The sequence below is a fragment of the Leptospira ilyithenensis genome, from assembly GCF_004771005.1.
GTDB lineage: Bacteria > Spirochaetota > Leptospiria > Leptospirales > Leptospiraceae > Leptospira_A > Leptospira_A ilyithenensis.
Genome location: NZ_RQHV01000061.1, coordinates 57,672 through 173,014, shown reverse-complemented (window position 1 = coordinate 173,014; position 115,343 = coordinate 57,672). Strand labels below are relative to the sequence as shown.

Below are 115,343 nucleotides of genomic sequence, written 5' to 3'. Positions count from 1 at the left end.
CAATGGTAAGTGCGGGGGGGCCTCCCACATAGATATGCGCCGGCAAAGAATTTCCCTTTTTTTCCGCTTCATAATAATGAAAACCCCCTCCTCTATGAATCTGTATATGCATCCCTGCGGTGGTTTCATTGAATAATTGAATCCTGTACATTCCCAGGTTTCCGTTTCCCGATTCGGGGTGCTCTGTATAAACTAACGGAAGTGTAACGAACGGGCCTCCGTCTTCGGGCCAGGATACGAAATTAGGAAGTTCGAGTAATCCTTTGGGTCCTAGCCTATTTGCCAAAACGGGAGCCTTGCTCACTCTTTTCATTCCCACCATAAAGGGAAGGAGTGCGAGTGATTTTTCTTTCCAAAGTTTACCCATCTTAGGCGGTAAAATTTCCTTAGCAAACCTAGCGAGTCTCTCGATGGTTCTCACCGGTTTTTCTCCAAAGGCGAGATGAATTCTTTTTTCCGATCCGTACAGATTGGTCGCAACAGGAAATTTGGTTCCCTTCACTTGCGGAAATAGAAGTGCGGGGCCTTTTCTTTCCACAACCCTTCTTTGGATTTCTGCGAGCTCAAGATAAGGATCTACTTCTTTCGGGAAAACGAAAACTTCCCCTTCTCTTTTCAGAACTTGGATAAAATCATGTGTGGATCGAATGTTTGGCATAAAAAAAGGGTTGGAAAACTAAATTTCCTCCATTAGACTGAGCGGACAAGTTTTTCATCATATGCCTGAATCAAATCCATCTTCGCAAAGTCCGTCCATCACAGATATCAAACGAATCGCTGTTTGTGGCGGTTCCCTTGGCCGGGAGCGCAGGTCCTTTATCCGAGGGCAGGTGGTGGACATAGGAATCACTGATTTGATGCGTGCGGAAGGACTCTGGGATTTGGTGACCGGTCTTTTTTCAGGAGATGAAAAACGAATCACTCCTTTTTTGGATTTTTCCCTGGCACCGGTTCGTAAACCGGTCCTTCGGATCGAAGTGTACAATGAGTCCGGGACTAAGATATTCGGCTCGGGAAAAGTAAAAGCGGACGAGGACGGATTTTTTTCCTGTGAAATCAGAGACCGCCTTCCTGTCGGCAAACATACGTTCCACGTTATCCTGGAAGGTTTGGACAGCTTCCGTCAGTATTCCAAAGACCTGGCACATCTCAATTCCACGGAAGACTCGATCCTGGGCAAAACCACGATCGTAGGAAAAGGAAAATTAAGAATCCTCGCGGAAGAATATTCCGGCTATATTGTTACTTCCGACATAGATCAAACTTATCTTGCTACAGACATTCATTCCGGAAAAGGAAAGTTCTCCACACTGTTTGAAACTCCCGAGCAAAAGCGGGCTCTCCCGGGAATGCCCGAGCTTTACCATCAACTGCGAAAAGGACTGAACAATGCTCCGCTTGCCTTTATCTCTGCAAGTCCTCATTTTTTTCGCAGGACTATGCTTGCGACCATTGCCACTCATAAAATCGAAATCGAATCCTTGCACTTAAAGTATTTGGAAGGAACGATCAAAGGAGTATTTGACAAAGTAGTCGATACCATCTTCAACCCGATTGATTTTTTGCAGAACGGGTTCAAACCCGCTTGGTCCAGGACTAAAAAATTCCTAGGTGCGTCCTACCAAAGTCTCTTTGATCAGATGGCTTATAAACTTTCCATTCTGCTTTATGATAGGGTTTTCCAACCGACTAACTCCAAAGAGATTCTGATGGGAGACAATACGGAATCGGATTATATGATCTTCACTCTCTACCAATTGATTTGTCTCGGCAAAATCGAAGGTGATGCTTTGGAAGATTATCTTTATGATTTGAATTTTCTGGGAAGAGATGCGATCACGAGAGATGCTGCAAGAAGGATTCGCAAATTAGGCGAAGAAAATGTACGCATCCATGGCCGTCTAAATCCAGTTACACTATCACTTATCAATCAAACGGAAAAAGGTCCGAAACACAAAGAGATGGTAAAACTTGTGAAGGAAGCCCTTCCGGAAAATATTTGGGAACAAGTGTTCGTAAAGGAAGACGCATTTTTCGGAACGGAAAGTGCTCTGGGCATGAGTGTCATTTTGCATGCAAAGGGACATTTGGAGTTCGCACAAGTTTTTCCTGTTGTGAGTGAAATGATAGGAAAATGGGTGGATGGAAAGGTGATTGATGAGGCCCAGATACTGGGTCAGTTGGAAAAACTAACAGTACCTGAGTTTGCCGACGGGGACAGAAAGATAGTGATAGATTTGCTCGAAAAGGCATTCAAAGGTTAATGAAACTCGCAAAAATCGAACGGACACCGAAACAAAAAACATTTTAAGGCAGCATATAAGTATAGGCTTCGATAAAAGGAATCGGTGTTGGTATCTTGCAATAACGGTAGCCTAAGATACAACCCTTTTCATCTATAGGCAAGTCGGTTGAAGTAAGACGAACAATTAAAACTTGGCTTGGATCTATTTTTAAATTTTCATTTGGTAAAAACTCAGTAATCAATTGGTTCTTGGGAACTATCAAGATTGTTTTTTCATACATCAAAGATTGCAGATTTTTGGGAAAATGACTGTCGGTAAAAACCAAATATTGTTTCTTTGTAGATCGAAAAAAATCAACCATAAACCCAACATTTTTGTCTGCTTTGCGTATGAACTGTACGGAATGAATCCATTGTCGAAAAGAAAATAATACAGAAACACTGATAACAAAAACGAAAGCCCAGTATGTTGCTGTTCTTTTCGAATTCAAAAGTGATTCGAAAAGAACCAATCCTAATACAAAAAGAAATGGATAAACACCAAATAGATACCTTGCCGAAAGATGCCCTCCATCATTGGGAGCTGTCATCAAAATAAAACTCATGGATAGAATTGATACAGATAAGTATAAAAAAGTATAAGACTTCCATTCTTTCCATAGACCCTTATAAGATATAACTATGATCGAAAATAAAATCGTAAGTGCCAAATAAGAGGATTGATAAAGGAATCCCATTTTTTTACTGAACAACAAATCAAAAATCAATTCGTGGCGAACTACTTCGCCCATAGCAGGATCATCCATATTTAATACATATCTCATACCAAGGGGATGACCATGAATGTATATATTAAATGCAAGTAAAGAACTGAGTATAATTAAAAATCCCGGCACCCAATAGCATAAAATTTGTTTTCGAATTTCCTTTTGAAGTAAAAAACTCAAACCAGTAAGGACAAAAATAATGATAATAAATTCCAGACGTAAATATAGTGAAAGTCCGAAAAAAAGAGATGAATATATAAGATTCAGATGTTGGTTTTCTTTTAGAAACTTTTGATAAAAATAAATCCCTCCGTATAAAAAAAATAAACCCAATGAATATTCATGAATAACTAAGTTATAAACAAAAACCGATGTCCCAAAAAGATAAAGATATACAAAAGATATAACAAGGCCGTTTCGTTTTGAAAATTCAGAAAATAAAAGATACAAAAAATATAAGGAGCCGGAAAAAAACAAAATCTGAATCAGATAAATTACTAAATTAGAACCAAATAAACTTTTGCCAAAGGATGCCACCAAAGGAAAATAAGGCGGAAAAACTATATAATAACTGGAATTATGAATTCCTAAAAATGGAAATGGAATAGATATAAATTCTCCTTTGGGATCAATCTCTTTTCCAGGATAAGAAAAAGAAAAACAGGAATATCCGGAATGGATTAAATCCATAATCTGAACCCACATAAATCCGGAATCTCCGTATACTATTTCAAAATCTGTTTTGATTCCAAAAAATAAACACAAACTACTGAATAAAAAAATTAAATATATTTTCATGAATAGAGTAGTTTATGACTTCCATGTAAAATTTCTGTTTAAAAAATAATTGGTTGCAGTTGCCAGAACGATTCCTACTGCATTTCCCATATAAGTGATCCAGCTTGTTAAAAACTCAGGGTAATTCAATTGAAAGTATTGAACCAAAAAAAACCAGGTTGAAAATTGGATCACAAAACCGAGAAGACTGATCAGGTTGAATTTGAAAAATCCGATCGCATTGCCTATAAATCCGATATTTTTACGATCCGAAAAAGTCCAAAAATTGTTTAATAAATAATTGGTAAGTACGCTTAATTCGAATCCGAATCCTATTGCGCCTGAAGGCAAGGAAATGGCGGATCTGATCTGGTTTGCAACATCAATCGCCAAAATGTTGTTATATACAAACTGACCGCCTAAGTTTACAATAACTCCCGACAATCCCGTCAGTCCATATTTAATGAACTCCAAAGAAATATAAGAACCGAATCGCATTTCGAAAAGTGCAATCAGATACTGTTGCATCACGGAACCGGAAAGTTTTGTCTCGCCGTGATTTCTTTTTCGAAAGGAGTAACCTACTTCACTCACTTTCAGGTTTTTGGTCCTTCCCAAAAACTCTAGCAGGATCTTAAATCCACGGGGATTGATTTCGGATTTTGCAGTTTCAAAAACTTCCCTGCGAAGGGCAAAAAATCCGCTCATCGGATCAGTCGTAGGCAATGGCAAAAAAATCTTTGCAAGCATCGCCGCCGAATAGCTGATAAACTTTCGTATGGAAGACATCTCCCCATAACTTCCATTATCCACCCTGCGCGATCCGATCACTATATCCGAAGCGGATAATTTTGAAATCATCTCGGGCAGAATGTTTTCATCATGTTGAAGATCGGCGTCCATAACACCGAGATAATCCCCCGCCGCCGATGCCATTCCGGTAAGGACAGCAGAACTCAATCCTTTTTCATGGATTCTGCGGATCAGCCGAACGGAAGGAAAATCCTTTTCCTTTGTCTGGAACCATTTCCAAGTTAAATCGGGTGAATCATCATCCACGACGATGATCTCATAATCAATCTTTTTCGATTTAAATAAAGCAACCAATTTGGGAAGAAGGAGGATTAGATTTTCCTTTTCATTGTAAGTAGGTAAAATAAGGGAAAACTGAGGCATAGCGATACCAGTAAAAAAATATCTCGGGGCGGAATGGTCAACTTGTAATTTTGAGCGCAAACATCCGTTTTTATCGTGACAAACAAAACGGGTTGATAGATATTTCCTACTAAGATTTATGAATAATAAAACCGGTGTTCGTTTTGCACTTAGTTATGAAAAAGTTTCCTTATATGTCATCATTCCTGTTTTTCTCCTGATCGGCATCTATTTCAGAACCCACAACATAGATATTCAATCCTTATGGGCTGATGAGCTTTTTTCCGTATTGAACTCGTCCCTCCCGAATCTTTCGGATACTTTAAAAACGTTCGAACAGGAAACGAATCCGCCATTGCACGGAATCATATTGCATTATTGGATTTATTACTTTTCCAACTCACCTACGTCCGTTAGGTCACTCAGCGCATTTTTCGGAATTTTATCCCTACTTGTGCTGATCATCAAATTTTATTTTTCAAAAAAAGATTCGGATCTTTATTCATTTTTATTTTTATCAGCGAGTTTCGGTGCGGTATACTATTCCCAAGAAGCCAGATCCTATTCCATGTTGGTATTTTTTTCGATCCTTACTACAATCTGGTTTTTAAAAATCGCAAAGAACTCTTCCGAGAAACGAAACGACTATAAAACTTACGGTCTTTTTATATTGTTCGGGACTTTGGCGTCTTACACGCATTACTTCGGGCTATTGTATTCTGCGCATCTCTACTTTGTTTTGTCGGTTTATCTGGTTTTAAAAAATGAATTCAGACAAATTCCCATACTAATTACGGCAGGTGTCCTACAGTTATTATTGTATTTTCCCGAGATATACAAACTGGTTTTTCTCTTGCCCCAAACGGATCGGATTTCGTGGATTCCTTCTACGGGTATTTTTGTGTTTTTCGAAATATTCAATTACACTTTTTTTCTGCTTCCTTACAAAGGAATCCAGGTCATATTGATTTGTTTTCTGTTATATTCCGTTTCCATAGGAATCAATTTCAAGGCCGCTATTTCTTATTTAAAAGACAAATCAAATTCCCCGACCAAAGAAAATCTATATCTCTTGGGAGGAGTCATCCTTTTGTTTCTATCCACAACAAATATCATTTCCATCTACAAACCGGTTCTTACCGGTAGAAACTTGCTTGTATTGTCTTATCCTTTGATTTTGTTCATTTCGATCACGATAGAAATATTCGTTAAACCGAAAAGAAACATAAAACTCGCTTTAGTTTGTTTCTTTTCTTTGTTTTTCATTTTTTCTTTTACCCGAAGCTATTATAAACCTTTCAAAGAGCATTACAAACAAACAGTATCTTTTCTGTTACATGAAGCAAAAGGATCAAGTATCTACTCTTACGGAGAAGACAGATTTTTTAATTATTATTTTCAACAAATGCCGGAACACAATCATATGCGTGTTTTGGAATTTCCTAAAAAGGAAAATCAATTGGATTTGGAAATATTAAAAGCTATTCCCAAAGGCAGGAAAATATTTCTGGTGGAGTCGAATATGCAATCCGTTTTTCCGGAAGCGGAAAGAGTTCGAATTGAAAAACAAGTAAGTAGCTCGCAAATGATTCCCATTTGGGGAATCAAAGTCTATGTACTTACCAAATAAACCTAAAGCCAGTTAGCTCCTCGCGGGATGTATTTCCCGGGAATGTTTTTTGTAAAAAAATCTTTTTTCGGCGCAAACCAGTTATAATAAATGATATGACGAAGCGCCGCCACTCCGTCTTTCCAGGTGATTTTTTTGCCCTCCAGATAATTTCTAGGATAGTAAGAAATCGGAAATTCCTGAACTCTGACTTTCAATCTTCCTACTTTTGCAGTTACCTCCGGTTCGAATCCGAACCGATTCGATTCCAAATGAATGTTTTTTATGATCTCTGCCTTAAAAACTTTATAACAAGTTTCCATATCGGTAAGATAAAGCCCGCTTAGAAAGTTTGATAAGATGGTTAGAAAACGATTGATCAGATAGTGAAACGTACGATGGACTTGTCTACCGTCCTTCTTGAAACGGGAACCGAACACAACATCCGCTTTGCCTGATGCTACAGGTTCAATGAGCATCGGAATCTCTTCCATATCATATTCAAAATCGGCATCTTGAACAATAATGATATCTCCCTTTGCCGCCTGTATCCCTCTCCGTAAGGCAGCACCCTTACCTTGATTTTTCTCTTGGAAAATCAATTGATGCTCGGAACGAAAAGAAAATTGTTTCAAGATAGTTCTGGATTCATCTTTAGAGCAATCATCAATGAACACCAATTCTTTCGCTGTCGGGATTTTCAAAGCATCTACCTTCTCTAAAAATTCCAACAAATGACCGGCTTCATTATAGATCGGAATGATCAGTGAAGTAGTTGGTAAATTCGATTTCGGTGATTTTGTAGTTTTTTTTATTTTAGATGAAGCCATGGTTATTACTAATTTAGTGTTTGCTATATATCGTCAATGGTTTAACAAAGAATCTCTGGACAAAGACGGAAAGTTTCAAATACTAATCTTTGTAAACGATGAAATCCAACCTTACCCAAATCAGCATCATTGCCCCTTTTTATAACGAAGAAAGCGGAGCGAAAGAATTTTTTTCAAGGGTGGAATCCGTTCTTTCCAAACTCCCTTACTCATACGAAATCATTACGATCAATGACGGAAGTCGCGACAATACCTTATCCATTTTACTTTCGGAACAAAAAAGAAATCCGAAAATCAAGGTACTTAATTTTTCCAGAAACTTCGGAAAAGAAGCGGGACTTTCGGCCGGACTTGCTTTTAGCAGCGGAGATATGGTCATTCCCATTGACTCCGATCTGCAAGATCCTCCCGAAATCATTCCCAATATGATTCAAAAATGGAAAGAAGGTTATGAAGTCGTTTACGCGAAACGAAAGGAAAGGGCCGGGGAAAGTTGGTTCAAAAAACTGACTGCGAATTTTTTTTACAAAAGCATCAGCTACATGAGTGATGTGGAAATACCGAGAGACGTGGGAGATTTTCGCCTAATCGATCGCAAGGTGGTAGACGCGATCAACAGCATGGGAGAACGAAATAGATTTATGAAGGGGATCTTCGCCTGGGTGGGATTCAAACATACGTTCATCGAGTATGATAGAGATGCCAGATTCGAAGGAAATACGAAGTGGAATTACTGGAAGTTGTGGAATTTTGCTTTGGACGGAATTCTGATGTTTAGCACGATACCATTGAAGATATGGAGTTATATCGGATTTGCGGTTTCCGGATTTGCTTTTTTTTATCTGATCTTTCGAATCATTCGGGTTCTGATCCGAGGGATAGATGTTCCGGGATACGATTCGACGATCGTCATCGTACTTTTCTTAGGTGGGATTCAGTTGATAGGCATCGGTGTTTTGGGCGAGTATATTGCCAGAGTGTTTCATGAAGTGAAACAAAGACCGGTTTATTTGGTAAGTGAGGCAATCGGTTTCAAAACAAATTCAAAAAAGAAAAAATAAATCTATCTTCTTTTCATTACATAAAGAATGGGAATCCCCATTCTTTCCACTGTATGAATGATGTCTCCCGGGTATTCTTTATAGAAATCGAGCACTCTGGTGGCTAATAAATAATCGGAAGGCGCCCCTCTTTTTGCAAAAAGGAATTTTTGTTTTCCCGAATGTTTCATCAGATCAAAATGACCAATCCTCTCCATACTTTCGTCCGTGAATAAATTTGCCTTTGTACGAGAACTTGCAAATTGTCTGTATTCCAACTCGGATTTATAAAATTCCTGCTTGTTGAAATAATAATCCGACTGACTTGCTGTTGCCGAGTTGGAAACCCTTACCTGTCTCGGATCATTCTTTAAATGATTCTTCAACCAAAGGCTTCCCTCTTTGATACTGGTTGCCCAATAATCGGAGTCGAATTTTTTCCAACCTTCTTCCATTCCCGAACTAAACGTACGGTTGAAGTAAATATATTCGTAAGGATGCATCCGGTACATGATATAAAAACTATCCGCCATCGCAATAGCGATGAGAATTAGAGATAAAACCCGAATCTTTTTATCAAGCTGACCGATAAGATCTGAAAAAACTTTTGCCAAAATACAAATGATAGGCGGTAATACGAAAAAAACCTGCCTGTATCCGTTGTATAAAACAGGCTTTTTCAATATAATGATAAAAAGAGCACCTAATCCTGCAAATACTAATATCCAAAAGCCCTGATCAATTTTTAAATTTTTAAAAAATTCTTTTTTAAATACAATCAAATAAGCCAATATGCCCAAACCGATGATACAAACCAGAAATAGATAATCCGGCAAAGTATAAGCAAAGAAAGTAGGTAGATATTTTCTTCCTATTTCGGGAGCTTTGATTTTTTCTCCGGCAAACATCACCGGACCCGCCCATGGAAATTGAGACATGGTCTTAAAAGTCCGAATTGCATTCAAGACTGGAGACTTTAATAAGTAAGGCCAGAAAAGAAGAGCAGTTGTATATGAGATAACAAAGAACTGTAATCCTTTTGATAGCAAGATCTTTAAATTATCTTTTAAATTCGAATCCTTACGATAATGAAACGAAAGAAGGAACAAACCGAAAATAGGCCAAAGTAAAATTCCCAAAATCCGAACCCCAATGGCAAAGCCGGTAAAAACGGAAAACAAAAGAAAATCGGTCAACTTAGGAGATTTTAATTTGGTGTAACGAATGAAAAAATAAACAGCACCGATATAAAAACTGGAAAACGGAATATCTTTAGGATTAAAAAAAATATGACCTGTGTATTCTGGAATTCCCAAAAGAAAAATATATGCCAAAAGCCCCACTCGTTTGGAAAAAGAAATTTCACAGATTTTATATACAAAATAAAATCCGAGAAGCCCGATCCATCCGTTGAAAAAATGCCTCACTTCATAAATGGAATCCGAATTGAATAAGTATAAAATTGAATTTGTAAATATTTGTGAAATCACATCATAGAATCCGCCGTAATAAAACAGATCTATATAAGATACTGCAACGGGATTTTTACCGAAAGACATATAATACTCAATGATAAAGTTTCCGTAATTTTTATGAAATGTTTCGTCATAGGAAATCCCGTAATCGGGTGCTAACAAAAACGTCAAAGGCAACGAAACAATCAAAAATATAATAAAAGGATATCTTGAAATAAAATTCATAAAAAATAGTATTTGCCTCATTGGTATTCGTATTCCGACATAGGCACTTCGCGTAACAAAGGGAGACCTTTTTTAAAACGAATCATATCTTCCGCCGCCTGTTTTTCCATATTCAATCTGCAATCATAAGAACAGGAACCCATGTGTTGAGTCAAAATCACATTGTCCAGAGAAACAAAATCTCCGTTATACGGCTCTTTTTCAAAAACGTCCAATGCAGCACCTGCGATTTTTCCCTGTTTCAAACATTCATACAGATCATTTTCATTCACAAGTTCTCCTCGCGCAGTATTGATAAGAAACGAATCCGGTTTAAAAAACTTCAAACTCTCTTTATTGACAAGCTCCCTAGTCAGTTGATAAGCGGGAACATGCAAGCTGATCACATCCGATCCGGAATAAATTTCTTCCTTCGATGCGAAATGAATATCAAGTCCCAAATCCGCGAGAGATTGCATTTCCGAAACAATATCCTTTTTATCATTCACAAGAATCTTAGCACCGAAGGGCAAAAGAAGTCGGGCGACATTTGTTCCGACTCTACCGAATCCGATAAGTCCAATTATAGATTCGCCTAGTCTTTTTCCAAAATGTCGTATCCATTTTCCACCACGAATCTCACGATCAGCAAGTCCCACTCTACGGGTTAAAGCGAGAATAAGTCCGATCGTCAACTCTGCAACTGCCATAGTAACCGCATCTGGCGTATAACAGACCTTAATGTTTTTTTCCTTGCACTTCCATAAATCCACACTGTCAAGCCCAATCCCCACTCTCGAAATCAACTGCAACCTGGAAGTCCCGGAAATCAATTCACTCAGATCTTCCGTTCCCGCAATCAATCCGTCGCAATCAGATGCAAATTCGGCAATCTCGGACTTGGAAAGTTTACGGGAAAGAGGATTATAAATAATTTCCACACCCTCTTCCTCCTTTAATAAATTACGAGGACTAGGGTCTACTTTACCAAATGGGAAGGTAGATACGAAAATCTTAAAAGGTTTCATAGTCGTTTTCTTTTCTTAAACATTTATAAATAAAAACATTGTTAAAACAATCCATTTTCATTTTTCTTACCAATAGAACTTGAATGAAGATCTCCATCATAACAGCTGTTTATAATAGAAAAGATACAATCCGTCAATGTATTGAGTCAGTCCTCGCTCAAAAAAATATAACGATCGAATATATCATTGTGGACGGCGGATCGAAAGACGGAACGAAGGAAATAATACAATCCTACGGAAACAAGATACAAAGATTTATCTCGGAACCTGACAAAGGGATTTACGATGCTTTGAACAAAGGTCTCCGTGCTGCAACGGGCGATGTGATTGGCCTACTTCATTCCGATGACAGATTTGCTGATGATTTCGTATTGGCCAGGATTGCGGAAACATTCTCCAAAGAAGATATAGATGCGGTCTTTGCCGATATTATTTTTATAAATTCATCTGGAAAATTAATTCGTAAATACAAATCCGGCAACTTCAAACCGAAAGATTTTGCCTTCGGCAAAATGCCCGCTCATCCAAGTTTTTATGCAAAAAAAGAAGTTTATGACCGATTGGGAGTATTCGATATAAAATTCAAAATCGCCGCCGACTTCGAACTGCTTGCCCGTTTTTTCCAAGCTAACATCCATTATAAATACATACCCGAAACTTGGGTCATTATGCAAACAGGCGGGGAAAGTACAAAAGGATTCAAAAGCAATCTGATCATCAACAAGGAAATCAAACAAGCCTGTGACGGGTTGGGAATCAAAACAAACTATTTTAAAATCTATTCCAAATACTTTACCAAACTCTTCGAGTTTATTGTTTGAAACATCTCAAACAATTCCAATTATCCTTATTCCACTTTCTGATGTTCCCTTAGAAGATAATATCCGGAAGATCATTCCCGATAAGACAAAATCGGCATCATCTTATCAAATAACGGATCGGTCAGTAACATATGCAATCGGGTCGCATCAGGATAAGGCAATTCCAATACGGGTGTTTTCGCAAGAAGGAACGGTAAGGAGGAACCTTTTTCCTTTGCCTCCATCCGTTTGGCAGTCACCAAAACGGATAACATCTTTTCCCTTTGCAAAAACAAACTCGCCCTTTCGATAAAACCTTCTCTTATTACCCGATTGGTAAAAACAATAGATAACAATAAGAAGGAAAGATTTGCAAATAGGATTATCCGTTTCCGATTTAACAAACAGATAAGGATAAAAAAAGTAAATAACGGACCAAGGGATAGTATGTCCAAATAACGATTTGCAATATTTGCTTCAGAGCCGCCTCCTCTTGCATATACAAGCAATAGAATTTGTGCATAAATCCAAATCTGCAAACTTATCAGATATTGAACATACGGGTTTTTTAGTTTTTCCCTTTTAAAAATCAGGATAATAAAAAATAAAGAAAAGGTAAATCCGTGAATATAATAACCGAATCCGATTTTATTTATACCCGGCCAACCCATGTATAACGATAAGGAATTCAAATAAGTATGATAATCCGAAGCGTGAAGTTCTTCGTGCCCGGAAGGCAATTTTGTAAAAAATATTTCAAAAACAAATAATAATAGAAATGAGATAGAGATAAGAATCGTTTTCTTTTTATCTTCTGAAAGACCAAAGATTAGTTTCAAACAGGAAACAACAGATATGACAAATGCTACCAATGCTCCGCTTGCTATATTAAAAAAAGCAAATACGGAAAACACAAAGGCCGATAGAACGAATTTCCTATTTGATTCTCCGAAAGAAGAATAATAGATGGAGATAACGGAAAACAAAACCATAAAGTAAAACTGACTTTGAAATCCCCATAACATATTCTCCGTTCCCAAAGGAGCGGCAAAATAAACGGCAATCCCCAAACAAGCAGAATAAGAGCGGTTGATCTTCCAAAAAGTTTGTGCAAGAAAACCTGCGATTGCACCGGGAATCATTGCCTGTATCTGCATCACAAGAACAGTATTCCAATGTCCATTTAACAAAAAGATGACGATGCTCAGGATCCTGGTAAAGAAAATCCGATGTTCATTGTGTTGGGAAATCAAATGCTTGAGATCATAATCGCCCCGAAGAATGGGCAAATAAATGGAATCCGCCTCACCATCCCACTGATCCCAAAAGGGAACGTCCACTCCGTACAAACCGATCCATAGCAAACGAATGGACCAGACCAGAAAGAATACGGTTAAGAATATCTGATATTTATGAAATTTTTTCTTCAAATGAAAGAAGATCATTTTATATCCGATTTCTCCGCAAGAAGATCATCAAGAATGAGTAATCTTTCAAACCAAATCTTAAGTAATGTAGCGAGATACCTTCTGCCCATAGCACGAAGTTTTAAATTGGACTGTCCCCACTTTCTACCATACCAATTGATAGGAATGGATGCGATTTTATAATCGCGGATCAGCGCGGAAAGTGAAAGTTCGATCGTGATATTAAAATGGCAGGCATGAAGAGGATGTATATTTTTTATAACGGAAGCTCTGTATGCTTTAAACGCATTCGTTAAATCGTTATGCCGGGTTAAAAATAATAACTGCAAAAAAGAATTTACGATTCGGTTTACATAGTATTTTATTACCGGATATTCTTTTACAACGGATCCGTTTCGGAAACGGCTTCCGAATACGCAATCGTACCCTTCCTGTATTTTGTTATAATACCTGACTATATCTTCCGGATCATCGGACAAATCAGCCATTACAATTACCACTACGTCACCGGTAAAATTTTCCAATCCGGTTCGAATGGCTCTTCCGAAACCACCCGGTGCGGTTCTCGAAACCAATTTCACTTCAGGATACGTACGTTGTAATTCTTTTACTTTCTCCGGAGTTTTATCCTTACTGTTATCATTTACGATTACGATCTCAAAAGGAATCTTGTCCTGTTTTAAAAAAGGAACGATCTGCGAGACGGTAGGAATGATGTTTTCCTCCTCGTTATAAGCTGGAATGATAATACTGAGTTTATCTTTCTTGATCATGATTAAACCCGCAGGGAAGTAGCATCATAAATCTGAACAAGAATATCGTTTAAGTCGTAATTATATTTCCAATCGGGATAATGTTTTTGAAATTTACGAACATCGCTGATATACCAAATATGATCTCCGATCCGGTTGTCTTCCATATAAGTATAATTCATTTTTTTGCCGGTAATTTTTTCACATTGTTCGATCGCTTCCATCATGGAACAATTGGAATGGCGGCTTCCTCCCGCATTATAAACCTCTCCGGCTTTCGGATTTTTTAAAAAATGGTAAAACATATTTACCAAATCATAACTATGAATATTGTCCCGAACCTGCTTGCCTTTATATCCGAATACGTTATAATGTTGGCCAGTAATTGCACACTTCATCAGATAAGCAAGAAACCCATGTAATGCGGTACCGGAATGCCCCGGACCGGTCAAACACCCGCCCCTGAATACTCCTGTTTTTATCCCGAAGTATTTTCCGTATTCCTGAACCATTACGTCGGCCGCTACCTTCGAGCTGCCGAACAGGGAGTGTTTGGTTTGATCAATGCTCATGGATTCGTCGATTCCGTACCGAAAGTAAGGATGTTTTTCATCAATCTCCCAGCGTTTTTCCATTTCAACTAACGGTAAATAGTTGGGAGTATCGCCGTAAACCTTGTTAGTAGAAGTAAAGATAAAAACGGATTTTGGAGAATATAGTCTCACAGCCTCAAGCAAAACGAGAGTTCCGTTTGCATTTACAGTAAAATCCTTAAATGGATCTTTGGCTGCCCAATCGTGCGACGGTTGCGCTGCCGCATGAATTACAAGTTCTATATCATCATTATATTCTTTGAAAATAGGAAAAATGGATTCTTGGTTCCGAATATCGACCGAATAATGTTTGTAATTCGGAATGGACTCTTCGAGTTGTTTTCTTTGCCAATGAGTAGAAGCCTCCTCACCGAAAAAATCCTTACGCATATCATTGTCGATTCCGACGATCTGGTATCCCTTGTTTGCAAAAAACCGAACGGATTCAGCACCGATCAAGCCGGCCGATCCTGTTATAATTACTACGCCCATTTTACTTACCTTTATAATATATTAGCCAAAATCAAAGAGTTTTCTTGAATCCAAATATGGATTTCCTTCAAAATCGTTTCCGGATCATATTTCGGTCGCCAACCGAATGTATTTTTTACTTTTGTGCAATCGGAAAGATAGATTCGAATGTCAGCCTGTCTATCTTCGAGAACGGATTCGATTTCAATTTTGTTTCCTGTGATTTTCTGACAAATGTCGGTCAGTTCCAACAAACTCACACTTACTTCCCGTCCTCCACCGACATTAAAAGTTTGTCCGTTGCTTAATTCCCAACTTCCAATCTGCAATTTAAGCAGAGCGTAAAGATCTTCCACATGAAGCAAATCTCTTACTTGTTTCCCTTTTCCGCCATATCCGAAGTATTTCAAATTTCTTTTATAAACATGAGAAGCTAACCAAAATACAACGACGCCTTGGTCGATTTTCCCCATCTGCCAAGGTCCGGTCAAAACTCCGCATCGGTTGATCAGAGTTCTTAAACCGTAGGTATCTCCGTATTCCTGTATGATCAATTCGGAAGCAAGCTTCGTACTTCCGTAGAGCGATCTAGGTTTTTCCAAAGGAAACGATTCGGTAATTCCAAGCGAACTCACTCCGCTTAACTTTTGTTTATCGTTCCATTCGAATCGGGTTTCGGATTCCTTCCAATCGGCTTGATTCAAAGATTCGATCGGATACACTCTACTGGTTGAAAAAAATACAAAATCGGATTTGTCTCTTCTTGCCAATTCCAAACAATTCAAAGTTCCTATTAAATTGGTTTGAATCAGGTAATCAGGGGAGCTGTTGATCCCTGCCATGACGGACGGTTCCGCAGAACATTCCAAAATCAAATCAATCTTCGGAAGAGCAAACAGGTCTTCTTTAATCCTGATATCTCCGTGAAAGAATTCAATACCCTTGGAACGTAATCTTGAAATATTTAATTCAGAACCTCTTCTCTTGAGATTATCGAAGGCGATTATTTTATCGTTCGGATTTTCTTCTTTCCAGCGCAATGCCAAGTGCGATCCGAGAAACCCCGCGCCACCGGTAACTAAAACTGTTTTCATTTATTTTCTACCAAAATCATATCTATTCTTTTTAATATTTCCGCTTCTTCGATGGATGTCAAACAAGGAATTTCGTCACTTTGGAATCCGTCGATTTAAGTCAAAATCCGGAAAAGAACAAATCCCCAAAGAGTTTTTTCTTGAGTAAAAAGAATCATTTCAATTCCATTGAATATTATACCCGAGTGATCAATGTATAAACATTCATCTCTTCGAGATAGATGTTTCATTTATATTCAATTTCAAACTCTTTACTAACAAAAAAACCAATTAACATAAAAAATGCGAACAATCATTTTCTTCAGCCATGTAAAAGACCTCACTCTCTTTAAAACCGTTGCTTACTACGAACAAGACATCCGTGCACTCGAAGATCTGGGATATAAAGTCATTGTTACAAATCGAATTTTGGATTTGTTCCTTACCAAATGCGATTTCATCTACGTATGGTGGTGGACCTACTCGATCTTCGGTTTGATTGCAGGTTACTTAAGAAACAAAAAAGTGATTATTTCCGGAGCATTTCATTACAGCACTCCTTTGATGCAAGGAACGGATTTCATCAGAAGAAGTTTTTTATATAAAATTCTCGTTCGATTGGGATTGATTTTTGCCGATGCGAATATTTTCATATCCGACATCGAATTTAACGATGTAAAAAAAAACCTAGCCGTCAAAAACCCATATATCATCGGTTGCTGTATTGATGGGAAAAAATACTCCCCTCGAAAAAACACAAAAAAAAAATCCAAACAAGCAGGTAAAGCGCCATACCAGCTAACAGTGATTTCCTGGCTAGAGCAACATAATATGGAAAGAAAAAGAATCTTTCAACTTATGAATGTAGTTAAGGTTCTTGATGAAAAAGACATTTCCATTCATTTCAATGTTTGTGGCCGGCCAGGTCCGGGATTTGCAAACTTGGAACAACATGTAAATCATCTGGAGATCAAACACCTGGTTACATTTCATGGAAACGTAACCGAAGAATTCAAAGTAGAACTTCTCCATAGAACGGACCTTTATATGGCACCTACACTTTACGAAGGTTTCGGATTGGCGGTTGCGGAAGCTATGGCCTGCGAATGTCCGATTCTAACAAGCGCAAATGGTGCGATCACCGAAGTCGTTGGAGATACCGGCATATATACGGATCCTTTGTCTATTGATTCCATGGTTGAAGCTACGATAAAAATTCTTAAGAACGAACCGTTAAGAAATAAGATGGGTTCCCGTGCCAGAGCAAGAATTCTGAGTCAATTTACATTTGAAAACAAACGAATTGCTATGATGAATATGCTCAAAGATTTGAATGTATATTCCGAATGCATTGAATCTCAGGAAGGATGACCTTCCCATCGTCCCGTTTTTCCCAAGATTCCATCAACGATTCCTCTAAAAATTGCGAAACGGACCTTCACGTTTCGTTTGCTCATCAAAACAAGATTGATAACCAAACGAGTGATAATCGAAAATAGTATGTAAAACAGAAACACAGGAAAGGAGAGATAATCTTTCGCAAGCAAGATCCGATTTCTTGTAATATAATAAAATGCTAAGAAATTCCCCGAACCTCCCCCACTTTGGGAATGTTTGTGATAAATAATCAGATTTGTATCCAGTTCGGAATAATATCCCAATTCTTTCGCCTTTAAACCCAATTCAAGATCTTCACAGTATAGGAAAAGCTTTTGGTCGAAAAGAGTCTTCCGCTCCGAAGTTAAATCTTTGTATATGAAATTATTGATAACAAGACTAGAACCTTCGCAATAAGAAGTATCCCATTTTTCATTTGGCAAAACTTTCTTTGATTTGGAATATTGAACTCCGAAAATCGTCAAAGGGAAGGATGCTCCGGAAAACAATAAGCGGTCTCCGGTCTCGTCAAACACCAAAGATCCCACCAAACGATCATTCAACTCCAGTCTCGTGTGTATGTATTTCATAGTCTCTTCGGGAATTGTAATATCCGTATTTAATACCCAAAAATGATGTTCTGGAAATTTTTGAAATGCATGATCTGCGATCAAATTGATTCCGCCGGCAAATCCCAAATTCTCGTCGCTTTCTACAAGATGAAAGGAATCGTTTTTATGGAGTCCTTTTTTCTCGATACCTTCCTTAAGGATCTTTTTTTCAGCATCATTGGAGTTGTTTTCCAACAGAAAAAGCTGCCAATCATTTGCAATGACATAAGGCATTACCAATTCAATAAACTTTAACGTGAGTTCGGCTGTATTCCAATGGACGGTAAGCAATGAAAAACGATTCAATATTTTACCAGCTTACGCAATAAATTCAGAAAAGGAATCTTTCGAAAAATCCTTTGATGCCTGAAAAGAGCATCTTCCTTTTCTTTGATCACTTTCAAATACCTATTTAGCAAAAATTCATCCTTATAGCCGTAACTTACCGTTTTGATTTCAGGATTCAAAAATAAATAAGTAGGCAACAACCTTTCCAAAAAGAACGGTAAAAAGGAAGCTTCGTATATATAGGAAGTCTTTCTTTTAATCAGTTTCTGGATCTTGGATTCCGTTTCAATGACAGAAACCATATCCTTTAAAAAGATCAGATAGGATTTCCAGAATACGCCCGAACCCGCAAAATAATTGCAATAAAGTTGTCTATCTTTCTCCAATCGGATTTTGCTTAAATCAATCCTATACTTTGAGAGATCGAAGACAGTTTGAGATATTTTTAAAAGTCCCGGATGAACATTCTCTCCTTGTATCCACGGATTATCATACAAATGAATCAGCTCAGGATAAGGGTTTGCCAAATACACTTCCTTGTTAGGATTCGATTGCACAAACTGAAAAAACTCATTTCCGGTAATACCCGTTTTCTCTCCGAACTTCCATGATACGGCACCGTAAAAATTTTCATCGACTAATTCGGATTCGTCAAACAGATGAAAGAATACTTCCGTTTCATAGAGTTGTCTGAAGTTTTTGCTTTGATTGAAATACGGGATAAACCCGTCCAAAAGAGAAGCCTTTTGGTTTTCATGAAAATAAATCTGGTGTATTTTAATTTGCAAACAGAAACCAGCCTATGGCTTAAACATTCAAACTGAAATCAAACTTGGATCTTGAAAGGTTCGGATTATAATAAGGATCTTTATCTATCACTTCCTTCCATTTCTCTTCCATCATTTTCGATTCCCGCTCCAAGCGGATTTTCTTTTCAGGACTGACATCCGAGCCTCTTGATTTTGATTCATAATGGAAAATCCGAACATAAGGAAGATATAAATTCCTATAACCTAATTTTCCCAGTTTTAAACAAAAATCTATATCATTATAGGAAACGGCAAAATTTTCATCCAAACCGCCGACTTTTTTAAACTTCTTTTTGCTGATCATAAAACAAGCACCGGTAACTGCAGAAACATTATTCGTTAATTTCAAATAACAATAATGTTTCGTCGATTCGCAATATTCACCTAACATTGAATGATTGGCAATCCCACCTACTCCCAAAATCACTCCCGCGTGTTGAATTGTTTCATCGGAGTAAAGAAGCATACATCCCACGGCACCGGTCTTTTCTCTTTGTGCCTGGCTGAGTAACGATTCAACCCAATCGGGAGAAATGATTTCAGTATCGTTATTTAAAATAATCAAGTATTCGCCGCTTGCATTTTCACATCCATAGTTGATCAATTTCGAAAAATTAAACGGGATATCATACTCTAGCCAAAGAAAACGATCCGGCTCCTTTTCTTTCCAATGATGAATAAGACTGATCGCCTTCTTTTCATCGGTTCCGTTATCCACTAAAACTACTTCGATATTTTGATAACTTGATTTGGCAAATATCGAGTTCAGACATTTTTCCAAAAAAGCGCTTTGATTTCTACTTGGGATGACAATTGATACCTTGGGATTATTCTTTAGTGAATACCTAATATTGAAGTTTCCCGCATAACCGGGAACAGGTTCAACAATTCCTTTTTCCTTACGTCTTTCCAAAGCCTCGACAAGTGCCCTCTCTCCTGCAACGGCTGCATAAGATTTTGCACCTGCATTGAGAGAAGTCGAATTGATATGAGTTCTCCAATGGTATAATATCTTCGGAATATGATAGATCCGATCGGTCTTTTCCGAAAAACGAAGCATCAGATCATAATCCTGGCTTCCTTCCAGACCTTTTCGAAATCCTTTGATCCGATCTATAATTTTTTTACGATACAACGAAAAATGACAGGTATAGTTACGGGATAAATATGATTCCTGCGACCAATCCGGTTTGAAGAAAGGACTGAATAATTTTCCATCTTCCGTAATTTTATCTTCATCTGAATAAATCATGTCGATGGAACGGTTTTTATTTAATGCAAGAATATTTTGAAACAAAGCATCTTTGGTCAAAAGATCGTCCTGATCCAATAGAGCGACAAACTCGCCTTTTGCGATAGACAATGCGGAATTGGATGCATCCGAAATATGGCCGTTTTTGTTTCTATAAATGACTTTGATTCTGGAATCTTTTTTTCTATAGGTTTCTATTATATTTTTGATCTCGGTATCCGTAGACGCATCGTCAGCCAAACACAATTCCCAATTTTCGTAAACTTGCGCGAGAACGGAATCAATGGCTGCCTTAAAAAACGGAATCGGAGGGTTGTAAACCGGAGTAATAATCGATACCAAAGGTTTGTATGAAAGTATTTTACATACATCTTTCATACCTTCACAATCGGACTCTCTTGGGAAATACTTCCGTAACCAAAGAGCATATTCCGCATTTCCGATCGTTTCGGGAAACAGGTTAATATCAGTCCTCTTTTTCTCAAAGAAGAACTTCAATACTTTGGATCGGACTAGGAACAAAAAGCGTTTCCCTCCCAGTCGGGAATAGAGGTGATAGATTGATTTCGTATATGATAATAATTGCATAGACAATGATTTGGTTTATTTGCGAAGAATTTTACCGATCAGAAATTTTACCGATCGGAAAAGAAAAGGAGGAGTCATATCTTTGATCAGAATTTTTATAAATAAGATCATGTTTTCTTTAAAGGGCAAGGTTGTTTTGTGAATCACATTCATCCATTTATCCAAATGATAAATATTATGATAGCTTATATCTTCACATCGGAATAAAGCGAACGGCGAATGAAAATAAGCAAAAGCAGACTCCATTCCCGTCCCCACTGTAATTCCGCGAAAGTTTCGATCAATCAAGGAGATGGTAAATTTAAATTTTTCCTTTGATAAGATCAACAACCCTGAATGAGGATTCAAAGCAACTCGAAACGATTTACCTTGGATCTGTTTATTTTGTTGGGTCCAACCCGGCAAAGCAGACCAATCCACACAATACTCGTTTCCTTGTGGATCTTTCTCCAATCGATTCGGAAGAATCACCTCATTGACAAGAGAGTCTTTGTCAAAATCCACTATATGCTGAAATGTTTCTTTCGGTAGAAAAATATCATCTTCGATATTGATAAAATAGTCGTAGTTATCCGAAGAATCAGCCATCTTCGACAAACTTTCGTAAACCAAAAATATCGGATTTTTTTGAACGGAAGAAAAATCAAGATCAAGCGGTATCAAAGAATTATTGCCCATCCCGCAGACTTTAATATCAATATCACCGAGTTTTTTCAACTGCCCGATGCAATCTTCCAAATTCTTTTTCCGTAAACCAGCTCTCATGGCAATTTCATCCGCACTTGTGTTTAAAGGGAGAGAAGATTGGCCCGTAAAGTATCGGTTATGACCGAAGTAATGATTGATATAACAAAGAATTTTCATAATTTAAAATAAAATCTTATCATTATTAGCTGCCAATGGATGTCTTCTAGTCGATCAATCCGAAAGAGCGGATCAATCTAAGAAAATAAAGCCCGATCGCTCGAACCCACTTTATATTCCGAAAAATATTCATTAGCTGAGGTAATCTCAGAAGAGAAAAAACGAACAAATCATTTTCCATCTTGATAAATCTCTCAATCAGAGAAATTGTAAGTGGAGACAAATGTTGCTTTCTACTTCTTACCCTCTCTTCTTCCAATAGAGGAGCATTATTTGGATTCGAGCCGAATCCTTCGGTGTTAAACTGACTGATTGCAACCGGAACATAAGTAAAGCTCGCATTTCCTACTCCGATTGCTTTCAGAAAAAAATCAATATCGGCAATTATCTTATAAGATAAATCATAAAGTCCGTACGTATCAAACAAGCTGCGTCGTATCATGGTAGCGCAGTGCCAAAGAACTCCATAAGCTAAAAAAGGCAATGTAAGCTGGGCAGGGCTTCTTCCATAGTCAATCCTGCCATTTCCATGATCGACTAACATATCACCGTAAATAATATCAGAATCCGGACTCGCCTCAAAAACTTTTTCAAATACAGAACTGTTTACCAGAAAATCTCCGGAATTCAAAAAAAGACAATACTCACTTTTTGAATTTAAAATTCCTTTGTTCTGAGCATCGTATATTCCCTTGTCTTTCTCACTTACCCAAAAGGAAAACCCATCCTGAAATTTCAAAATCAGATCCAACGACCCGTCTTTGGAACCACCGTCAATAATGAGATGTTCGAAGTCTCTCCAGGTTTGAGAGCGAACGGATTCGATTGTCTTCAAAAGACCGTCTTTATTATTAAAATTGATTGTTATAACGGAAAGTTTAGGCATAAAAAATCGGCAATTGCAATGAAATCAGCAGACTCCGATTGTTCAAGTCAATATGATCGAATAAAGCGTATTAGATGGTAATCCGAGCCAATATGCAAAATTTCTTTTTACAACCGCCGACTCAGAGACTCCTATCAATCGGAAGGCTGCGTCGATCCGATCCTTGAAATCGGAAGGAAATAAAAGATTTAAATTTTCTTCCGTACAATAAAAACTTTGTCCCAATATCTTATAAATCTTCAAATGCAATGCTTTAGGGAAATAATGAAACAGCGGAAGTCCCGTATGAAACTCCAAAGGATGCAAACGATTGGGTGATGTCAAAAACACTCCTTTTTTAGAAACACGAATCAGCTCGGCAATAAATGCTTCCTGATTTGAAGAATTTCCAACATGTTCGATCACCGCATGTGAGAAGACCCAATCAAAACTCTTGTCGGAAAAAGGTAAAATCCGCCCATCCCCTTTAACATAGGTTAATCCCGGGTAAATCTTTTCCAGTTCCTTGAAATCGCCAAGACCTAAGGCTGTGATGTTGTTTTTATAGGGAAAATATTGTTCAAAAAAATTGGACGAAGGATGATCTTGTGCGGAAACACCAACATCCAATACTTTGATTTTTTCGGTCACATTTGCAATTGCAGCAAATTGATTGTAAATTCTTTGTCGGACCAATTTCAAGGATCTTTCCGCAAGTGAAGAAAGTCCCAAAGAGTTAAACCGGAAGTAAGACGAGTCTTTATTTACGGCCATCGCCTTTATCATCCTTGTAGTTCAACAGATACAACTCAAAATCAAATTTATGAAATCGGGAGCTTGTATCCAGAATCAGTCCGATTGATAACGAAATCAAAGAAGTAATCATAAGACCGGTCGCAAGAATAGCAAGAGGGATATGATATATGTATTTTTCCAAATAATAATCCTTAAACACCGGATAGGCGGAAAATAAACCTGCAAAAAACAACGATAAGGATAAATAACCGAAAAAATGAAAAGGTTTGTAAAACTTAAAAATCCAAATAATCGTTTTCAATACTTTGATTCCGTCTTTAAATGTATTCAATTTGGAAAAACTACCAGTTGGTCTGTCTTTATAAACTATTCTCTCTTCCTTTACTTTAAAACCTTTGTCCAAAGCATGTAAGGTCATTTCGGTTTCCAATTCGAAACCTTTGCACAGGATAGGATATGTCTTAACGAACTTTCTGTTAAATACACGATAACCCGACATGATATCGTTCAATTTCGATTGGAATAAAGTATTGATAAACCATTTCACCAACATATTTCCCAAGTAGTGGAACTTGCGTTTATTTTCGTTTTTGTAAGCGCCGTTATGATGTCTGTCGCCGACGATCATATCCGCGGATTCATTGACAAGAGAATCGATCAAATGATTCAAATCGGATGCCTGATAAGTACAATCCGCATCCGACATCACGTAAATATCCGCTTCGATTTCATGAAAAGCAGTTCGAACGGCAAAAGCCTTTCCTTGTCTTGTTTCATTTATAATCTTTCCGTTCACTTTGAACTCTTTAAACGTAGCAGCCGCAATAGATTCAGTTTTATCTTTTGAATTATTATTAATTACAACAATCAAAGCTTTCGGAAATTTTCTATAAAAATCCAAAATAGTATCACGGATCGTTAATTCTTCATTATAGGCGGGAAGTAAAATTGCCAATCTATCAGTAGTCTTCACTCATTTTTCCTTAAAAATAAATTTCGAGATAACCTTATTATCTTTCTTTAACCATACAAAAAGAACCTGACACTGGCGGATAGTAACCACCGCCGCAAGCAATATCGATAAATTTGAATAACTCATCAAATTTTGAAAAAACTTCATCTTTCAAATCCTGATCCCAATTCAAACAATGCTGAATATATCCTTTTGACATTTCGGAAAAAGATTCTTGTTTTGATTTTGTTTCATTGAGTCCGTCTGCAAACGCCTCTAAACCCATATTCGGATAAACCAATAACCTCATACCTGTTTTAGATGCAAGCTGTTGTAATTCATAGATATTAAAAATATGTTTGTCTTCCAAATGAGATTTATTCATATCCCGTCGGTTTGAATTGGACATGGTAAGTGATAATTCTTCCAACTTTTCGATCAGTCGTTTGCTAAGTTTCTTAGAAAATACAAGATAAGCTTTTGCTAAAACACCCAACATCAAAAAGCCGTCGGAAATCGGTTCTTGGCAAACAAAGGCGCCACCTATTTTCAATTTTGCGGAAACTAATGTTACAAATTCTTCAAAATACTCAATATGGTGCAAAGCATTTGCCATACAAACCAATGAGTAAACATTGTCCGGCAAGTCCTTCAAATCATCACCGTTGAAAATACCATAACTAACGTTAGACTTAGTTTTTGCGTATTTTTCAACATTGTTGCGGCAAATTTCCACAAATACAGAAGAAGCATCTGTGACCATAAAATCGGAAAAACCATGAGCTTCCGCAAGACTGACCGATATCAGACCGTTTCCTGCACCAATCTCTATAGCAGGACCATTTATATCGCAGCCAAGAGATTTCATTAATTGAATCACACCGTATCCGTGAGTGAGAGTGGAAAAATCCATATCAGCTTCATATTCGGATTCGTCATGAGTAAATCTCCTGTCTTCGGAGATCAGGAAAATTCCATTGTTTGTCTTTAAAGAATTTTTCCAATTGATATAGGCATCCGACATACTTGTTTGTCCTTATAAATAAAAATCTAAAATATAAAAAGCCCGAGATTTTAAATCAAAAAAATAATTTCTATAAAACCCACGGTTTGGACGGATTCTTAACAGGGATTCTTAACATATCAATATATCTTTCAGATAATTCAAAAACAAAAATGTCGATTTCCGAAAACGATATCTTATCGGAATTATGCGGCAAACCATGCCAAATAAAATAAGATTTATGAAAACTCTCGGCCAATAAGTCTCTAGGGCCGTAGACTACAAAGGAATCACAGAAAAAATACGCATTCGGGAATGTTTTCTCTTCAGTATCATATTCAAAGTTATGCGGTTCAATATTGTTTCCGGGTTTTGCTTTCTTTTTAAAAGTAGGCATAAGGCTTACCGATTGTTCGAATAAGGTTCCGCCAAGTCCTATCATACCTGCCAAATCCCCGCTTGCAGAAACTTCTTTTATTTCAAAATCGGAAATAGGACGAATTAAAATGCTTGGATAATCTTTTTGCAAAAAGTCAACGATACCCTTATAGCCGAAATAAGCTCCCAAAGGATTCCAATGAGTATCATAATAATAATAGAGGTTAGTGTGATTTGATTTTTCGAGCAATAGATTTTCTTTCAGAGAAAGAAAAGGAATCTCTTTGTTCTTTTTCAGATGTTCAACCAATTGATCGAAGCGATTCCTATTTTTATATTTTCTTACGTAATCAGGAACAAACTCCGGATAAATTGATTCTTTATTCGGAGTAAATACCAAATAAAAATCTATATTCAACTTTTTAAACAAATTCATCCTTTCAAGAATATTTGTTTCTATTGTTTTCAACTCTTCTCGGGTAAAGTAATTGATACCTCTGTAATCACCGATCGTATCCCCGCTACTTTTGGTAAAATAATACATCATATTGTTTTTGCCGATTACGATATCCTGGTGTGCCGATACCCCAAAAACAAAATATTTTATATAGCTCAATGCAAAGATCGCTTTTGCACGAAACGGAAAATTATCGGAAAAAAAAGTATCGAATTTTCTAAGATAATCAGGAAGCTCGGAAACGGTTTTCAAGACCGGTCTCTCGCTTAACAGGCGATTCTCGCTCAAATCATTATCGGAAACGTTGAATAAAAACAAATAAAAGGGTGCAAGAATAATGACAAGAGTCAATACGGAGAAAAATTTTGAAAGACTCGAACGTATCATACAAATAACTTACTTGCCCACTGTATATCACATAAACTTTTATTACGCATTATAATCTACACTATTTCTCTTTCTATATATGGACTTCAGAATCTAAAATAAATGAACGGATTGTATGTGCTTCCCGCAAGATTCAAAATAGACAAAACCAGCAGCAATATGACTGCAAAGGATTTTGTAATATAATATAAATTCGGAAATCGATCGTAAGAAGCAAATAATCTTTCAAAAAGAATTCCGATGATTCTCTTTATCGGATATGAAAAAACGATTCCAAAAAAGATAGAAACAAGATACAACGAATTGATATACAATCCGGGATGATAGACAGTATCTTCCAACCTAAAACTAAACAACAATTTGACTACGTGCAGTGCAGGCCTCAGACCTTCCACACGGAAGAACACCCAAGCAACCATTACAGTAAGAATTGTATAAATATTTCCCAAGAAGTAAGGAATTTTTTTCAAAATATCAGATAGAAAATATCTTTCAGCCAAAAGAAAAAATCCGTGTAACAAACCCCAGATGATAAAATTCCAACTGGCACCGTGCCATAAACCTGTTAGAAAAAAAACAACCAGAAGATTCATAACAAGTCTATGTTGGGAAACCCGATTCCCACCCAAAGGTACGTAAACATAGTCCCGAAACCAAGTGGAGAGTGAAATATGCCATCTTCTCCAAAAATCCTGAATGGAATTGGCCGAATAAGGAAGATTAAAATTTTCTATAAAATGAAAGCCAAACAATCTCCCGAGCCCGATCGCCATGTCCGAATAGCCGGAAAAATCATAATAAATCTGAATGGTATAAGACAGGACGGCTAACCAAGCAAGCGGAGTATTCAAATCCGTCGAAGGCAATGCAAATATTTTATCCGCAACAAACGCAGCAGGATTCGCAATTAACACTTTTTTAGCAAGACCAAGGATGAATCTCTTTAGGCCTACATCGACATCGGTCCATTTGATTTTTCTGGAAATCAAATCTCTCTGAATATCAATATAGCGAACAATAGGGCCGGCTATCAGCTGCGGGAAAAAGCTAATATACAATAAAAATCTGGAAAATTTAAATTGAGCATGTACCTGACCTCTATAAATATCAATCAGGTAGGAAATCATTTGAAATGTAAAAAAAGAAATGCCTATCGGCAAATGAATCTCAAGAAGATCGATTTTCTCACCTGAAAACTGAAATAGATTTTGTAGGAAAAAATTATAATATTTGAAATAAGCAATCGCAGATAGATTGATAAATATTCCGAAAAACAAAATCGGCTTTGATTTTCTTTCTTCTAAAAAAATACCGATAAGATAATTGAAGACAACGGATGCGACGAGTATAATCAAATAGTATGACTCCCCCCAAAAATAAAATAGCAAACTGAAAGATATCAGAACGGAATTCTGATATTCTCTTCTTACTAAAAAATAGAAGGATATGACTAGAGGCAGAAATAAAAGTAGAAATACGATTGAACTGAAAACCATGCTTATAATTTAAATTGATAAGGTTTATTAACCGGAAATTTATATTGATACAATAACTCATCCGAATTCTTTTTACGAACTTTAATATTCATAAGTACGGTTTCATCGGTGACAGGAAAAACGATCTCAGTACCCGATTCATACAAAGACCGCCAAGTTCCTTTTACAACAGGACTCCCGTTTTCTTTCTCAAAAGCAAAATGATACAAAAGCCCGTCTTCCGGATTTTCTCCTACTGATGGAAAAGTAACGTTGAAATGATACTTCTCAGATGCGGTTGTGAATGAGTAAAACAACAAAACATATTTCCCTCCGCATTTGTCCTCAGGTATATTGCTTTTACAAAAGATATATTCGATCTCACCTCCTCCAAGATTTCCTTTTTTTTCAATTCCCGGAGTCGTTTTAGATTTTAATTTCAAACCGAGATTCATATAATAATTATTTGCATTGCTGAATATGAGATTGGTAACACCATCTTTCAGATTCAAATAATTGGAAGTTGAATATCTGGGACTGGTATTCAATCCGATTAGCTTGAGGTAAGGCATTTCCCAATGCGTATAAACAAGATTTACATTTTTCAAATCTTTCATGAACATCTTCAAGTCAGGGCTCGGATCGGAATCAGCGTTCCTATCGAAATTGGTAACGATAGCACGAACCAAACTTCTCCGGATATTATCTTTAAAAATCACCATACATTGGTAAATATTGGTGATGATCACGAAGATTAAAAATGTTCGGAAAATATTTCTCTTTAGTCTCGGTAAGGAATGATGCAAGTCGATCGCCTTTGCAACCGCAGGCATAGCAAACAAGAAAGAATAAGTAAAATAGGTTTGTACAGTGTATTGAAATTTAATTAGGAATGCGAAAGTAAAAATCCAGGAAAAAAAAGTAAGAATCAACCAAGGATAAATTCTCGTTCTCCATGCTTTGAGCTCGGTGAACTGAAACAATATATATATGAGAAAAACCGGAACAAAACCCAACCAAACAGTCGTTTCCATACGAAAAATGGCTTCAGGAATCAAAAACAATCCCTTAAACGGATCATAAGGTGAGAAATAAGTCGGATTTAAATCAATCCAAGAAACCAGAAACGATAACTTCTCCTTAATTAAAGTATAAGTTTCCAACCTAACATCCATTTTTTTTAAATATAGAAAATCAGGCAGATTAGCAAATGTTAACTGGACCAGAAAAAGATAAAAATTCTGAAAACCCATATGAATGCTCATCTGGCTATTGATGATAGCTTTGCTCAAATCACTCGAAAACTTTCCAATAGAAATATAATTCAGAATGGAATGAATCGTTACTGCGAGTAAAAGAAAAAATGACAGGAAAGAATATTTGATTTTATTCGATTTCAAATGGAAAAGATAATCCCGGATTTTGAGTTTTGTCAGGGAATATAAAAATCCAAGACCTAGAATAGGCATTAGAAAAACATAATGTTCTTTAATAGTGACCGAAATCAAAACAGAAAGCGAAAAGCTGATAAAGAAAAACGGTTGGTTTGTTTTTATCCATTTGAGAAAAAAAGCGACGGCAAGTACCATCGGTACGCCTGCCATAACTTCATCGTTTCCTGCAGTGGCGATGCAGAACATCAAACCGGAACTAACTCCCATAAGTGCCGCAAGATGAGCGGAGAAGATACTTGAATCCAAGTTTCTTGCAAAATAATAAACCACAAGGTAGGAAATTGCCCATGCGCCCATTGTAAAAAAATGCAGCCAATGAACATCCATTTGAAACAATACGAAGGGAACATGGCTCAAAGGCCCGCTCAAAGGATAAAAAATTACTCTGGGATCGATCCCGTTTGCGGTATGCAAAAGATTTCCGCTATTAACATACAAAAACGTGCGAACCAATCGATATGCTTCAGAATCCGGATTATTAGGTAGAAAATAATATGCTAAAAATATATTTGCAATTACCAAACATAAAAAAGAACCGATGCACAAAACAATGACTAGTCTGTATTTTTTTCCAAAACTATCCGATTGAAATTCTGGACTGTATTTGCGAATTACAAATACAATATAGATCGCAGTAAGCAAGGCTGATACGGACAAGTATGCATAAAGATTGCCGAGCAATCCGAACAAGGAAGTGATATAACCGGTCAGTATGATATTAAACCAGAAAAATATCAATACGGATAAAACTTTTTCTACGGATATCTGGCCGACTCTCCTTATAAAAAGATACGGCAAAACTAAATTCAAAAATAAGAAAAATGAAAACAACATAATATGAATATCCTTTAAAAAATCAATATCAACGTTTACTTAGAATTGAGCTATATAGTTCGATATAGTCGGAAACGACCTTCTCTTCCGCAAAATGATTCTTTATCCATTGGTATAACTCTTCTCTTTTATACTTTGCACTTTTTTGTTCCAAAAGGACATTATCTACATTTTTCTTAAAATCATCCTTGTCAAAGCAAAGACTTCTGTATCCCGAAACTCCGTTCATAACTATATCCTTTAATCCGGAAGTATCAAAAGAAACCACAGGAGTACCGCAGGAAATCGATTCGGCGGCAGTAAGACAAAAAGACTCTATCTTGGACGGAACAAGTGTTATATCAACAGAGGAATACATGACAGCAAGGTCTTCCGCGGATTTAAGATAGCCAAGATGAATGATATCTACATATTTTGTTTTTAATTCAATCGGAGCGGAACCGAAAACGACGAAGGAAATATTTTCATTTCTTTCTTCTTCGTATTTTTTGATCAACTCTTCGATAATATAATACCCTTTGTTGCCGTCTCTGTAATCGGAACCGAATAACAGTAAACTTTTTTCGGAAGGAAGACGTAAAATATCACGGGAAGCTGCAGAATCCCTTGGGGAAAAAATTTCCGTCCGAAGGATATTGGGAACTACATTGACTGGAAATTCGGAAAATAAAAGACTTTCCCTCGCAATCCCTGCAATCCACCGACTAACACCAACAGGAAAAATTTTCAAACTCGAATAGACTTTCCTTTTTCTTTCCCAAACGGAAAAGTTGACATTATCTTTTGCATATCCCGTTTTATATGCTTCGTCGAAGCAGACATGTTCGGCACCTAAAAATGGCCACATATCATGCATGGTCCAAACGATAGGAACCTTGATCTCGGAAAGCGCTTCAATACCGATAAAATTATTTCCTATCCAATGCAAATGAACTATATCCGGTTTCAATACATCCAATATCAGCTTTATATCCAGGAAGGAATAATTCTGAAAAGAATGCATTACTTCTTTCTTAAAAACAGCCTTTTTATATTTTCTGTTTCTTATGAAATGAACGATCGAATCGATTAAAAACCCGAATCCGCTGCTCTCCTTCGCCAGAACAACGGTCTCTTCATCCGAATCACGTTTAGAAACCAGCATCAAAGAATTTTGACCTTTCCTGATCAGACCTTTATGAATATTAAAGGCAGCTTTTGCGGCTCCCCCCGAATTGTCCGAAGTGGAAAGATGTAAAATAAAAGGTTTTATATTTTTATCTATAGATAAACTCTCGTATAATTTTTTGTCATTTCGGATCAAAATTCTTTTAAGAATATAAACAAAGACAACAAACGGTTTTGTTATTAAATAAAGCATCCGATTAAAATAAAATCGGACTGAGAAGGAAACCTTGGGATCGTATAAAGATGAATAAAAAAGATAAAGTAAAAACGGATGGTATTTTTTTTGTATCGTCTTATATTCGTTAATTATAATGATCTCATTTTCCTTTTTGGCACTTACTCCTTCCAAATCATAAATGACCACCACCGTATCTACATGTTTCTTCGTAATTCCCGGACGGAACCAAACTCTTTGAAGTAAATCAAAGTCTGCTGCAAATCGATATTTTAAATCGTAAAGACCGTAATTTTCAAAAATCCTTTTGTGAAAAAACACAGCTTGGTGACAAAGATACTTTTCACGATACCAATATTCATAGGATATATGATCTGGATACTTGACATCGATCCTGTTTTTGGCCCTATCGATCATCAGGATGTTACCGTACAAAATGTCCTCGGATTTCGAGGAATCCTTGATTCTTTGGAGCACATGATCATTTTCAAAGCTGTCACCGGCATTTAAAAATAACAGGTAATCTCCCGATGAAAGTCTTATTCCCTTGTTTTGCGCGTCATAAATACCGTCGTCTTTTTCGGAGATGAATTTGATATAAGGAGCCATCACCCCGTTTACAAAATCTCCGGTGCCGTCGGAAGATCCTCCGTCCACAATGATTACTTCAAAGTCTCTGCACCTTTGCCTTTCCAGACTTTTGAGAGTTTTTTTCAAACCCTCCTTGTTATTAAAACTGACGGAGATAATGGAAAATAAAGGCATTACTACCAACTTTTGATTCTTCGAAAAATACGAACTGATGTTAACCAAAGAAAAGGGAAAGGGTTTATACTGAAAAATCCATTTTGTTTGCGATCGGAATCCAATAATTCCTGTATTCCCTGATACGCTTCCCAAGAATTCAAAACCCTCCATTCACCGGAGATCCTTATGTATCCTTTGGTAAGTTGCAATGATTCCCACTGAAGAGTAGGATGAGTATGAAAAAAATACAAACCGCTCTCTTTTGTTATCCCGTTCGTATGATTCGGTTTCAGCGGAATCCGTTCTACTTCCGAATTACTTTCATAAACGATTTCCCGGATGTTCAAAACACAGGAACTCTTCCACATAGGCATCCAAAGAAAACCATTCAGATCTTCACCTATTGCAAATCTTATATCGAAAGCTGCCATATCACGAGAACAGGATACATTTTGAAATATATAATTTTCCCAATCGAAGCCCGATTCTTTTTTAAGATACAAAACGGTTCTTACTGTATTCTGATTCAGTAAATCATTCAATTCGCCAGGTTCGGAAACAAATTCCCGAATCTTTCCATAATCATTATAACTTTGTTCCAGTCTGAAATCATATTGAATTAATTTTAGAATTGCGGAAGAATCCATTTGATCGAACGAATCATCCAAATCATAAAATGAATGATTGTTTTTATAGATGGCGCGGAAGTGATCTCTATCAGTCCTATCCAATTTTGGCAAAAACAATTTTTCCCATTCGTATGCTGAAACTTTTTTCGGAAGTTTGATCAAATCGGAATTTATATTTTTACAAAGGGAATTAAGTTCCAATAACTTCAGAAGATATTTTTTATAAATCAATTGATAAACGTCGAACTTCAGATAATAATCACCGGAATGTCCCCAAGCACCGATTTCAGGAAATTTGAAATCATGAAAATGATAAAAGACTACTGGAAATTGAATCCCGGTAGAAATCTCCTGTCCTTGCAACCGATCATTTTCATAAAACAAATCATACTGTTGTGCATTCCAAGGAGCAAGCCCTCCTCCCAGATGTCGAAGAACATGAACATTTTTAAATCTGGTTGTCCAGTCATCCAGATATTTCTGGTCTCCGAACTTTCCGTCTTCATGTCTCGCATAACACCATTCAGCACATCTGTTTTTCCACCACCGAAGTGCTTCCAATCCGTACTCATCATTCTTAAAAGATAAGAATTGTATACAGTAGAGACCGCTTGTTTTCGATTGATCGTATTTTTCGGTATACCTATGTTCCGTAATTAAAACGGACTGATCCTTCATCTCATGAAGAAGCGTTTCCGGATCGGAAAAGAACAAAAGATCGGCATCCAAATATGTAATCTGCGGAAGATTGAATTTCGTAATCGCGTAGAGTATGGAAAAAGAAGTGCAGGTCCAACAGTATTCCTGAAAAGTACGTTCCTGTTTTATCTTCTTTAATTCATCGTCTTCAAATTCGGATAAGGATACGGGGATTACGTTCGGCAAATTCAAGCTTTTCAATAGAAGAAATGTTTCATCGTCAAAAGCAAAAACATAAATCTTATAATCTTTAGAATTCTCATCCAAAGATTTGAGCATCGCCAAACCTCTGGATGCGTATTTGGAATTAAATAAAGTACAATAGTATTGCATATTATATGGGATTCACATTCCTCTTCGGAATCAAAAGTTTATTCTTTCCTTTTCAATGACAAGAGGTCGTTTTAATACTTGCGTATGAATGGATCCGATGTATTCTCCTAAAATTCCTATAAAAAAAAGCTGAACCGAAGAAAAGAAAAAAAGGCCGATTGCCAAAGTGGGAATTCCCAATGTGTAATTGTTCCAAAGGAAAACCTTTAAAAACAACTGTGCAATTGCCAAAAACAAACTCACTCCCGACAATAAAAATCCCAAAAAAGCTGCCAGTCTCAGAGGAATTTTAGAATGATTGGTAATTCCAAGCATTGCGATATCGTATAAAGTATAAAAATTATTCTTTGTGAATCCTCTCTTTCTCAAAGGTTGATGATAAGGAATTTGAAATATATCAAAGCCGATATCGCAGATCAGACCTCTAAAATAAGGATAAGGATCTTCAATCTTTCGGAGAATCTCTATGATTCTCTTGTCGTAAAGTCCGAAGCCTGTAAAATTTTTGATCAAATTCGTATCGGAAAGTTTGGTTATTAAAGTATAATATAATTTTCTTATTAAGAAAAACAATTTTGACTCTTCACTCTCTATCTTAACTCCTACTACGATCTTAAATCCCTCTTCCCATTTTTGAAGAAACTCGGAAATCAGCTCGGGTGGATCCTGCAAATCGGAAACTATCGAAATCACAGCATCCCCCTTTGCTTGCAAATAAGCATAATAAGGCGAACGGATATGTCCGAAATTCCGCGCGTTCAAGATTACTTTTACATTCTTATCTTTAGAAGCTAAATCTCTCAAGATCTTCGGAGTCGCATCTTTCGAAGCGTTGTCTATAAATATATGCTCGTATTTATAATCCGATTTGAGAAAGAGTGCCTTTACCTGTTTATAAAGTTCCTCTACATTGCCTTCTTCATTATAACAAGGAGTAACAATACTGATTAATTTCTTTTTTTTTGCCATTCGAGGGTTTTCTTAATGCCTTCTTCCAAATTTATAAAAACATTGAGTGACAGTTCCCGTTTGGCCTTCTCAACCAAAGGAACATAGATTTCGGGATCGGACGAAGGATCCTTTTTCTTAGCAATTTCAACCGATAACGGTTGTTCTGCGTGCATGGATATTTTTTCCGCCAGATCACCGATGGAAATCGGAACATCCGAGCCTACATTATATACCGAACCCGATTTCGCCTCCGTTAAAATAGTAAATAACCAAATAGCCAAATCCGCCGCATACATATAAGAACGATAAGGAGATCCATCTCCTTTTATAAGAATATTTTCTCCGGAAAGAATATTTTTAATAAAATTTCCAAATGCAAAGTGACTATCCAAGGGCAAATGAGGACCGAAAAAAGCAAAACATCTCGCAATGGAAAGATCAATATGAGTATTTCTACAATGAATGAAACATAGAAGTTCCGCAATTCTTTTGCCTTCTCCGTAAGCTGCGGCAGGATCGGAAGTTGCCGGAGCTGATACATTTTCCTCCGCGACCGGACCTTCCGAAAAATATCTTTTACCGTACACCGCTCCGGAAGAAAGAAATAACAATCGTGAAATTCCGGATATTTTAGAAAATTCTAATATTCTTTTTGTGCCATCAACTATAGTGTCCAACATCAACGACGGATTGTCCACGTTCATTGTCACGTTCGCTTCAGTGGCGCCATGAATGATAAAATCAAACTTTTCCTTCGGAAATTCGAAATCCAGAATGTCACCTTTTCGAAATCCGAGGTTATCGTATTGTTTGAAATGAACATTGGCGTCCAAAAATTTTTTCGGATTACGGGACAAAGCCAACACTTGACAATTCAGGGCGAGTTTGTCATTCGCATAACATAAGGATTCGAGCAACCATTTGCCAAAGAAGCCGGTTCCGCCCGTAATGAAGATCTTTTTATTTCTATACTTTTGAAAATCAGTATACTTCAAAATATGATCCAGATCTTCCTTGCTGATGGATAGGTTCATAACAAAGGATACTTAATCACTAAGCCGGATGGGAATGCCATCCGATAGTTCTCTTTAAAGAATCTTCCAGGGTAAAATAGGGAGAAAATCCAAGTTTTCTTTTTACGAAAGAAAGATCGGGAACAAGTACGGAATAATTCGTTTTGTATCCGAAGTAATTCAATTCGACCTTGGACTGGTTTCCGAAATTGCCTGCTATCCGACCGGCGAGATCTTTAATTTTGATTCCTTCCTCACTTCCGATATTGAATATGGAACCGGGCTCGCCTTCAGTTAAAACCTTCAGAACTAAAAACGCTGCATCGGCGCCATAAAGATAACTTCGAATCGTTTCACCATCACCTAACACACGTATCAAATTCCCGGACATACCGTCTCGCAAAAAATTATTCAGCGCAAACGGGCTGTCCAACGATTGATAAGGTCCGATAAATGCAAACGGGCGGGCGATTACAATCGGCAATCGAAATTCACTTCGGTAGGATGCGCAAAGGGTTTCTGAAAACCTTTTGGCTTCCACATAACAGTTTGATGATAAAGTAAAATCGACAATTCCCAGATCCGATTCCTTTAATGCCTGTGATCCTTCCGTGTTTCCATTCACTAGTCCCGAACTGAGATGAAGTATCTTCTTGATATTATCCAATCGAATCGAATGATCGAATAGGTTTTTGGCACCGTTTACAATTGAGTCAATCGTACCAACCGGATCAGTCGCATGGTTTCTAGTATTTGTGTCGCCTACCGTATTGATGATCCATTCGATATCCTGATTCAAATCGCTTATTTGTCTGATATCCTTTTCAAAAAAAATAATATCCTTTCTAGTCAAAAACTGCGGAGCTTCCGACTTTAACGATTTTAAGTTTCTCGATATTACAATAATTCGAATATTCGCATTAAACTTATCATTCAATAAAGTTAAAATTTCAAGCAACCAAAGGGCGAAAAAACCGCTCCCTGTAATCAATACCGTCGAGTTATGAATTTTGGAAAATCTCTCCGTCTGGTAATGATTTAATAATATTTCACTATCCTCTCTTGTTAGTTTTTCTTTACTCATGATAGTTTTCCTATTTTTTACGAGACAACGCGACAGCCACTTCAACGATCATATCTTCTTGCCCGGCAACCGCTTTTCGCTTTCCCAACTCAAAAAAAACATCTCTCGGATCAACTCCGAATTCAAGAGCTACCCGATTTACATGTTTGATAAATCCGGAAAAAACTCCTGAAAGCCCGCTCACTACGCTAGTAGAGGAAACGAAAGGTACGACCGGGATAAATTCTTTTTCCGCAAGATCAGCAGCATCCAAGATTCGATACAAATCGATTCCCGTATCATATCCCAGCTTTTCCAAAACAGCAACTAACACCTCTAATTGAGTATTACCTGCGCCGGCACCAAAACCTCTTACAGTACCGTCTACGATGGAAGCGCCGCTTTCTACTGCAGCGACCGTATTTGCCACTGCCATACCCAGGTTATTATGGCCATGAAATCCCACGGGTATGCGCAAGTTGCTAACGAGTTTGGCAACTCTTTCCGAAACATCCTGTGGAAGATAAGCTCCGGCACTATCCATAAAAACAACTGCCTCAGCACCGTATAACTCCATCTTGGCGGCTTCTTCTGCAAGAACTTCGGGGGAAGCCATATGACTCATCATCAGAACGCCATGAACGGTTTTTCCTTTTTCCCGCAAGTAGCCTATATGTTTTTCCGTTATATCAGCTTCAGTGCAGTGGCAGGCAATACGGAAAACATCGACACCGACATCAATTGCATTTTGAATGTCCCTTTTGATTGTGGAAAATCCGGGAATGGAATGAATTCCCAATTTGGAATCGGACAGATTGTCTCTTGCCGCTTTCAATAAATCGTAATCAGCAGCAACCGCCAAACCAACTTGAAACGAACTTGCTCCAATGCCGTTTCCATGACCTACTTCGACAATGGGAACTTTGGCAGCTTCGGCAGCTTTTGCATATTTCGCCACCTGCTCGGGTGTTAGTTTATGAGCAATTGCATGGTTTCCGTCCCTTAATGTCGGATCGCTGATTAATACTTTTTTACTCATTACTTAAACCCCAAACTTTCTCTTCGAAAACTCTTCAGCTACCGAGATGGCCGCGCAATTGATGATATCCAAGTTGCCTGCATATTTCGGAAGGTAATCTCCGTTTCCCTGCACCTTGACGGTTACAATGACCCTTCCGTTTTCAAATGTAGGAGGGAGAAGTAAACTATATCCGGGAACGTATTTTTGAATTTTTGCAATTGTAGCATCCACTTCCTTTTTAAGAAGTTCCAAATTTACTTTTTCCAATTTTACAGTAACAGATGTTTGCATATCAATACATGGAACTGCAGGATTTAAAATCAATATTGCTTTCGATTTTTTACTACCGGAAAACTGGCAGATCGCTTTTTCAGTTGTCTCGACATATTCGTCAATGTTCGCCCTAGTCGCAGGCCCGGCACTTCTGGATGCAATACTTGAGACGACCTCCACATAATCAAGTTGCTCACTGGCATGAGCTCTTCTTATGGCACATGCAATAGGAATGGATGCCTGGCCGCCGCAGGTGATCATATTTATATTATCCGAGAGAGAAGCTTCTTGCAAATTTTCGGAAGGCACGCAAATAGCACCTAACTTTGCAGGAGTCATATCGATTACCGGTTTTCCAAGCTTCTTAAGTATATCCCAATGGGCCTCATGGTTTTTTGCGGAAGTTGCATCGAATACCAGATCACAAACGTCGGGATTTTCCTCAATTGCTTTGATACTCCGATCGGAAACCTTGATGCCCAGACTAATCGCTTTGGCTAATCCTGCGGATTTAAAATCCCTACCGATAAACAAAGAACATTCGAGGTATTCCGAATGAATTGCCTTAATGAGCAAATCAGTTCCGATATTTCCGCTGCCTATAATAGCTATTTTTAGTTTCTTTCCGGTTGAATTCATTATGAATTATGGTTTTAGCTGTTTTGACTTTTCATGAATCGGTATTATCATTGTTTTTCCGAGCTCCTCTCGGGAAAGAAGCGGACTCAAATCCTCCAGCGGAGGAGAAACAAGTGTTCCGTCTTCTCTGGATGCTAAAGATAATTTCGGAAGAAACAACTGCTCCGGATGCATAAATACTTCACATATCGCCGGTTCTGCGAGATCCTGGAATTTCGGAATAACGGTTTCCATATCTTCCCAAGTACGTATCTGAAAGGAAGGCATCCCGAATGCTTTTGCCAATGAACCGAAATCAGGGCAACTAACACCACTCTTTCGGTCGGTAGCGATCTTTCTTCCAGAAAATAAGGCGTTTTGAGTATGTTTGATCATCAAATAACCGTCATTATTAAAAATAATGATTTTGATAGGGAGTTTATGGTGAACAATTGTTTGCAGTTCTTGCAAATTCATCATCATTCCCCCATCACAATTGAGACAGAGAACTTCTCCCTTATCCCGAGCGAAAGAAGCACCGATGGCACCGGGAAGCCCGAACCCCATTTCTCCCAAACCTTGCGATGTCATCAAACGTTGTCCCGATTTGAACTTCAAAACCTGATGGCCGCTTAATAAAGCGGTTCCCATATCCGTTACAACGATCTGATCTTTTTTGGTAAAACCGATCAACTTATCCATAAAGCGGTATGAGTTGATAAAATCAGTGTCATTATGTTCCGGTCCGATCCAAGGGTATTTCGATTGAAATCCCCGACACTGATCCAACCAATCTTTTTTCAAAGGAAGTTTTTCTTTTCCAACCTGATCTAACAATTCATTGATAAACAAACCTGCATCGCATTGTACTAAAGTTTTAAATCTTTGTTTGTATTTTTTCAACTCGTCATGATCAATATCTACAACTGCGATTTCTGCCTCACGTGCGAGCTCTGTGATATCGTAACCTACTTGAGGGATAGCAAGTCTTGTTCCGATCGTTAGAATATAATCCGCATTTTGTAAAACAAAATTTGCAGATCTTTGGCCGTACACACCCGCTCTTCCGAATACAAGAGGATGGTCCGAGTCAATCATGTCTATGCCTGTCCAGGAAACAAGCGCAGGTACATTCAAAGCTTCTAATAATTTAGGAACCTGATCCACAGCACTCGCCAATCTAATCCCATGACCAAGCCATAACAGAGGTCTTTTTGCATTTCGAAGAGAATTTAAAATACCAGAACACTCTGATGAGAGTGTTTTGTTTGTCTGGAAAAATTTCGTTCCTTCCATTTCTTGCGGATCAAACAAAACCATATCACCTTCTTCAACAACGGTTGATTGAATGTTCATGGGAATATCGATCCAACAAGGTCCCGGTCTCCCCGAAGTAGCGATATAAAATGCCTTCTCCAATTCATATAAAACTTTCAACGGATCCAAACTGCGGGCGGCATACTTGGTAACCTTTCGAACCATTTCAACCGAATCATAACCTTGCACTCCGTAGGCGCGAAGCGGATTGTCATCCGTAGTAAATTTGGAATTTTCATTTCCGGAAATCACCACTCCAGGAATCGAATCCATCCAGGCTCCCACAACCCCGGTAACACCGTTTGTCGAGCCGCCTCCGGTTGTCAATATAGCAGCCGTTACAACACCGGATGTTCTAAAATAAGTTTGCATAGCCATAGTAGCCGTCTGTTCATGATGGACGCAAATGATCTCTGTTTCGCCTTTTGTCCCGATTGAATCGAAAAGATGTGCGTTTCCCGCACCAACGATTCCGAATACATGGCGAATTTTTCTCCTAACTAAATAATCTGCAACAATATCGCTTACTTTGCGTTTCATAAATCCTCATTCATAAAAATGAATCTTTTATTTTTTGATAAACTCTCTTATCTTTTCAATCATATAGTCGACGATCATATCGCTCATACCCGGATAAACTCCCAGCCAGAATGTATGATTCATCACCCGATCAGTATTTTCCAAACTGCCCGCAACCCGATAAGCGCTTGTTCCGCGAAACTCGTCAAAGACCGGATGCCTTAGGTAATTTCCTGCAAATAACATTCTGGTTTGAATGCGTTTTTCCTCTAAGTATTCTACAATTTCCTTTCGGGAAAACTTCGCATTGTCTTTTACTGTAAGCAAAAATCCGAACCAGCTGGGCTCCGAATTCCTTGTAGGCTCAGGCAAAACAAAGAACTCTTCCAAATCGGCAAGTCCGTCTCTCAATCTTTGCCAATTCTTACGCCTTGCTTTTATGAAATCGGGAAGTTTTTTTAACTGTGCAACGCCGATTGCAGCCTGCATATCAGTAACTTTTAAATTATAACCCAGATGCGAATATATATACTTATGATCATAAGCATGAGGCAACTCTCCCAGTTCCCAATTAAAACGTTTCCCGCATGTATTGTCTTTTCCGGAAGGGCACCAACAATCACGCCCCCAATCCCGATAAGATTCGGCAATCTTTTTCAAACGGTTGCCTTGCATATACACAGCACCACCTTCTCCCATTGTCATATGATGAGGAGGATAAAAACTGGATGTGGCAATATCTCCGACCGTTCCTGTATATTTCCACTCACCGTTATAGTAATAGCGGCTTCCCAACGCATCACAGTTGTCTTCAACTAACCAAAGATTGTGTTTTGTGCAAAAATCCTTTACCGTCTGCAAATCAAACGGATTTCCCAAAGAATGAGCAATCATAACGGCTTTGGTTTTCGGGGACAAAGCTTGTTCCAAGAGATTCACATCAATATTATAAGTAGGCAGACTAATATCTACTAACACAGGTACCGCGCCATACTGTAAAATAGGATTGATTGTAGTCGGAAATCCGGCGGCAACCCCGATCACTTCGTCCCCTTTTTTGATTTGGCGGTCTTTCAGAGAAGGTGAAGTAAGCGCTGAAAAGGCAATTAAGTTTGCGGAAGATCCGGAATTCACCAAAAGAGTATGACGAGTTCCTATAAACTTGGAAAAAGTTTTCTCAAATTCTTCCGCATAACGTCCGGTAGTAAGCCAAAAATCCAAGGAAGAATCGACCAAGTTGACAACTTCCTTTTCATCAAAAACCCTGCCGGCATAAGATACCCGGGAAGAACCTTCAACGAACGGCTGATCTATATTTTTTTTATGATAAGAATTAAAATGAGAAATCGTATTGCCCTTGATAATCTCACGAAAGGTCCGATCCATCAATTGAGGTTTTAGTTCTGCGAGCTCCTTACGAACGGAAGACTCGTTTATAACAATCGAATTTTGCGAATGAATGTATGCCGTGAACGGAAGCGAGGAACTCAAACAATCCTCAAGTTTCACTTCAATTAGATTCTTGCCTTCCGTATTCCGGCTTGTTACAAAAACAAATTGAATATCCCCAAATTCGTTTTTTTCGGAAACGGCAAGAGCGGCTCTATGTTTGGAAGAAGAAAGATCGTCAGAAGAAAATTCGATCTTAAAGATCTTTCCTAGATATGAATTATAAGTCATTCCAAACATCCTCTTTCGGATCATTTATTAACTGCAAAACAAATCCGGTATTTGATTGTTTTTCAAGAGATTCAGGATCGCCTTTCCGGCGAACAATCACTTCGACTTCGTTTCCGAATTCAATCGGTATATTCAATGAAATATTCCGATTCGTATCGACGGAAATGTATTTTCGTAATTCGGTCATTTTTAATTTTCTCAGGTTCCTTTTGGATTTAAATCAATACGATATAAGGTAATTGCAGATAGAGATATGATCTTCGTGTTCGTATTTCAGAATGTCGCCTATTTGATATTATATGACGGAGAGAAAGTATAAATATGATAAGACTTCTCCGGCCAATATAAGTCCTTCATGGGGGAATCAATTTCAAAATGGTTTGTTAGATAAGGTTTTTGTCTCAAATCCAATGCATCCGGGCGAATCATTACGATATTTTTCGTATGAAAGGAATGAAATCCCGATTCATTCATAGGCTTTACGAAATCGCCAAATAATAAATCCAAAACTTTCGTATCCTTTCCACAGAGCCCGCTGATCAGAAAATCCGGGGTATAATTCAAAACCAAGTAATCCTTTCTGCAAACCAACTTGTCCATCTTTTCATATTTCAAAGCAAATTCATCATAAAAAAAATCGACTCCGTGAACTCGTGAGAAACGATTCCCTTCCGAAGCTTGAATGATACTCTTATAAACTCCCGTATGACTGGGAATGTCCGAGTGAACGCGTAGTGAATAAAAAATATGATCGAACAAAAAAACGGAAAGGAACAAACGAAAGAAAATTGATAAGGAAAAGGAAATTTCCATGGAACGGAAAGATCTGCAAAACAAAAAACTGAAAAATTGCCGAAGATCCTTATAATAAAACCGGAAAGAAATTACCATAAAGATGCTGAGAATATTCACGGCGCGAAAAGATTCATATAAATTATGGATCAAATAATAAATCATTGACAAAGAAACGAAAAAAACAAAAAGAAAAAACCGATCCAGATAAGTTTGCTTCAAAATGGAAATGGATCTTCGAGTGAAAACAAAGGTCACGGAAGAAATAACGACCGCTAACATTCCGAAATTCTTAATATCTCCAAAGCTGGACACCATCTTAAAAATCATTTCTTCAATGAAAAAGAAAGACTGCACATGTCCGTGCCTTGCTAAAACTTTAAAATAGTTTTCATAGATAGCGGAAAAATCCGACCCGTAATGCAGCTTCATTATCAAAACGAAGCACAAAGATCCGATCAAAAAACTAAGATAAAACCGTAATTTATTTCTTTTATCATGTATTAAAAATGGAAGAAGAACAAGAAAAACAATTACACAGGGGAAATAAGTATATCTGCATAAAAATAAAAGAAGCAAGCTTAGTGCAGAAATTACCATTCTCCGCTTATAAAGAGAATAAAAGGAAAGTGCAAGAAAGAAACCCGAATAATGATCCGACCAAGGATAAGAGATGCTAGATGAGAAAACAATCACCAAAGAAGTGATAAACGCAGACTGGGATTGATTCATAATCAGCCTTGCAAATTTATAAACAACCAAAGTCCGGAGTAAATAAAATATCGAAGTAGACGCACCTAATGAAAAATAACCGTAACCGAAGATTTTACAAAACAATAACTGAATAAAGGTGGTTCCCAATCCGTATTGAATTACGAATTCCTCGTGAGGCTTATAACCATTTGACAGAGAAATCACATTGGAAAGCATAAGACCCCAATGATGGCTGTCATTGGCAAATAACGATTGTTCAATGTTGAGAATGCAACTATTGATAACCAAAATCCCTAAAACAATATGGGAAATTTTTGACATAAGATTATAAGTCGAATTCAGCTTAATTATGGAACTTACAAACAATTGGTTATTTTACCTTTTTATTAAAATCAAAGACCGGAATATTCCGAACTTTCTATTTTGCGCTTTCATAATCACGAATCTGATTCAGACAGATACTTCGAATATCCTGTTTGCTTACATAGATTTCAGACCAATCTATGATTTTGTCCAAGGCTGTTTCCAAAGTCCACTTGGGATGCCAGTTCAATCCGGACTTTGCCTTTGAAATATCCAATTTGAGAAAATGCGCCTCATGAGGGTGTTCGCCTTTTTCTATCTCAAATCCGGGGAAAGCCAAACCGGAATTCTTTCGATCGGAAAGCTTTCTTTCTATGTCCTCCACAATGGAAAGAACCGTCTTCGCATCAGATTCGTTAGGTCCGAAATTCCAACCTTCGGAAAACAAGTCTCCTTGTTTGTAAAGATGTTCGGCTAATGACAGATAACCGCTCAAAGGTTCCAAAACATGCTGCCAAGGTCTGACTGACTTGGGATTACGAATTTGCACCTTTTCCTTTTTCAAAATGGATCGAAATATATCAGGAATTAGACGATCGCCTGCGAAGTCGCCTCCACCGATTACATTTCCCGCACGAGCAGTAGCAATTGCTAAACCGTGTTCCATATACAATTGAGGCGGAAAAAAAGAATTACGATATGTAGAAGTCACAAACTCGGAACAAGCTTTACTATTTGAATAAGGATCATGCCCGCCCAACCTTTCATCTTCCCTATACCCCCAAACCCATTCGTTATTTTCATAAACCTTGTCGGTAGTGATATTCAGAAAGACCTTTACTCCTCTGCCGGATGTACGAACCGCCTCCAAAACATTCACAGTTCCCATTACGTTGATCGCATAGGTTTCCACTGGAATCTTATAAGAGTCGCGCACCAAAGGTTGCGCTGCCATATGAATTACTATTTCCGGATTGGAACTTTTTAAGAACCCGCTCAACTTGGTCAGATCTCTTACATCTGCAATTTCCGAACCGGCAAGAACATCTCTAACGTTTGCTAAATCAAATAAAGACGGATCGGTAGGAGGGGATAAAGAGTAACCGTATACTCGGGCACCAAGAGAGGACAACCACAAACTCAACCAAGATCCTTTGAATCCGGTATGACCGGTAAGAAGAACTCTTTTATCTTTCCAAAATTCCTGATTCAATGCCATACTTTCCAAGGTGCGTTATTCTCTTTCCAAAGATCTTCCAAATGATTTTTGTCACGAAGAGTGTCCATTGCCTGCCAAAACCCCTCATGTTGAAATGAACTGAGTTGACCTTCTTTTGCCAAAGCTTCCAAAGGTTCCTTTTCCAGAACGATATCATCCGATCTGTCGGAAATATAATCAAAGAAACTATTTTCCAAAACAAAAAAACCTCCGTTGATCCAACCACCGTCTCCTTTCGGTTTCTCTTTGAATCCTTTCACAATATGATTTGCATCTATATCCAATGAACCCCATCTTCCTGAGGGTTGAATGGCTGTTACAGTGGCAATCTTACCTTGTTTTTTATGAAACTCATATAATTCGAGAATATTTACATCGGACACACCGTCACCGTAAGTAAGAAAGAACGGTTCGCTTCCAACGTATTTTTGAATTTTTTTGACTCGGCTTCCCGTCATAGTCTCAAGTCCAGTATTAACGAGAGTTACACGCCAAGGTTCCGCGGTGTTCCCATGAATCTCCATCTGGTTTTCCTTGCGGAAATCAAAACTAACATCCGATTCATGAAGATAATAATTGGCAAAGTATTCTTTGATTACGTACGCCTTATAGCCCAAACATATAATAAAATCATTAAACCCAAATTGGGAGTAAATTTTCATAATATGCCACAAAATCGGTTTTCCTCCGATTTCAAGCATTGGCTTGGGTTTTAAATGAGACTCTTCACTGATTCTGGTTCCGTAGCCGCCTGCGAGAATTACTACTTTCATATGATTAATGATTAACTTTATTCCTATTGCTATTTTTTGTTAAAACCCAGAACTTCAATTCCCGAGTTGGTGTAAAAGAAAATTCGATGTCAGCCTTCGATGCCATATAGAAACCTAACTTTTTAATTTTTTCTTCCATACTAATATGAAATGGTTGGCCGATGATCGTTTGAGTAATAATTACAGGACGAATGACAAGTAAATCCGTTAAGTCGCTTTTCGAATTCACATATAACTTGAACGGGAGACCTAACCAAAAAAAGTTAGTCGGATCATAATTAAAAGGGTTGAATGTTAATAACGAAATATAGGGATTATTCGTTGCATTTATAACAGGGGGATTCTCATCGTAACCACCCGCAAGAGTGGCTTTTTTCATGGCTGCTTCCGCATTCAATAAAGATTGATACGTATGAGTTTCAACATACAAACCATTCAATATTCCTCCATTTACATGAACGAACGATTTAACAGGTAAGGCAACAACTTGTTCCAACTTGTAAATAACCGATAAGATTAAAAGCAAAAGGAGCGCCATTTTCAAATGAAAAGATTTTACTGTTAACTGCTTGAGAAATATGATAACGACGCATAACGCCGGAAATACCGACCATGATCTATGATAAGGAGTGGGATTCGGATGAAATTGACTCCATGATGCGGTAATAAAAGCAAGAAAAATCAAATACTTATATGCTCCGAGCGGTTTTACAACCGCATTCATTTTCAATAAAAAAATAAGTAACGAACCGCATATAAAAAGAGGAAACAGATGATCCAGTCCGACAAAAAAATAATTGGATATCAAGAATAAACCAGACAAAAAAAAGAATAATAATACCCTATTTTGAATGAGCAAGAGTGCTGCGAGAAAAACGGAAAAAAACAAAATTGCATGACTGAAACCTGGAAAAAGATTCTGTAATAAAATACCAAACGAACCTTGAACACTGGCTGCTCCGGTTAACGCATATACGATATTTTGTTCCCAATAGGAACTGAGATTGCCTTGTGAATAAAAAAGAAGCAACATTACAGCATTGATTACGATAAAGCCCGCAAAAACGAAGGACTGAAAAACAAAACCATTCCAACGACCCTTCTTAAAACTGAATAGCAACCGTTGAAAAAAATAAAAGCAGTTCGCACAAAATAATGCCAAAAGCAATGTCGCTCCGACCGGTTGTTTGATATGAAACAATATACCTGTGCAAATTCCAATAAAGAATGAATTTCGAAATCCATTCTTCCTGTTCAGGGTAAAGATCAGATAAAGACTGTAGGATTGAAAGGGTAAGCAGTAAATGGAAGACCAGGATAGAAAAAGATTGGATCCGCAGACAAATACAAAAGGAATCGAACAGATCCCTAGTATAACAAGCATATAGGCGATTGTTCGGCCAAAATAAAGTTTAAATAACGAAAAAAGTATAAAAAAAGAAATACTATAGGCAAATACGATTGTAAGCCGGACTGACGACAGATACGGGCCTAACAGAAACATTCCCCAGGCATTAAAGTAAGTACTCAACGCTCCATAATGAGAAAAAGTTTCCAGAAATATTTTTCTACCGTTGTAAACGTCCAAACTCGGCTTAAAAACAGTTCCTTCATGGTACGTATCCAAACCGTAAAAGGAATAATATCCTAAAGTAAGATAAGTGACAAAAAATATAAGTAAGCCTTCGAAAGGAATATTCTTGAAAACAGATCGAACGGAATTAAATGTGATATGATTTGTCATTAAAAGTTGTTAATCGGAAAGGCAACTTAAGTGATTTCGATTTCGGATTACGTGAAAGAGATCAGTCAATCTTTCTCAACCAATGATTGACTTTAACACATTACATACCCGCGTTTGGGATTCCTCCGAAAGATACGGATACATGGGTAATGAAAATATTTCATTCGATAGTTTTTCCGTAACCGGAAAATCTCCCTGTTTGTAACCGAGATGCGAATAACCACGCATTGTATGAATGGGAAAAGGATAACTTACGTTTAAAAGTATATTTTCTTTTTTAAGTTCATCAAGGATACGATCTCTTTCGGGATGGGCGACTACGTACAGATAATAAACATGTTTATTATATTCTTTTTCCACAGGTAGTTTCAAACCGGAGTCCTTCAGAATCCCGTTATATCTTGTCGCGATCTCTCTTCTTTTATTATTATTTTCATCAAGTTTCTTCAGTTTAAAATCGAGTATTGCTGCATGCAGTTCGTCTACACGGGAATTATAACCGTGTTCTTCCGCATAATATACTTTATCCATTCCGTAAAAACGCAGTCTTCTCAGCTTATCATTTGTTTCCGCGTTATTTGTTAAAATCATTCCCGCATCGCCGAAACCGCCTAACGGTTTTGTAGGATAAAAGGAGAATGTGGAACAATCCGAAAAAGATCCGGCTTTTTTGCCTTTGTATTCCGCTCCATGCGATTGAGCGCAGTCTTCCGATATTTTAAGATTAAATTCTTTCGCTATTGCGATAATAGGATCCATATCAACGGATTGACCGTATAAATGCACCGGGACGATAGCTTTCGTTTTATCAGTGATTGCTTTGCGAACTTGGCTCGTGTCCATCAAATAAGTTTCAGGATCAATATCGACAAAGACCGGTTTGGCCCCTGCACTGATGATGGCACTTACTGTCGGTACTGCAGTATTGGGTACAGTAATGACTTCGTCATTTTCTCCTATATTCAATGCTTTCAAAGAAAGCATTGTTGCATTGGTCGCATTATCAACTCCGATTCCGTATTTAAGTCCGATGTATTCTGATAATGATCTTTCAAAGGAGAGCAGGCTTTCTCCGAATATCAATCTACCGGAGAACAAAACCTTTTCGATAAGTTTCATAACTTCATCTTTTTCTATCTGAAGTTCTTCCAAATAATCCCAAACTTTAATGACCTGATTCATAAATACCTTTTTTACCAAGATTAATTATTTTTTCCAAAACGACCGAATCGTTATAAAACTCTTCCGAATACCTTTTATATTCATCACCCGAAACAGAATCTAAAATTTCTTCCAGAAACAACTGAAAAGAATCCCCCATTTCAACATCAACTACGTTGCTTTTATTCCGATTCGAAACCAAGACTTTACCATTATAATTTTCAGGCGGAGTAAAAAGTCTCTCTGCTTCGATCAGAATATTTTCGCCTAACAACTGAAGCTTATTAAAATACTGCGCATTTAAACTGAAATAGGATGAGAGAAGTATACTTCTCTCATCAAAACGAAACAATACTTCGGAAGAAATATCCAAACCGTTGTTATCTCTTTCATTTACAAATACATCGATTTCTTTAGGGTACTTCGATAACAAAAAACGACTCAAACTGATTGCATAGGAGGCTCTGTCGTAAAGAATTCCACCTCCAAAATCAGTTTTATATCTGAAATTGGACTTATCAAGTGGAGGGTTTGTAAAAGTTTGAATGATTCTCAAATTATGATTTCGTTCACAGGAATCAAACAAAGATTTAAAAGTCCCTGCAATGGGATGGCGGTACCAAACATTGGCTTCCGCGAGAAGAATGGAATTTTTTCTTGCAATCTCCGTCAATCTTTCTGCCTCTCCCAAATTCAAAACAGCGGGTTTGTCAATGACTACATGAAAACCTCTTTCCAAATAATAACGTCCATAATGGAAATGCAAAGAATTGGGAGTGGATATGTAAACGAGAGTGTCATGGGAAGAAAGATCCGTTTCGTATCCGTCGATAAGAACGATTTCCTTGGAACTTGTCCATTCCGGTAAAACTTCTTTTAGATTTTTCGAACAGATATATATTTTCTTTATCCTGCTTATTTTTAAAGCTGCAGGAAGTATCCTTCTGGCAACTAACGAAGAATATCCGATAATGAGTAAATTCATAGAGGCAACCTAAATCATGCAAGACAAAAGACTGCGGGATTCGACGTTAAATATATTATTGATTAAAATAAGTCTCTTTACTTGGTTCAAAGTGAGCCATATGTAATTATTCGGAATCTCACTGATGGTATTTTCCGCCAAATGGACGATGGAATACCTATTTTGGTCGTGATAAAACCGGCCACCCTCTTCCGATTGAATCGAATCATAAAGAACTTCCTTCTCTAAAAAACTTTCTTTAAAATAAGCGGAATATTTCAAATTGGGATTATTTGAATCTGTGCAAAATTCCAAAATAGAACCTTGAACAGTCGGAGCAAACTCGACTCCGTCAAAGTTCCCAGGTTCAAAGACCGCCTGAAAGAGCAAATGCGGAATTCCACCTATTTCCTGTATAACGATACCGTTTAACAAAGTATGATTCGATCTCAATATAGGTTGGGACCATGTTTTTACCTCACGATTCGAAGCTTCTATCCTGACTCCGATCACATCGAAAGAAGAATTGTTCTCATTATAGATTCTTTCTTCCGATTTTACCCATCCTTTCATTGCAATCAAAGGCGTGAAATTCGTTTCGATTCCGTATGTTGCTTTTAAGTTGGCAATCCAGGAAAACAAATAAGGTAATGTTCGGAATGAATTTTCATCCTCCGCGGCAAGAGATTCGGAATAAACGGTTTTGCTATAGGATAAGTTTCCAATCGTATAATTGGGCAATCCCGACAAAACAGTCCGCGAATCCATATTGATAATATTGTCCACACTTAATAGATTTTTCAACTGACCCAATGTTAACCAAAAAAAATCATCGGGAATGGAATTCGGAAAATCCGCATCGGTCAGATCCAAAATCATGTTCCTGTTTCTTTTCTTTAAGAAACGGGAACCTTGCTCGGATTGTAATTGATCATATATAACGGAATGATCGTTCTTAAATAGAAAATATTCGACGAATGGAGTGGAGTTTCCTCCATGGACTCTCGTATAATTGCTCTTAGTTGCCTGAACGGAAGGAGAAATCTGAAGAATATTGACATTACCCGGTTCCATTTTCGCTTGAACCAAAAAATGCAATACGCCTTTTATTTCCCTAACGATAAAACCCAATATCCCTATCTCCGGCTGCGAGATAATGGGTTGATACCAATTTCTTTCTCCGTAAAAATCCGTCTTTACTTCAATTCCGCAAACCTTGAAAAATTTTCCTGAAGCGTGAGAAATCTCAGTATCATTATAGTTCCAATTACCAACGTTACTTAGCGGAATCTCAGTAATTTGAAATCTGTTATAGGCAAGTCGCGCGTTATACCAAGACCAAAAATCGTCAAGGGAATGTTCGCCTTCTATGGTTTCTTTGGATAATGATATTTTTTCGGAATAATTCATATATCTTCTGCTCGGTAATCCATTCCCAATGCAGATAGATACTCTTCCCACGTCCTGATTGATTTTTTCATATCATAGATGGTACTTGCATAAACAAGGCAGACAGCATCATCTTTAAAATTGCTCATCCGAATCCAGAACATTGCGGGAATATAAATCCCGATGCTCGGATCATTGACAACGAAAGTTCTGGATTCCGATCCGTTACTTATAAAAAGATCGTATGACCCATGAACAACTGTTAAAACCTGGTCCGTATCCGTGTGTGCATGCCGTCCTCTGGTGCCGCCCGATACAACCTGATGGACAAGGAACGTTCTTTTGATTTCAAAAGGAATATTTTTGCCGTATTCAACGGATGTCAATCGACCGCGATCATCCTTATGATCCTGGAAGTTAATTTCCTTAATAATTGATAAGTCTAAATTATGTTTCGTCATTTTTAAATTTATATCGAATGGGTTTTTATTTTTTCTTAAATACGACCATGATCGTTTGGCCGCGAAAGAGAGACCTGATCCATCCTATCTCAAGCAATGTTTTAAACATTTTTAAGAAAACAGAAATGACTTTGTTCACTTTTCGACTCGGGGTAAAGGAAAGATATCCCTGTTTGATCATCCAAAGATAATAATCAATATGGTATTCCGCCAAAGGTTCATAAAGCGTTTTTAAAATTTCCAAATTATACGACTTGGCAATGTATTTGAAAAAATCAACATCCATGGAAAGCATATGATGAGGAGGCATTTCCAAAGCCACGTCAGCATGTCTTATAAAACTCTTTCTATTAGGAACTGCGATAATCATTAAGCCGTTTTGAGTTAACAACTGCAATGATTCTTCCAAATAAGCTTTCGGGTCGGTAAGATGTTCGAAAACTTCAAAGCTCACAACTACATCATAACTCTTCTTCTGAAAAATCAAAGACTCCATCGTGGAATTGATAATAGGTAGTTTTTTATTTTCTGCAAACGCCAAAGCTTCCTTGTTGAACTCAAGGCCCAGGGAAGAAACACCCAGAGACTGGATCTTTTCGATAAAATGGCCTCTTCCAGCGCCGATCTCCAATAAACTTTTCGGATTGTATTTTTTTATGATATCGAAAGCTATATCAAATTCCCATTTATCATCCCCATAATACCAATCAAACTTTTCAGAGAGACTTTTGTATAACGAATCCGACCCCGCAACTTCCGAAGGCGAATAAAATAGAAGCCCTGACTCTACGCATAAACATAAATAAATTTTTTCATTTCCACGAAATTCCTTTTTAATATCCAGTCCGAAAAGTTCCTTCCAAGTATTAACAATATCATTTGTCAAAACTTCTCTAAGTATTTTTACATTATTCTGACCGGTAATCGGACTACTTACTTGCATACTCTTCCTTTTTAAACAACAGGCATTTATTTTTTATATTTAGATGTAAGGGGAAATCCTCTTCCATCGAATCAAACGAACTATGCAGAACATATTTTTTATTCATAAAAGACAGAAACTTTTCATAATTTAAAAACCAAATGGGAATCTCGGCTTCATAAATTTCGGGAGGAACGATTTGTATCAAAAGTTTATCAGATTGGCCATCAAATAGAAAAGGGGTCCGATCGAATAAAACATAATCGAAGTTAGATGCCAGGATTTCATCCAAGATAAGATATGGATTTTCCAAATACGGCAATACACTGGAAAGAAGTATTAAATTCGGATTATTTTTATTCTTGCATTCGGCAATTGTATCAAAAAATTTCAATTCGTTGTCTTCGAAAAACTCTTTTCCGCAATCTACAAAATGTTTTTGTTCAACAATCGACCATCTGAGTTCCGAAACATAATCCAAATATTTTCGATTTTGAAAATACGTGCTTCCCAAAGAACCCCCGAAATCAACGAGATTCAGTCTGTTTTTGGATACACTATTTACATACAAAAGACAAATCAAAAGCGGGAGCGAATACTCGACTTCTTCAAATAAAACAGAATCCCTTTCATAAACGGCATCTCCTCCTTTTACCTTAAGAAGAGATGTTTTCACTCTTTCCAGTATATTAGGTGCGGTGTATCCGTTACAATCAGCCTGCGCATCCGCCCAAGAGGAATAATCTCCTTTATACCACTCTTTCAACACATTGAACTTTGCATTTCTGGCAGAGAAAAGAATTTCATATAACCGTTGCTTGACGGTTCTGATTTTACTTCTAATAGAAAATGGAAAAAAACTTTTTTTAACGTTTGGCGCCGATTGATTAGGGTTTTTAAAAAATCCGATGATTAGATTTCTGATTGTACCGTTCTCTTCTATTTTATCGGGGAAAAACGATATTTTTTTATCGGAATAGCCGGGACTCAAAAGATCACTCTTTCCCCCGTGAGTTCCGCTATAGTCCAAGCCTATATTCTGAACCAAACTTTCAGTAGGATGTAGAGTGAATTTATTTTCAAGAAACATCGACGCATGCCAACGAATCGCCCAAGAGTCGTTTTTTCCTGCAACCTGATCCTTAAGCATTTGGGTATAAGGATGGCTTCCATCCAAATCAAAGTTATATGCCAAAGCTTTTTTGTCCAATCGATCCAGTAACTTTTGGCCGTCCAATTCCAACAAATCCCAGGAACGTTTCCATGTTCCCCAACCCCAACAATCCGCTCCCTTTAGGAAAAAACTTTCGGGCAAATCTTTCTTGGAAATCGGTAAATTGTAACCGTGAATTCCGGCCACCTCTTCCTTGTCGGAATATTTTTCCAATGCAGTGTTCATGTAATGAAGAAAATATTTACCTACAACAATATCATCTTCCAAAACAATGACTCTTCCGCGTTCATTGATTACTTCCGTAACGCCGGATACAATCGACCGCGCAAGTCCCAGGTTCGTAACATTTAATTTGATTTTTACAGATGCAAAGCCGGAAATCGTCTTTATAAAATTGCGGACGGATTGTACACCTTCTTTGTCGGATTCACCTTTGGAACCATCAGAAAAAATATATAAATCGGTTTGCGAAGACTCTTTATTTTTTAAAAGAAAATCAATGACACGGGACAGATGATCCGGTCTTTTATAAACAAATAAACAAATAGGAGCAAATTTCATTTGGTATCTAGATAAAAGGAAGTTCGGGGAGTTTTGCATTCGAATTTGTAACCAAGATCCTGTAACAACATATGTACCGGATCTTTGGATACTGTTTCAAAATCAAAATTCAAAATCTCAACTAGCAAAACATTGGGTCGGAACCGATTCCAATCATTGGATTTTAAAACATCCAACTCATGCCATTCCACATCAATATTCATAAAGTCGATTTGTTTGTTTGCACAATGTCGGGAAAGAATTTCCGCTAAAGGCAAAACAGGTATATTTAACTTTTTATTAGACCTATAAGGTGAATTTTTTTCGAGAAAAACAACTCTTTCCGAATCAAATGTGTTCAATGCCGCTTCTTCAAAAGAATAATAATCCAAGTTTCCCGATTGCCCGGACACTCCGAAATTCAAATTGATATCTCTGGTTCTCTTTAAATTGAATCTTTCGATCGCGTCAGGAGAAGGTTCGATGTTGATACCGCTCCATCCTAATTGATAAAAATAATTCGTATTGGAAAAACGAACCGGGTCATAAGCACCTATATCTACATAAAACCCTTGTGATTTATTTTCAAAAATTTCACGAAGGATCATATCCTCTCCTTCCTGAGAGAAGGAAAGAAATCCGCCTAAGTCCGAATTTCCCGTAACGGTAGCTTTTCTTATTTTACGAATTAATTTTTCAATCATTTTAGACAACATAAACTTCCGAAACAACAACCATACAATTTGTCCCCTGAGCATCCGGGGAATTCAATTCAAAGTAAAACAGATCTTCAGGATGTTTATGAATGGAAAACTCAAATAAAGAGAAATCGCTTTCCAATAAAAAAGTTTTGTCCTGATATTTCAAATAAACGGTCGACTCCGATATTTTTTTAAGTTTAATAAAAATTTTATTTTTATTAGTCGAACCGAGAGCAACAGCAAACGTTTGTTTAACTGCATACCCTCTCTCATTCTTATATTTATCAATTTCAAAATTGGAAACAAGAAAGCCTTCGTAAAAATAAGGACGATCATTATCGTTTTCCCAAAAAATCTTTTCAGGCGGATTGAAATCCAATCTCTTTTTAATGATAGTCGCAGGTACGCCCGCCACTACAGAATAAGGAGGGACGTCTTTCACTACAACGGAACTTGACCCGATCACAGAACCCTTTCCGACCTTAACTCCCTTCATGATTACCGCATTGACACCGATCCATACATCGTCTTCAATTATGACCGGACGACTATAATGTTGCGCTCTTGCTTCAGGAGTTTTAGAAACATACTCGTCCTGGTCTTTTATGTTCATCCATGGAAAATAATTATAATAATGCATACCCGAACTGATAAATATATTCGGTGCGAAAGTACAGTATCTACCGATAGAAACATCGCCGAGAATCACACAGCGGTCTTGAATCGACGAAAAGTCTCCGATTGAAATCTTTTCTGTAGGACCGATTTCAACATAACGGCCGACATAACAATTTTCTCCGATACAAAGCGAACTGTTTTCACCTATTACAATACTGCAACCAATTCCAAAAGGAAAATTTGCGGGATCAAGTTTGCCTTTCAATTCCAGATTATACGGTAATGTATTTCTTATATTTCGGGAATCTATGATCTTATTTACAATAAACTCAATCCGATTTAAGAACGCGGATTTAAACCGATTGGCAAAAGGTATATATTTAAGAAGTCTAAACAACTCTACGCCTCTAAGTATCTTGCGTAAATATCTTTGTTATCTTTGATTAACGTCTCCACTCTTGGAGAAAATTTATTGGAAAATTTTGCATTTGGAAGACTTGCTCCGAATAAATGATCGCTGAATTGCATTTGAAATATCAATCGCGCTCCTTTAATCACCGGCTTACCTTTATGAAGGCCTCTTGTGTCTTCGGCAATGACTGTTCCTTTTTCTGCAATATATTCCAGTATCCGATCACGAGTATAATATTTTTCAACCTCTTCATCCGTGATTCGGGAATAACCTTTTTTAAGCAGGTCATCGGGTATGCCCTTTATTCTATGAGAACCTTTTATAAAACAGTGAGGCCCGGTTTCCGTAGTAACGTCCGTTAGATAGAAAAAAAACTTCAACCACTTCACACGATCCATGTCAAAGTGCCACATCGTAGCTGCTTCTTCATTCGGCTCATTGGAATAATCCGTATGCCACCACATGTTCGTTCCGTCGGCCCGAGGCATACAGCCCAGGTATTCCTGAGCAACGGAAAGAATCGAATTGTCAGTCATTAATTCCTGAATCGTAGGATCATTGATAAGATCCTCTTCTGAAAAAGTATAACGGATCGTTACTGGATCATTTAAATTTATCTTCTCTTTCCGCAAAGGCCCGTTATTTGTTTCCAATGGCAGAACACTTGCCTCGTTATTGATTCCATAATCATACAAGTATTCGGCTACCTTGCGCGTTATTCCGTTTTTGAAAACGAAATAACCGTCTCTTTTGATTGCATCTGCAATCTTTCTTACATCAGCTATGGATTTTGTACCCAAAGTGCCTTCGTGATTTTCCAATTTAATTTTCGGGTATTTTTTAGAGATAAAAAAGTGTATGAATTCGTTTGAATAACCTTTCGTACTGCAAAATAAGTTGATCATGCTTAGATATGATTCGGACGGGGTTTGATTCGTTTTTGCAAACTCATCAAATCCTTTTTTAATCTTACTTACATTAACGATGTCCTCATTGGATAAGCCAAACGATTTAAGTAAAAGTAATTTTGCCTTCCCTATTAAACTCATATAATTTCCTAACCAGATATTTTTAAAATCAGACAAACTAACTTTCGCATTATGATAATGTTGATTACTCGTGTAATATGTATTTACAATCGGACGGCAGGTCCGATAATCCGTTGAAAGGCAAATACAAACCGGTTTTAGGAAAACCCACGCTGAACGTACCTACCTGCACCGTAACGAGCGGCTCGAATTTATCCTGATAGGAATGCACTGAAAAACTTTCTATATTTCTCAGATCGACTTCTTTCATGGAAATGACTCCAACGCAGAAAATATATTCATCCGGATGAAGATCCAGTTGAAGCTTGAGTTCCACTTCAACGACTTGATTTTCTTTTAATTCATAAGGAATATCGCATTCTTTGAATTGATATGCATAACGACCGAATATGGTTACATTTTGTTTGTTAAAAATGGAGAGGCTAAGAATCGGAGCATCCATATCCTGCATCGCTTGAATTCTAAAACAGAAGTATGCAGTATCTTGAATTGTGAAGGATGTAGCAGGTTCTTTCTCTTCGTTCAAAAGAGCATACCCGGAGAAAAAAATCCGATCATAACTGCCTGAAAGAATATCGCAACCATCCGAAGAATGATAAGATACCTTTGAATTTATTTTTTTCTCAACGAAGCTGCTAATTCTTTTCGGATTATCCAATTCCAAAGCTTCCAGTTTAATCTCTTCCGGAGACATTCGATCCAATTTATAATATAAACTTGTCGCTTTCAGCGAATCACCGTAGTAAATTGCTTCTCCATTATTCAGCAAGATGGCCTTCTCGCAATATTTGACGATAGTGCCCATGTCGTGACTTACAAAAATAAAAGTGGTATTTCCACCTAACAGCTTCTGAATGATTTGATGACACTTTCTTTGAAAGAAAATATCTCCCACGCTAAGTGCTTCATCCACAATCAGGATTTCAGGATCAAGAAGAGCTTGTACGGAAAAAGCCAATTTCACAAACATACCGCTTGAGTATGATTTGACAGGCTGATCTATAAAACTTCCTACTTCGGAAAATTCATAAATCTCATCAAACTTGGAATCGATAAACTCCTTAGAAAAACCAAGTATCGTTCCGTTCATATAAACATTTTCACGGCCGGTAAATTCCGGATTAAACCCACTCCCTAACTCAAGTAAGGCGTTAATCCTTCCGTTTACGAGAACGTCACCTTCCGTCTGAGAAAGCGTACCTGCAATAATCTGCAGCAGCGTGGACTTTCCAGCGCCGTTTTTGCCGATAAATCCGATGGATTGTCCTTTCTTTAATTTAAAATTAATATTTGATAGAGCTTTAAACTTTCGATGAAACGGTCGGTCGAATCTTTTACTAACAAGAGAAAGAAGAGGAGCCAACATATCGTAAAGTCGATGCATCGGTTTATCATAAATATTATAAACTTTGGAAAGATTTTTAACTTCAATGGCGAAATCTGACATTCTATATCCTATTTTATCTCCAACATACGGGAAAGCCGATCACGCAAAGTATTCGCTTTAATGGGGATCTCCTTTTTATAAAAAATTCGATACAAGTCCCTGAGACTGTCTTTTATGTTTTCAGTCTCATCTTGCACGGAAGAAACGTTAGCATCTTTAAGAAATGAAAAATTTTCCAAATTGTTTTCAAAAAGATTTTTGATTTCACCCGAAGCTTTCAGCTTGGATGGAAGAAAAAAGGACTGAAGTTGTCTTTCTTTAGCAGGGTATTTATATTTCACTAAGGCCTTAACCAATTTATTCTTAAGGGTTAATCGTGGTTTGCCGCTATCGTTGAAAGGCACCGCATCGGAAATATCAACTGCCAATCTATTCTGCCATAAATTCAACCATCTGTAAGCCTTTCTGGTATTTTCAAAACTCCAGCCGCCCGCCAAGGCTTCATCTATCTTTCGAAAATATCCATCAAAAGTAATTTCCGGATCATGATAATTCAAATCAGGGGGATAATGAACGATATTGGGATCATACAAGACTACGGGAAATCCCAAGAAAGTCATCTCGACACCCGTAGAGGAATGCCCATTCAAAAATAAATCCACTTCCTCCGCCAAATCATACAACGATATATTTTGATCAGGCCAATTGACCGAACAATTTTCAGGCATTTCCTTAAACAATTCCAACAATTGCAGTGCTTGCTCCGATATCCCCTGCTCGCGTTTATTCGGAAAATCTCTCGGATGAACTCTAAAAATAAAATGAAGATCCTGTCTTGTTTTTGCAAACGCAGTAAGATGTTTTACCCAATCCACTTGGTCATAAAACAATTTACTGAATGTCATCTCTCTCGGTTGAAGTCCCGAACCATAGGAGCCGAATATCTCATCATAGGTGCTCATCGTTATCCCGATGATTTTACGTTCCGGTTTAATCTTAAAAAAATCCCTGATATCGAAGTCGGAAGTTTTCACAGACGAGTAAGCCCAAACCGAATTGGAACCGAAAAGAGTTTTGTAATGATCGGTTACCCTTCGAATATTTTTCTTAACTACGGGGGTCTCTTTGAGTTCACTCCATCTTTTTCTTATGGTTTTCTTCATGTCCCAGTAGCTTCCCTTAAGAATCACCATACTTTGCAATCTATGCGCCAGATTCATACCGGCAAACATGGAATATACGTTAATACCTTTCGATTGTACATAAGAAAAAGGCCCGAAGTTTGTTGCATATTCCGAGCTATACATGACAACGGAATCGGGTTTTTCCAAATCGAAAACTTTGATGAAGGATATCAGCGATAAAAGCGCATTTCTCAAATATATTTTGTAAAAGACAAATTCTTCATTGCTAAAGTTCATACTTCTTTTTTTATATCGAATGAGCGGTTCGTATAGGGAAGATTTGCCTATACTGATTCCCTTATATGAAAAACTTTCAAAATTATCCAAAGTAACTTCGGAAAGTAGACGATCCGCTTCCCGGATATCCGAGTCGGACAAAAAACTTGAATTTTCATACGTATCAAACTTGAAATATTTCCGTACAATGGTTTTGTTCTTAATACATTCCGAACAAACAAATTCTTTCTGAGCTTGTGAAGATTTTTCGTTTTCTCCATAAGCACTCATTGTGGTGCAATGCTGATTGAAAACACGGTCACAATGTAAAAATTTAACTTCGTGACCTTCCTTTCGTAAGGAATCGGCAATCAATGCTTCCGGAAAAGTATGAACCCAAATTCCCATATTATAGGATACAAATAGAAATTTCATAAAATTATTTTAAATCCTATATCTTAGGAACTAAATCCAAATCGCATATATTTCTCAACTCACCATTCTTAAGTTTGGCGGTATAAGTTTCGTATTCAAAAGCGGAATCTACTTCCAAAAAACCGCCTTTCACACGAACTGCATTTACAGGACTTCCGCTATCAATTATTAGCTGAAGAAGATCGGTCATATATAATTCTGAAAAAGTTCTGTTCCTAATGATTTTTTCATCAGAGGGTCTCTTTTTTAACTCGTTATATATATTTTTCAAAACCTCCAAGCCTGCTTTGGTACATTTAATCAATCCTATATATTGGGATTGGATGTCCGAGTATGATTTCGGTTTGTCTCCGATTTCTACGATACGATCTCCGTCTAACTTCAGCGTTTCGGCATCGGACATGGGATCATCCGTTCTGATTTTCCATAGATCCAGCCAATTATCATCCAGAACGACCGATATATCCGCAGGACTTGCAAGCAACATCTCAAAAACACCAGGCTCGTAAATGATGTCTCCGTATGAAATTACCAAATCTTCATTCATCAAATGTTCCGCACAAAACAAAGTATAAACCATGTTAGTTGTCGCAAACTTTTCATTTTTGACGTAATTTATATTCGGAAAATTGATTTTCTCGGATTTATAACCGGTAAGAACGCATATATCTTCGATTTTATTGTTTCTAAAATTGGAAATCGTATAAGATAGGATCGATCTGTCTCCGATCTCAACCATACATTTCGGTTTGTCATCCGTATACGGACTCAACCTTGTCCCTTGACCTGCAGCTAAAATAATTCCTCTTGTTACCATCATTTACTTTCTTTTAAATACATATTGGATCAGTTCTTTATCCAGGCTCGAAGTTCTTTTTGTTCGCTCTGGATGCCATTGAATGCCGTAAACGGTTTTAGATTTGTGACGGAGTGCCTCAATTACACCGTCATCCGAAATTGCCATAGGAACCAAATCTTGGTGAAGATTCGGAACAAGTATTCCTTGATTATGAAACGAATTCACTTTAACTTTTTTCTTTTGATATTTTTTTATAAAAAAGGATTCGGCAAATGTGATATTATGGATCGTATTAACATGTGATATTTGGCTATTTTCTCTTGAGTTTAAGTCCTGAAACAAACTGCCTCCGAAAAATACATTGATCATTTGCATTCCTCTGCAAATTCCCAAAACGGGAATGCCTTTTTTTAAGCCGTAACGAATCATCTTCTCTTCCGTCAAATCTCTTGCTTTCGATATGTTCCTTGAAGAAAGTTTGTTCCCTTTATAACGCTCGGGAGAAATATCATTCCCTCCGGAAAGAAGAATACCGTCCGGCTTCAATCTTTCTAAAATATCATCCCGATCGGAATTGTCATTGGGCAATAAAACAACATCATAACCCAACGAATCCAAAAGTTTAACATAACGGTTGTCCAAGCCGTCTCTGTATTCGTTATAATTATTTACCAAATCAACTCTAAGGCTAACCAAGATCAGAAATTTGTTCTTTGCCATTCTATGATTCCTTTTGCTTTTTCATAGGAGTTGAAAATTTCTTCGACCAAATGCAATTTTTGCGTATTCTTTTTGATTACATCAAACTTCCCGTCACGATCGGCCTCTTTGATTACACGAGGGCAATTTTCCTTCTTCATTGTGTTTTTTGTTTTAGAAGTTGAAGGTGAATTCAAAAAAGTCTCTATATGTTTTATTTCATCGTTTGAGTTCGTTACAAAATCATCAAAGGAAATCCAGAGAATTTGTTTCCTTTGGGACTCGGAAAGTGATTCGTATTTGTCCAAGACTCTTCTTTGTAGAACATTTATCATGATCAATATTCTATCCATCGGTACTAACGAAGAATAATCTTCATCTATGAAAAGAAAATACCAAGGTACGATTTCACCTTTGTTATTTGCAGTTACAGTCATCGATAAAGGATCGTTTGCCCACCTCTCTCCCCAACCACGCCTAAACCAGGAATAGATCAAATCTATCGGATGGCGGATCATCTCCAAAACATAGAGTTTTGAACCGAAAGCTGTAAAGAACGGATCAATCAATCCCAAAGTATCGTGGGTTTGTACTTGAAACGTTATTTTGTTATTTCTGACTTTTTGAACGGCGGCCTCACCTTCTTTCTGAAACAATCTTTTGAAATAATCAAATCTGAACGGGTTATTGAAAACACTGGAATGATCGGAATATCTGAAATTTGTATTTCTTCCGATGATAGATTCATAAAACTTCATATCAGCCTCAAGCTGAATCAATTGAACTGCGGCATCATAATCGATTTTGCCAAGGGATGACATTAAAGCGATGTATTCGAAAATTTCCTCTACTCTCTCTATTTCAATGTCTTTAAGGCTGGCAAGTATAGGACCTAACATGCTTTTGCCGGTTCTGGTTAAACCGTCAACCAAAACGATCTTTTCGACCAGCTGGGCGGTTCGAATCAGTTTAAAATCTTTCAATTTGAATTCTCCACGGTAGAGTTAATTTTCTATAACAGAAAATCTATTTTTCTATCATTACAGTTAATTCTAATTCTTTTATGCTTTTTTATATGTTCGAATTTTATATTTCCGCACCCGATTACCGCAGCGATTCCAAACTCGGCACATCTAATTGCCATATGGGAATTGGATCCGCCGAATTTCGTGACCAAACCGAGCGGAGACAATCCGAATATCCAATCATAACCCGGATCGGCACTTTCGATTAAAATGATTTTGCCGGCAATCTCGTCGTAACTACTGATCTTCTTTTCAATAGCGACAATATCACCTTCAATCTGTTTGTCGGTAATGTAATTGGGCCTTGAATCGTAAAATTCGATGTATTCAAAATCACTCTCTTTGGAAATGACTTCCGGTAATATCAAATTCCTATAGACCTCGGCATCTTTTTTGTGCCTTTCTATCGAAGAGCTGATCCTGTTTTTGACAAAATCAACATCCGATCCTTCCATATTTCTGAAACTTAAGAGTAAACCCAAATCGGCATATTGAATTTCTTCTCTGGAAATTCCGATGATTTCGCCTGCCTTTGCAATCAGTTCCAAAGCATCACTTAAACTTTTTGTAAATTCGAATTTGGATAATTCCCTGTATTCGATCGACTTTCTGATAAATTCCAAAAGGGAATTTGCAGTCAGGGTATCAAAACCGGATGCTTTCAACAAAGAATTGATTTCACCTTCGACTTCATCGTCAAACCTAAACGATAAATCATGATTTGTTATTTTTTCCTTTGTCTTTAAATCCTGAAAATTCATAATCGAATCCAATTGATGATCATATCTGGGTGAATTGATATCGTAAGTTCCCGCACGAAGATGACCGTATAACGAAATAAATTCGGAAATATCCAACAGCCCTTTATTTAAAGTATCAAAATCATCCGAAAACTTTTTAGCTACGGTGGACACGGATAGAAAAAAATCATTAATCCATTTCTCATCAATCTGTTTGATAACAGTCAGACTTCTTAAGATGGAAGTTCCTATAAAAGCCAATCTTGCAAGCCTGGAAAAAGGACGTGTTCCGAATTTTCTGCAATTATCCAGAATATAATGAGCTCCGCTCATCAGTTCCCAAAACGAAACGTTTTCGCGCTCAAGATTTGTCAAAATCAGATCTCTTCTTGAGGAAAGTTCACTACATGATTTCAAATCTTCGTCGAAAATTTTTTCCGATGTGTCGATTATGTTAAGCGTTAGCGATTTTAAAGAATGAATGATATTTGAAATTTCATCTTTTGGAAAATCGAATTTCTCAAGAACTTTAATTCTTTCTTCCAAAGAAAAATCATAACAAGTCCATAAAATTTCAAACTCAACTTTATCCTGTCGTTCCGGGTAAATCGCCAACTGATCTATATAATATTTTACAAGTTTATCCCTTACTTCTTTTGAAATAGATGCGGGAACGAAGGAATTAAAACTCAGTCTAGTATCTATATAAGGTTTTCTTCCGAACGATGTCATAAGTTCGCCGGGGAACACATCAAAGTAACCGAGAAGGCTTCTAGCCTCATGCCAGATATTATTAGTAATTAGAAAGCGGTACAATGTGTACGCAAGCGTAGCAGGCTTATCTCCGATAATCTCCGCAGGATTCCAATCAGGCATATCTCCGTATATCGTATTCTTACCGGAGAGATGAGGAACAGGAGAGTTGTAACGGACAAATTTCTGTTTCATGTTTTCAATCAATTGGGAAAAATAATCATCCTGATGATTCTCCAAATTGAAATTTGCAGCAAGCGACCTTACCTGGAATATGACGACTTCTCCGGATTTTTTCACAGCAAATTCGATGTCCAGAGGCAAAGAAGAAAAATACGATTCGATTTCTTTAATGGAATATAGCAGATTTGCCCATCGGACTTGATAAGGTTCTTTTACAAATCGCGAGATAGCGACGCTCTTCGCTACCTTACCGGAAGTAACCGTATCTGTTTCGCCGCTATCGTCGTAATTGATTACGTAGTAAGGAGCATTATTGCCGATTGCTCTAGTTAAAATAACTCCCGATATATGGACGTTCTCCGTCTGAGCTTGAATTAAAATCTGGTTCAATTCATTAACGGAGTCACCTCTTTTGTACGATTCGAAAACTTCCTCTATCGCAGTTTCGATCGCAGAAGGATCGCTAGTGGGAACATTTATGATGCTTTTGAAATATCCGGCCATCGATTCATGAGTGGAATCTTCGCTTAACGCTGAACTTCTGACGACCAATTTTCCGTTCGGAAAATCAGTTTTGATTTTCTCCAAGATTGCGGTTCTTGACCTACTCCAATCCGCTTGAGTGAAGAAAAATAGATTTTCAATTTTGAATGTAGTCGCGATCTTTTTTAATTCAAAAAGAATGGAAGCTTTTGTTTGATTGGAAAAATTCATTTTTCGAAACTTAATCTGGCAATATGACGGAGCATTGGGTGCATAATATAATAGGTTTCACCGTTGGATTTGGATTGCTCTTTGGTTCCAAAGGAACCTTTTTTTGAATACTCCTCTATCAGATCACCCAAAACTTCAGCTCGGATGCGAGGATCGTATTCGTAATCGATATCTTCATTTATCGGGAAATCAAATTCCTTCTCCTTTAAAATGGGACCGGTATCAATTGCACTTCTCAAAAAAATGGCGGTAGCTACCGGCTTTACACCGGACAAAACGTGATAGTATATCGTCGTGCTTCCTCTGAACTCGGGAAGTTTGCCCGGATGGACATGAACATATTCTTTTCCTATGGACAATAAATCTTCTTTGAGAAGAGCACCACCGGGGCCGGAATAGATGATAATGTTTTCTTTTCTTTTTTTTAAACAATCAACTATCTGCGGATCATTTATATTCATTGTATCGAAGGTTTCAAATTCTATTCTGTTTTCATTTAAAATCGATACGAATACTGCATTCTCTTCGAAACTCTTTTGTCCGGGAGTCATCGAATCCGGCTTCAACAAACATACAAAAGACGGTAAACATTCTCTCTTAATTAACTCATTCAAATAGGATATGGAACGGGCATTCGGAATGGCAAGCATTGCCAGATATTCAAGATTCAATATTTGATCTCCTTCTCGTTCAGAAGTAATGAAATATGATTCATTTCCATAGATATTGCAGGAATTGCCAGATCGTTCTTTTCCGACTCAGTCAGTGAAGAGTCGATGGAAACGACTAAATCGCCTACTTTTAAAGCGACATTCAACATTTTAAAATTACGATACAACTTGAAAAACAGATTTGCTGCGATCGAAAGAAATATATAATTCGTAGCTACATCAAATTGTCCGATAGGAGCCTTGAAGCCCAAATCGTAGTTTTGATAAAGTTTTTTAGTTACTTCAAATTTTCTAATATATGAGGATAACAAAGTTGAATCTTCTTCGGAAAATTTCCCGCTTAAAATCGATCTTGAAATTATATTTCCCAAATTCAATACGGTAGTATTCGTATCGTTATTTTCAAACAAAGAGAAGGTTTTTAAAACATTATCGTATATTGTTTTTTCCAAAATATCATAATCCGAAACTTCCGTTTTTCGAATGAAGTTTTTTCTATCCTCAAAGTAATAACCCAGAAAGTCCCTGCCTTGATAGGGGGTGTACATATATTTATGCGGGCTTTCGATTCTGTTTTCTGAAGTATAAGTATATTGGTTCATTTTATTTAAAATCAGGCAATGAGCTTCGGATTAACTTAACAAATGAAGTGAACTCTTTTACATCATCATCATTCTTGATGATTAGGTTCGGTTTTTCAGGAATCTCAAAAGGAATATCAAATCCTACAACGTTCTTAATCTCGCCTCTTTCCGCTTTTTCATAAAGTCCTTTCTGATTTCTTTTGGAAAGAACATCACGGGAAACATCGATGAATATTTCGAAATACTGACTTAAATTTGTACGATTCCATTCTCTTGATTCTTCAAAAATGGAAAGAATGGAACACACAACATGGATTTTTTGGCTATCAAGCATCTTGCACAACCGGCAAATCCGATCCGCATTTTTCTTTCTATCCTCTATCGTATAACCCAGGTTATCCCCGAATACTTCCCGGATTATATCGCCGTCAAGATAGACCAGATTGGAATATTCGTTTTTCAGCTCATTGAATAAGCTTTGACCAATTGCAGTTTTACCTGCACCGGAAAGTCCGATTAACCAAATGACCATAATAGATTTATTTTTTTCTCGCAATGGCGAATTGTCGGAAAAAACCTTCTGATCCGGAGGGGGTCTCCCATTCTTTTTCCAATTCCAGATTTTCTTTTATCGCATCCAATGCTTCCAGTTTGGCGACGAAATGTGAATTATCTTTATCTTTAGTATAAGATGTAGATTCGTAAAACAGGTATCCTTGGGGATTTAACATGGATTTGATTTTTGAAAAATAATTTTTAGCTTCGCTTCTTTCCCTTTTATCCTGAGTAAAAAAGGCCGCCAAAGATAAAACCACATCGTATTGAATCGGATTGACAAAATCATCGAAAAACACATCGAAGAATCCTACCCGATCTTCTACTTTCAGATATTTTGCAGTGATTTCTCCGATAGTATTCAACCAATGATTCGGCTCAATGCCATGCACTTCTTTGCAATGCAAAGCAAACTCAGTTACAAAAAAACCGAAATTACTTCCTATATCCAATACGTTATGTTCTATATTAAAAAAACGATCAAGGCCATATTCATTAATCCGCTTTTCAACCGACCATCGAAGTCCTTCAAATCCGATGCGCTCATAAGATTGATAAGGCCTGTCTTTATTATAGGTAACAGGGTTGTTTTGAATTTCTTCGTTAATTAAAGAATTGATTTGACTGATAAGTAATTCTCTTTCTGAGTCCATTGAATTTTTCCTTTTGTTAAAGATTGGTTTGGATGAATTTCGGAATATTGAAATTCTTTTCCAACAGATGTTCTCTAGCGGACGGTAGTCCGTTACCGATAAAATTGAATAAGTTTGCCGTAGAAACCGCATCCACAAAGTTAAGCGATAGCCCTTCTTCCAAATGATATCGATTTCCCGCTCCACCTGAAATGATAAGAGGCTTTTCGAATTGTTTTGCAAGTTCGGAATATGTTTTGATATCGTATCCCTGACCGGTTCCGTCTTGCCTCATGGAATGAAGGTATATTTCTCCTATGGGAAGAGTATTTATATATCTTATATGATCTTCGAGTGAGGTTTCTTTTTTTTTGGTTCCGTTTTCAATAAATACTTCAGCGATTCCGTTGTCGTTTATTTTATAATCAACGGATGCGACTATACTTTGCGCGCCGTAAACTTCCGCAATGGATCTGACAACATCGGGATCTTCACTTAATATTTCATTTACTACGATTTTATCCGCACCTGACTCAAAAAAAAGTTTAGCATCTTCGAATTTTCTAATCCCGCCTCCCGCAGCCACCGGAACGAAAATTTCTTTCGCTAACATTTTCAAAATTTCCAAAAACTTGGGAGTGTCTCTTCCATCCCTGGAAACATCAAGAACGACAAGCTCATCGATGGAAAAAGCGATTTTGGGAAAATTATAATTTTTATCCAGCCAATTCAAATCACCGACTTTTTGTAACCGGAAGTTTCGACTTAAACAAAAAAACTCGGAGCTATAATGCAGCGTGAATATAAGTCTTTTTTTAGCCATTTACAGTCGTTAATTGAACGAAATTTCCAAGAAGTTTCAATCCGTTTCCCTGACTTAATTCAGGATGAAATTGTGTTCCGAATATATTCTTTTTTTCAAAAGCGGAAATAAACCTTTCTCCGTCATGAACACTGTAAGCGTATTTTGTATCCGAATCCGTTTCCAGCAAACGGTAACTGTGAACAAAATAAAAATCCACTTCCTCTGCAATTTCCTTAAAAAGAACGGAACCCGAGTCGGGAACCGCGGAATCAAAACCAACATGAGGAACCTTCCTCCTGGAGCTATCAAAGAGTGCAAAATGTCCGCCTATCAAATTCAAACCTTTCGTAAAACCGTCTTCATCACTGGACGTGCAAAGCAACTGCATTCCCAGACAAATTCCTAAAATAGGAATATTAAGTTCCCGAGTACAATGGATGATCGGATCGTAAAAATTCAATTCATGGAGTTTTTCCATGGCTTTCCGAAACGACCCCACTCCCGGAAGTATGATATGGGAACATGACGATAATCTTTCCTGTGAAGAAACGAGTTCATAAGGGATCTTCAAATACTCCAAAGCTCCCATGATAGAGTACAGATTGCCCGCTCCGTAATTCACAATGCCGACTAACATTCGAAATCTTCACCCGGCGTGAAAGTGGGAGTCCAACGTCCGCCCACTTTCGTAAATATTTTCCGATTGACCCACTTGTCCAAGACGGAATCGAATTCTTCCATACTCATTTGATAATACTTCAAATAATCCTGAATGAACTCCTCAGGATACTGATTATCAAACAGCTTTATCAATTCTACGGCCTGGTCTTTTGTCATAGCACCCCGCCTAATCTCGATTCCGGCGTCTTGAGTCGCTCTTCCGAATCCGAATTTGAGATACATAAGATAAGCATGCAGAGCATAAAGTGCCTGGTCATTTTGTGCGAAATTCGTAAACGTACCGGCGTTTGGTGAGTCTTGTTCCGTCAAACCGCAATGTTCTTTTGCGATAAGATAATTTCTATAGGAGTCCCATGCTTCGTAATAAGACCAATGTGTGAAAGAAAGATCGGCATCTTTGATTTCGAGATCGGTTGGAAAAGTAAAAAAATACAATTCTTCGGGTGTTCCGCATTGACTTAAAACTTTATCATGCCCGCCTTCCAAATATATTTTTTTCATATAATGAATATCGTAAATGGGTTTGTACTTGGACTCTGTAGACCCTCCGTATTCAACCTCTCCGTCTTCTCCGTAAAAAATCAAAGGTATTTTGAAATTAATCGCTACACGGATCACTGCCGTCATAATAGCTGTTAACCAACCATAATAAGGGAATCCTTTTTCAATAAATCCCATTTTGTTCATCCGACGCATTACTTCGGAATCAGGAGTGATATGTATATGGTCGTAACCGCTTTGGGTAAAATTCAATAAATTGGAACGTCCAAGATCCAACTCCAAAGGAGGACGGATTGTAACTGTCAACGGTCTCATGTTGTATTTATGTTTTAAGCTATAGGCAACATAAGAACCGTCTTTGCCGCCGCTTACCGGAACGATGCAATCGAAAGTCGCATGTTTATTCTTATTTTTTTCAAGAAGTGCAAGTAGTTCCTTTTCGCGGGGAAGCCAATCCAGTTTTTTCTTCTCTTCCATCCACTGACAAGCATTACACCAACCACGACTATCGAATTGAATTCTCGGTCTGGTCGACATATTCATACAATTTTTACAGTATGTGATTTTTCCCATAACCTCTCTCTTTAACTACAATGTAAATCCGTCATCGATAACGATATTTTGACCGTTAATGAACTTCGATTGATCGGAAAGTAAAAAAACAACACTGCCTGTAACATCATCCGGATCAAGCATGCCTTTCGATAAACAATTCTCTCTATATTTTTTTAGGAACGCTTCAGGCTGATTGTCCAGAATACCTCCGGGGCTGACGCAATTCACACGAATGTTTTTATCGCTTAAATACTTTGCCATATATGCAGTCAAATGAATCACAGCAGATTTAATGGCTGCATACTCCACAGGCATAGTCATCGGAGTATCTTTGTATATTTCAAATTTAGGCGCGATCATTCCGTAAACGGAAGCTATGTTGATTATATTTCCGCCTTGGTTCTCGGAGAAATATTTTGCAAACTGTTGCGAAACGAGGAAGTAACCGCCCAAATGAAGAGAAAGATTTTCGCAAAAATCGGAATACTCGACATCGAAAAAATGGCGTCCGTAATTTTTGTTCCTAGGGTATGCGGAATTGACCAATGCATCAATCCGACCGAAAGGAAGAATGGAATCTTGAATGGAATTAAGGATAGAGTTTTTTTCGTTTATATCAATCAAACTTGTGATATATTTTTGCGAAGGAAATTCTTCATCTAACTCGAGTTTGAACTTATCCAAAGCGGAACGATTGATATCACCAAGAATCAATTTCCCTCCGTTCATCAAAACTGCTTTAGAAATCCGTCTGCCGAGGAGTCCTGTTCCGCCTGCGACAAAAATAACTTTATTTTTTAGCATCAAGACTCTTTTTCATAAGTAATTCTACGATTTCGAAATCCAATTCACTGTCAATGTCAATAGATCGTTCTTCCGGCATGACAAACAATCGCGTATCAAAATTAAAAATAGTAGGAAAATCGAATAATCCCTTTCTACTCCAAACATAAATCGAGGCGTTCATATCAAAACATTTCGGCGCATCCTGTCTGCGCACAATCGGTTTATCGGATTGTTTGGACAATCTGACTATATCGTCGCCACCTAATTCAACTAAGTTGAAGTAAGGAGAGCGTCTTGCGGGAGCTGCTGTAATCACATTGGACACGAACTTCGTCTCAAGGAGTTCAACTGCTCCTTTTATATCGTCTACCGTACGTAAAGGAGAAGTCGCATCAAGATCAACGATCGTATCGAATTCCGTATTCAAGATTGATTCGACCGACCTGACACAATGAGTGATAGCGGGTAATTTTGCAGCGGAATCGGTGGCGAGTTCGGCAGGTCTAACGATCAAATGGCGAATGCCGTAACTGCCAGCCACCTCCAAAATTTCAACCGAGTCGCTGCTCACGGCTATTTCGTCGAATAAATTACTTTGCCATGCCTGTTCGATGGTAAATGCAATCAAAGGTTTTCCAACGAGAGTCCGTATGTTTTTATTTTTAACTCCCTTGGATCCGCCACGCGCACAAATTGTACAAATTCTTTTCAAGTTCTTTGAATCCATATTTTCGATTCCGATGCTTTCTCAATAGCCGCGATCGTTGTTAAAGTGAAACAAGCTTCTTCCGCGGAACAAATGTCTTCGGAATCCCCGTTTAACATGGCAAGGTGCTCTTCCTTGTATGTAAAATCCCTATCGACACTAACTTCGGTTTTGTCGCCGCCTATTTCCATGATATTTGCAATAAGATCCAACTTTATTGTTTCTTCGTTTGTATTGATTAAAATTTCCCTACGGGGCCTTCGGTCCAAATAATTCAAATGAATGCTAACAAGAGGACACCGTGTTGTTTCCATCAGGATCGAGACCGCATCGTCACTGTTAATTTGTAAATTGCTGAAATGTCCGCTTAACGCAGTCAGTTTTTTCCAAGGACCGAAAATCCATAGTATATAATCCAGTTCATGACTCAGATCACGCAAAACCCCTCCGCCCATTTCTTTAGATGCGGAATAACTATTCTTATAATCCATATCTTGTCGCCATCCGGGCAAATAGGACCCGACATACACATTGACGGAGATTGCGGATTTTTTATTACCGTCTAAAATCGTTTTAATTTTTTTCAATAAAGGATGAGATCTCAGATTGTATGCAATTTTTAAATCGGAGAAATTGTTTGGAGGAATATCATTTACTTTGTCAAACAGAGGTTTTTCCACCAAAACCTTTCCTTTAAAATCCTCTTCGGAAATAATCCTAAGCGAATTATAATGTTCGTGAGTTTTGTTCGCAACGATTATGTACCCTGGCTCCCAATTCTTTATGGCGTTTTTCAAATCTGAAAATTTTGTAATCTCAGTTGGAAGCTCTTGCCCACTAACAACCGCAACATTAACGCCTAAATCATTTAATACACGGACATGTCTTTTTCCAATGGAACCATACCCGACTACAATCGCCTTCAACGAAAACCATTCCCCCATTCTCTTTGTGCCCGTTCAAACTCTTCCAACCTTCCCACATCCAACCAATATTCCCGCAATGGATATGCTGAAACAGGATGATCGACAGCGAGTAAGTTTTCGAATAAAGTCGGCATATCGAAAAACGTATCAGGCTTTATAAAATCCAAAACTTCAGGTGCCAAAACGTAAATACCTGCGTTTACGAAAAACTTATGAATCGGCTTTTCTTCAATCCCTTTGATTTTATATTCTTCCACATTCACCACACCGTAAGGCACCTGAAGATCGTATTCTCTTACAGCCATGGTTCCGACTGACTTATGTTCATTATGAAATTTCAACATTGCGTCAAAATTAGTTCGAGTCAGAAGATCGGCATTCATTACGATGAGCGGTTGTTCGGGTTTATGAGGCAATAGGGAAAGCGCTCCCGCAGTTCCCAAACTTTTCTCTTCATGCAAATATTCGATATCGATTCCCAACTTCTCTCCGTTTCCGAAATAGTTCCGAATCATATCGGCTTTATAATTCACGGAGATAAAAAACTTTCGGAATCCCTGTTCCGAAAAACTTTCCAGTATACTTTGCAAAATAGGTTTTCCTCCTACCGATAACAAAGGTTTGGGTATGTCATCAGTTAACGGACGCAAACGTTTTCCGAGTCCGCCTGCCATAAGTACAACCCAGTTGGGTATTCCGACTGCACCTATCAATTCATCGAGAGTTACAAGTTTAACTACTTTTCCACCCGCATTTAACACTGGCAAATGGTGCATCATGTACCGACGCATAATGGAAAGTATTTCTTCCCTAGATGTGTTTTCCAAAACGGTTCTAGGTTTGCGATTCATAACTTCGGCAACCGGAATGTCCAAAGTTTTGCCCTTAAGTATCGCCCGGCGAATGTCACCGTCCGTCAACACTCCCTCCAGATAGCCGCTTTCGTTTACGACCAAAACCAATTGAATGCCGGACGCGTCGATTTTTTGAATCGCTTCTACTAACTTGCCATTCGAAGTAATAACGTTATTTTTCCATTGTTCCATTATAATTAACTTTTAACGATCCTGGCGGGATTTCCCGTAAGACATACATTTGGCGGAACATTTTTTGTTACGACTGCGCCCGCACCGATGACTGCATTTTCACCGATTATAAGACCCGGCAAAAGAATCGCCCCCGCACCGACAAATGCGGAATCTCCTATCGTCACTCCACCGCATACAATTGCTCCCGGAGAAACAAATGCATGTTTGCCGATAGAACAATCATGATCGATACTTGCCCGGGTATTGATGACTGCATTGTCTTTGATAATAACTCTATTTTGCAAAACAGCACCTGCCATGATCTGAGCTGACGAAGAGAGAGAACACTCCGAACTGATAAGTGCAGAAGGGTGAATGCCGCCCAGAAATTCATAACCCAGAAAAGTCCATTCTTCGTAAATTTCCTTTCGTTTGTTTGTATTCTTTTGGACGCCGATCCCGTTGATCAAACGAATCTCGGAAGGATTTAAAGACAGTATAAAAGAATCGTCTCCAATTACAGTGATTCCGAAGACTTGAGTGCCTTCTTTCATATTAGGGTCAATGATTCCATCGACGTTTACTTGATTCAAAAGCAAAGTATCAAGAAGCACCCGTCCATGTCCCCCGCAAGCAATTAGATAATTTTTTCTTTCCATTGCTTGTAAATCTTAAGTAATAGGTCCGTCGATCGGATAATCCGCATTAGCTTTTTGTCCGATGTAATCCCAATATTGAATGGGAGATATTCCGCTACCGGGCCGTTTGCAACTCAGATTCTTTTCCGTAAATATTTCGCCTTTACCGATATTGTCCGTAGCAACCAAACTCTTTCTGGCGACTTCCCTGTTTTTCCATTCCGAAGGAGTAGGTCTTTTGATTCCGTCTCCCATTGCTTTTTCCACATCTCTGATCAATTGAACCATTAACTTCAGTTCGGTTGGCTCCAGTGATGCTTTATGATCCGGGCCGGGAAGACTTCTATCCAATGTAAAATGTTTTTCTATAACAGAGGCACCTTTGGCCACAGCGGCTACTGGAATATGAACGCCTTGCGAATGATCGGAATACCCTACCCGTAGTCCGAAAGCAGCGGACATAGTATCCATCGCATTTAAATTGATTTCATCCGGTGGAGCCGGATACTCCGTCGTTGCGTGTAATAAAATCAATCTGGATCGAAGTTGTTCCTGTCCTTCCTGTGATGAATATGCTTCTGCAAATGCCTTCGAAGAAGGTCTTGTATTTATTTTTCCGATAAAACCGAAAGCAATCACCCCTAATGCGGCTTCCACTTCTGCAAGAGTGCTCATTCCTGTTGAAAGTATAATCTCATCCGCGCATCTTGCAATCTCAACCAAAAAGGGAGCGTTTGTAATTTCACCGGAAGGAATCTTTATTTTTTTAATATTAAATTTTTTATTCAGAAGAAAAAGACTCTGTAAATCAAAAGGAGTGGAAAGAAACTCGATTCCTTTGCGGCCTGCATGATCGATTAATTTTTGATGAGAGTCTTCGCTTAACTCGAGTTTTTTGAGCATTTCGAATTGAGTTTCTTCCGCTTCCGTTGTCAGCTTTTGATAAGCGGCTTTGGGAGAATTTTTACTCACGAGTGCATCCGCACTGAAAGTTTGAAATTTCACCGCATCGGCACCGGATTCGGATGCAACGTCTATCAATTTGATTGCATTTTCTACCGAGCCGTTATGATTTACTCCGGCCTCTGCTATTATAAAAGTTCTTTGCATAATCAATATTTATGCTCCAAATCAAAAAAAGGTTTTCTCACTTCCAAATCGGAATGTTTGATTTGCTCTTTGATTTTGCGACTCGCACCACCCATACCGTACAATGAAACAGTATCAGGCAAATCGGATCTAAACTTGTCGGCCAAAGCCACTTCGATCGCGCTCTTGATTGATTCTTTTTCTTCGGGACAGTCGATCACCGACGTCGCCCTCAATCTTCCTTTTTGTCTGTCCCCGACATTGACGGAAGCTTTCTTCAATGCAGGCGCTTCGGTTATCCCGCTCGAAGAATTTCCCAGTATAACATCCGATATACGCATTAAACTCAAGTATTTCCGCTGTCCGAGCGAAGCAAAAGCTCTTCTTCGATCCTTATCTTTTGAAACGAATGAGTCGATTAGCTCGATCAAGGCCCTTCCGCCAGTATCCGCATTCGGATACGTAAATATAACAGTTGCTTGTGGGAAAAAATCCAATGCGGATAAAAGTTCCTGCATGAATACGGAAGGATCTTTTCCTTCCAAAGTCACCGGATGATATGTAACTAGAAAAACGGGAGATTTTAATTCGATTTTCAGTTCGTATTCCAATTCCTTTTTTTCCATCCAATTCATTCCGTTCAAATGATCAAGACCTGGCGCGCCGAAATAAAAAACCCTGTCAGGATGTTCTCCCATTTGAACGACTCGCTTTCTATAACTTTCCGCAGCTACGAAATGCAATTGGGATAACTTGGTAATTGCATGACGAATGCTTTCATCAAAAGCACCTTCTGTTAATTCTCCGCCATGTATATGAGCGATGGGAATCCTTGCAATCAGTGCTGCTTGTGCTGCAGCTAAAATTTCAAACCGATCCCCGAGCAAAACGATAATGTCCGGTTTCAGATTTTCCAAAACATCAGCGAATCCGAGTAAACCCAAACCAATCGACTTAGTAATGCCGACGGAAGTATCGGAGGATAATAACATCTCCACCTTTGCATCAATCGTAAATCCGTCGAACTCAATCTGTTTATATGTCAGACCGAATTCGGGAGAAAGATGCATTCCGGTCACAACCAATTGCAACCGCAAATCCCGATCTTCCAGGATTTCTTTCATCAAGTAATACAATAACCCGTACTCCGCACGAGTTCCCGTAACAACGCAAACCTTTCTCAAACTTCAATCCTTACACTGCTTGGTAGATTTACAACTCTTGCTTCCAACCATTCCGCTTGGTGCAATGTTCCTTTGATACAATGTGCAAACATCGGCAGATGATTCATTAATTTCCAGATCGGACGGGTCATTACATTCTGTTCATTCGAACTTTTCAGCAAATCGTCCCGATGTTCCTTGTCTTTGCATATAACAACGTTTAACCAATAATTACTGCGGCAATGATTTGGTTCCTTAAAAAATGCAAGCTCGCTTCCTTTTAGTAATTCGGCATATTGCATAGCAAGGTTTCGTTTTTGTCCGATGAATTGTTCCAGTTGTTCCAATTGCGCACAACCTAAGGCAGCATTTAAATTCGGCATACGGTAATTGTATCCGACTTCATCGTGAACAAATTCGTAAGGATGAGCTTTCTTCGCGGTAGTTGTAATATGTTTTGCCCGTTCCCCCAAAACATCACCGGTCAGTATCATTCCCCCTCCCCCGGTCGTCAGAATTTTATTTCCGTTGAAGCTGAGAGTACCTGCGAGTCCGAAAGTTCCCGTATGTTGTCCCTTATACAAACTGCCTAGAGACTCGGCCGCATCTTCGATTAGTATGATGCCCCACCTTTTGCAAACATCAACGAGTTCGGAAAGTTTTACAGGATGGCCGAATGTATGCATGGGAAGGCAGGCGCGAATGATTTTATTAGTTTCCTTATGACGGCAAAGTCCGTCATCTCCGACAAATGCATTTTCATTCAACCATATGTCAGCTGCCGTCGGTGATAAACCCAACGTATCCCCGTCTACATCAACAAACAAAGGTTCGGCTCCGGTATAAGTGATTGCATTGCATGTAGCAACAAAACTCAAAGGTTGCGTGATGACCAGTTCACCGGACTGTACGCCCGCTAGTTTCAATGCAATATGCAATGCTGCCGTTCCATTTACGGTCGCAACTGCTTTCGGACTTCCCGAATATTTTGCGATCTCTCTTTCAAAACGATCCACATAAGAACCTACACTTGAAACAAAAGTAGAATCAATCGTATCGACTACGTATTGTTTTTCATTTCCCCGAAATACGGGCGCATGCAAAGGAATGAATTCATTTGATTTGTAATAGTCTCGGATAAACCGAATGAGCGGAGAAAACATATATTATTTAAACGTTATATAAATCGGATTTGTATTTTGCTAAATTCCCGGCACGGGTAAACCACTCGATCGTATGTTTCAATCCTTCCTTAAGAGTATATTTCGGTTCATATCCGGTAAGATCCCGAATCAACTTATTTTCTCCCCATAAACGAAAGACTTCCGATTTTTCGGGACGCAAACGTTCTTCTTCCGAAATAAATTCCACATCGCTATTCATAAGTTCCCGAATCAAATTCAGAGTATCTCCGACGGATATTTCGTAATTGGACGCAATATTTACGGTCTTGCCTATTGCCGCCTCGCAATCTGCAAGGAAGGTAAATCCCCTGCAAGTATCTTCCACATAATTGAAATCACGCGTAGGACGAACGTCACCTAACTTGATCTTTTTGATTCCGTTCGCAATCTGGGAAATAATGGTAGGTATGACAGCTCGTGCGGACTGTCTCGGTCCGTAGGTGTTAAACGGTCTTGCGATCACAAGAGGTAGCTTGAATGAATTGTAAAAGCTCATCGCAATCGCGTCCGCGCCGATCTTACTTGCGCTATAGGGAGACTGAGGCTGAAGAGGATGTTTTTCGTCGATAGGAACGTATTGCGCCGTTCCATAAACTTCGCTTGTGGAAGTATGAATGATTCTTTTGACACCATTCTCAAGTGCTGCTTGGGAAATATTCAAAGTCCCGGTTACATTTGTCGCAATATAACTGTCAGGGGCCGAATAAGAATACGGAATCGCAATGAGTGCCGCCAAATGATATACTGTATCCGTTCCTTTTGTAATTTGTTTACAAAAATGAGGATCTCTGATATCTCCTGCAATAATTTCCATTTCTTTTGCATACGGGGATTCATCCAACCATCCCCAAGAATTAAAGGAATTATAATAGGTCATGGCTTTTACGGAATGTCCGTTTTTAACCAGCATTTCAGCAAGATGCGATCCGATAAATCCGTCCGCTCCGGTTACTAATACTTTCTGTTTATTCATTATGGTTTTGTTTGAATCTAAATTGAAAAAAGTTTTGAAAATTCATCTTGTGCTTTTGCATAACTTTCCAAATTTCCAATATCTCTATGATAGGTGGAATTCAGAAAAGTATTGATCCTTCCCAAATACTTCGGGATAACCTCGGTGCTAAAGTCGATAAAGTCCTGATTTAAAGAAGAAAGGAAATCAATCACGGAAGGCTCCAAAATGTATACGGCTCCGTTGGCAACATTGCCGGGAGGATTTTTTACCTTCTCATGAAATTGAACCAATCTGTTTTCCGCATCCAACTCCACGATCCCGCATGTCTCGGGTATATCCGTTACAAAAGTCATCATCGTCATTTCGGTTCCGGAAGGTCGGTTATAATGGCTATCTATGAAATTTAGAATATTAAATTTTGAGAGATTGTCCGCATGGATCAACATAACCTGATCATTTTCAAAGAAAGAACGGTTCTTAAGCAAAGTGCCGCCGGTTCCGAGAAGCTCCGGTTCAAAAATAGTTGTTGCTATATCTTTATATTTGCTTCCTTCAATATACCGTACAACTTGTTCGGGAAAGTAGTGCAGATTGACCAGGATATCTTTTACATTCGCATCGGTTAAAAGTTCCAGCCAATAGTCCAAAAGAGGTCTACTATTGATAGGCACCAAACATTTTGGAATATCATTCGTAATGGGACGAAGTCTTGTCCCGAGTCCTGCAGCAAGTAATAACGCTTTCATCGGTTATAAAATCACATTTCGATTTCTTTTAAAATTTCTTCATATCGGAGAGGAATATTTCCCACCCTTCCCACCTGACAGGCAGCCGCAAGCGAACCAATGTAAGCACTCTGCCAAACGTCAGCACCAACCACTGTCGCCATGGAAGATGCAACCAAAAAGGAGTCTCCTGCTCCCGCAGTGTCCTTAGGAGCGCTGTTGAAAGAAGGGAGTCGGTCGGTATGCCATAAATTATCCTTGTCCGTATTGTCACCCGCTTGAATGAAAAGTCCGTCCGCTCCCAAAGTGATAAAAATATTTTTTGCATCCGCTTGTTTTTTTAACTTTTCAGCCAAGACCACCAAACCGGAATTAAAGTCTCTAGTTGCAAGTCTTGCTTCCCGCTCCGTAGGAGTTAAAAAATACATATTTTTAAATCTTGAAACGTCTCCTACCTGCGAGGATGACTGACTGTCCGCAACCATCAGAATGTTTCTTTCCAAACAATAAGCGACGATTTTATCAACAAGCTGTTGCGGTAGGAATCCGTAATTGAAATCGGAAAATATCAAAAGTTCTATATTGCCTACCGAAGATTTGAACATTTCATACATTTCATCAATCAATTCGGGAGACAAGTCGTGTTGGCGCAAATGACTAACACGCATCATGGTTTTATTGCCCGCTCTATATCTTTGTTTCAAAGTTGTCGGGCGGCTTTCATCGGATAAAAAATAGGTTTTAACTCCCAACGCATGCAAGTAATTCTCAACAAATTCGTGAGTTTTGTCTTTTCCAACTACGCTATAAAAACTTACGGAGGCTCCTATACTTTGGGAATGCGCCGCCACAATGGCAGCTCCTCCGACAAACATTTCAGATTGAATCGGGGAAAGGACAATGGTTGGATCTTCTTGCGACATACCAAGGGGAATGCATGAGATATATTCATCAACAATCGTGTCCCCCATAACACATACTCTCAGATTCTTAAACTTTTCAAGGATACCCCGTAAGGTATCCATACTAAAGCCATGCCTTACGGGAAATTCGATGTTCTTTCTGATTGTTGAAAAATTGAGTTCATTGAATTCACGAGTCAAAAGATCGGAAGATGAAAAAATAATATCGCCCGTTCCGAATAACAACTTTCCACCGTAGGATTCAAGAACCGCCAATTCGGGATTATCATAAGCCTGGTGCTCATGCCCTTTGACAACTGCATACGGTTTTAAATCGCCTACAAATTTTTCAGGAGGTTCTTCCAATATAAAAGCAAAATCAACAAATCCGATCGATTCGACACCTTCCAATCGGAGTTTTGAATCCACGATCTCTTGAGTGGGCGTTTTTTTCAAAACCCCCACAACCAAAATATCACCGCATTCTTTAGCAAATCTTAATAATCTCAAATGGCCGGGATGGACAATGTTAAATACTCCTGAAACAAATATAATCTTCTTATCGCCGGTAATTCCCTGGCTGATTTCTTTAATTTTGTTTAGGTGAACTGTCATGAAAATTTGACCTTTAATTTATTTTTAGAATCTTATTTTGATACAAACATCGCAGCTATCTTCGAACCTATTGCAAGGGATGAAGTTGCGGCCGGAGAAGGAGCATTGCATACGTGTATTTTATTTTTTGAATGTAAAATATGAAAGTCGTCCAATAAAATTCCGGAATTTGTGCAAGCCTGTGCCCGAACTCCGGAACCACCTGCGATTAAATCATCTTTTGAAATTTCAGGAATCAATTTTTGCAGAGCCTTTACGAAAAGAGCTTTGGAATAAGAACGATAAAATTCGGAAAGGCCGGTCCGCCAATATTTTCTGGCAATATGATGAAAGCCGCTGAAAGAAATGGTCTCTATAAATTCTTTGATATTGATGTCCGATTTTTTATAACCTTCGCGTGCAAAAGCAAGCACTGCATTCGGTCCGGCTTCTACACTTCCATCTATTCTTTTGGTAAAATGAACTCCTAAAAACGGAAAAGAAGGATCAGGAACGGGGTAGATCAAAGTTTTTACCAAATACGACTTTTCCGGTTTCAACTGGTAATACTCTCCCCGAAAAGGAATGATCTTAAAATCAACGGATTCGGTGGAAGATGCGAGCTTATCCGAATAAAGCCCACCGCATGTGATCACCACTTTCGACGAATAGGTGTTTGTTGTACTTCGTATCTCCGCTTCGTTCGGATTTTTGTCCCGAATGTTTAAAACCTTTTGATTGAATAAAACTTCTCCGCCAAGATTCAAAATTTTTTCATACAAAACGCCGGAAAATTTCAGATAGTCAACGATTCCCGTTTGAGGAACAAAAATCCCGGCAACTCCGGCTGCATGCGGTTCAACTTCCTTGATCTCGTCTTGTTTGAGTTTCCTCAGTTTCTTCAAACCGTTCTCAAGTCCTCTGTTATAAATATTTTCAAGAGCCGGAAGTTCGGACTTGTCGGTCGCTACTATGATTTTTCCGCATAACTCGAAAGGAATTTCATTCTCATTACAAAACTTAATCAGTTTATCATAACCTTCGATACAGTTTTGTGCTTTCAAACTTCCCGGTTTATAATAAATCCCCGAATGTATGACTCCGCTGTTATGACTGGTTTGATGTTTTGCAAACGAAGATTCTTTTTCGATTACAAGCAATTTTAATTTTCTATTTTTATTCAATAGATTCCATGCAGTGGACAATCCTACCACACCTGCTCCAATGATCACAACATCGTATTTCATATGTTATTTGATTGTTCCTTTACGTTGTTCGGCATCCCATATCCTCAATGCGGCCAAACCGGCAAAAGGGGCGGACGTATTTACATGGCCTCGACATGTTTCCACTTCCTTCGCTTCTTCCGGTTTTACGGGGTATTTTCCTTTCCCCCGCCATGTAAAAATAATTATATCAGCATCACTGTATTGTGTATCAAAATATTTCAAAAGATTCTCTTCCGAAAAAAGATCACTTACACCTGATGCCCAATAATGAAGTTCTCCCTTTTCAATCAGGAAGTAGTTAACATTCCATTTGCGGTAAACTTCAATCGCTTGTTCGGGAGTTCCTAGCATAACCGATCTGAAATCAGGTGCAAACGGAGGATGAAGCGTTTCTATAATTTTACCCGGCTTCAACAAAGGAGATCCGGCGCAAAACGGAATGATCGTTGCCCCGCCATTCAAAGGTAGAACCGAACTTTCTCTAGGTACAATTTCCAGAAACCTTTCACACCTGATGTCATTCAAAAACGGAGCAAGATGAGAGTATCCTTTCTGCCCGGAAAAGACCTGAAAGCTCTGGGTATAATTGCCGAGTCTTTTGAACTCCGAATAAGCCCAAGGCAGTTTTTTCAGATTCGTAAAAGAACCGGCATAGATTATACGGTTAGGCGGGTTATGAATATTACTAAATACAGGAACAAACAAACTAAAGAGTATAATCCAAAAAAGGAGAACCGATTTCGGATTCAAATATTTATGCAGATGACCGGGAGGTAACACTCGTTTTGTTAGCAAATCGTAAAGCACAACTCCGAAACAAAGAAGCAAGACCGCCTGAAGCTCGTTAGTTTGAAGATCAAAAAAGGACTGAACGAAAAGTAATCCGAAAACCGCTGCAAACGATCTCCAGACCGGCTTGAACAGGGAAATCACAAGTAAGGTTATCGCAACGAATAAGGGAAAGAACAGATAAAGGCAAAATGTTATGCAAAAGAGAATGATAAAATGACTATGATTCCGAGAGAAGTTGTCTGTAAGCGAATTAAAAAAAACAATCGGAAGGATAAGAAGGATCGGCCCGAACGCTGTCTGAAAACCTAATAGTCGATGAAGGCTTGTATGAGTGGTAAGCGCGCAAAGTAAACTTGTAGATACAATGTATGTGATTAAAACCGACCAGGCAAAAAACGACCGTCTGGAAATTCTTTTTAGAGTCCGCATCATTGATACGACAATCCAGACGATCATCGCAAATATAATGATATTAAAAGTAGGAGGAATTTTTCCTGCAAAAAGCGGAAACACCGCCTCAATTGAAATTTGTAAAACCCTTTCGATAAATCCCCGAGCCACCATCAAGAGTCCGTCCATGTTTAAGGAAGGAGTGAATGCGATGCCTTGGGAATTATTTACATAAACCAGGAACTCAGGGCTACTCCAGCATGTGAATGTTTGTTTATCTGAAAATGGTAAAAACAATTGGTACGGATTCACTTCTCCGATGCCTACATAAGATTGATTGATATAGATGGAGATTGCCGTCGAAAACAGTGAAACGAATCCCAAAGCTAAGATCCGAATGGCTCCGCTAACATCCTTTAATATAAAACTCAAAACAAAACCGATTCCCAACGTGAGGGCAATAATGAAAATCGAAGTAGGCAGCATAATCGGCAACGCAATAGCAGGAAACAACAATACCTTAAATATTGCCGACCGTGAAGCGGAGTCTATATAGCTAATAAGAAAGACAATCCAGATGAAATACATCATAAATCCACCTGTTTCCGAATGAAGCCTTCCCGGATTTACCGTTACATTTCCGTTTGGTGCAAATGTCGAACAGATCCACAACGTAAAGAGCATCATAATATCCGGAACGAGTCCTGTTAGGTGTGATAGAGGAACAGGTGATCCTACCTCATCAATGCCGGAAAGTAGCCTAACGGTAATTTGCCGAACCATCATTGCAATCAGGAATATATAAAGATAAGATACCATTCCCAATCCGTCAACGTTGGTCAGACTGGTAAAAAAAAGCATCACCCCGTGTCCCCTGCCTACCAAAAATCCGAATCCGTCGTTCACTGCAGGATTGATTACACTTGTTCCAGATAACCTGGCCTGTTCGAAATAAAACCGGTACATTTGAAATATATCGGATTCCAATTTCCATAACTGAGAAGACATCAAACCCAAAAAAACGATCAAGGACAGAATTCGAATTACACTTGTCAGTCCCCAACCTTTTTTCCATCTACCCTCTTTCATCTGTACGGTGAACAAACCGTAATTATGGAAAAAGAAACTGAAGCTGGCAGTGCAAATGATAAGAATAAGAAGCGATGGAACGAGCAGTCCTAAAAGACCGAGTAAAGTGCCTATCACTGTAAGCAAGCCTGCCCCAGTGAAAACCGAAACAAGCCAACGTTCAACCGGATATAAGGAAGATACAAAACCTCGGTCTCTTGGATAAAACGGTCTTCCTAGTTCGACAAACAATACCAAAAGATATGGTACGGTACATATCAAAGCAAGGTTACGCCATAATATCTTTATGCTGCCATCATATACGATCTCCTTGGGAGAAATCTCCAGATTTAAGATTAAAAATATCAATCCCAAACAAGGTAGAGTCAGGATAAAAGCGAAAATACTTTTTTTAAAGAAGATCATAGTTTGTATTTATACATGAGATTATCCGGTGAAAGTTAGATTACTTTCCCAAAAGAACGAAAACGTCTCTTTTGATTTCACGAAATGAAAGATTAGTCGAAGGCAATAACAGAAATCCGTAAAGTAAGGTGAGTCCCATACCGATCACATAATAAACATTTGCAAATGCAAACGCGGTAGTTTTATCAATGGCAAATAATTCCAATGCGATGATGCAGGAATACTGAAAGTTTCCGATCATCCCCGGTCCTGCCGGAAGCGCTACTCCGATCATATTGATCGCCATTACGATCAGGGCATGCGTTATGTTCAGTTTGATATTCAAAGCACCAAACAGAAAATAAATGACGAGACCGGACATCAGCCAAATAAAAACGGACAATACGATAAGTAGAACGACTTGTCTTTTTCCCTGCACTACCTTAAGTCCTTTGGTAAATTCAGTCATCATTGTTTCCAGTTTGCCATGAAAAGGTTTTGGCAAAAACGAAAAGATCTTCAAAAACAAGGGGAACACAAAGTCGGACTTGAAGTATACGAGCGAAAAGAAAGCCATCAGTATAAAGAGTATGAATACGGAAGTTAGAGCCGATTGAATCAGCCAAACAGGCAGGAAAAAATTGGATAGAACGACAAACAATATGGATAGAATTACAAAAAGATCGGTAATTCGTTCCACTATGATCGCAGCCATCGACGAACTCATGCTAAGAGTGGTATTTTTCTTAATCAGATAAGGGATGATAAATTCACCAAGGCGCATCGGCAAAAGCATGATGAAGAGATAACCGACGGAATTGATACGAAGAGTCTTCATAAAATCAATTCGATACAACGGTCGATATAAATATTGCAAGCGATAGGCTCGTAGCAGAGGTAAAATCATCTGAATCCCGAAAACGGGAATAAGATAAATAAAATTGATATTTCTTATTGTTTCTCCAAGCTCAGAAAAGGTAATCCCGCGAGCAGATAAATAAAACAATAGTAAACCTATCGATAAGCTAATAAATATTTTAATCATTAAATTGTATTTTCAATCTTCGGAAAGATTCTCTATTCAAAAAAGATAAATTCGTAATCTCCGGAATATCCGAATTCCCGGTAGAGCCAGATCCAATCGGAAACACCCAAAAGGGTTTCGGCAGTCAAAGCCCAACATTCCAGGTTAAAAAGTTCCAGCTCGTTACGGTAACTTTCAAGCATGATATATCCCTGTTTTCCGACTCTTTCCACTTCACCTAAAGATTGTTTCAATTGGGACAATCTTAGATTGTGAAAAGTGCCGAGAGAGATCACCAAATCGAACTCTTTATCACCGAACGGATAGACGTTCTCCGCGCGATGATTGAACAAAAACGGCTTCACTTCTTCTTTAGCGTGCGTTAAACCATAATCGGATGAATCGAATCCGACGATTTTCAAGCCGGGTTCAATCAGTAACATTTCATAAAGCAAAAAACCTTTTCCGCAACCTATGTCCAAAACCTTCGAACCCGGACCCAAAGAATAATCCTTGATTAACGCTTCCGCAACAGGCTTCCATCTACCCGGGATATATTTGTATCCGCCGTAGCCGAATCTTCTGTCTCCATCCCAATAGTCGAAACCATACTCTTTCGCTTTCAGCATGCATTCCACTTTGTTATCTTGCATACGTGCAAGATAATCCCTTGCGGTAGCTTTATGCAAAGGAGTAACGATGTTTTTTAATTTTCCCATAATGTTCTATGTTTTCTCAGAAAAAGTCCGATCTAAAAATTCTTTAATCTTGCCGAGATTCTCGTAAACACCCGGAACTAACGGAAGCTCTTCGTGCAATTCTTCAAACAAGAACCACTTCATCGCAAGACCTTCCTTAAGAACCAAAGTATTTTCGTCTGCTTTCATAAGTACCGGCAAACAATGATTACAACAGAAAGGATTGTCTCCTCTCCATTCCCACTGAAACAACTCTTCGCCTACATTGCCTGGACTATATTCAAGCTCTTCTAACAATTCCCGTTTCAGCGCATCTTTCAGACTCTCGCCTGTTTCCACCTGTCCGCCAAAAAAAGTCCAATAACCTTGGAAGACAATCCCCGGATTGTAATCACGCTGTTGCAGTAAGATGCGGGTATCGTCTCTATAAATTAATGCTTTAACGGCATGATTCATATGTCAGTAATTCAAACAATTAGGCAATATGAGTTTTATTTTCCAAAGATTTTCAATTCTATCCGCATCCGATTGTTTTTCGAGTTTAATCCCTTCGACCGCAAAGTAAAACTTTTTGCCCTTTTTTAAAATCGTATCATAGATCGCAAGTCGTTCGGATTCCCCGGTAGGCAGTTGGTATAAACTATAAGCTATGATTCCGTCCAGATTGTCCAGGTCGTCTAATACCTGTTTTAGGATCAAAAAACAATCTTCCATCGCATATTCGGTAGCGCTCAATAGATAATGCAGTCCGTTTTTTTGACAATAATCTCTGATGACTATATTTTGAACATGTTGCGGAGCTCTTTCCCCTAAGAAGGATCTGCTGAATACATACCCTCTTACACCTTTCATTTGACACTTGGGAACTTATACCCCATTCCCACCCTTGAGGTAGCTCTAAGAGTGATCGGATCGAAAAACTCTCCTATTTTTTTATCTCCATAAGGAGTAAAAACTCCTTTGAATCTGCAGTTCATAGACCAACGGGTTTCGGGTTCCCGGTTCACTCGATTGCCATGGGGAAGTCCTTGGTCGAAAAGTAAAACCTGGCCGTATTTGATTTCCAAAAACTTAACTTCTTTTGAAATGGATTGATATAATTCTTCGCTTGTTAATCCCGATCTTGACTTAAAATCATCTCTCAAGCTGTCAAAATGTTTAGGCGACAAATGATACATCGACTTGGTTTTAAAACAATCCACAAGAGGGATCCAGAGCACGATCTCGTAAGGAGAATCTCCCGACCATGTATCCGCATGGACAGGCAACAACGAACTGCTGTCATCCGGCAATTGAATGCTAAGATTGATTCTTAGCTGCATCGCAAGTTCGTTCCCCACCAAACTTTCCAAATACGGTCTAGCCGATTTAAAGTAGTTCAGTCTCAAATCTTCCAGATTGTTCATCGATTGAATCACTTTCAATCTGAAGTTATTCAAATCGGCTATGCTGACTTTTTTATGAATATTGTTTAATAATTCGTCGGAAGTTTCATTCTTGGAAATGCCAAGGATATCTCTGACTATATCCGCAATTTTATCCTTTATCCAATCCAATGCGACTTTATTCGGAGCATCGCGGATAATATATCCATTGAGTAAATATTCATCCGATAGTTTTATTTCATCATCATCTAAGAACAAGACTAGAACCTCTTACATTACTAGATTTGAAACTCTTAAGGTTTCAATTTGTCCAACATCGTCTGCGCAAGAGTTTCTTTTGAAATCCCCCAATACGCCAAAAGACTATCCTGGCTGCCGTATTTATCCGCAAATTTGTCGGGGATTCCGATTCTTTTTATTTTGGAAGCTTGGTCAGGCATATGATCATTGCAAAATTCCAATACGGCACTTCCGAGTCCCCCGATACGAGTGTGTTCTTCCACAGTGACTACCGATTTCACATTCGGAAGCCATTTCGTAAGAGCTTCATTGTCCAAAGGTTTGATCGTATGCATATGCATTACTCCGCAATGAAATCCTTTTTCGGCCAATATTTCACACGCTTGAAGTGCGAGTTGAGTCATTACTCCGGTGGAAACAAAAACTCCGTCCTTTGGTTCTTTTAATAAAATAGCTTTTCCTATTTTAAAATCTAACTCCGGTTTGCTGACAATCGCATCCCCGCCTTTGCCGAGACGAATGTAGATAGGGTGCGGCCAATCGACGGTATGAGGCATCAATCGTTTCATTTCTTCCGCATCGCACGGAGCAATGATCGTCATATTCGGAAGTGCTCTGAGAATTGCGATATCCTCAACGGCCAAATGAGTAGGCCCAAGCGGAGCATATACCGCCCCTCCTCCGTTTGCGATCAAACGGACAGGTAAATCATGCAAACATAAATCCACAGCAACTTGTTCGAAACATCTTCTCGTAAGAAAAGTTGCAATTGTATTTACATAAGGAATAAATCCTTCCATGGCAAGTCCCGCCGACATACCGACTATATGTTGTTCGCTGACTCCTTCCATAAAGAAACGATCGGGAATATCTCTTTTCATTTCATCCAGAATGCCCGCACCCAAATCGGAACCGATATAAACAATCCTGGGATCTTTTAAAGCCAATTGATAAACAGATTTTAAACTAGTATTACGCATCTTATTTTATCCTTCCAAACTTTGATACATTGCGGAAAATTCTTCGGGAGAAATTTTGTTTTTATGATGCCATAAAGGATTTCCCTCCGCCATAGGAAACCCCTTCCCTTTGATCGTATGTGCTATGATCGCGGTGGGTTTGTTTTTGTCTTTAGGCAGGCTTTTGAATAGAGTTTGCAGATCGGAAACATTATGGCCGTCCACTTCTACCGTTGCAAATCCGAAACTCATCCATTTGTCCATAATCGGTTCAAGATCCAAAACCTCTTTTGTAGGGCCGTACGATTGCAATTTATTATAGTCGACAATCACTGTTAGGTTGGACAAAGCATGCTTGGAAGCACATAATGCAGCCTCCCATACGGAACCCTCATTGATTTCTCCGTCACCAGTAATGACAAAGACCCGAAAATCTTTCTTTTTGATTTTTGATGCGATCGCAATTCCCACACCGATCGGCAGACCATGCCCCAAAGCACCTGTGGAAGCTTCCACACCGGGAACCTTGTCTCTTTCGGGGTGGCCTCCTAGAATCGAATCCGGCTTACCGAATGTTTTTAAAACATCCATAGGAAAAAATCCTTTGTCGGCAAGGATGGAATACAATCCCAAACAACCGTGTCCCTTACTCAGAATCAATCGGTCCCTATCTTCCCAATTCGGTTTCTTCGGATCGAATTTCAATATATCATCATAAAGTACACGAAGTATTTCTATCAAAGAAAGTGCGGGACCTATATGCCCTCTCTTTTCCACTTCCATCATTTCTACGATCAGTCTTCTTAATTGTTTGGAACGAACGTCCATATGAAATTAACCTTTCCCTATTTGTTTATAAAAACTTTGTCTAATGATTTGAAATAAATGAATCGATTTGTTTAACTGTTTTTTCAAAATTTCAGTTTTGCTATTTTGTTTATCGCTATTTGCCAATACTCTTCTCATCCAGATATCTTTCCTGAATTCATTGAGTAAAATCAAACACCAGCATAAAGAATACATCGCCCAGGTAGTCTCATACCTCTTTTCCAAAGACCGGCCGAAAATGGAAAACATACCTTGTTTCCAATAGGATATCGCATCTTCTTCCAAATTCATGGCAGGATGAAAGGAAACATCCACGATCAATTTGACCGGATCATCCCAACCGAAATATTCGAAATCCAAAAAAACGATCTCTCCATTTTGGCTCTTCAACATATTATGAAATCCGAAATCGGAAGGACTTAAAGTTAAAAACTGTTTTGCTATCGGTAGATCATATCGGGTTTCATCACCCCAATGGTCCTTTACCCATCCGATCAAAAAATCCTTAAACGGTACCAAATCCTTATCCAAAAACTCTTTCAGATCTTTGTGTGCTTCAGTAGCGGGATAAAGCAGTTTTAATCTGTGCTGAATTTGATTTTCTATGTCCTGCCCGGAAAAACAGGATGCAGAAGCCCTTGCCATCCCGTCGAATAACTCCGTTTTTGCGAGCCCATTCAGATTCTTCATCATGCCAAGCATCGCATCCAACACTTCGTCGGAGGAAGAATGAATCTTTTCCCCGTTCACCCATTCGTAAACGGCACAATTCAACTGAGGACTGCAATGAATCGGAAGCGGAACGTTTTTAACTGAATTCTGATGTAGAAGTTTAAATCCGAAAAATTCGGAACTCAAACGGTTGTGATTGGAATCGGCAGGATAAAGTTTCAAAGCAAACTTCTTCGAGTCGGATGTTTCCAAATAAGCAATCCTAGAATTGCCCTGCCCTTCCGACCAATATGCGGTTTTCAATTCGGGAAAACCGAATTCCGTACGAAAATATTCCAAATCTTCCTGGGTATATTTTCCAAGAATGGAATCTTCTATTTCTCCCCAACTGGTAACCACATCGGTATTTTTTAAACTAAAATCCTGATATGCCTGATTCGGATCGAAAAATAACTTACGTTCGATGGTTTCCAAATCAGGATGAATCAATATTTCCTTGAGATCGTCTATAAAATAAGAATAGTTTTGATTCTTTATATATCCGACTTTTTCTTCTTTGGTATTATGAAAGGAAACATTCCTTATAAAACTTTTTTCGTCAGCCGTATTTAGTCCGTTAGCGGACAAAAAATCAAGCGCAGCTTTTCGAAGAGATACTTTTTCATCATCATAATGTCCGTATTCCGTTTTATGACTGACTATATCTACCGGAATTCCCTTCTTTTTGCATCTCCATAAAAACCGATAAACTCCCGGGTATAATTCCGCCAGATCAAGATAACGTCCGTATACCTTACCTTGCAACCTCTGCCATTTGTCTTCGCCGTCCGGAGATTTTCGCAAAAACTCACGAACTTCCAATTTGGATCCGAACCAATCTTCCGGGATTAAATTTAACTTTTTTCCCGCAAGTGCAAAGGACTTATCGTACGATATGATCGTATTATCGAGATCGATTCCTATCTTCATTGCTCACTGATAAAATTGATTTATCGTTTCCGCAATTTTGGTCAAATCAGCTTCTTTCAAATATTGATGAACAGGTAAAGTCAAAATTCGATCCGCCTGTTTCTCAGTCACAGGGAAGTCTCCTTTTTTGTAACCCAAACCTTTGCTAGCCGGTTGAAGGTGAATGGGAATCGGGTAATGAATGGAAGTTTCGATTCCCAAAGACAATAAATGATTTCTCAACTCGTCACGTTTGTCCACTTGGATCACAAAGGTATGATAGGTGTTAAACTCAAAAGGTTTATCTTCAGGGATAAAGACGTTCTTTTTGTTCAATAAGGAAGTGTATGATTTTGCGTTTTTGCGCCTTTTTTCAGTTACTTCCGGCATACGGGCCAAGCGGTAATTCAAGATGGCAGCCTGGAGAGCATCCATTCTGGAAACAGAACCGAACTCACCTACGGTATTTCTATCCACCAAACCATGGTTTCGCGTTCTACTTACGGATGTATAAACTTTTTCATCGTTGGTCGTAAGGAAACCGCCATCCCCGCATGCGTTTAAATTTTTCAAAGGATGTGTGGAAAAACATCCTATGCTTCCGATGGAACCGCTCGGTTTGCCATCATACCTGGAACCGATTGCCTGTGCTGCATCTTCAATGACCGGTATGGAATGTTGATTCGCAATACTCATGATCTCGTTCATTGCCGCAATTCTACCTGTCAAGTGGACCGGCATGATCGCTTTTGTTTTGGAAGTGATTGCTTTTTCCAATTTGGAAGGATCCAAATTCTGATCTTCACCCACATCGACAAAAACCGGTTTCGCTTTTAACTGAACTATGGCAGCGGTAGAAGCGATAAAAGAGTTAGGAGGAGTGATTACCTCATCTCCCGGGCGCACACCAAGTTCCCAAAGTCCGAATATGAGCGCATCCGTTCCGCTATTCAAAGCAACTGCGTATTTCACCCCGCAGAACTTTGCCACACTCTCTTCGAACTTACTTACCTCTTGTCCGCCGATATATTGACCGGAACTCAAAACGGAATCAATAATCGGTAATAATTCTTCCCGTTCAAACTTCCATTGTTCGGTTAAATTAATGTAAGGGATACTAATCATTGTTTGGTCCTTATTTAGCGTAGAATTCTTTTACTGTGGAAATAACATAATCCATTTCTTCTTTGGATAAATGCTGATCACAAGGAAATGTAATTATGTTTTTGGTATGACCGTCGGTGACAGGAAAATCGCCTTCCTTATAACCGTAAGAAGCAAGTGCTCTTTGACGGTAAATCGGGATCGGGTAATGAACCTTGGCTTCAATTCCTTTCTTCACACAATGTTCCAATAACTGATCTCTTTTTTCCGCAAAAACAATATAAAGGTGATAAACAATTCTGAAATCGACGGGTCTCGGAGGCAAAGTGATCCCGGGAATCGTGCTTAGATTTTTATCGTAATAATTTGCATTTTCAATTCTCTTGTTTGAAATATCAACTGCATTCGGAATCAACCAATTTCCAACGACCGCTTGGATCGTATCAAGCCTGGAATTGTATCCCAGAATTTCCACATTGTCCCGATCAATCAAACCGTGGTTACGCAGAAGATTCAATTGAAATGCCAACTTATCATCGTTAGTTACGATGACTCCACCGTCAGACCAAACATTGAGGTTTTTTAAAGGATGAAGTGAGAAAGCACCTGCATTCCCCCAAGTTCCCGCCTTCTTATTGTCAATGGCACCTAAGATCGACTGGCAGGCATCTTCCACGATAGGGAGCTTGTGCTTTTCAGCAATAGGAAGCACCTTTCTCATATCGGTCATATAACCTGTGAAATGAACAGGAACGATCGCTTTTGTTTTTTCAGTGATTGCTCTTTCCAAAAGATCCACATCCATACAAAACGTATCGTTGCAATCCACAAACACCGGTTTTGCTCCAAGCTCTGCAATAGCACCGACAGTTGCAACAAACGTATTTGCAGTAGTGATCACTTCATCACCGAAACCCACACCAAGCGCTTTCAAGGACAATTTAATCGCATCCGTTCCGGAATTTACACCTATCGCGTGTTTTGTTCCCATCAGTTTTGCAAACTTACCTTCGAATTCCTGCAAAGGTTTGCCCAAGGTAAAGTCCCCGGTCGGAACAAATTTTTTCAATTCATCCCATAAATCGTCACAGTTTTCGAATTGTTGTTTTAAATAAGAATATCTTACTTCCATGGAATTACCTCAAATGCACCGATTGCATACGTTTAATGTTAAAATATTTTTCATCGGATAATGAGTTAGGAAGTAATCCCGATTCAAATGCCTTTCTTAAATCTTCTGCAGCGAGTTTAATCGAACGATTCGCCCGAAATCCCAGTTTATTGAATATTTTATCGGAAGAAATATGATAGGAGCGGTTGTCATTGGTAGGAGTTGTAACCAATTTCACATCTTCACCCACTACTTCCTTCACCATATTTGCGATTTCAGAGACTGTAAAATTCAAATAACCTGCGTTAAAGATTTCACCGCCGATTTTTTCGCTGTCTGCGTTCAATAAAACCAAATAAGCCTCTACCATATCTTCGATATGAATATTCGGTCTGAGTTGAGCTCCTCCGAATACGCTGATTTCCCTTTTATGAAAAGCGAGGTTTGTCAGAATATTTACAACAACGTCCAGCCTTTGTCTCGGAGAATATCCGCAAACAGTAGCCGGTCGGATGGTCACTGTTGTAAAATCAGTAGACTGATACTCCGCGAGGATTTTTTCGCAATCTGCTTTGAATTTTGAATAATCAGTCAGAGGTTCGAGGGAAAAATCCTCGGTTACATTCGGCTCTTCTTTTACTCCGTAAACGGAAGAAGAGGAAGCATAGATGAATCTCTGAACTTTGTTGTCTTTACTGATTTCAACAAGAGGACGAAACGCATCCAAATTGATCGACTTACCCAAGTTAGGATTCAATTCAAAACTGGGATCATTGGAAATACAAGCCAGATGAATAACTGAGTCATGACCCGGAATCGTCTTCTTTAAAAGTTCCTGATCCCTGATATCACCTTTTATTTTAGTGAGCTTTGGATGGTCTTTCAGAACTTCCTCACCATAGATCATAAGATCCAACACGGTAACACTATACCCGTCAGCTAACAGACGAGGAACTAATACGGCACCGACATAACCTGCCCCACCGGTAATGTATATGCTTTTGATTTTTTGAGTCATATATTCTCCATTAATAATAAATCAATCATTCAAGTTTAGATCTACTTTCCTAAAAATTTAAACCAGTCTTTGGTTGCTTCATTGATACTGTCAGGTGTCCAAACGGGAGCATTTCTCCAATACTCTATGTTTTTCAGAACCTCGTTTACACCTGTCTCGATATCAACCTTAGGCAGCCATGATAATTCCTTTTGGATTTTGGAAATATCCGCAAAAGTAGTATCCGGTTCTCCCGGACGTTTCGGTATGAAAACTTTTCCACCGCCTAACAGTTCAACCAGTTTGTTTACTGAAACGGTTTTACCGCTTCCCACATTATAAACCTGACCGGACTTATCGCTTTTTGCTGCGGTAACGATCGCATCGGCGATATCGGTTACAAAAGTAAAATCGCGGGTCTGCTCTCCGTCACCTACTACCGTATAAGGTTTTCCTGCCAATTTTTGCGCCAAAAATACTCCGAGTACCGCACCATAAGTACCGGAAGTACGGGATCTCGGACCATATACGTTAAAAAAACGAAGTGATATTACGGGAAGTTTGTAAATCAATCCCCAATGAAGCACGAGCTCCTCGCCCATCCTTTTTGTTAAGGCGTACGGGTATTGAGGCTTTATTTCCGCCGTTTCCTCCGTGGGATATACATCCGGAATTCCGTAACAGGAAGAAGAAGCGGAATACACCAATCGTTTAACGCCCGCTCCATGTGCTGCACTTAATACGTGAAATGTGCCTTGCACATTCGCTTCAAAATACTGTTTGGGTTGCTGAATGGAAGGAACAATGTCGGCAAGAGCGGCAATATGAAAAACCCAATCTTTTCCTTTGAACTCATCCTGCCAAGCTCCCTGAGTGCCAATATCGGCTTGAACGAATTTGATTTTATCTTTTAAATGCTGTAGATTCTCTACTCTTCCCGTGCTGCAATTATCAATTACGGTTATTTCATGACCTTCGCGGACCAATTGGTCACATAAGTGACTTCCGATAAAACCTGCTCCGCCTGTTACAATTGTTTTCATTAATGTCTTTTCCTTCTTTATAATCAGTTTTGCCCAGAGTTATCTCTGACTTTTCGGTATTAAAATAATTCTTAAAAACTCGAAAAAATACGCTACCAGAATCAATCTGCTTTTGCCGTGATAATATCTGTCATTCGTTTTCAGGATCTGTCCGTCACCGTTCAATTTTTCCAAACGAATCTTTATGATGTCGTTAGCGTTATAGAACTTCAGCATATCTTCCTTTGAAAGTCCTTCCGACTGTTTCTCTTTCAATTCGTATAACATACGCAAACGAAGTGAAGTATCGGTCAGATTGATCAGGCAAAAATAGCAAAAACACATAACGGAGTAAAAGAAATAATTGCATAACAGATATTCCAGTGCCGCGTACGAGTATAAAAATCCGTTAGAGAATACGAAAGCGGCGATCAAAAGGAATGAAAAAAGTCCGATCGCATAAGCTGCCAAAATACTTTTCAAAACCGAAATGTTCTCTACGGAACGGAAAATGGCAATATGGAAAATGACGAAAATCAAAATGGAAATGCATGGAAAAAACAGAAAATAAAAACTTTGATCCATGCTACCCTCCTATTGTTTCTTTCTTTAATATTTTTCTAATAAATAGAAATATTCTTAAAAATTTAAGGCCAGGTTCCGTAATATAATAACGATTTCCTCTTTCTTCGATTTGATTTTCAAATAATAGTTCGCGAATGCGGGAGGAAATAAACATTTCATTTGTCACGAGACCTTCAAAGTCTTTGGTACTAACGCCTGCTTGTTTTGATTTTTTGACAGTCATTAGGATCGTAAAAGTAGGACTACCTTGTGGGATTACATTGTATGTCGTCATATAGGCAAATGTAATTCCCAAGTAAAACAGAACAAAATGAAACCAATTCCAAATCGTCAAATTTATCAAAGCAAGGCAGAGATTCAAAACGACGAATCCGACGAGAACACCTGTAAATAGGAAAAAAATCGCACGGGTATCCTGAATCGGGCGACGAATTCTCCAAACAACTGCGTTTAGAAAAAAAGAAAAAAGAAATAAAGAAACGGTAAGTAAAAATATCAGCATAACTAAAAAATAAAATCAAAACTCAGGCTTCATCAAAAACCCGTGAAGGCTTTTTGGAATAAAGGCTTTTGAACTTTATTTTTACCTCATATAGCAAATAAAAGAACGCAAAAATAACATCTATCAAGTTCCGCCATTTCATGGCGCTACTCTTATGAACGTTCGGTTTTATATAACCGGTCATCTCATAAAACGAACAACCCTTTAACAGAAGCTTTACGGCAACTTCCGCAGCAAAACTATATCGATTGCCCTTAATTTCCAATTCACGCATCAATTTGGTAGGAAAAACAACCGCACCGTTGATATACTTAACATGAATATTAAAACATATGGTGTAAACGAAAGTATAGAACAAGGAGAGCACACTGCGAGATGCCAATCGGTCTTCTGTGTTCATAATAAAAACAAATACCAGTTCGGCTTTATAAGCATTCAAAATATAATGTTTTAATGTATCTAGAGTTACGTTGCCATCTCCCGCAACCAGGCAGAATTTGTCGTATTTTGCTTCCTTAATAATCGTTTTTACAAAAACACCCAAACCTTTGTTCGTTTCATGATGGATCGAACGAACGGCTTTGTATTTTTTTTCAATTTGTCTTATAACTTCGGCAGTTCGATCGGTACTACCGTCGTTAACAATAATAATCTCGTATTCTTTGCTTTTGGTTAACTTGATCGCCTGAAAGATCCTTTCTATCGTACTATTTAAGTCAGCTTCCTCATTAAAAGCAGGTACACCTATCGTTATCATATCGTTTCCCTGTTTTTCACGAAGCTTACATACTGCTGTCCCTTACCGAAAGAAGACGCGAATGCGGGGAAAGATTTGCTAATAAGCTCGGGAGAATATTTTTTCCCTTCCAAAATCTGAATCAACTCTTTAAGAGAATCATCGATCACGGGACTTAGGTTGAGTAAGTTTTCATGTATGTTTTTCAATTCATTAAGAACATTTGTGTCAGGCTGACCTTCATGAAAATGTTTTCTCATTGCTTCAAGCAGTCCTGCACAATGAATTTCCAATTGTCTGTTTTTTTCAGGATCTCTCTCAGGAAGAATCGCCTGGTAGTGAAAGAAGTTATGATGAATCAGTTCAAATTGTTCACTGAATTTTTCATTGTACTTGATCGGATCCAATTCCTGTTGTTTGAACCAAATATAATCGGTCAAAACGGAAGGAGAAGAATTGTAAAAATAGAATTTATTTCCCAGATAGTTCATACAATCTTTCATGGAAATATCGTAATTATAAACCGCGTTGCCCAAAAGACTATCAGCACACCAATCTTCTTTCAATCTGCCAAAACCCTTCAGAGTATCCAAATGACTTCCGAATGAATTGACCAATATCTCTATTTTTTCCTCAAAAGTGGAAACATGTTCCGTTAGTTTCTGAGCAATAAAATATCTGATGATTTCAAAAAACATCGAGACTTCATCGGAGGTCGTAACAATCAATACTCCGTCCGGTTTCAAAAGGGAACCAAGTTTATCAAGGAACGCCTGTTTGTCTCTCATACCTGGCAAAAGACCTTCGCAGATCACGATATCATACGGCTCAGCCGACGAATATTCTTCCAATACCAGATTTTCAATGACTACTTTTTCGGAATGCATCTTATAAGTTTCGAAAAGGTTGTTGATATGAGTGACTCCGACCGGATTCGGCTCAAGTAAAACCAATTGGGAAGGTTCGAGACTTGCAAAATACAAAGAGTTGTACCCGCTGCCAGGACCGACTTCCAAAATTCTCTTGCCGTTAAAATTTGCTGGCAAAAGACCAAGAGTACGATACAACGCCTTTCTTACCAAGAAATGATTTTCCAGACTTACTATATTCTGTCTTACGGGAGATATTTTATTTTTTGTATAATGTTCCAAAAAATCGTTGTTATATTTAATATCGGACATTGTGAACCCTAACCCAGTCTTGTTTTGTAATCATTACAACGCAGTTTGTAATTTAATATAGGAAATATATTTCGGTGATATGAGGTGAAAATTCGGCATTTGGTAATTAAGTCTATTCCTTTTAAACCCTTTCCAATTTGAATAGCCTTATTTATCGTATTCGGTCCGATAATGGGACTCGATCCAACCTAATGAGGAACCGCCGTCTACAACCAAATTTTGCCCTGTAATCCAGGAAGAATCCTTCGAGACGAGAAACTTGATCGCATTTGCAATTTCTTCCGAAGTTCCCATTCGTCTCAAGGGAGTGCAATTTTCAAAAGCAGTTTTGAGCTTTCGGTTTTCATTGAAATAATCTATATTCGTTTCCTTAAGAATGTTTCCGAAAGATACCGCATTCACCCGAATCCCCATACCCCCCAATTTATAAGCGTGGTATTTCATCAAACTAACCTGCGCTGCACGGGAAGCATGGTATGCTACGTCTTGTTCTTCCGTAACATATAAGGAAGAAATGGAAGAAACGATGACGATGGACTTGTCCTTTTTAGGATCAGTATCCATATATTTGATCGACTCTTTAATGTAATCGTCGATCGCATTGACTGAAACTTCAAAATGACCTTTCCAGGAATCCCCTTCTCCACGGTATCTTTGAAAGAAAACAATCGAATCCAATGGACCGTTTGTTTCGGAAATTTGTTTCAGACAATTTGCAATGTCATCCTTGTCGGTGACATCGCATTGAAACACATCCTTTGCATTCGCTGACGAATTTCTCGCGACCAAAGAAGAAAGCCAATTTTCTTTTTCACAAATTGCATGAAATACGTTTCCCAATCCCTTGGTGCCACCAACCAGATTGACATGACGGATTTGTTCGGCTTTCTTCATTCGAAATCTTATTTCTCGATGATCTTCAGATTAGGCAACGGAACTATGAATTTGCCGCCTTGGTCCAAAAATTTTTGGTGTTTGGCAACAATCGGGTCCGTATAACGCCATGCAAAAATAAAGATGTAATCAGGATTCTTTTCATAGATTGCTTCCGGAGGTAAAACGGGAATATGATGACCCGGACTGAAAGTATTTTGTTTCACCTTATAATCATCTGCAATAAATGTAATCTTTCCTTCCAACTCGAAGTGATACATCAGTGTGGTAGTAGTCGCCGAAGCTCCGAAACCGGCAATAGTCTTTCCAGAAGCGAGTAGTGGATTGATATAATCAAGAACCGCTTGTTTGCGAATGTTGATTTCATTTTCAAACTTTTTGTAAGTTTCCAAATCATGCAGTTTGAAAGCTTTTTCATCTGCGATATATTTTTCGACGGAAGGTTTGATTTTACGTTTTCCGTTTTTCTTTTGAATGAAACATCTGATCGATCCGCCTTTGGTAGGGATAGGCCATACATCGACTAGTTCCATGCCCAGACGATCAAAAAATTCCTGAACCGGCTTAACACTAAAATAAGACAAATGTTCATGATACATGAAATCAAATACCATATTTTTAATCCATTCCAGGGTATAAAAGCTTTCAAAGACAAAAACACCGTCGTCCGCAAGTAACTCACGTATTGCGAGTGTTAGCGGCTCCAGCTCGTCAACATTCGCATATATATTGTTTGCAGTAATAACGTTTGCTTTGCCGTGGGATTGAGTGATTTTTTGCGCGAGTTCCAGGGTAAAAAAATCCGGCAATGTTTCGATTCCAGACTCGGTTGCTTTTTTTGCAATCTCCCGCGCAGGATCCACTCCCAATACCTTTGTTCCGTTGCTTTTGAAAGCACGAAGCAACGAACCGTCGTTACTTCCTATATCCACTACAAGATCATCCTTGCCGAGTGAAAGCTCGGTAACTATTTCTTTCGCATATCTTTTGAAGTGTTCGACCAAACCGAGAGAACTGACCGTTTCATACATATAATCGATATAAATCGCCTTTGGTATGACAATATCAACTAACTGGGAGAATCCGCATTTTTTGCATAAAAATAAATCCAACGGATAGGTAGGTTGCTCTTTATGAAGCATCTCCTTAGGCAAAAACTCATCGGCCAAAGCGGACGCTTTCAAAGGTAAAGCCAAAACAAGATCCGGGCTATTGCACAATCGACAAATTTTTCTCTTATATACTAAATCACTCATCATAACCTCTATTTTACAGTTTCGAACTAGCAGTAATATTTGCTATATCCTTAATTAAGTTTTTCAAAAAAATCCCGGAAGCTTCGGTCTCACTTGGTGCAGGAGACCAAGGAGCGAATAATGTCAGAGCCGGATCAAACGGTCCCGATGTTGTTTCCTGGAAAACAAGATGATCGGAATAGATGAGCATCGTATGAAACAAACTTTGATTCAAACGATAATAAAAATTGTATCCGGAATTATATTCGCCCATCTGAACGACCTCACGAATATTTCCGTCATCCTCATAGACCACAACATCCGTACGTCCTTGTATGATATGAAAGGACTCTGTGCGTCCCAAATGTTTATGAGGACGCACATAAGTATCTTTCTCGTGCACAATCAACATCTCATGCAGACCGTGGGAAGGATCGGTATGAGTGCACAGTCTCATTCTTTTTCTATCAGTGTGCTTTGATTCTTCAATCAATTGTTTGATTTCATTACTACTGACCGATACGACTTCCGGCAAAACGGGATATTGTATTTCTTCCGATACTTTGTTGAAATTTTTTATATTTTCAGATATTTTCATTTTTCAACCCCCTTGCAATCTTAAACCAATCTTTGCCGACATACTTTTGCACACTTATCTCGGTTAACGGCTTACATTTCTCCCGAAACAAAGCTTTATCAAAAAGATGCAGATAAAATAAATATAAGAACTCGCGTTTATTCAAACTCTGTTTTGGGGATATGGTAACCAGATAGGGTTCGGACTGGGTCCAATTCGAAAAATTGTTTTGTTTGTATTTTTGCACTTTTAAAGTGAAATCCAATCTATCCAGAAATTCAACGCTTACCATAAGTCTGGTTTCATCGTTGAATATTTTCTTCAAATGACCGCTCCACTCGTAATAATCAATCGGCCGATCGTAAACCAAATTGGAACCAAGTTGATTCACTGCAAGAAAGGTGGTCTTTTCTCTGATCAGCTTGTTATCTTTCATATTTTCCTGCAAAGATACCTGATAGAAATTATCTTTATGAAAACGGTAGGAAAGATGAATATTATTACCTACGAATAACAATATGATAAACCAAAGGGTCGCAAGCGTGATTTTCTTTCGAACACCTACCAATTGGGAAATGCCTATGACGGACATATATGTCATAAAAGCAGCTCCCAAAGGTAGGAGCGCCTGATGTCTGGAGTTGAAATTTGTAGACATCGGTAACTTTCCGACAACCGTATATGGGAATGCCGCCAGCGCAAAAGCAAAAGCACCGAAAAGAAAATATGCAATTGTCCAATAGGAATAATTTTTAAATTTCCGTTGATGCAAAGACAAGAGTCCCGCAACAACCAAAATGATCGGCCAAAAAATTTTAGAAATTTGCCAGGAAGATTCGAATAGATAAAGATACGAAAAATCAAAAGACGCAACCAAAAGTGGGAAAGAGTTTAAAACTCCTTCAGTCTTTACTTCGTTGTATCCCACATAGTCTCCGTAAGGAACAAAGAAAATGGTTTTAACCAGAAAATAAGCTATCGGCAATATTAAAAAATCAGGATATTTTAAAATAGTAAGATAACTTGATTTGAAAAATTTCTTCCCATTCTGTTTCCAAACCATATAATAAATATATGCACCGGCGAAAAAATAGAACACTAGAAAGGAATTCAACGAAAAGGAACAATAGAATAAAAGCAGAGCGAGGGCTCTTTTCCACAAACGAGGGTTTTCGAAATAAATAGTTAGAATATAAAACCCGAAATAATAGCAAAAAACAGGCAATCCGTAAGGTGTCATTGCATTCTTTCCACCGAACAGAGGAACCACCAAAAACAACATTGTAAGAAAAAACACGGAGTTTCTATCGAATAGGTTCAGACTCTTTAGAATTTGATAAAGAAAAACTCCATTTAGAAATCCGAATACGAATATATAAAACCGGAATGGAAAAACTTGATTTCCGATTCTAGTAAGTAAGGTCGCAAAAGAACCTATCAATACGAACTGAATCTCCTCGTACATGATTTTTAATGTTTCAAAACTCTGATTGTATGTTACCCAATCGTCCCAAAACACACCGTCATAATTCAATAAGAGTAAAAGATTGGAAATCGTATAAAAAAAGAGTAATATGTAACAATCTTTGGTCTTGAAAAATTCTCTCATATACCTAACGCTTATTCACCGGCTTCCAGTTTTTTGGCAAGTTCGTAAATATAATGATGTATCACTTCGTGAACGGCTTCCACGATTCCGTATTTTCCTTTGTCCGTTGCAACCAGGATCACCTTATCTGCGATACTTGCCGCTTTTCCTCCGTCAAAACCGACCATAGCAACGGTAGTCGCACCTTTTTCCTTTGCATACAAAAGTGCGTTCACAACGTTCGGACTATTTCCGGAGCTTGAGATACCGAAAGCAATATCTCCTTTTTGGATAAAATTTTCCATTTGTCCCACGAATATTCCATCATAACCGTGGTTATATGTCCCGGGATAATCACCTTCGGTAAAAGGTTCCTTACCGTCATTCGCTTGAGCAGTAAGCCAAGCCTCGCTATCGAGTGCGAAGACCTTATAAAATTTCTGATTTTTTTTGCCGGTAATCTTTGTGCCTTTACCCAAGTCACAGGTTAAATGAGTAGCTATGCTATGACTTCCGCCGTTCCCGAAGAAAAAAATCTGCTTGCCGTTTTCTTTTGCGTTAAACAACAGTAAAGCGATCTCTGCGACGAGTTTTTTATCAATCCTTTCAACGCTTTTCACTATATCGTTATAAAATTTATCTGCAAATAATACCGACTGTTCTTCCAATTTCTTCGCGTCCATAACCTTCTCCGTTATTTAAGAATGAATGTAAAATCTTCTTTATCAATAAATTTCAAATTACAAAACATCGGAAAAACCTTTTCTTGTTTTTTGAAATACCCAATACCCGAACACCAGGAAAAGAACTCCAAATACGGTATAAACGGACAAGATTAAAAAATCCGGTGTTTTTTCGAAAACCATTACTGACCTTGCGTTTTCAAGTAAGGCGGCAAGAGGATTGACTAACATCAGATGTCGGAATTTTTCCGGTATTCTATCCATGGAAAAAAAGACCGGGCTGGTAAATAACAGAATCGTAATGATATGTGTCATAAAATAACCGATATCGCGAAAAAAGACACCTAACGAAGCCAAGATATAAGAAACACCGAGAGAAAGCAGGGTCAAAGGAATGATAATAAAAGGCAAAAATACGATCGTCCAGGGAATGGAAAGATGGGCGATTCCGTAAAAAACCAAAAATACGACGAGACTCGCACCCATATGTACCGACGCAGATAGTAAATTTGCGATCGGTAGTATTTCCAAAGGAAAGACTACCTTCTTTACAAAGTTAGGTTGGCTTACGATCAAAAGTGGTGATTCTTTCAGGATTTCACCGAAAAAATTGAATATGGTTAAACTTGCGAATAAGATAAGGGCGAAATCCATATGCCCCTCTTCTTCCAATCCCCACTTTGCTTTAAATACAACGCTAAATGCAAATGTATAGATTCCTAACATTATCAAAGGATTGATAAAAGACCAAAATAAGCCGAAAAAGGAACCTTTGTATTTTCCTATTACATTTCTTTTGGTCATTTGCCAAATCAAACTGTAATTTTTAACGACGGAAAGGATTAAACTTTTCAAAGAAGTCGGATGATTCATATTTTAAAACAATCGGATGCTATTACACATAACACGCATCATACTACCTTTCCACTCCGCCAGTTTTGGTAAAATCATCATAAGCAATTCGGATTCCTTCTCTCAATTCCACTTGGTGTTTCCAACCCATTTGGTGCAATTTGGATACATCCAAAAGTTTTCTGGGAGTTCCGTCGGGTTTTGTCAGATCAAAAGTCAATTTACCGGAATAACCGACGACATCTTTAACCGTTTCGGCAAGTTCCTTGATGCTAACCTCGATGCCGGAACCGACATTCACATGTTCTCCGCCTTTCGGATCGCCAGTTACATCATAATTTTTCATCAGATATACGCAAGCCCGCGCCATATCATCGGAATATAAAAACTCCCTTAGAGGTTTGCCCGTACCCCAAACCACTACTTCGGGTGCTTCGGTTACTTTTGCTTCATGAAATCTTCTGATAAGTGCCGGCAAAACATGCGAGTTTTGAGGATGGTAATTGTCTCCCGGACCGTAAAGATTCGTGGGCATTACCGAAATATAATTTGTACCGTATTGTCTGTTGTAACTTTGGCACATGATAATGCCTGCAATCTTAGCGACCGCATAAGGCTCGTTTGTTGGCTCAAGTTTTCCGTCCAGAAGCTGACCTTCGTCCATCGGCTGTTTTGCAAATTTCGGATAGATACAGGAAGAACCGAGGAACACAAGTTTTTTTGCCTGATAACGATAACAAGCATCGATGATATTATTTTGAATTTGAATATTAGAAAAAATGAATTCGGCAGGGAAACTGTTATTCGCGTGGATGCCACCTACTTTTGCGGCCGCCAGAAAAACATAATCAGGTTTTTCCTTTTCAAAAAAAGAACTTACCTTCCCCTGATCCGTCAGATCCAGCTCCGTCCTAGCTTTACCTATAATATTGGTAAAACCTTCCTGCTTCAAAATGCGAACCAGAGCGGAACCGACCAAACCTTTATGACCTGCTACGTATATCTTTGAATTTAAATCCATCTATTCCTCGGTTTTTAGAAGTTCGACTTCTTTCTTTAACTCTTCGTATTCCTTCTTTTTGATTTCATAAAATTCCCGAAGCAGTCTTGCCTTTTCTTCGATTCCATGAGGAGTCAAAAGATACGAGTACGCGAGTTTGTTTTTGTTATTTTTAAAGTTTTGGATCTTTACCCATCCCTTATCAATCAATGCGCGCAGGCAATAATTGACCTTACCAAGACTAATCCCCAAGACATCGGCGGCCTCTCTTTGGGATAAGTTCGGATTGTCATCCAACAACTTTAAAAGTTTATAATTATGTAATTCAGCCAATTCAGACATAAAAACCGGAGATTTCGGGGTGGGGTAACGCATAGCTTCGCCCCATGAGTCCCATTCTCGTAAAAAACAAGAATTCCACCCATGTTCAAAAGTTGAACCGGATTAAGCAAGCAGTTTTGTTCAAAGGTTGAACAAAGAATATATGGGACATAATGTGGATGGGGAATGATCGTCAGCCGACAAATATGGAACTCCATTTCAGAGATCCCAGGAGAAATACCTTCAGTTCAAGAAAGAATTCCGGCAGATTACGAGAGATTCGCTCTCATTTCTAAAATTCTTTTTCTGAATGGAGCGAGATGATTTTCAATTGTATTCCAAATGATAGAGTCATCGATTTCAAAATAACCATGAGCTATGAAGTCACGTAAGCCGGCAATTTGACGCCACTCAATATCAGGGTTTAATGATTTGATTGATTCGGGAATTTTTTTAACTACTTCACCGATTACTTCGAGATCCCTTTCCACTGCCCGTTTTCTCAATATATCATTCTTGTATTGGGAAAGATCATCGATCCCATTTAAAAACTGATAGATTTCATCTATGGCAGAAAGAATATCATCAAGTAAAATGACTACATCACGCGGCATAAATAGTTTCGTTCAGGATTTGATCTTTGAGTTTTACTTTAATTGTTTCTTTGATAACAAGATCAATCTTCCGTCCAAACAAATCTTCCAGAAAGATCTTTAAACCCATATAATTGCCAAATGTCTTCTGGTCAGGACCAAATTCGACCAATATGTCGATATCACTATCAGATCGGGATTCATTCCGAGCAAAAGATCCGAATAAACCAATATGAACCACTCCAAAATTCTTGAATGATTCCATATTGTTTGTTAGTCTGGAAATAATCTGTTTTTGATCCAAGGATGACATATGAATATTGAAAAGATCCTTTCGGAAATTAATGAAAGAAAACCGTGTGTCAAGTGATTTTATCCGGATGGTTGTACAATGAACTTTTGCCGGATCCATTCGGTCCGGCAAACATACGAAAACGAGGTATCACTTAATCTTTCTAGATTGTTTTGGAATGTTTTTTTTAACAGGTGATTGCATTTGTCTTTGTGCGGAAGATGTAACAATGATTTCACTCTTATCTTTATAGACAAGAACGACATTACCATCTTTAAGAATCGCAACAGGTAGGTTTTTCTTAAACGCTTTCCTGCGAGCGGCATCAGCCGCGCCTTAAAAGCTGATCCGATTCTACGATTTGTCAACCAAAAAGGTCTTACAACTTTTCCTGGTAGTCTAAACAAGGGTCCAACTGTAGAAATATAAACATTCCTTATTTTTTAGACAAATACCAGTCCACAGTCTTTTCAATACCGGACTCAAAGTTTTCTTCCGCCTTCCAGTCGAGTTCCGTTTCGATCTTAGTCGCATCAATCGCATAACGAAGATCATGTCCCGGCCGATCGGCAACATAAGTGATTTGTGTTTTATAACTTTTACCGTCCGGCTTTGGCTTCTTTTTATCCAAAATCTCGCAGATTTTATTTACAATGTAGTTATTGTTCCTTTCGTTACGACCGCCTATATTATAGGTCTCGCCGGACTTTCCCGTATGAAAAGCAAGGTCAATTCCTTTGGCATGATCCAAAACATACAACCAATCCCGAATGTTCGTTCCTTGCCCGTATACGGGAATCGGTTCACCGGATAGGCTTTTTCGGATTACCGTGGGGATCAGTTTTTCGGAATGCTGTTTCGGTCCGTAATTATTGGAACAATTCGTAGTAACAACATTCAATCCGTATGTGTGATGATAGCTACGTACTACAAAATCGCTTCCCGCCTTACTAGCGCTATAAGGTGAATTCGGTGCGTAAGGAGTAGTTTCGGAAAATAACCCTTCCGTTCCCAGAGTGCCGTATACTTCGTCCGTAGAAACATGAAGAAAACGGGAATTTTCATAACCGGATTTGAAATGAAACGGTTTGTCCATCCAATAATTGTATGCCTCGTGAAGTAAAACAAAAGTTCCTATTACGTTCGTTTGCAAAAACACTTCCGGGTTTTTAATGGAATTATCCACATGACTTTCTGCGGCAAAATGAATTACCCCGCGTATATCCTCTTTTTGGAAAAGGTTGCGGATCATGCCTTTGTCCTGGATATCTCCTTTGACAAATTCGTACCGAGGGTGACCATTTAACTCGTGCAAGTTTTCCAAATCCCCGGCATACGTCAAAAGATCCAAATTAATGACCTTGTAATCCTGGTTTTTCTCAATAAAAAAAGGAAGAAAATTGGAGCCTATGAATCCCGCTCCGCCTGTAACCAAAATACTTTTCAAAACTATCTCCTATTCTTCCTATCCGAAACATTGATTTTCGAATCGATTACATACAAAGGGCGCCCTTTCACTTCTTCAAAAATACGGGCGACATACTCTCCCAAAATTCCGATCGCAATCAGTATTGCTCCGCCTATAATACAAAGCAATGTGACTACAGTCGCCCATCCCGGGTTGTACACAAAGTTCGGATAAAGCCCGGAATAATACATAAGCACTTTTACTATCGCACTGATACCTACCAAAAACCCTATAAATGCAATGAATATTCCGAAAGATAGGCTGAACCGAAGCGGCAGAGGGGAAAAAGAAACAGCCGCGTTGATCGCAAGACGCAACATCTTTCGGAGCGGGTATTTGGTTTCTCCTGCGGCCCTAGGAGCCCTTTTATAGATAACAGGTGTTTGCGGGAACCCGACCCAAGCACCCATTCCCCTGAGGAACCTGTGGTTTTCTCTCATATCTTTCAGAACATTCAGGCATTTTCGGGAAATCAGTCGGAAATCTCCCGAGTCCAAAGGCAAATCCTTATGAACCAAAATCTTCATCAAACGGTAGAACAACCAGGCGGATGCAGTTTTAAAAAATGTTTCCCCCGCTCTCTCTTCCCTTCTGCCGTAAACCACATCATAACCTTCTCTGTATTTGGCGAGCATCTCGAGAATCACTTCCGGCGGATCTTGCAAATCTGCATCCATGATGACGATGGCATCGCCCAAAGCATGATCCATTCCCGCCGTAACAGCGATTTGGTGACCGAAATTTCGTGCAAAACTAAGAACCTTGATCCTTTTGTCTTTATTCGCCCAAGAAACCAAAAACTCGATCGTTTTATCCGAGCTGCCGTCGTTCACAAGAATGACTTCAGTATTTGCAGGTATTTTAGGCAAAATCTCATTCAAAGAATCTTGCAGATAAGGAATCACCTTTTCTTCGTTATAACAAGGTATAACCAAAGACAGGAGTCCCGGATTTTTTCTTTTGGTTAAGGAATAATAGGTTGCCACTTGTTTTAAGCCCCGCTCAAACTTTTCATACACTCTTTCAGGCTGTCTTTCCAATGAGGGATGGAAATTTCCAAAGAAGTTTTGATCTTGGATTTGTTTAATAAAGAATAATGCGGTCTCTTGGCCGGAGTGGGATAATCTTTCGTTTCGATCGGCAAAACATTGGATTTATTTTTACTTATCTCCACAATTTCTTTTGCAAAATCATACCAGCTTGCCACACCTTCATTCGAATAGTGAAATATTCCAGGCATCTGTTTAAAAAGAAAGGCGATACAAACACCCGCTAAATCATTTGCCCAGGTAGGAGTCCCCACTTGATCAAAGATCACTTTCAGTTCCGGTCTTTCACTCGAAAGTTTGAGAATTGTTTTCAAAAAATTTTTCCCATACTTGGAATACACCCAGGAAGTGCGAATGATCGAAGCATTCGGGTTGGAAGATAAAACAAAATCCTCTCCTTCCGATTTTGTCTTTCCATAAACGGAAACAGGAGATTTCAAATCTTCTTCCTTGTATGGAATGGAAGATTTTCCATCAAACACAAAGTCTGTGGAGAAATGGATAAGATAAATTCGATGTTGAAACGACAATTCCGCCAAAAGTTTGGGGATGGTAACATTTCCCTCGCTTGCTTTGTCTATTTCCGACTCTGCCAAATCGACTGCGGTGTATGCAGCTGCATTGACAATGGATTGAATCTTTTTTTCCTTTAAAAAACGATCCACTTCGTTTGCATCGGAAAGATTCAAACCGGAACGGTCTGCAAAATGAAAAACAAATTGATCAGAATACTTTCCGGAAATATCCTTCAACTCGGAACCAAGTTGTCCGTTTGCGCCTGTTACAAGTACATTATGCATATAGATTGTCGCTATAGGTAAACAAATCGGAGTCTTTCAATAGTTTTGCCTGAATGTCTTTTTCGGAGAGTTGGACGTCTTCCAATTTCACTTGCCAGTCCACTCCTATCTCCGGGTCATTCCAACGAATGGACCTGTCCGCTTCTTTTGAATAATAATTATCCACTTTATAGGAAAACACTGCGGTATCGCTTAATACGACAAACCCGTGAGCAAATCCACGGGGAATGAATAATTGTTTTTTGTTTTCATCCGACAATTCCACAACGATATGTTTTCCGAAATTGGGAGATCCTTTCCGGATGTCAACTGCCACATCCAAAACACAACCTTTGGTGATACGAACCAATTTTGTCTGGGCAAAAGGAGGCAATTGGTAATGAAGACCGCGTAATACCGATTTGACGGAAAGGGACTCGTTGTCCTGGACCCAATTGATTTTTCGAATTTTTTCAGTCAGAATATCATCCCGAAAACTTTCGAAAAAGTAACCACGATGATCTCCTAAAACCTTAGGCTCAATCAAATAAACATCTTTTAAACTTGTTTCTGTTATAATCACTGGATTTTACTTTTTAATAATATTTGCGTTTTTTCTTTCGATTAACTTCAATAAATACTGACCGTATTGATTTTTCTTGAGAGGCTCAGCGAGTTTTAATAATTTTTCCCGGTCTATGTATCCCATTTCGAATGCGATTTCTTCCAGGCAGGCGATCTTCAAACCTTGACGCCGTTCGATCACCTCAATAAAGTTAGATGCCTCTAAAAGACTTTCGTGAGTTCCCGTGTCTAGCCAAGCATAGCCGCGACCCATCAGTTTTACATCCAGCTTGCCCCGGTCCAGGTAAACCTGATTTACTGTGGTGATTTCCAATTCTCCCCTGCCGGACGGTTTGATTTCTTTTGCCACCTTTACCACATCGGACGTATAAAAATAAAGTCCGACTACCGCGTAATTACTCTTAGGTTGATTTGGCTTTTCTTCGATCGACAAGGCTTTGCCGGTAGAATCGAATTCAACTACTCCATATCTCTCCGGATCATTCACATAATATCCGAATACTACGGAAGAACCTTCTTCCTTTACTTTCTTCACGGAATTGCGGAGTAAATCGGTGAGCCCATGTCCGTAAAAAATATTATCTCCCAGCACTAGACAGGCATCGTCCCCGTTCAAGAACTCTTCCCCCAAAAGAAAGGCTTGCGCTAAACCATCGGGAGACGGCTGTACTTTATATTCTATTCTTAAACCGAGGTCGGATCCGTCTCCGAACATTTCTTTAAATCGGTCCGTATCCAGAGGAGTGGAAATGATTAAAATCTCCCGGATGCCTGCAAGCATTAGCACAGACAAAGGATAATAGATCATAGGTTTGTCGTAAACGGGAAGCAGTTGTTTCACAACCCCCCTGGTGATTGGATACAGTCGGGTCCCAGATCCGCCGGCAAGAATGATCCCTTTCATTTGGTTTTTTTACCTTTTTCTCTTTTCAGGTTCCAGAGCACAGCTTCGCCCCTTAAGTCCCATGTGCTTTTCAAAATGTAAAACGGAGCACCATCCGTCAAGCAAAGCGTTCAATCACTGAACTCTACTCCGAAACCCATTTTTGCGAGAACCCGAAGCCGATTTCCGATACTTATTCTGTGCACTCCCCACAATCCTCCAAAGAAGTTCTGCTGATTCGATGTACGGATCGTCCCGGACTCATTCATTCCATTACCGGCCTCCTTTTGGAAAAAGGCTCCAATATCGTTTCCAATCACGAATTTGTAGAGCCGATCGATTCCGTTTTTTTTATGCGAACCGAATTTTTCGGAACCATCCCATCGGAAGAATTGAAGGTCCGTTTGGCGGGGCTTTTGCCGGAAGGCGCATGGATTCAAATTCATACGGAAAAAAGGCAAAGGGTGATTCTATTTGCTACCAAAGAAACGCATTGCCTGGGAGATATATTGCTTCGTCATAGATCGGGAGAACTGGAGATAGATATACCGCTTGTCATTTCCAACCATACCGAACTGGAATCTTTAGTGAACGATTTCCACCTTCCATTTTGTTATGTGGGACACGAAGGAATCACCAGGGAGGAACATGAAGCCCGACTCCTGGATATATTAAGCAAACAAAAGTTTGATTATATCGTCCTTGCGAAATTCATGAGGATTTTATCCAAAGATTTCGTATCCCGGTTTCCGGAAAAAATTGTAAATATACACCATTCCTTTCTTCCTGCATTCATCGGTGCGAACCCTTATCAGAAAGCATACGAACGGGGGGTCAAACTGATCGGTGCCACAGCGCATTATGTTACGGAATCATTGGATGAAGGACCCATTCTCGCGCAAGACGTGGTACCCGTAGACCACAGTTTCACAAAAGACAAACTAATGTTACATGGAAGAGATATTGAAAAAGTAGTTCTCGCGCGCGCATTGCGATTTGTGCTGGAACACCGGGGAATCATCTGGAAAAACCGGGTAATTATATTTCGCTAGGTGGCGTAAGGATTCAACGGTATAATATCCCCGCCCTAATGAGACTGGGAGGGGTTAACCACAAAGCCACCCAATGGCTTCCTTTACCACACCCCGTCGTTTTCGTAGAGCCAATTTCAAGTTTCCTCCGAAAAAATAATTTTTAGTTCGCCTTTTTCCCGTTTGGGGCAAACCCCCGAAACTTTGTTTGACTATATAGCAACCTACTCCCTGTTTATCGCAATCCCTCTTCTACCTTCGGGGTCAGGCTACTACGGGCTACGCGTTCGCTTCGGTCGCAGGATGCGACCGCGTGCCGCGCCCTTCGTATCCTTTTTGCGAGGAGGCGCTAGGTCCACTTTCAGATTGATTTAAAACACTTATTCATCCCTTTCCAAAACAAAAAAGAAAGGCTGTTTCATTTCTTTAAAGTCCATACATCCCAATAAAGTATTTTCATTCACCTTTCTGAATACATCATGGATCGGCAAATGATCATAGATCATCGTTGCAGTCAACTTTCCCCTAAATTCAATCAGCCGAACACGGGCTTTGGATTTTCGTGTTTGAAATAAAAACCGAACTGCTAAAAATAAATATCGTAATGGCCGGAGCGGCGCGGAAGGAATCAATGTTGCCAAACGAACAGGCATTAAAGAAGGATTTACTTTGAACAAAGTTTTTCCGAACGACTTAAAAACAAGAGGATGAACATGATCGGGATCAACAAATTCCTTTCCATACCAATTGAATGTTTCCAATGCTCCGTCCATAGTATGTCCGGTGGAAAAGTCCGAACCATGCCAACGACCCATCATAAAGCCGATATCGACCGTATCCAAACGATCGAAGAGCGCAAAAGAATCTTCCGTCGAGTTGTTCTTTTTATCTCTCATCTCATAAAATTTTTTTTCTAAAGCATTCATATGATTTATCAATTCCTCTTTCCATATTTCAAAAGATTCTATGACTAGGATATGTTTTTCCAAAGCAATGGAACGATTTTCTATTTTCAAACAGGAACGGATGAATCTACCTTTTCAGGATTGAAAACACGGATAAGTATCCACAAAACTACGATTAAATGAAATATTCAGTCTTTGATCCAAAATTCAAGTTCGGACTCGAATCGTTTGTCCAATTTAACCCGTTTATAACCTAAAGGCATTTTGCCTCCGAAAGAATTATAAGTAACCACTTTCGTTCCCGATTTCAAGTTGAACAGTTTTCTTTTTACAATCTCAAGATAAGCAAAGAATTGACTTACCTTCTTAGGAATTGTTTCATCAATGCTGTTTTTGTTTGTGATATGTTCGTAAAACGGATTGAACAAATAAAAAGAATCATACAAACTCCAATCAATATCTTTCATGTTTGCATGAAGAAAAAGATTCGAATTCAATTTCAATTTTTTAGAAACCTGCACGGCAATTTCGTAGAGATGAAAGCGTTCTTCCACTCCGTAAAATTTCGTCTTTCGGGAGAGTGCCCCTACATGACAAAACTTACCGCAACCCGAACCGATATCCAATACTTTTGCATTTTGATCTTCCGCCAAAAATGTTACCGCTTCCAAGATCACTTCCACGGGACTCCATTGGTATTTTGAAATCTCACTTACATTTTCAGGATAAATAGAATCGAATTCCAAATCGGAAACAATCGTTCCGGCGGCAAACTTGTCTTTGATTTTTTTGAAATTGTTTTCAGGCATCGGCTTTGAAAATTCGAATACGTTTATACAAACTGACAATCCGACGATAAATCATTCCACTTAAATTCAATGTTCTTAAAACCAAGGCCTTTCGCCCGGAAAGACCTTGGTTCGTTTACTTTTAAACTTTGATCCCCAACTTATCTGCAATCTTTTTGCCGTATTCAGGATCGCATTTTGAGAAGTGAGAAAGATTCTTTTTCACAATATCTTCCGGAACAGTTTTCATCGTTCCAGCTATGACGGAAGTTAGTCTTTCCTTCGCGTCCGGAGTCAGCAACCTGTACAAATCCCCCGCTTGAGAATAATCATCATTTCCCAAATGGCTATTGTACCTGTCTGCATCGCCTGAGATACGAAGAGGAGGTTCT

110 protein-coding genes (2 of these 110 cut by a window edge) are annotated in these 115,343 nt (G+C 38.5%); 6 read left to right on the top strand and 104 right to left on the bottom strand.

The features are described 5' to 3' along the window. Positions 1 to 658: the start of a UbiD family decarboxylase gene (locus EHS11_RS14035; RefSeq protein ID WP_135765038.1), read on the bottom strand. Its footprint begins 1,115 nt before the window's first position; the window shows 658 of its 1,773 coding nt (coding positions 1-658); it begins with the start codon at positions 656 to 658; its stop codon lies off the left edge, out of view. Positions 659 to 719: 61 nt separating this feature from the next. On the opposite strand from EHS11_RS14035, the gene EHS11_RS14030 reads away from it, so the two are divergent. Next, entirely contained in the window at positions 720 to 2,264 is a 1,545-nt protein-coding gene (locus tag EHS11_RS14030) for a phosphatase domain-containing protein (RefSeq protein ID WP_135765037.1), read from the top strand. Positions 2,265 to 2,307: 43 nt separating this feature from the next. Here EHS11_RS14030 and EHS11_RS14025 read toward each other — a convergent pair whose 3' ends face one another. Beyond that, positions 2,308 to 3,810 carry an LA_3751/LA_3752 family putative glycosyltransferase gene (locus EHS11_RS14025; RefSeq protein ID WP_135765036.1) on the bottom strand — a complete coding sequence of 501 codons (1,503 nt, stop codon included), beginning with the start codon at positions 3,808 to 3,810 and terminating at the stop codon, positions 2,308 to 2,310. A gap of 12 nt (positions 3,811 to 3,822) precedes the next feature. After that, positions 3,823 to 4,965 carry a glycosyltransferase gene (locus tag EHS11_RS14020; protein WP_135765035.1) on the bottom strand — a complete coding sequence of 381 codons (1,143 nt, stop codon included), beginning with the start codon at positions 4,963 to 4,965 and terminating at the stop codon, positions 3,823 to 3,825. Positions 4,966 to 5,083: 118 nt separating this feature from the next. Here EHS11_RS14020 and EHS11_RS14015 point away from each other — a divergent pair, with 118 nt between their 5' ends. Next, positions 5,084 to 6,574, top strand: coding sequence for a glycosyltransferase family 39 protein (locus EHS11_RS14015; RefSeq protein ID WP_135765034.1), 1,491 nt, complete (start codon positions 5,084 to 5,086; stop codon positions 6,572 to 6,574). A 2-nt stretch (positions 6,575 to 6,576) separates the two neighbouring features. Here EHS11_RS14015 and EHS11_RS14010 read toward each other — a convergent pair whose 3' ends face one another. Beyond that, positions 6,577 to 7,383 carry a glycosyltransferase family 2 protein gene (locus EHS11_RS14010; RefSeq protein WP_135765033.1) on the bottom strand — a complete coding sequence of 269 codons (807 nt, stop codon included), beginning with the start codon at positions 7,381 to 7,383 and terminating at the stop codon, positions 6,577 to 6,579. 98 nt (positions 7,384 to 7,481) lie between these two features. On the opposite strand from EHS11_RS14010, the gene EHS11_RS14005 reads away from it, so the two are divergent. Then, complete coding sequence (locus tag EHS11_RS14005) at positions 7,482 to 8,444, top strand: glycosyltransferase family 2 protein (RefSeq protein ID WP_135765032.1); 963 nt, start codon at positions 7,482 to 7,484, stop codon at positions 8,442 to 8,444. A gap of 2 nt (positions 8,445 to 8,446) precedes the next feature. On the opposite strand, the gene EHS11_RS14000 is transcribed toward EHS11_RS14005, so the two are convergent. Further along, on the bottom strand, positions 8,447 to 10,123 hold the full coding sequence (locus EHS11_RS14000; protein WP_167884456.1) for a glycosyltransferase family 39 protein: 1,677 nt from the start codon (positions 10,121 to 10,123) through the stop codon (positions 8,447 to 8,449). A 17-nt stretch (positions 10,124 to 10,140) separates the two neighbouring features. After that, positions 10,141 to 11,130, bottom strand: coding sequence for a phosphoglycerate dehydrogenase (locus EHS11_RS13995; protein WP_135765030.1), 990 nt, complete (start codon positions 11,128 to 11,130; stop codon positions 10,141 to 10,143). Positions 11,131 to 11,213: 83 nt separating this feature from the next. Between EHS11_RS13995 and EHS11_RS13990 the strand changes: the two genes are divergently transcribed. Further along, positions 11,214 to 11,951 (top strand): glycosyltransferase family 2 protein, encoded by a 738-nt coding sequence (locus tag EHS11_RS13990; RefSeq protein WP_135765029.1) that lies wholly within the window; start codon positions 11,214 to 11,216, stop codon positions 11,949 to 11,951. 71 nt (positions 11,952 to 12,022) lie between these two features. Here EHS11_RS13990 and EHS11_RS13985 read toward each other — a convergent pair whose 3' ends face one another. From EHS11_RS13985 to EHS11_RS13970, 4 genes are read right to left on the bottom strand one after another with little or no spacing between them, the layout of a single operon-like run. Then, positions 12,023 to 13,375 carry a hypothetical protein gene (locus tag EHS11_RS13985; protein ID WP_135765028.1) on the bottom strand — a complete coding sequence of 451 codons (1,353 nt, stop codon included), beginning with the start codon at positions 13,373 to 13,375 and terminating at the stop codon, positions 12,023 to 12,025. Next, positions 13,372 to 14,130 carry a glycosyltransferase family 2 protein gene (locus tag EHS11_RS13980; protein ID WP_135765027.1) on the bottom strand — a complete coding sequence of 253 codons (759 nt, stop codon included), beginning with the start codon at positions 14,128 to 14,130 and terminating at the stop codon, positions 13,372 to 13,374. Before EHS11_RS13980 ends, EHS11_RS13985 begins: the two co-directional genes overlap by 4 nt. Before the next feature lie 2 nt (positions 14,131 to 14,132). After that, complete coding sequence (locus EHS11_RS13975) at positions 14,133 to 15,194, bottom strand: NAD-dependent epimerase/dehydratase family protein (RefSeq protein ID WP_135765026.1); 1,062 nt, start codon at positions 15,192 to 15,194, stop codon at positions 14,133 to 14,135. Between the two features lie 11 nt (positions 15,195 to 15,205). Continuing rightward, a complete protein-coding gene (locus tag EHS11_RS13970; RefSeq protein WP_135765025.1) occupies positions 15,206 to 16,267 on the bottom strand; it encodes an NAD-dependent epimerase/dehydratase family protein in 1,062 nt (353 codons plus the stop codon). A gap of 282 nt (positions 16,268 to 16,549) precedes the next feature. On the opposite strand from EHS11_RS13970, the gene EHS11_RS13965 reads away from it, so the two are divergent. Continuing rightward, the gene (locus EHS11_RS13965; RefSeq protein ID WP_135765024.1) at positions 16,550 to 17,617 is read left to right on the top strand and encodes a glycosyltransferase family 4 protein; all 1,068 of its coding nucleotides are present in this window, start codon (positions 16,550 to 16,552) and stop codon (positions 17,615 to 17,617) included. On the opposite strand, the gene EHS11_RS13960 is transcribed toward EHS11_RS13965, so the two are convergent. The 91 genes from EHS11_RS13960 to rfbA form a co-directional block, all read right to left on the bottom strand. Next, complete coding sequence (locus EHS11_RS13960) at positions 17,605 to 18,540, bottom strand: glycosyltransferase family 2 protein (protein ID WP_135765023.1); 936 nt, start codon at positions 18,538 to 18,540, stop codon at positions 17,605 to 17,607. The genes EHS11_RS13965 and EHS11_RS13960 overlap by 13 nt on opposite strands. Then, complete coding sequence (locus tag EHS11_RS13955; RefSeq protein ID WP_135765022.1) at positions 18,537 to 19,310, bottom strand: hypothetical protein; 774 nt, start codon at positions 19,308 to 19,310, stop codon at positions 18,537 to 18,539. The genes EHS11_RS13960 and EHS11_RS13955 overlap by 4 nt, the downstream gene beginning before the upstream one ends. 19 nt (positions 19,311 to 19,329) lie before the next feature. Next, positions 19,330 to 21,171, bottom strand: a complete 1,842-nt coding sequence (locus tag EHS11_RS13950; protein WP_135765021.1) for a glycosyltransferase family 2 protein — start codon at positions 21,169 to 21,171, stop codon at positions 19,330 to 19,332. A gap of 15 nt (positions 21,172 to 21,186) precedes the next feature. Further along, positions 21,187 to 22,035 carry a hypothetical protein gene (locus EHS11_RS13945; RefSeq protein WP_135765020.1) on the bottom strand — a complete coding sequence of 283 codons (849 nt, stop codon included), beginning with the start codon at positions 22,033 to 22,035 and terminating at the stop codon, positions 21,187 to 21,189. Positions 22,036 to 22,081: 46 nt separating this feature from the next. Next, complete coding sequence (locus EHS11_RS13940; protein ID WP_135765019.1) at positions 22,082 to 22,921, bottom strand: glycosyltransferase family 2 protein; 840 nt, start codon at positions 22,919 to 22,921, stop codon at positions 22,082 to 22,084. A 42-nt stretch (positions 22,922 to 22,963) separates the two neighbouring features. Next, positions 22,964 to 23,674 carry a methyltransferase domain-containing protein gene (locus tag EHS11_RS13935; RefSeq protein WP_167884454.1) on the bottom strand — a complete coding sequence of 237 codons (711 nt, stop codon included), beginning with the start codon at positions 23,672 to 23,674 and terminating at the stop codon, positions 22,964 to 22,966. Next, positions 23,661 to 24,629: a glycosyltransferase family 2 protein gene (locus EHS11_RS13930; protein ID WP_135765017.1), complete on the bottom strand. Its 969-nt coding sequence runs from the start codon at positions 24,627 to 24,629 to the stop codon at positions 23,661 to 23,663. Before EHS11_RS13930 ends, EHS11_RS13935 begins: the two co-directional genes overlap by 14 nt. A gap of 37 nt (positions 24,630 to 24,666) precedes the next feature. Beyond that, on the bottom strand, positions 24,667 to 25,632 hold the full coding sequence (locus tag EHS11_RS13925) for a class I SAM-dependent methyltransferase (RefSeq protein WP_135765016.1): 966 nt from the start codon (positions 25,630 to 25,632) through the stop codon (positions 24,667 to 24,669). A 70-nt stretch (positions 25,633 to 25,702) separates the two neighbouring features. Beyond that, positions 25,703 to 26,833 carry an alginate O-acetyltransferase AlgX-related protein gene (locus EHS11_RS13920; protein ID WP_135765015.1) on the bottom strand — a complete coding sequence of 377 codons (1,131 nt, stop codon included), beginning with the start codon at positions 26,831 to 26,833 and terminating at the stop codon, positions 25,703 to 25,705. Positions 26,834 to 26,919: 86 nt separating this feature from the next. Continuing rightward, the gene (locus tag EHS11_RS13915; RefSeq protein ID WP_135765014.1) at positions 26,920 to 28,329 is read right to left on the bottom strand and encodes an MBOAT family O-acyltransferase; all 1,410 of its coding nucleotides are present in this window, start codon (positions 28,327 to 28,329) and stop codon (positions 26,920 to 26,922) included. Between the two features lie 2 nt (positions 28,330 to 28,331). Next, positions 28,332 to 30,596, bottom strand: coding sequence for a hypothetical protein (locus EHS11_RS13910; protein ID WP_135765013.1), 2,265 nt, complete (start codon positions 30,594 to 30,596; stop codon positions 28,332 to 28,334). 28 nt (positions 30,597 to 30,624) lie between these two features. Then, positions 30,625 to 32,703: a glycosyltransferase gene (locus EHS11_RS13905; RefSeq protein ID WP_167884453.1), complete on the bottom strand. Its 2,079-nt coding sequence runs from the start codon at positions 32,701 to 32,703 to the stop codon at positions 30,625 to 30,627. 2 nt (positions 32,704 to 32,705) lie between these two features. Further along, a complete protein-coding gene (locus tag EHS11_RS19885) occupies positions 32,706 to 34,346 on the bottom strand; it encodes a hypothetical protein (RefSeq protein WP_210413693.1) in 1,641 nt (546 codons plus the stop codon). Positions 34,347 to 34,376: 30 nt separating this feature from the next. Further along, positions 34,377 to 35,315 (bottom strand): glycosyltransferase family 2 protein, encoded by a 939-nt coding sequence (locus EHS11_RS13900; RefSeq protein ID WP_135765011.1) that lies wholly within the window; start codon positions 35,313 to 35,315, stop codon positions 34,377 to 34,379. Then, positions 35,294 to 36,331, bottom strand: a complete 1,038-nt coding sequence (locus EHS11_RS13895) for an NAD-dependent epimerase/dehydratase family protein (protein ID WP_135765010.1) — start codon at positions 36,329 to 36,331, stop codon at positions 35,294 to 35,296. The genes EHS11_RS13900 and EHS11_RS13895 overlap by 22 nt, the downstream gene beginning before the upstream one ends. Before the next feature lie 19 nt (positions 36,332 to 36,350). After that, positions 36,351 to 37,394: an NAD-dependent epimerase/dehydratase family protein gene (locus EHS11_RS13890; protein WP_135765009.1), complete on the bottom strand. Its 1,044-nt coding sequence runs from the start codon at positions 37,392 to 37,394 to the stop codon at positions 36,351 to 36,353. Positions 37,395 to 37,404: 10 nt separating this feature from the next. Beyond that, the gene (gene dmpG, locus EHS11_RS13885) at positions 37,405 to 38,412 is read right to left on the bottom strand and encodes a 4-hydroxy-2-oxovalerate aldolase (protein ID WP_135765008.1); all 1,008 of its coding nucleotides are present in this window, start codon (positions 38,410 to 38,412) and stop codon (positions 37,405 to 37,407) included. A gap of 3 nt (positions 38,413 to 38,415) precedes the next feature. Next, positions 38,416 to 39,306 (bottom strand): acetaldehyde dehydrogenase (acetylating), encoded by an 891-nt coding sequence (locus EHS11_RS13880; protein WP_135765007.1) that lies wholly within the window; start codon positions 39,304 to 39,306, stop codon positions 38,416 to 38,418. Positions 39,307 to 39,312: 6 nt separating this feature from the next. Further along, positions 39,313 to 41,142 carry a thiamine pyrophosphate-binding protein gene (locus EHS11_RS13875; RefSeq protein WP_135765006.1) on the bottom strand — a complete coding sequence of 610 codons (1,830 nt, stop codon included), beginning with the start codon at positions 41,140 to 41,142 and terminating at the stop codon, positions 39,313 to 39,315. Positions 41,143 to 41,169: 27 nt separating this feature from the next. After that, positions 41,170 to 42,801 (bottom strand): lipopolysaccharide biosynthesis protein RfbH, encoded by a 1,632-nt coding sequence (gene rfbH / locus EHS11_RS13870; RefSeq protein WP_167884451.1) that lies wholly within the window; start codon positions 42,799 to 42,801, stop codon positions 41,170 to 41,172. Further along, positions 42,791 to 42,988 carry a hypothetical protein gene (locus EHS11_RS13865; RefSeq protein WP_135765005.1) on the bottom strand — a complete coding sequence of 66 codons (198 nt, stop codon included), beginning with the start codon at positions 42,986 to 42,988 and terminating at the stop codon, positions 42,791 to 42,793. The genes rfbH and EHS11_RS13865 overlap by 11 nt, the downstream gene beginning before the upstream one ends. Before the next feature lie 98 nt (positions 42,989 to 43,086). Next, on the bottom strand, positions 43,087 to 44,628 hold the full coding sequence (locus EHS11_RS13860) for a hypothetical protein (protein ID WP_135765004.1): 1,542 nt from the start codon (positions 44,626 to 44,628) through the stop codon (positions 43,087 to 43,089). Between the two features lie 97 nt (positions 44,629 to 44,725). Further along, positions 44,726 to 45,829, bottom strand: a complete 1,104-nt coding sequence (rfbG, locus tag EHS11_RS13855) for a CDP-glucose 4,6-dehydratase (RefSeq protein ID WP_135765003.1) — start codon at positions 45,827 to 45,829, stop codon at positions 44,726 to 44,728. Further along, positions 45,820 to 46,602, bottom strand: a complete 783-nt coding sequence (gene rfbF / locus EHS11_RS13850) for a glucose-1-phosphate cytidylyltransferase (RefSeq protein ID WP_135765002.1) — start codon at positions 46,600 to 46,602, stop codon at positions 45,820 to 45,822. Before rfbF ends, rfbG begins: the two co-directional genes overlap by 10 nt. A gap of 4 nt (positions 46,603 to 46,606) precedes the next feature. Beyond that, on the bottom strand, positions 46,607 to 48,346 hold the full coding sequence (locus tag EHS11_RS13845) for a hypothetical protein (RefSeq protein WP_135765001.1): 1,740 nt from the start codon (positions 48,344 to 48,346) through the stop codon (positions 46,607 to 46,609). A 75-nt stretch (positions 48,347 to 48,421) separates the two neighbouring features. Then, the gene (locus tag EHS11_RS13840) at positions 48,422 to 49,528 is read right to left on the bottom strand and encodes a DegT/DnrJ/EryC1/StrS family aminotransferase (protein WP_135765000.1); all 1,107 of its coding nucleotides are present in this window, start codon (positions 49,526 to 49,528) and stop codon (positions 48,422 to 48,424) included. After that, positions 49,512 to 50,492, bottom strand: coding sequence for a Gfo/Idh/MocA family protein (locus tag EHS11_RS13835; RefSeq protein ID WP_135764999.1), 981 nt, complete (start codon positions 50,490 to 50,492; stop codon positions 49,512 to 49,514). Before EHS11_RS13835 ends, EHS11_RS13840 begins: the two co-directional genes overlap by 17 nt. Positions 50,493 to 50,501: 9 nt before the next feature. Continuing rightward, positions 50,502 to 51,881, bottom strand: coding sequence for an NDP-hexose 2,3-dehydratase family protein (locus EHS11_RS13830; RefSeq protein WP_135764998.1), 1,380 nt, complete (start codon positions 51,879 to 51,881; stop codon positions 50,502 to 50,504). After that, positions 51,878 to 52,321 carry a sugar 3,4-ketoisomerase gene (locus EHS11_RS13825; RefSeq protein WP_135764997.1) on the bottom strand — a complete coding sequence of 148 codons (444 nt, stop codon included), beginning with the start codon at positions 52,319 to 52,321 and terminating at the stop codon, positions 51,878 to 51,880. The genes EHS11_RS13830 and EHS11_RS13825 overlap by 4 nt, the downstream gene beginning before the upstream one ends. Before the next feature lie 25 nt (positions 52,322 to 52,346). Then, positions 52,347 to 53,264, bottom strand: coding sequence for a class I SAM-dependent methyltransferase (locus tag EHS11_RS13820; RefSeq protein ID WP_135764996.1), 918 nt, complete (start codon positions 53,262 to 53,264; stop codon positions 52,347 to 52,349). Beyond that, positions 53,251 to 54,978 carry a TIGR04325 family methyltransferase gene (locus EHS11_RS19880; RefSeq protein ID WP_167884450.1) on the bottom strand — a complete coding sequence of 576 codons (1,728 nt, stop codon included), beginning with the start codon at positions 54,976 to 54,978 and terminating at the stop codon, positions 53,251 to 53,253. The genes EHS11_RS13820 and EHS11_RS19880 overlap by 14 nt, the downstream gene beginning before the upstream one ends. Further along, complete coding sequence (locus tag EHS11_RS13810; protein WP_135764995.1) at positions 54,975 to 55,661, bottom strand: FkbM family methyltransferase; 687 nt, start codon at positions 55,659 to 55,661, stop codon at positions 54,975 to 54,977. Before EHS11_RS13810 ends, EHS11_RS19880 begins: the two co-directional genes overlap by 4 nt. A 1-nt stretch (position 55,662) precedes the next feature. After that, entirely contained in the window at positions 55,663 to 56,673 is a 1,011-nt protein-coding gene (locus EHS11_RS13805) for an acyltransferase (RefSeq protein WP_135764994.1), read from the bottom strand. Between the two features lie 2 nt (positions 56,674 to 56,675). Then, positions 56,676 to 57,737 (bottom strand): phytanoyl-CoA dioxygenase family protein, encoded by a 1,062-nt coding sequence (locus EHS11_RS13800; RefSeq protein WP_135764993.1) that lies wholly within the window; start codon positions 57,735 to 57,737, stop codon positions 56,676 to 56,678. A gap of 64 nt (positions 57,738 to 57,801) precedes the next feature. Next, on the bottom strand, positions 57,802 to 59,184 hold the full coding sequence (locus EHS11_RS13795) for an ABC transporter ATP-binding protein (RefSeq protein ID WP_135764992.1): 1,383 nt from the start codon (positions 59,182 to 59,184) through the stop codon (positions 57,802 to 57,804). A gap of 8 nt (positions 59,185 to 59,192) precedes the next feature. Further along, complete coding sequence (locus EHS11_RS13790) at positions 59,193 to 60,959, bottom strand: hypothetical protein (RefSeq protein ID WP_135764991.1); 1,767 nt, start codon at positions 60,957 to 60,959, stop codon at positions 59,193 to 59,195. Positions 60,960 to 60,975: 16 nt separating this feature from the next. After that, positions 60,976 to 61,779, bottom strand: a complete 804-nt coding sequence (locus EHS11_RS13785) for a phosphocholine cytidylyltransferase family protein (RefSeq protein ID WP_135764990.1) — start codon at positions 61,777 to 61,779, stop codon at positions 60,976 to 60,978. Then, positions 61,780 to 62,478, bottom strand: a complete 699-nt coding sequence (locus tag EHS11_RS13780) for a gamma-glutamyl-gamma-aminobutyrate hydrolase family protein (protein ID WP_135764989.1) — start codon at positions 62,476 to 62,478, stop codon at positions 61,780 to 61,782. It abuts the gene before it with no gap. Beyond that, positions 62,457 to 63,440, bottom strand: a complete 984-nt coding sequence (locus tag EHS11_RS13775; protein ID WP_135764988.1) for a hypothetical protein — start codon at positions 63,438 to 63,440, stop codon at positions 62,457 to 62,459. Before EHS11_RS13775 ends, EHS11_RS13780 begins: the two co-directional genes overlap by 22 nt. Positions 63,441 to 63,469: 29 nt before the next feature. Continuing rightward, entirely contained in the window at positions 63,470 to 65,872 is a 2,403-nt protein-coding gene (locus EHS11_RS13770) for a PEP/pyruvate-binding domain-containing protein (protein ID WP_135764987.1), read from the bottom strand. Beyond that, a complete protein-coding gene (locus EHS11_RS13765) occupies positions 65,869 to 66,543 on the bottom strand; it encodes a formyltransferase family protein (RefSeq protein WP_135764986.1) in 675 nt (224 codons plus the stop codon). Before EHS11_RS13765 ends, EHS11_RS13770 begins: the two co-directional genes overlap by 4 nt. After that, the gene (locus tag EHS11_RS13760; protein WP_167884449.1) at positions 66,540 to 67,145 is read right to left on the bottom strand and encodes a hypothetical protein; all 606 of its coding nucleotides are present in this window, start codon (positions 67,143 to 67,145) and stop codon (positions 66,540 to 66,542) included. Before EHS11_RS13760 ends, EHS11_RS13765 begins: the two co-directional genes overlap by 4 nt. Position 67,146: 1 nt before the next feature. Beyond that, entirely contained in the window at positions 67,147 to 67,659 is a 513-nt protein-coding gene (locus EHS11_RS13755) for an adenylyl-sulfate kinase (RefSeq protein ID WP_135764984.1), read from the bottom strand. A gap of 7 nt (positions 67,660 to 67,666) precedes the next feature. Then, complete coding sequence (locus EHS11_RS13750) at positions 67,667 to 68,335, bottom strand: class I SAM-dependent methyltransferase (protein WP_135764983.1); 669 nt, start codon at positions 68,333 to 68,335, stop codon at positions 67,667 to 67,669. Between the two features lie 16 nt (positions 68,336 to 68,351). Continuing rightward, a complete protein-coding gene (locus EHS11_RS13745; RefSeq protein ID WP_246047890.1) occupies positions 68,352 to 69,047 on the bottom strand; it encodes a HisA/HisF-related TIM barrel protein in 696 nt (231 codons plus the stop codon). An 82-nt stretch (positions 69,048 to 69,129) separates the two neighbouring features. Next, positions 69,130 to 69,756, bottom strand: coding sequence for an imidazole glycerol phosphate synthase subunit HisH (hisH, locus tag EHS11_RS13740; protein WP_135764981.1), 627 nt, complete (start codon positions 69,754 to 69,756; stop codon positions 69,130 to 69,132). After that, positions 69,750 to 70,874, bottom strand: coding sequence for an N-acetyl sugar amidotransferase (locus tag EHS11_RS13735; RefSeq protein ID WP_135764980.1), 1,125 nt, complete (start codon positions 70,872 to 70,874; stop codon positions 69,750 to 69,752). The genes hisH and EHS11_RS13735 overlap by 7 nt, the downstream gene beginning before the upstream one ends. Before the next feature lie 15 nt (positions 70,875 to 70,889). Continuing rightward, complete coding sequence (locus EHS11_RS13730) at positions 70,890 to 71,660, bottom strand: oxidoreductase (RefSeq protein ID WP_135764979.1); 771 nt, start codon at positions 71,658 to 71,660, stop codon at positions 70,890 to 70,892. Beyond that, positions 71,647 to 72,369 (bottom strand): acylneuraminate cytidylyltransferase family protein, encoded by a 723-nt coding sequence (locus EHS11_RS13725; protein WP_135764978.1) that lies wholly within the window; start codon positions 72,367 to 72,369, stop codon positions 71,647 to 71,649. The genes EHS11_RS13730 and EHS11_RS13725 overlap by 14 nt, the downstream gene beginning before the upstream one ends. Beyond that, positions 72,351 to 73,292 carry a Gfo/Idh/MocA family protein gene (locus EHS11_RS13720; protein WP_210413692.1) on the bottom strand — a complete coding sequence of 314 codons (942 nt, stop codon included), beginning with the start codon at positions 73,290 to 73,292 and terminating at the stop codon, positions 72,351 to 72,353. Before EHS11_RS13720 ends, EHS11_RS13725 begins: the two co-directional genes overlap by 19 nt. Further along, entirely contained in the window at positions 73,271 to 74,320 is a 1,050-nt protein-coding gene (locus EHS11_RS13715) for a nucleotidyltransferase family protein (protein ID WP_135764977.1), read from the bottom strand. The genes EHS11_RS13720 and EHS11_RS13715 overlap by 22 nt, the downstream gene beginning before the upstream one ends. Positions 74,321 to 74,325: 5 nt before the next feature. Beyond that, complete coding sequence (locus EHS11_RS13710; protein WP_135764976.1) at positions 74,326 to 74,961, bottom strand: acetyltransferase; 636 nt, start codon at positions 74,959 to 74,961, stop codon at positions 74,326 to 74,328. A gap of 12 nt (positions 74,962 to 74,973) precedes the next feature. Further along, positions 74,974 to 76,050 (bottom strand): N-acetylneuraminate synthase, encoded by a 1,077-nt coding sequence (gene neuB / locus EHS11_RS13705; protein WP_135764975.1) that lies wholly within the window; start codon positions 76,048 to 76,050, stop codon positions 74,974 to 74,976. 2 nt (positions 76,051 to 76,052) lie between these two features. Further along, a complete protein-coding gene (neuC, locus tag EHS11_RS13700) occupies positions 76,053 to 77,213 on the bottom strand; it encodes a UDP-N-acetylglucosamine 2-epimerase (protein WP_135764974.1) in 1,161 nt (386 codons plus the stop codon). After that, positions 77,210 to 78,355, bottom strand: coding sequence for a LegC family aminotransferase (locus tag EHS11_RS13695; RefSeq protein WP_135764973.1), 1,146 nt, complete (start codon positions 78,353 to 78,355; stop codon positions 77,210 to 77,212). The genes neuC and EHS11_RS13695 overlap by 4 nt, the downstream gene beginning before the upstream one ends. Before the next feature lie 7 nt (positions 78,356 to 78,362). After that, a complete protein-coding gene (locus tag EHS11_RS13690) occupies positions 78,363 to 79,349 on the bottom strand; it encodes an NAD-dependent 4,6-dehydratase LegB (RefSeq protein WP_135764972.1) in 987 nt (328 codons plus the stop codon). Between the two features lie 17 nt (positions 79,350 to 79,366). Beyond that, on the bottom strand, positions 79,367 to 80,077 hold the full coding sequence (locus tag EHS11_RS13685) for a nucleotidyltransferase family protein (RefSeq protein ID WP_135764971.1): 711 nt from the start codon (positions 80,075 to 80,077) through the stop codon (positions 79,367 to 79,369). Between the two features lie 11 nt (positions 80,078 to 80,088). Next, positions 80,089 to 81,573, bottom strand: coding sequence for a PfkB family carbohydrate kinase (locus EHS11_RS13680; RefSeq protein ID WP_135764970.1), 1,485 nt, complete (start codon positions 81,571 to 81,573; stop codon positions 80,089 to 80,091). Positions 81,574 to 81,605: 32 nt separating this feature from the next. Further along, positions 81,606 to 82,799: an L-2-hydroxyglutarate oxidase gene (gene lhgO / locus EHS11_RS13675; protein ID WP_135764969.1), complete on the bottom strand. Its 1,194-nt coding sequence runs from the start codon at positions 82,797 to 82,799 to the stop codon at positions 81,606 to 81,608. A gap of 3 nt (positions 82,800 to 82,802) precedes the next feature. Then, positions 82,803 to 85,457: a hypothetical protein gene (locus tag EHS11_RS13670; protein WP_135764968.1), complete on the bottom strand. Its 2,655-nt coding sequence runs from the start codon at positions 85,455 to 85,457 to the stop codon at positions 82,803 to 82,805. A 40-nt stretch (positions 85,458 to 85,497) separates the two neighbouring features. Next, positions 85,498 to 86,481 (bottom strand): lysylphosphatidylglycerol synthase transmembrane domain-containing protein, encoded by a 984-nt coding sequence (locus EHS11_RS13665; RefSeq protein WP_135764967.1) that lies wholly within the window; start codon positions 86,479 to 86,481, stop codon positions 85,498 to 85,500. A gap of 32 nt (positions 86,482 to 86,513) precedes the next feature. Further along, a complete protein-coding gene (locus EHS11_RS13660) occupies positions 86,514 to 87,179 on the bottom strand; it encodes a class I SAM-dependent methyltransferase (protein ID WP_135764966.1) in 666 nt (221 codons plus the stop codon). A gap of 6 nt (positions 87,180 to 87,185) precedes the next feature. Beyond that, positions 87,186 to 87,614, bottom strand: coding sequence for an NUDIX domain-containing protein (locus EHS11_RS13655; RefSeq protein ID WP_135764965.1), 429 nt, complete (start codon positions 87,612 to 87,614; stop codon positions 87,186 to 87,188). 3 nt (positions 87,615 to 87,617) lie between these two features. Then, positions 87,618 to 88,010, bottom strand: a complete 393-nt coding sequence (locus tag EHS11_RS13650) for an LIC12192 family sporadic carbohydrate cluster protein (protein WP_135764964.1) — start codon at positions 88,008 to 88,010, stop codon at positions 87,618 to 87,620. After that, a complete protein-coding gene (locus tag EHS11_RS13645; RefSeq protein ID WP_135764963.1) occupies positions 88,007 to 88,801 on the bottom strand; it encodes a sporadic carbohydrate cluster 2OG-Fe(II) oxygenase in 795 nt (264 codons plus the stop codon). Before EHS11_RS13645 ends, EHS11_RS13650 begins: the two co-directional genes overlap by 4 nt. Positions 88,802 to 88,836: 35 nt before the next feature. Next, complete coding sequence (locus EHS11_RS13640) at positions 88,837 to 89,763, bottom strand: transketolase family protein (RefSeq protein ID WP_135764962.1); 927 nt, start codon at positions 89,761 to 89,763, stop codon at positions 88,837 to 88,839. A 6-nt stretch (positions 89,764 to 89,769) separates the two neighbouring features. Beyond that, entirely contained in the window at positions 89,770 to 90,570 is an 801-nt protein-coding gene (locus tag EHS11_RS13635; RefSeq protein WP_135764961.1) for a transketolase, read from the bottom strand. 6 nt (positions 90,571 to 90,576) lie between these two features. Continuing rightward, positions 90,577 to 92,211 carry a phosphotransferase gene (locus tag EHS11_RS13630; protein ID WP_135764960.1) on the bottom strand — a complete coding sequence of 545 codons (1,635 nt, stop codon included), beginning with the start codon at positions 92,209 to 92,211 and terminating at the stop codon, positions 90,577 to 90,579. A 3-nt stretch (positions 92,212 to 92,214) separates the two neighbouring features. Further along, positions 92,215 to 93,315 (bottom strand): DegT/DnrJ/EryC1/StrS family aminotransferase, encoded by a 1,101-nt coding sequence (locus EHS11_RS13625; protein ID WP_135764959.1) that lies wholly within the window; start codon positions 93,313 to 93,315, stop codon positions 92,215 to 92,217. 10 nt (positions 93,316 to 93,325) lie between these two features. After that, positions 93,326 to 94,426 (bottom strand): DegT/DnrJ/EryC1/StrS family aminotransferase, encoded by a 1,101-nt coding sequence (locus EHS11_RS13620; RefSeq protein ID WP_135764958.1) that lies wholly within the window; start codon positions 94,424 to 94,426, stop codon positions 93,326 to 93,328. A gap of 4 nt (positions 94,427 to 94,430) precedes the next feature. Further along, the gene (locus tag EHS11_RS13615; RefSeq protein WP_135764957.1) at positions 94,431 to 95,423 is read right to left on the bottom strand and encodes an NAD-dependent epimerase/dehydratase family protein; all 993 of its coding nucleotides are present in this window, start codon (positions 95,421 to 95,423) and stop codon (positions 94,431 to 94,433) included. 41 nt (positions 95,424 to 95,464) lie between these two features. Then, positions 95,465 to 96,445 (bottom strand): SDR family oxidoreductase, encoded by a 981-nt coding sequence (locus tag EHS11_RS13610; RefSeq protein ID WP_135764956.1) that lies wholly within the window; start codon positions 96,443 to 96,445, stop codon positions 95,465 to 95,467. 39 nt (positions 96,446 to 96,484) lie between these two features. After that, positions 96,485 to 97,009 carry a hypothetical protein gene (locus EHS11_RS13605; protein ID WP_135764955.1) on the bottom strand — a complete coding sequence of 175 codons (525 nt, stop codon included), beginning with the start codon at positions 97,007 to 97,009 and terminating at the stop codon, positions 96,485 to 96,487. Position 97,010: 1 nt separating this feature from the next. Beyond that, positions 97,011 to 97,511 carry a hypothetical protein gene (locus EHS11_RS13600; protein WP_135764954.1) on the bottom strand — a complete coding sequence of 167 codons (501 nt, stop codon included), beginning with the start codon at positions 97,509 to 97,511 and terminating at the stop codon, positions 97,011 to 97,013. 22 nt (positions 97,512 to 97,533) lie between these two features. Further along, positions 97,534 to 98,268 (bottom strand): glycosyltransferase family 2 protein, encoded by a 735-nt coding sequence (locus EHS11_RS13595; RefSeq protein ID WP_135764953.1) that lies wholly within the window; start codon positions 98,266 to 98,268, stop codon positions 97,534 to 97,536. Next, positions 98,265 to 99,428, bottom strand: a complete 1,164-nt coding sequence (locus EHS11_RS13590; protein ID WP_135764952.1) for a class I SAM-dependent methyltransferase — start codon at positions 99,426 to 99,428, stop codon at positions 98,265 to 98,267. Before EHS11_RS13590 ends, EHS11_RS13595 begins: the two co-directional genes overlap by 4 nt. A 147-nt stretch (positions 99,429 to 99,575) precedes the next feature. Then, the gene (locus EHS11_RS13585) at positions 99,576 to 100,322 is read right to left on the bottom strand and encodes an SDR family oxidoreductase (RefSeq protein WP_135764951.1); all 747 of its coding nucleotides are present in this window, start codon (positions 100,320 to 100,322) and stop codon (positions 99,576 to 99,578) included. Between the two features lie 8 nt (positions 100,323 to 100,330). Beyond that, positions 100,331 to 101,578: a class I SAM-dependent methyltransferase gene (locus EHS11_RS13580; protein ID WP_167884447.1), complete on the bottom strand. Its 1,248-nt coding sequence runs from the start codon at positions 101,576 to 101,578 to the stop codon at positions 100,331 to 100,333. A gap of 13 nt (positions 101,579 to 101,591) precedes the next feature. Continuing rightward, complete coding sequence (locus tag EHS11_RS13575; RefSeq protein WP_135764949.1) at positions 101,592 to 102,155, bottom strand: WbuC family cupin fold metalloprotein; 564 nt, start codon at positions 102,153 to 102,155, stop codon at positions 101,592 to 101,594. Next, positions 102,142 to 103,743, bottom strand: coding sequence for a glycosyltransferase family protein (locus EHS11_RS13570; protein ID WP_135764948.1), 1,602 nt, complete (start codon positions 103,741 to 103,743; stop codon positions 102,142 to 102,144). The genes EHS11_RS13575 and EHS11_RS13570 overlap by 14 nt, the downstream gene beginning before the upstream one ends. Before the next feature lie 11 nt (positions 103,744 to 103,754). Then, positions 103,755 to 104,405: an SIS domain-containing protein gene (locus tag EHS11_RS13565; RefSeq protein WP_135764947.1), complete on the bottom strand. Its 651-nt coding sequence runs from the start codon at positions 104,403 to 104,405 to the stop codon at positions 103,755 to 103,757. 57 nt (positions 104,406 to 104,462) lie between these two features. Next, positions 104,463 to 105,278, bottom strand: a complete 816-nt coding sequence (locus tag EHS11_RS13560) for an ABC transporter permease (protein WP_135764946.1) — start codon at positions 105,276 to 105,278, stop codon at positions 104,463 to 104,465. A gap of 43 nt (positions 105,279 to 105,321) precedes the next feature. Further along, a complete protein-coding gene (fcl, locus tag EHS11_RS13555) occupies positions 105,322 to 106,278 on the bottom strand; it encodes a GDP-L-fucose synthase (protein ID WP_135764945.1) in 957 nt (318 codons plus the stop codon). Continuing rightward, positions 106,279 to 106,599: a MarR family EPS-associated transcriptional regulator gene (locus EHS11_RS13550; protein ID WP_109019586.1), complete on the bottom strand. Its 321-nt coding sequence runs from the start codon at positions 106,597 to 106,599 to the stop codon at positions 106,279 to 106,281. Positions 106,600 to 106,847: 248 nt separating this feature from the next. After that, the gene (locus EHS11_RS13545) at positions 106,848 to 107,192 is read right to left on the bottom strand and encodes a HepT-like ribonuclease domain-containing protein (protein WP_135764944.1); all 345 of its coding nucleotides are present in this window, start codon (positions 107,190 to 107,192) and stop codon (positions 106,848 to 106,850) included. Beyond that, positions 107,182 to 107,484: a nucleotidyltransferase family protein gene (locus EHS11_RS13540; protein ID WP_135764943.1), complete on the bottom strand. Its 303-nt coding sequence runs from the start codon at positions 107,482 to 107,484 to the stop codon at positions 107,182 to 107,184. The genes EHS11_RS13545 and EHS11_RS13540 overlap by 11 nt, the downstream gene beginning before the upstream one ends. A gap of 415 nt (positions 107,485 to 107,899) precedes the next feature. Next, positions 107,900 to 108,910, bottom strand: a complete 1,011-nt coding sequence (rfbB, locus tag EHS11_RS13535) for a dTDP-glucose 4,6-dehydratase (protein ID WP_135764942.1) — start codon at positions 108,908 to 108,910, stop codon at positions 107,900 to 107,902. Positions 108,911 to 108,912: 2 nt separating this feature from the next. Further along, on the bottom strand, positions 108,913 to 109,950 hold the full coding sequence (locus EHS11_RS13530) for a glycosyltransferase family 2 protein (RefSeq protein ID WP_246047889.1): 1,038 nt from the start codon (positions 109,948 to 109,950) through the stop codon (positions 108,913 to 108,915). Beyond that, positions 109,923 to 110,780, bottom strand: a complete 858-nt coding sequence (rfbD, locus tag EHS11_RS13525) for a dTDP-4-dehydrorhamnose reductase (protein ID WP_135764941.1) — start codon at positions 110,778 to 110,780, stop codon at positions 109,923 to 109,925. The genes EHS11_RS13530 and rfbD overlap by 28 nt, the downstream gene beginning before the upstream one ends. Beyond that, positions 110,773 to 111,342, bottom strand: a complete 570-nt coding sequence (gene rfbC / locus EHS11_RS13520; protein WP_135764940.1) for a dTDP-4-dehydrorhamnose 3,5-epimerase — start codon at positions 111,340 to 111,342, stop codon at positions 110,773 to 110,775. The genes rfbD and rfbC overlap by 8 nt, the downstream gene beginning before the upstream one ends. Before the next feature lie 6 nt (positions 111,343 to 111,348). After that, entirely contained in the window at positions 111,349 to 112,248 is a 900-nt protein-coding gene (gene rfbA / locus EHS11_RS13515; protein ID WP_135764939.1) for a glucose-1-phosphate thymidylyltransferase RfbA, read from the bottom strand. Positions 112,249 to 112,427: 179 nt separating this feature from the next. On the opposite strand from rfbA, the gene purU reads away from it, so the two are divergent. Continuing rightward, on the top strand, positions 112,428 to 113,279 hold the full coding sequence (gene purU, locus EHS11_RS13510; protein ID WP_135764938.1) for a formyltetrahydrofolate deformylase: 852 nt from the start codon (positions 112,428 to 112,430) through the stop codon (positions 113,277 to 113,279). Between the two features lie 359 nt (positions 113,280 to 113,638). Here purU and EHS11_RS13505 read toward each other — a convergent pair whose 3' ends face one another. The 3 genes from EHS11_RS13505 to EHS11_RS13495 all read right to left on the bottom strand — a co-directional run. After that, on the bottom strand, positions 113,639 to 114,274 hold the full coding sequence (locus EHS11_RS13505) for a DUF4334 domain-containing protein (RefSeq protein WP_246047887.1): 636 nt from the start codon (positions 114,272 to 114,274) through the stop codon (positions 113,639 to 113,641). A 77-nt stretch (positions 114,275 to 114,351) separates the two neighbouring features. Continuing rightward, positions 114,352 to 115,011, bottom strand: coding sequence for a class I SAM-dependent methyltransferase (locus EHS11_RS13500; RefSeq protein ID WP_135764937.1), 660 nt, complete (start codon positions 115,009 to 115,011; stop codon positions 114,352 to 114,354). 82 nt (positions 115,012 to 115,093) lie between these two features. Beyond that, positions 115,094 to 115,343, bottom strand: partial view of a catalase gene (locus EHS11_RS13495; protein ID WP_135764936.1) — the end only. 1,184 nt of this gene lie beyond the right edge of the window; 250 of the gene's 1,434 nt are visible here — the last part of the coding sequence; its start codon lies beyond the right edge, outside the window; the stop codon is at positions 115,094 to 115,096.

Excerpts from the sequence above, each read along its gene's own strand:
- fcl (WP_135764945.1), bottom strand. The coding sequence starts at position 106,278 with ATGGATTTAAATTCAAAGATATACGTAGCAGGTCATAAAGGTTTGGTC.
- EHS11_RS13995 (WP_135765030.1), bottom strand. The coding sequence starts at position 11,130 with ATGAAACCTTTTAAGATTTTCGTATCTACCTTCCCATTTGGTAAAGTA.
- EHS11_RS13585 (WP_135764951.1), bottom strand. The coding sequence starts at position 100,322 with ATGAAGAAAGCCGAACAAATCCGTCATGTCAATCTGGTTGGTGGCACC.
- EHS11_RS14000 (WP_167884456.1), bottom strand. The coding sequence starts at position 10,123 with ATGAATTTTATTTCAAGATATCCTTTTATTATATTTTTGATTGTTTCG.
- EHS11_RS13670 (WP_135764968.1), bottom strand. The coding sequence starts at position 85,457 with ATGATCTTCTTTAAAAAAAGTATTTTCGCTTTTATCCTGACTCTACCT.
- EHS11_RS13880 (WP_135765007.1), bottom strand. The coding sequence starts at position 39,306 with ATGAATTCAACCGGAAAGAAACTAAAAATAGCTATTATAGGCAGCGGA.
- EHS11_RS13940 (WP_135765019.1), bottom strand. The coding sequence starts at position 22,921 with ATGCCTAAACTTTCCGTTATAACAATCAATTTTAATAATAAAGACGGT.
- EHS11_RS13800 (WP_135764993.1), bottom strand. The coding sequence starts at position 57,737 with ATGAGTTTAATAGGGAAGGCAAAATTACTTTTACTTAAATCGTTTGGC.
- EHS11_RS14025 (WP_135765036.1), bottom strand. The coding sequence starts at position 3,810 with ATGAAAATATATTTAATTTTTTTATTCAGTAGTTTGTGTTTATTTTTT.
- EHS11_RS13620 (WP_135764958.1), bottom strand. The coding sequence starts at position 94,426 with ATGGAAGTAAGATATTCTTATTTAAAACAACAATTCGAAAACTGTGAC.
- EHS11_RS13590 (WP_135764952.1), bottom strand. The coding sequence starts at position 99,428 with ATGTCCGATATTAAATATAACAACGATTTTTTGGAACATTATACAAAA.
- EHS11_RS14015 (WP_135765034.1), top strand. The coding sequence starts at position 5,084 with ATGAATAATAAAACCGGTGTTCGTTTTGCACTTAGTTATGAAAAAGTT.
- EHS11_RS13695 (WP_135764973.1), bottom strand. The coding sequence starts at position 78,355 with ATGTTTTCTCCGCTCATTCGGTTTATCCGAGACTATTACAAATCAAAT.
- EHS11_RS13795 (WP_135764992.1), bottom strand. The coding sequence starts at position 59,184 with ATGTCAGATTTCGCCATTGAAGTTAAAAATCTTTCCAAAGTTTATAAT.
- EHS11_RS13980 (WP_135765027.1), bottom strand. The coding sequence starts at position 14,130 with ATGATCAAGAAAGATAAACTCAGTATTATCATTCCAGCTTATAACGAG.
- EHS11_RS13920 (WP_135765015.1), bottom strand. The coding sequence starts at position 26,833 with ATGATACGTTCGAGTCTTTCAAAATTTTTCTCCGTATTGACTCTTGTC.
- EHS11_RS14005 (WP_135765032.1), top strand. The coding sequence starts at position 7,482 with ATGAAATCCAACCTTACCCAAATCAGCATCATTGCCCCTTTTTATAAC.
- EHS11_RS13650 (WP_135764964.1), bottom strand. The coding sequence starts at position 88,010 with ATGAAAGGTGTAAGAGGGTATGTATTCAGCAGATCCTTCTTAGGGGAA.
- EHS11_RS13540 (WP_135764943.1), bottom strand. The coding sequence starts at position 107,484 with ATGTCATCCTTGGATCAAAAACAGATTATTTCCAGACTAACAAACAAT.
- EHS11_RS13730 (WP_135764979.1), bottom strand. The coding sequence starts at position 71,660 with ATGCTAAAAAATAAAGTTATTTTTGTCGCAGGCGGAACAGGACTCCTC.
- EHS11_RS14030 (WP_135765037.1), top strand. The coding sequence starts at position 720 with ATGCCTGAATCAAATCCATCTTCGCAAAGTCCGTCCATCACAGATATC.
- EHS11_RS19885 (WP_210413693.1), bottom strand. The coding sequence starts at position 34,346 with ATGCAATACTATTGTACTTTATTTAATTCCAAATACGCATCCAGAGGT.
- EHS11_RS13625 (WP_135764959.1), bottom strand. The coding sequence starts at position 93,315 with ATGATTAGTATCCCTTACATTAATTTAACCGAACAATGGAAGTTTGAA.
- EHS11_RS13825 (WP_135764997.1), bottom strand. The coding sequence starts at position 52,321 with ATGACGAAACATAATTTAGACTTATCAATTATTAAGGAAATTAACTTC.
- rfbG (WP_135765003.1), bottom strand. The coding sequence starts at position 45,829 with ATGGCATTGAATCAGGAATTTTGGAAAGATAAAAGAGTTCTTCTTACC.
- EHS11_RS13975 (WP_135765026.1), bottom strand. The coding sequence starts at position 15,194 with ATGGGCGTAGTAATTATAACAGGATCGGCCGGCTTGATCGGTGCTGAA.
- EHS11_RS13635 (WP_135764961.1), bottom strand. The coding sequence starts at position 90,570 with ATGGACGTTCGTTCCAAACAATTAAGAAGACTGATCGTAGAAATGATG.
- EHS11_RS13580 (WP_167884447.1), bottom strand. The coding sequence starts at position 101,578 with ATGAGTGATTTAGTATATAAGAGAAAAATTTGTCGATTGTGCAATAGC.
- EHS11_RS13570 (WP_135764948.1), bottom strand. The coding sequence starts at position 103,743 with ATGAGAGAATTTTTCAAGACCAAAGATTGTTACATATTACTCTTTTTT.
- EHS11_RS13640 (WP_135764962.1), bottom strand. The coding sequence starts at position 89,763 with ATGCGTAATACTAGTTTAAAATCTGTTTATCAATTGGCTTTAAAAGAT.
- EHS11_RS13605 (WP_135764955.1), bottom strand. The coding sequence starts at position 97,009 with ATGGATCAAAGTTTTTATTTTCTGTTTTTTCCATGCATTTCCATTTTG.
- EHS11_RS13690 (WP_135764972.1), bottom strand. The coding sequence starts at position 79,349 with ATGAATAAACAGAAAGTATTAGTAACCGGAGCGGACGGATTTATCGGA.
- EHS11_RS13965 (WP_135765024.1), top strand. The coding sequence starts at position 16,550 with ATGCGAACAATCATTTTCTTCAGCCATGTAAAAGACCTCACTCTCTTT.
- EHS11_RS13970 (WP_135765025.1), bottom strand. The coding sequence starts at position 16,267 with ATGAAAACAGTTTTAGTTACCGGTGGCGCGGGGTTTCTCGGATCGCAC.
- EHS11_RS13945 (WP_135765020.1), bottom strand. The coding sequence starts at position 22,035 with ATGAAAATTCTTTGTTATATCAATCATTACTTCGGTCATAACCGATAC.
- EHS11_RS13725 (WP_135764978.1), bottom strand. The coding sequence starts at position 72,369 with ATGGATTCAAAGAACTTGAAAAGAATTTGTACAATTTGTGCGCGTGGC.
- EHS11_RS14020 (WP_135765035.1), bottom strand. The coding sequence starts at position 4,965 with ATGCCTCAGTTTTCCCTTATTTTACCTACTTACAATGAAAAGGAAAAT.
- EHS11_RS13715 (WP_135764977.1), bottom strand. The coding sequence starts at position 74,320 with ATGGAACAATGGAAAAATAACGTTATTACTTCGAATGGCAAGTTAGTA.
- EHS11_RS13925 (WP_135765016.1), bottom strand. The coding sequence starts at position 25,632 with ATGTCGGATGCCTATATCAATTGGAAAAATTCTTTAAAGACAAACAAT.
- EHS11_RS13560 (WP_135764946.1), bottom strand. The coding sequence starts at position 105,278 with ATGAATCATCCGACTTCTTTGAAAAGTTTAATCCTTTCCGTCGTTAAA.
- EHS11_RS13565 (WP_135764947.1), bottom strand. The coding sequence starts at position 104,405 with ATGGACGCGAAGAAATTGGAAGAACAGTCGGTATTATTTGCAGATAAA.
- EHS11_RS13895 (WP_135765010.1), bottom strand. The coding sequence starts at position 36,331 with ATGAACCTATCCATCAGCAAGGAAGATCTGGATCATATTTTGAAGTAT.
- EHS11_RS13660 (WP_135764966.1), bottom strand. The coding sequence starts at position 87,179 with ATGGGAAAATTAAAAAACATCGTTACTCCTTTGCATAAAGCTACCGCA.
- EHS11_RS13770 (WP_135764987.1), bottom strand. The coding sequence starts at position 65,872 with ATGAATTTTTCCAATCAAACAAAAGCTTCCATTCTTTTTGAATTAAAA.
- EHS11_RS13865 (WP_135765005.1), bottom strand. The coding sequence starts at position 42,988 with ATGACCGAATTACGAAAATACATTTCCGTCGATACGAATCGGAATATT.
- EHS11_RS13720 (WP_210413692.1), bottom strand. The coding sequence starts at position 73,292 with ATGGGGGAATGGTTTTCGTTGAAGGCGATTGTAGTCGGGTATGGTTCC.
- EHS11_RS13685 (WP_135764971.1), bottom strand. The coding sequence starts at position 80,077 with ATGAAAGCGTTATTACTTGCTGCAGGACTCGGGACAAGACTTCGTCCC.
- EHS11_RS19880 (WP_167884450.1), bottom strand. The coding sequence starts at position 54,978 with ATGAAATTTGCTCCTATTTGTTTATTTGTTTATAAAAGACCGGATCAT.
- EHS11_RS13750 (WP_135764983.1), bottom strand. The coding sequence starts at position 68,335 with ATGGACTCAGAAAGAGAATTACTTATCAGTCAAATCAATTCTTTAATT.
- EHS11_RS13665 (WP_135764967.1), bottom strand. The coding sequence starts at position 86,481 with ATGATTAAAATATTTATTAGCTTATCGATAGGTTTACTATTGTTTTAT.
- EHS11_RS13755 (WP_135764984.1), bottom strand. The coding sequence starts at position 67,659 with ATGGTCATTTGGTTAATCGGACTTTCCGGTGCAGGTAAAACTGCAATT.
- EHS11_RS13615 (WP_135764957.1), bottom strand. The coding sequence starts at position 95,423 with ATGACTCAAAAAATCAAAAGCATATACATTACCGGTGGGGCAGGTTAT.
- EHS11_RS13600 (WP_135764954.1), bottom strand. The coding sequence starts at position 97,511 with ATGCTGATATTTTTACTTACCGTTTCTTTATTTCTTTTTTCTTTTTTT.
- EHS11_RS13830 (WP_135764998.1), bottom strand. The coding sequence starts at position 51,881 with ATGAATTATTCCGAAAAAATATCATTATCCAAAGAAACCATAGAAGGC.
- EHS11_RS13710 (WP_135764976.1), bottom strand. The coding sequence starts at position 74,961 with ATGGAAAGAAAAAATTATCTAATTGCTTGCGGGGGACATGGACGGGTG.
- EHS11_RS13875 (WP_135765006.1), bottom strand. The coding sequence starts at position 41,142 with ATGAAACGCAAAGTAAGCGATATTGTTGCAGATTATTTAGTTAGGAGA.
- EHS11_RS13990 (WP_135765029.1), top strand. The coding sequence starts at position 11,214 with ATGAAGATCTCCATCATAACAGCTGTTTATAATAGAAAAGATACAATC.
- EHS11_RS13610 (WP_135764956.1), bottom strand. The coding sequence starts at position 96,445 with ATGAAAACAATTGTAACAGGCGGAGCAGGTTTTATCGGAAGTCACTTA.
- EHS11_RS13840 (WP_135765000.1), bottom strand. The coding sequence starts at position 49,528 with ATGAATCAGGTCATTAAAGTTTGGGATTATTTGGAAGAACTTCAGATA.
- neuB (WP_135764975.1), bottom strand. The coding sequence starts at position 76,050 with ATGCAAAGAACTTTTATAATAGCAGAGGCCGGAGTAAATCATAACGGC.
- hisH (WP_135764981.1), bottom strand. The coding sequence starts at position 69,756 with ATGTTAGTCGGCATTGTGAATTACGGAGCGGGCAATCTGTACTCTATC.
- EHS11_RS13890 (WP_135765009.1), bottom strand. The coding sequence starts at position 37,394 with ATGAGTAAAGAAAAACTAACAAGAGAGGATAGTGAAATATTATTAAAT.
- EHS11_RS13595 (WP_135764953.1), bottom strand. The coding sequence starts at position 98,268 with ATGATAACGATAGGTGTACCTGCTTTTAATGAGGAAGCTGACTTAAAT.
- EHS11_RS13820 (WP_135764996.1), bottom strand. The coding sequence starts at position 53,264 with ATGCAAGTAAGTAGTCCGATTACCGGTCAGAATAATGTAAAAATACTT.
- EHS11_RS14010 (WP_135765033.1), bottom strand. The coding sequence starts at position 7,383 with ATGGCTTCATCTAAAATAAAAAAAACTACAAAATCACCGAAATCGAAT.
- rfbD (WP_135764941.1), bottom strand. The coding sequence starts at position 110,780 with ATGCATAATGTACTTGTAACAGGCGCAAACGGACAACTTGGTTCCGAG.
- rfbH (WP_167884451.1), bottom strand. The coding sequence starts at position 42,801 with ATGACTTATAATTCATATCTAGGAAAGATCTTTAAGATCGAATTTTCT.
- EHS11_RS13655 (WP_135764965.1), bottom strand. The coding sequence starts at position 87,614 with ATGAATCATGCCGTTAAAGCATTAATTTATAGAGACGATACCCGCATC.
- EHS11_RS13630 (WP_135764960.1), bottom strand. The coding sequence starts at position 92,211 with ATGAAGATAGGAATCGATCTCGATAATACGATCATATCGTACGATAAG.
- EHS11_RS13910 (WP_135765013.1), bottom strand. The coding sequence starts at position 30,596 with ATGTTGTTTTCATTTTTCTTATTTTTGAATTTAGTTTTGCCGTATCTT.
- EHS11_RS13860 (WP_135765004.1), bottom strand. The coding sequence starts at position 44,628 with ATGTCAAAAATTTCCCATATTGTTTTAGGGATTTTGGTTATCAATAGT.
- lhgO (WP_135764969.1), bottom strand. The coding sequence starts at position 82,799 with ATGAAATACGATGTTGTGATCATTGGAGCAGGTGTGGTAGGATTGTCC.
- EHS11_RS13550 (WP_109019586.1), bottom strand. The coding sequence starts at position 106,599 with ATGTCTGAATTGGCTGAATTACATAATTATAAACTTTTAAAGTTGTTG.
- EHS11_RS13950 (WP_135765021.1), bottom strand. The coding sequence starts at position 21,171 with ATGCAATTATTATCATATACGAAATCAATCTATCACCTCTATTCCCGA.
- EHS11_RS13935 (WP_167884454.1), bottom strand. The coding sequence starts at position 23,674 with ATGGCCGTAAATAAAGACTCGTCTTACTTCCGGTTTAACTCTTTGGGA.
- dmpG (WP_135765008.1), bottom strand. The coding sequence starts at position 38,412 with ATGAGTAAAAAAGTATTAATCAGCGATCCGACATTAAGGGACGGAAAC.
- rfbA (WP_135764939.1), bottom strand. The coding sequence starts at position 112,248 with ATGAAAGGGATCATTCTTGCCGGCGGATCTGGGACCCGACTGTATCCA.
- EHS11_RS13905 (WP_167884453.1), bottom strand. The coding sequence starts at position 32,703 with ATGCCTTTATTTTCCATTATCTCCGTCAGTTTTAATAACAAGGAGGGT.
- EHS11_RS13790 (WP_135764991.1), bottom strand. The coding sequence starts at position 60,959 with ATGAAATTTCTATTTGTATCCTATAATATGGGAATTTGGGTTCATACT.
- EHS11_RS13900 (WP_135765011.1), bottom strand. The coding sequence starts at position 35,315 with ATGGCAAAAAAAAAGAAATTAATCAGTATTGTTACTCCTTGTTATAAT.
- EHS11_RS13545 (WP_135764944.1), bottom strand. The coding sequence starts at position 107,192 with ATGCCGCGTGATGTAGTCATTTTACTTGATGATATTCTTTCTGCCATA.
- EHS11_RS13575 (WP_135764949.1), bottom strand. The coding sequence starts at position 102,155 with ATGAAAATATCTGAAAATATAAAAAATTTCAACAAAGTATCGGAAGAA.
- EHS11_RS13835 (WP_135764999.1), bottom strand. The coding sequence starts at position 50,492 with ATGAATTTACTCATTATCGGATATTCTTCGTTAGTTGCCAGAAGGATA.
- EHS11_RS13810 (WP_135764995.1), bottom strand. The coding sequence starts at position 55,661 with ATGATTGAAAAATTAATTCGTAAAATAAGAAAAGCTACCGTTACGGGA.
- EHS11_RS13985 (WP_135765028.1), bottom strand. The coding sequence starts at position 13,375 with ATGATCTTCTTTCATTTGAAGAAAAAATTTCATAAATATCAGATATTC.
- EHS11_RS13760 (WP_167884449.1), bottom strand. The coding sequence starts at position 67,145 with ATGAACCAATATACTTATACTTCAGAAAACAGAATCGAAAGCCCGCAT.
- EHS11_RS13680 (WP_135764970.1), bottom strand. The coding sequence starts at position 81,573 with ATGACAGTTCACCTAAACAAAATTAAAGAAATCAGCCAGGGAATTACC.
- EHS11_RS13735 (WP_135764980.1), bottom strand. The coding sequence starts at position 70,874 with ATGGGAAAAATCACATACTGTAAAAATTGTATGAATATGTCGACCAGA.
- rfbF (WP_135765002.1), bottom strand. The coding sequence starts at position 46,602 with ATGAAAGTAGTAATTCTCGCAGGCGGCTACGGAACCAGAATCAGTGAA.
- EHS11_RS13845 (WP_135765001.1), bottom strand. The coding sequence starts at position 48,346 with ATGACAAATCATATCACATTTAATTCCGTTCGATCTGTTTTCAAGAAT.
- EHS11_RS13785 (WP_135764990.1), bottom strand. The coding sequence starts at position 61,779 with ATGATGGTAACAAGAGGAATTATTTTAGCTGCAGGTCAAGGGACAAGG.
- EHS11_RS13915 (WP_135765014.1), bottom strand. The coding sequence starts at position 28,329 with ATGGTTTTCAGTTCAATCGTATTTCTACTTTTATTTCTGCCTCTAGTC.
- EHS11_RS13780 (WP_135764989.1), bottom strand. The coding sequence starts at position 62,478 with ATGGCAAAGAACAAATTTCTGATCTTGGTTAGCCTTAGAGTTGATTTG.